This is a genomic window from Thiomonas sp. (genome assembly GCF_054608695.1).
Window position 1 is genome coordinate 1 of the sequence record NZ_JBTRXV010000004.1, and the last position, 115,343, is coordinate 115,343.

At 61.3% G+C, this 115,343-nt stretch carries 98 protein-coding genes and 6 pseudogenes (1 of these 104 running past the window's edge); 51 read left to right on the forward strand and 53 right to left on the reverse strand.

The window, feature by feature from the left end:
• The 13 genes and pseudogenes from ACYCUK_RS03350 to ACYCUK_RS03410 all read left to right on the forward strand — a co-directional run.
• Window positions 1-270: pseudogene (locus ACYCUK_RS03350) on the forward strand (hypothetical protein); the annotation flags it as partial.
• A gap of 181 nt (window positions 271-451) precedes the next feature.
• Window positions 452-589, forward strand: coding sequence for a hypothetical protein (locus ACYCUK_RS03355; protein WP_461593421.1), 138 nt, complete (start codon window positions 452-454; stop codon window positions 587-589).
• 569 nt (window positions 590-1,158) lie between these two features.
• On the forward strand, window positions 1,159-1,518 hold the full coding sequence (locus ACYCUK_RS03360; RefSeq protein ID WP_461593422.1) for a YHS domain-containing protein: 360 nt from the start codon (window positions 1,159-1,161) through the stop codon (window positions 1,516-1,518).
• Window positions 1,508-1,798 carry a DUF5676 family membrane protein gene (locus ACYCUK_RS03365; protein ID WP_461593423.1) on the forward strand — a complete coding sequence of 97 codons (291 nt, stop codon included), beginning with the start codon at window positions 1,508-1,510 and terminating at the stop codon, window positions 1,796-1,798. The genes ACYCUK_RS03360 and ACYCUK_RS03365 overlap by 11 nt, the downstream gene beginning before the upstream one ends.
• 145 nt (window positions 1,799-1,943) lie before the next feature.
• A pseudogene (locus ACYCUK_RS03370) lies at window positions 1,944-3,080 on the forward strand (DUF3141 domain-containing protein); the annotation flags it as partial.
• A 114-nt stretch (window positions 3,081-3,194) separates the two neighbouring features.
• Window positions 3,195-4,010 (forward strand): potassium channel family protein, encoded by an 816-nt coding sequence (locus ACYCUK_RS03375; protein ID WP_461593424.1) that lies wholly within the window; start codon window positions 3,195-3,197, stop codon window positions 4,008-4,010.
• 201 nt (window positions 4,011-4,211) lie between these two features.
• Window positions 4,212-4,442, forward strand: a complete 231-nt coding sequence (locus ACYCUK_RS03380) for a hypothetical protein (RefSeq protein WP_461593425.1) — start codon at window positions 4,212-4,214, stop codon at window positions 4,440-4,442.
• Window positions 4,443-4,545: 103 nt separating this feature from the next.
• Window positions 4,546-5,061 carry a TlpA disulfide reductase family protein gene (locus tag ACYCUK_RS03385; protein WP_461593426.1) on the forward strand — a complete coding sequence of 172 codons (516 nt, stop codon included), beginning with the start codon at window positions 4,546-4,548 and terminating at the stop codon, window positions 5,059-5,061.
• Window positions 5,058-6,632, forward strand: a complete 1,575-nt coding sequence (locus ACYCUK_RS03390) for a cytochrome c biogenesis protein CcdA (RefSeq protein WP_461593427.1) — start codon at window positions 5,058-5,060, stop codon at window positions 6,630-6,632. Before ACYCUK_RS03385 ends, ACYCUK_RS03390 begins: the two co-directional genes overlap by 4 nt.
• 53 nt (window positions 6,633-6,685) lie before the next feature.
• Entirely contained in the window at window positions 6,686-7,633 is a 948-nt protein-coding gene (locus ACYCUK_RS03395) for a F510_1955 family glycosylhydrolase (protein WP_461593428.1), read from the forward strand.
• A 162-nt stretch (window positions 7,634-7,795) separates the two neighbouring features.
• On the forward strand, window positions 7,796-9,973 hold the full coding sequence (locus ACYCUK_RS03400) for a copper-transporting P-type ATPase (RefSeq protein WP_461593429.1): 2,178 nt from the start codon (window positions 7,796-7,798) through the stop codon (window positions 9,971-9,973).
• Window positions 9,974-10,025: 52 nt separating this feature from the next.
• Window positions 10,026-10,421 carry a DUF302 domain-containing protein gene (locus ACYCUK_RS03405; RefSeq protein ID WP_461593430.1) on the forward strand — a complete coding sequence of 132 codons (396 nt, stop codon included), beginning with the start codon at window positions 10,026-10,028 and terminating at the stop codon, window positions 10,419-10,421.
• Window positions 10,422-10,529: 108 nt separating this feature from the next.
• Window positions 10,530-10,763, forward strand: a complete 234-nt coding sequence (locus ACYCUK_RS03410) for an SHOCT domain-containing protein (protein ID WP_461593431.1) — start codon at window positions 10,530-10,532, stop codon at window positions 10,761-10,763.
• Window positions 10,764-10,924: 161 nt separating this feature from the next.
• On the opposite strand, the pseudogene ACYCUK_RS03415 reads toward ACYCUK_RS03410, so the two are convergent.
• Window positions 10,925-11,413 (reverse strand): annotated as a pseudogene (locus ACYCUK_RS03415) (ATP-binding protein); the annotation flags it as partial.
• Between the two features lie 10 nt (window positions 11,414-11,423).
• A complete protein-coding gene (locus tag ACYCUK_RS03420) occupies window positions 11,424-11,576 on the reverse strand; it encodes a hypothetical protein (RefSeq protein WP_461593521.1) in 153 nt (50 codons plus the stop codon).
• Here ACYCUK_RS03420 and ACYCUK_RS03425 point away from each other — a divergent pair.
• Entirely contained in the window at window positions 11,505-11,888 is a 384-nt protein-coding gene (locus ACYCUK_RS03425; RefSeq protein ID WP_461593432.1) for a hypothetical protein, read from the forward strand. The two genes, ACYCUK_RS03420 and ACYCUK_RS03425, sit on opposite strands and share 72 nt — an antisense overlap.
• A gap of 17 nt (window positions 11,889-11,905) precedes the next feature.
• Window positions 11,906-13,978 (forward strand): recombinase family protein, encoded by a 2,073-nt coding sequence (locus ACYCUK_RS03430; protein ID WP_461593433.1) that lies wholly within the window; start codon window positions 11,906-11,908, stop codon window positions 13,976-13,978.
• A gap of 31 nt (window positions 13,979-14,009) precedes the next feature.
• Here ACYCUK_RS03430 and ACYCUK_RS03435 read toward each other — a convergent pair.
• Both ACYCUK_RS03435 and istA read right to left on the reverse strand, forming a co-directional pair.
• Window positions 14,010-14,339, reverse strand: a pseudogene (locus ACYCUK_RS03435) (ATP-binding protein); the annotation flags it as partial.
• The gene (gene istA / locus ACYCUK_RS03440; protein WP_461593519.1) at window positions 14,332-15,783 is read right to left on the reverse strand and encodes an IS21 family transposase; all 1,452 of its coding nucleotides are present in this window, start codon (window positions 15,781-15,783) and stop codon (window positions 14,332-14,334) included. The pseudogene ACYCUK_RS03435 and the gene istA, both read right to left, overlap by 8 nt.
• Window positions 15,784-15,898: 115 nt before the next feature.
• Here istA and ACYCUK_RS03445 point away from each other — a divergent pair, with 115 nt between their 5' ends.
• Together ACYCUK_RS03445 and ACYCUK_RS03450 are read left to right on the forward strand one after the other, a co-directional pair.
• On the forward strand, window positions 15,899-17,635 hold the full coding sequence (locus ACYCUK_RS03445) for a diguanylate cyclase domain-containing protein (RefSeq protein WP_461593434.1): 1,737 nt from the start codon (window positions 15,899-15,901) through the stop codon (window positions 17,633-17,635).
• On the forward strand, window positions 17,632-20,868 hold the full coding sequence (locus tag ACYCUK_RS03450; RefSeq protein WP_461593435.1) for a putative bifunctional diguanylate cyclase/phosphodiesterase: 3,237 nt from the start codon (window positions 17,632-17,634) through the stop codon (window positions 20,866-20,868). The genes ACYCUK_RS03445 and ACYCUK_RS03450 overlap by 4 nt, the downstream gene beginning before the upstream one ends.
• A gap of 135 nt (window positions 20,869-21,003) precedes the next feature.
• Here ACYCUK_RS03450 and ACYCUK_RS03455 read toward each other — a convergent pair whose 3' ends face one another.
• From ACYCUK_RS03455 to ACYCUK_RS03465, 3 genes are all read right to left on the reverse strand, one after another.
• The gene (locus tag ACYCUK_RS03455; protein ID WP_461593436.1) at window positions 21,004-21,777 is read right to left on the reverse strand and encodes a hypothetical protein; all 774 of its coding nucleotides are present in this window, start codon (window positions 21,775-21,777) and stop codon (window positions 21,004-21,006) included.
• Window positions 21,778-21,868: 91 nt separating this feature from the next.
• Entirely contained in the window at window positions 21,869-22,732 is an 864-nt protein-coding gene (locus ACYCUK_RS03460) for an FTR1 family iron permease (protein WP_461593437.1), read from the reverse strand.
• 4 nt (window positions 22,733-22,736) lie between these two features.
• Complete coding sequence (locus ACYCUK_RS03465; protein ID WP_461593438.1) at window positions 22,737-23,072, reverse strand: cupredoxin domain-containing protein; 336 nt, start codon at window positions 23,070-23,072, stop codon at window positions 22,737-22,739.
• A gap of 168 nt (window positions 23,073-23,240) precedes the next feature.
• Here ACYCUK_RS03465 and ACYCUK_RS03470 point away from each other — a divergent pair.
• Window positions 23,241-24,003: pseudogene (locus ACYCUK_RS03470) on the forward strand (IS5 family transposase).
• 154 nt (window positions 24,004-24,157) lie between these two features.
• On the opposite strand, the gene ACYCUK_RS03475 reads toward ACYCUK_RS03470, so the two are convergent.
• On the reverse strand, window positions 24,158-25,147 hold the full coding sequence (locus tag ACYCUK_RS03475; protein WP_461593439.1) for an IS5 family transposase: 990 nt from the start codon (window positions 25,145-25,147) through the stop codon (window positions 24,158-24,160).
• A gap of 1,279 nt (window positions 25,148-26,426) precedes the next feature.
• Here ACYCUK_RS03475 and ACYCUK_RS03480 point away from each other — a divergent pair.
• Window positions 26,427-26,876 carry a hypothetical protein gene (locus ACYCUK_RS03480; protein WP_461593440.1) on the forward strand — a complete coding sequence of 150 codons (450 nt, stop codon included), beginning with the start codon at window positions 26,427-26,429 and terminating at the stop codon, window positions 26,874-26,876.
• A 96-nt stretch (window positions 26,877-26,972) separates the two neighbouring features.
• On the opposite strand, the gene ACYCUK_RS03485 is transcribed toward ACYCUK_RS03480, so the two are convergent.
• The gene (locus ACYCUK_RS03485) at window positions 26,973-27,278 is read right to left on the reverse strand and encodes a hypothetical protein (protein WP_461593441.1); all 306 of its coding nucleotides are present in this window, start codon (window positions 27,276-27,278) and stop codon (window positions 26,973-26,975) included.
• A gap of 31 nt (window positions 27,279-27,309) precedes the next feature.
• Between ACYCUK_RS03485 and ACYCUK_RS03490 the strand changes: the two genes are divergently transcribed.
• The 5 genes from ACYCUK_RS03490 to ACYCUK_RS03510 all read left to right on the forward strand — a co-directional run bounded on the left by ACYCUK_RS03490 (window position 27,310) and on the right by ACYCUK_RS03510 (window position 33,366).
• Window positions 27,310-27,525 (forward strand): DUF4224 domain-containing protein, encoded by a 216-nt coding sequence (locus tag ACYCUK_RS03490; protein WP_461593442.1) that lies wholly within the window; start codon window positions 27,310-27,312, stop codon window positions 27,523-27,525.
• 73 nt (window positions 27,526-27,598) lie between these two features.
• A complete protein-coding gene (locus ACYCUK_RS03495; RefSeq protein WP_461593443.1) occupies window positions 27,599-28,684 on the forward strand; it encodes a tyrosine-type recombinase/integrase in 1,086 nt (361 codons plus the stop codon).
• Window positions 28,685-29,277: 593 nt separating this feature from the next.
• Window positions 29,278-29,583 (forward strand): hypothetical protein, encoded by a 306-nt coding sequence (locus ACYCUK_RS03500; RefSeq protein ID WP_461593444.1) that lies wholly within the window; start codon window positions 29,278-29,280, stop codon window positions 29,581-29,583.
• A 607-nt stretch (window positions 29,584-30,190) separates the two neighbouring features.
• Window positions 30,191-32,719, forward strand: a complete 2,529-nt coding sequence (locus ACYCUK_RS03505) for a hypothetical protein (RefSeq protein WP_461593445.1) — start codon at window positions 30,191-30,193, stop codon at window positions 32,717-32,719.
• Complete coding sequence (locus ACYCUK_RS03510) at window positions 32,716-33,366, forward strand: hypothetical protein (RefSeq protein WP_461593446.1); 651 nt, start codon at window positions 32,716-32,718, stop codon at window positions 33,364-33,366. Before ACYCUK_RS03505 ends, ACYCUK_RS03510 begins: the two co-directional genes overlap by 4 nt.
• On the opposite strand, the gene ACYCUK_RS03515 is transcribed toward ACYCUK_RS03510, so the two are convergent.
• On the reverse strand, window positions 33,339-34,598 hold the full coding sequence (locus tag ACYCUK_RS03515) for a carbon-nitrogen hydrolase family protein (RefSeq protein ID WP_461593447.1): 1,260 nt from the start codon (window positions 34,596-34,598) through the stop codon (window positions 33,339-33,341). The genes ACYCUK_RS03510 and ACYCUK_RS03515 overlap by 28 nt on opposite strands.
• Window positions 34,595-35,083, reverse strand: coding sequence for a hypothetical protein (locus tag ACYCUK_RS03520; protein WP_461593448.1), 489 nt, complete (start codon window positions 35,081-35,083; stop codon window positions 34,595-34,597). Before ACYCUK_RS03520 ends, ACYCUK_RS03515 begins: the two co-directional genes overlap by 4 nt.
• 103 nt (window positions 35,084-35,186) lie before the next feature.
• Here ACYCUK_RS03520 and ACYCUK_RS03525 point away from each other — a divergent pair, with 103 nt between their 5' ends.
• The 4 genes from ACYCUK_RS03525 (at window position 35,187) to ACYCUK_RS03540 (ending at window position 38,160) form a co-directional block, all read left to right on the forward strand.
• The gene (locus tag ACYCUK_RS03525) at window positions 35,187-35,441 is read left to right on the forward strand and encodes a type II toxin-antitoxin system HicA family toxin (RefSeq protein WP_461593449.1); all 255 of its coding nucleotides are present in this window, start codon (window positions 35,187-35,189) and stop codon (window positions 35,439-35,441) included.
• Window positions 35,438-35,776, forward strand: a complete 339-nt coding sequence (locus ACYCUK_RS03530) for a type II toxin-antitoxin system HicB family antitoxin (protein ID WP_461593450.1) — start codon at window positions 35,438-35,440, stop codon at window positions 35,774-35,776. Before ACYCUK_RS03525 ends, ACYCUK_RS03530 begins: the two co-directional genes overlap by 4 nt.
• A gap of 13 nt (window positions 35,777-35,789) precedes the next feature.
• Window positions 35,790-36,122, forward strand: coding sequence for a hypothetical protein (locus ACYCUK_RS03535; RefSeq protein ID WP_461593451.1), 333 nt, complete (start codon window positions 35,790-35,792; stop codon window positions 36,120-36,122).
• A 409-nt stretch (window positions 36,123-36,531) separates the two neighbouring features.
• The gene (locus tag ACYCUK_RS03540) at window positions 36,532-38,160 is read left to right on the forward strand and encodes a GmrSD restriction endonuclease domain-containing protein (protein ID WP_461593452.1); all 1,629 of its coding nucleotides are present in this window, start codon (window positions 36,532-36,534) and stop codon (window positions 38,158-38,160) included.
• A 459-nt stretch (window positions 38,161-38,619) separates the two neighbouring features.
• Here ACYCUK_RS03540 and ACYCUK_RS03545 read toward each other — a convergent pair whose 3' ends face one another.
• The 13 genes from ACYCUK_RS03545 to ACYCUK_RS03605 form a co-directional block, all read right to left on the reverse strand.
• The gene (locus ACYCUK_RS03545; protein ID WP_461593453.1) at window positions 38,620-40,947 is read right to left on the reverse strand and encodes a hypothetical protein; all 2,328 of its coding nucleotides are present in this window, start codon (window positions 40,945-40,947) and stop codon (window positions 38,620-38,622) included.
• A 3-nt stretch (window positions 40,948-40,950) separates the two neighbouring features.
• The gene (locus ACYCUK_RS03550; protein ID WP_461593454.1) at window positions 40,951-42,663 is read right to left on the reverse strand and encodes a helix-turn-helix domain-containing protein; all 1,713 of its coding nucleotides are present in this window, start codon (window positions 42,661-42,663) and stop codon (window positions 40,951-40,953) included.
• A gap of 378 nt (window positions 42,664-43,041) precedes the next feature.
• The gene (locus tag ACYCUK_RS03555) at window positions 43,042-43,284 is read right to left on the reverse strand and encodes a hypothetical protein (protein WP_461593455.1); all 243 of its coding nucleotides are present in this window, start codon (window positions 43,282-43,284) and stop codon (window positions 43,042-43,044) included.
• Window positions 43,285-43,292: 8 nt separating this feature from the next.
• Window positions 43,293-43,895, reverse strand: a complete 603-nt coding sequence (locus ACYCUK_RS03560) for a hypothetical protein (protein ID WP_461593456.1) — start codon at window positions 43,893-43,895, stop codon at window positions 43,293-43,295.
• A complete protein-coding gene (locus tag ACYCUK_RS03565; protein ID WP_461593457.1) occupies window positions 43,892-44,698 on the reverse strand; it encodes a hypothetical protein in 807 nt (268 codons plus the stop codon). The genes ACYCUK_RS03560 and ACYCUK_RS03565 overlap by 4 nt, the downstream gene beginning before the upstream one ends.
• A gap of 69 nt (window positions 44,699-44,767) precedes the next feature.
• Window positions 44,768-45,682 (reverse strand): hypothetical protein, encoded by a 915-nt coding sequence (locus ACYCUK_RS03570; RefSeq protein ID WP_461593458.1) that lies wholly within the window; start codon window positions 45,680-45,682, stop codon window positions 44,768-44,770.
• Between the two features lie 514 nt (window positions 45,683-46,196).
• Window positions 46,197-46,493 (reverse strand): ATP-dependent Clp protease adaptor ClpS, encoded by a 297-nt coding sequence (locus ACYCUK_RS03575; RefSeq protein WP_461593459.1) that lies wholly within the window; start codon window positions 46,491-46,493, stop codon window positions 46,197-46,199.
• Window positions 46,494-46,572: 79 nt separating this feature from the next.
• Window positions 46,573-47,763, reverse strand: coding sequence for a DUF4352 domain-containing protein (locus ACYCUK_RS03580; protein WP_461593460.1), 1,191 nt, complete (start codon window positions 47,761-47,763; stop codon window positions 46,573-46,575).
• Window positions 47,764-48,066: 303 nt separating this feature from the next.
• Window positions 48,067-49,077 carry a helix-turn-helix transcriptional regulator gene (locus ACYCUK_RS03585; RefSeq protein ID WP_461593461.1) on the reverse strand — a complete coding sequence of 337 codons (1,011 nt, stop codon included), beginning with the start codon at window positions 49,075-49,077 and terminating at the stop codon, window positions 48,067-48,069.
• Window positions 49,078-49,419: 342 nt separating this feature from the next.
• A complete protein-coding gene (locus ACYCUK_RS03590) occupies window positions 49,420-49,710 on the reverse strand; it encodes a hypothetical protein (RefSeq protein WP_461593462.1) in 291 nt (96 codons plus the stop codon).
• Window positions 49,700-50,938 carry a restriction endonuclease PLD domain-containing protein gene (locus tag ACYCUK_RS03595; protein ID WP_461593463.1) on the reverse strand — a complete coding sequence of 413 codons (1,239 nt, stop codon included), beginning with the start codon at window positions 50,936-50,938 and terminating at the stop codon, window positions 49,700-49,702. Before ACYCUK_RS03595 ends, ACYCUK_RS03590 begins: the two co-directional genes overlap by 11 nt.
• A gap of 14 nt (window positions 50,939-50,952) precedes the next feature.
• On the reverse strand, window positions 50,953-52,410 hold the full coding sequence (locus ACYCUK_RS03600) for a DUF2779 domain-containing protein (RefSeq protein WP_461593464.1): 1,458 nt from the start codon (window positions 52,408-52,410) through the stop codon (window positions 50,953-50,955).
• A 17-nt stretch (window positions 52,411-52,427) separates the two neighbouring features.
• A complete protein-coding gene (locus ACYCUK_RS03605) occupies window positions 52,428-54,551 on the reverse strand; it encodes an AAA family ATPase (RefSeq protein ID WP_461593465.1) in 2,124 nt (707 codons plus the stop codon).
• A 424-nt stretch (window positions 54,552-54,975) separates the two neighbouring features.
• On the opposite strand from ACYCUK_RS03605, the gene ACYCUK_RS03610 reads away from it, so the two are divergent.
• The 5 genes from ACYCUK_RS03610 to ACYCUK_RS03630 all read left to right on the forward strand — a co-directional run bounded on the left by ACYCUK_RS03610 (window position 54,976) and on the right by ACYCUK_RS03630 (window position 61,269).
• The gene (locus ACYCUK_RS03610; RefSeq protein ID WP_461593466.1) at window positions 54,976-55,128 is read left to right on the forward strand and encodes a hypothetical protein; all 153 of its coding nucleotides are present in this window, start codon (window positions 54,976-54,978) and stop codon (window positions 55,126-55,128) included.
• Window positions 55,129-55,197: 69 nt separating this feature from the next.
• On the forward strand, window positions 55,198-56,292 hold the full coding sequence (locus ACYCUK_RS03615; protein WP_461593467.1) for an IS5 family transposase: 1,095 nt from the start codon (window positions 55,198-55,200) through the stop codon (window positions 56,290-56,292).
• A 277-nt stretch (window positions 56,293-56,569) separates the two neighbouring features.
• Entirely contained in the window at window positions 56,570-58,771 is a 2,202-nt protein-coding gene (locus ACYCUK_RS03620; protein ID WP_461593468.1) for a hypothetical protein, read from the forward strand.
• A gap of 2 nt (window positions 58,772-58,773) precedes the next feature.
• Entirely contained in the window at window positions 58,774-60,483 is a 1,710-nt protein-coding gene (locus tag ACYCUK_RS03625; protein WP_461593469.1) for a LeoA/HP0731 family dynamin-like GTPase, read from the forward strand.
• Window positions 60,484-60,615: 132 nt separating this feature from the next.
• Entirely contained in the window at window positions 60,616-61,269 is a 654-nt protein-coding gene (locus ACYCUK_RS03630) for a hypothetical protein (protein ID WP_461593470.1), read from the forward strand.
• A 175-nt stretch (window positions 61,270-61,444) separates the two neighbouring features.
• On the opposite strand, the gene ACYCUK_RS03635 is transcribed toward ACYCUK_RS03630, so the two are convergent.
• From ACYCUK_RS03635 to ACYCUK_RS03650, 4 genes are all read right to left on the reverse strand, one after another.
• Complete coding sequence (locus ACYCUK_RS03635) at window positions 61,445-61,570, reverse strand: HNH endonuclease (RefSeq protein ID WP_461593520.1); 126 nt, start codon at window positions 61,568-61,570, stop codon at window positions 61,445-61,447.
• 99 nt (window positions 61,571-61,669) lie between these two features.
• The gene (locus tag ACYCUK_RS03640; protein WP_461593471.1) at window positions 61,670-62,002 is read right to left on the reverse strand and encodes a hypothetical protein; all 333 of its coding nucleotides are present in this window, start codon (window positions 62,000-62,002) and stop codon (window positions 61,670-61,672) included.
• A gap of 106 nt (window positions 62,003-62,108) precedes the next feature.
• Window positions 62,109-63,164 (reverse strand): helix-turn-helix transcriptional regulator, encoded by a 1,056-nt coding sequence (locus ACYCUK_RS03645; protein ID WP_461593472.1) that lies wholly within the window; start codon window positions 63,162-63,164, stop codon window positions 62,109-62,111.
• Between the two features lies 1 nt (window position 63,165).
• Window positions 63,166-64,797 (reverse strand): ATP-binding domain-containing protein, encoded by a 1,632-nt coding sequence (locus ACYCUK_RS03650; protein ID WP_461593473.1) that lies wholly within the window; start codon window positions 64,795-64,797, stop codon window positions 63,166-63,168.
• A 104-nt stretch (window positions 64,798-64,901) separates the two neighbouring features.
• Here ACYCUK_RS03650 and ACYCUK_RS03655 point away from each other — a divergent pair, with 104 nt between their 5' ends.
• From ACYCUK_RS03655 to ACYCUK_RS03675, 5 genes are all read left to right on the forward strand, one after another.
• On the forward strand, window positions 64,902-66,383 hold the full coding sequence (locus tag ACYCUK_RS03655) for a DUF2779 domain-containing protein (RefSeq protein ID WP_461593474.1): 1,482 nt from the start codon (window positions 64,902-64,904) through the stop codon (window positions 66,381-66,383).
• A gap of 423 nt (window positions 66,384-66,806) precedes the next feature.
• On the forward strand, window positions 66,807-66,995 hold the full coding sequence (locus ACYCUK_RS03660; RefSeq protein ID WP_461593475.1) for a hypothetical protein: 189 nt from the start codon (window positions 66,807-66,809) through the stop codon (window positions 66,993-66,995).
• 155 nt (window positions 66,996-67,150) lie between these two features.
• Window positions 67,151-68,137: an IS5 family transposase gene (locus ACYCUK_RS03665; protein WP_461593476.1), complete on the forward strand. Its 987-nt coding sequence runs from the start codon at window positions 67,151-67,153 to the stop codon at window positions 68,135-68,137.
• A 128-nt stretch (window positions 68,138-68,265) separates the two neighbouring features.
• Entirely contained in the window at window positions 68,266-69,183 is a 918-nt protein-coding gene (locus tag ACYCUK_RS03670) for an Nmad2 family putative nucleotide modification protein (RefSeq protein WP_461593477.1), read from the forward strand.
• A gap of 1 nt (window position 69,184) precedes the next feature.
• Window positions 69,185-69,847 carry an Nmad3 family putative nucleotide modification protein gene (locus ACYCUK_RS03675; RefSeq protein ID WP_461593478.1) on the forward strand — a complete coding sequence of 221 codons (663 nt, stop codon included), beginning with the start codon at window positions 69,185-69,187 and terminating at the stop codon, window positions 69,845-69,847.
• A gap of 960 nt (window positions 69,848-70,807) precedes the next feature.
• Here ACYCUK_RS03675 and ACYCUK_RS03680 read toward each other — a convergent pair.
• Together ACYCUK_RS03680 and ACYCUK_RS03685 are read right to left on the reverse strand one after the other, a co-directional pair.
• On the reverse strand, window positions 70,808-71,140 hold the full coding sequence (locus ACYCUK_RS03680; protein WP_461593479.1) for a DNA translocase FtsK: 333 nt from the start codon (window positions 71,138-71,140) through the stop codon (window positions 70,808-70,810).
• Window positions 71,141-71,561: 421 nt separating this feature from the next.
• Window positions 71,562-72,377 (reverse strand): hypothetical protein, encoded by an 816-nt coding sequence (locus ACYCUK_RS03685; protein WP_461593480.1) that lies wholly within the window; start codon window positions 72,375-72,377, stop codon window positions 71,562-71,564.
• Window positions 72,378-72,676: 299 nt separating this feature from the next.
• Here ACYCUK_RS03685 and ACYCUK_RS03690 point away from each other — a divergent pair, with 299 nt between their 5' ends.
• The 4 genes from ACYCUK_RS03690 (at window position 72,677) to ACYCUK_RS03705 (ending at window position 76,281) form a co-directional block, all read left to right on the forward strand.
• A complete protein-coding gene (locus ACYCUK_RS03690) occupies window positions 72,677-72,877 on the forward strand; it encodes a hypothetical protein (protein WP_461593481.1) in 201 nt (66 codons plus the stop codon).
• Between the two features lie 268 nt (window positions 72,878-73,145).
• A complete protein-coding gene (locus ACYCUK_RS03695) occupies window positions 73,146-73,790 on the forward strand; it encodes a VirB8/TrbF family protein (protein ID WP_461593482.1) in 645 nt (214 codons plus the stop codon).
• A gap of 31 nt (window positions 73,791-73,821) precedes the next feature.
• Window positions 73,822-74,772, forward strand: a complete 951-nt coding sequence (locus ACYCUK_RS03700) for a TrbG/VirB9 family P-type conjugative transfer protein (protein ID WP_461593483.1) — start codon at window positions 73,822-73,824, stop codon at window positions 74,770-74,772.
• A gap of 39 nt (window positions 74,773-74,811) precedes the next feature.
• Window positions 74,812-76,281, forward strand: coding sequence for a TraB/TrbI/VirB10 family type IV secretion system protein (locus ACYCUK_RS03705; RefSeq protein WP_461593484.1), 1,470 nt, complete (start codon window positions 74,812-74,814; stop codon window positions 76,279-76,281).
• A gap of 384 nt (window positions 76,282-76,665) precedes the next feature.
• On the opposite strand, the gene ACYCUK_RS03710 is transcribed toward ACYCUK_RS03705, so the two are convergent.
• Both ACYCUK_RS03710 and ACYCUK_RS03715 read right to left on the reverse strand, forming a co-directional pair.
• Window positions 76,666-76,911 carry a hypothetical protein gene (locus ACYCUK_RS03710; RefSeq protein WP_461593485.1) on the reverse strand — a complete coding sequence of 82 codons (246 nt, stop codon included), beginning with the start codon at window positions 76,909-76,911 and terminating at the stop codon, window positions 76,666-76,668.
• 39 nt (window positions 76,912-76,950) lie between these two features.
• Window positions 76,951-77,840, reverse strand: a pseudogene (locus ACYCUK_RS03715) (IS630 family transposase); the annotation flags it as partial.
• Between the two features lie 94 nt (window positions 77,841-77,934).
• Between ACYCUK_RS03715 and ACYCUK_RS03720 the strand changes: the two are divergent.
• Genes ACYCUK_RS03720 through ACYCUK_RS03760 form a run of 9 tightly spaced genes read left to right on the forward strand, consistent with a single transcriptional unit; the run spans window position 77,935 to window position 92,972 of the window.
• Window positions 77,935-78,825: a WYL domain-containing protein gene (locus ACYCUK_RS03720; RefSeq protein WP_461593486.1), complete on the forward strand. Its 891-nt coding sequence runs from the start codon at window positions 77,935-77,937 to the stop codon at window positions 78,823-78,825.
• Window positions 78,822-80,207 carry a toll/interleukin-1 receptor domain-containing protein gene (locus ACYCUK_RS03725; RefSeq protein ID WP_461593487.1) on the forward strand — a complete coding sequence of 462 codons (1,386 nt, stop codon included), beginning with the start codon at window positions 78,822-78,824 and terminating at the stop codon, window positions 80,205-80,207. Before ACYCUK_RS03720 ends, ACYCUK_RS03725 begins: the two co-directional genes overlap by 4 nt.
• Complete coding sequence (locus ACYCUK_RS03730) at window positions 80,204-81,736, forward strand: argonaute/piwi family protein (protein ID WP_461593488.1); 1,533 nt, start codon at window positions 80,204-80,206, stop codon at window positions 81,734-81,736. Before ACYCUK_RS03725 ends, ACYCUK_RS03730 begins: the two co-directional genes overlap by 4 nt.
• A gap of 43 nt (window positions 81,737-81,779) precedes the next feature.
• Window positions 81,780-84,521 carry a DUF499 domain-containing protein gene (locus ACYCUK_RS03735; protein WP_461593489.1) on the forward strand — a complete coding sequence of 914 codons (2,742 nt, stop codon included), beginning with the start codon at window positions 81,780-81,782 and terminating at the stop codon, window positions 84,519-84,521.
• Window positions 84,521-85,516, forward strand: coding sequence for a hypothetical protein (locus tag ACYCUK_RS03740; RefSeq protein WP_461593490.1), 996 nt, complete (start codon window positions 84,521-84,523; stop codon window positions 85,514-85,516). The genes ACYCUK_RS03735 and ACYCUK_RS03740 overlap by 1 nt, the downstream gene beginning before the upstream one ends.
• 8 nt (window positions 85,517-85,524) lie before the next feature.
• Window positions 85,525-88,779 (forward strand): DUF1156 domain-containing protein, encoded by a 3,255-nt coding sequence (locus ACYCUK_RS03745; protein WP_461593491.1) that lies wholly within the window; start codon window positions 85,525-85,527, stop codon window positions 88,777-88,779.
• Window positions 88,776-89,300: a hypothetical protein gene (locus ACYCUK_RS03750; RefSeq protein ID WP_461593492.1), complete on the forward strand. Its 525-nt coding sequence runs from the start codon at window positions 88,776-88,778 to the stop codon at window positions 89,298-89,300. The genes ACYCUK_RS03745 and ACYCUK_RS03750 overlap by 4 nt, the downstream gene beginning before the upstream one ends.
• Window positions 89,300-92,077, forward strand: a complete 2,778-nt coding sequence (locus ACYCUK_RS03755; RefSeq protein WP_461593493.1) for a DEAD/DEAH box helicase — start codon at window positions 89,300-89,302, stop codon at window positions 92,075-92,077. Before ACYCUK_RS03750 ends, ACYCUK_RS03755 begins: the two co-directional genes overlap by 1 nt.
• Before the next feature lie 25 nt (window positions 92,078-92,102).
• A complete protein-coding gene (locus ACYCUK_RS03760; protein ID WP_461593494.1) occupies window positions 92,103-92,972 on the forward strand; it encodes a restriction endonuclease in 870 nt (289 codons plus the stop codon).
• 240 nt (window positions 92,973-93,212) lie between these two features.
• Here the strand turns inward: ACYCUK_RS03760 and ACYCUK_RS03765 are convergent, their stop codons facing one another.
• The 21 genes from ACYCUK_RS03765 to trbB all read right to left on the reverse strand — a co-directional run.
• Window positions 93,213-93,746 (reverse strand): S26 family signal peptidase, encoded by a 534-nt coding sequence (locus ACYCUK_RS03765; protein ID WP_461593495.1) that lies wholly within the window; start codon window positions 93,744-93,746, stop codon window positions 93,213-93,215.
• A 67-nt stretch (window positions 93,747-93,813) separates the two neighbouring features.
• The gene (locus ACYCUK_RS03770) at window positions 93,814-94,350 is read right to left on the reverse strand and encodes a hypothetical protein (RefSeq protein ID WP_461593496.1); all 537 of its coding nucleotides are present in this window, start codon (window positions 94,348-94,350) and stop codon (window positions 93,814-93,816) included.
• A gap of 149 nt (window positions 94,351-94,499) precedes the next feature.
• Window positions 94,500-96,392, reverse strand: a complete 1,893-nt coding sequence (locus tag ACYCUK_RS03775; protein ID WP_461593497.1) for a type IV secretory system conjugative DNA transfer family protein — start codon at window positions 96,390-96,392, stop codon at window positions 94,500-94,502.
• Window positions 96,393-96,517: 125 nt separating this feature from the next.
• Entirely contained in the window at window positions 96,518-97,105 is a 588-nt protein-coding gene (locus tag ACYCUK_RS03780) for a hypothetical protein (protein ID WP_461593498.1), read from the reverse strand.
• Window positions 97,106-97,171: 66 nt separating this feature from the next.
• On the reverse strand, window positions 97,172-99,004 hold the full coding sequence (locus ACYCUK_RS03785) for an ArdC family protein (protein ID WP_461593499.1): 1,833 nt from the start codon (window positions 99,002-99,004) through the stop codon (window positions 97,172-97,174).
• 2 nt (window positions 99,005-99,006) lie between these two features.
• Entirely contained in the window at window positions 99,007-99,180 is a 174-nt protein-coding gene (locus ACYCUK_RS03790) for a hypothetical protein (RefSeq protein ID WP_461593500.1), read from the reverse strand.
• A gap of 132 nt (window positions 99,181-99,312) precedes the next feature.
• A complete protein-coding gene (locus ACYCUK_RS03795; protein WP_461593501.1) occupies window positions 99,313-100,851 on the reverse strand; it encodes an LPD7 domain-containing protein in 1,539 nt (512 codons plus the stop codon).
• A gap of 67 nt (window positions 100,852-100,918) precedes the next feature.
• Complete coding sequence (locus ACYCUK_RS03800) at window positions 100,919-101,662, reverse strand: hypothetical protein (protein ID WP_461593502.1); 744 nt, start codon at window positions 101,660-101,662, stop codon at window positions 100,919-100,921.
• Window positions 101,663-101,741: 79 nt separating this feature from the next.
• On the reverse strand, window positions 101,742-102,545 hold the full coding sequence (locus ACYCUK_RS03805; protein ID WP_461593503.1) for a hypothetical protein: 804 nt from the start codon (window positions 102,543-102,545) through the stop codon (window positions 101,742-101,744).
• Between the two features lie 89 nt (window positions 102,546-102,634).
• Window positions 102,635-103,876, reverse strand: coding sequence for a hypothetical protein (locus ACYCUK_RS03810; RefSeq protein ID WP_461593504.1), 1,242 nt, complete (start codon window positions 103,874-103,876; stop codon window positions 102,635-102,637).
• A gap of 108 nt (window positions 103,877-103,984) precedes the next feature.
• Entirely contained in the window at window positions 103,985-105,676 is a 1,692-nt protein-coding gene (gene trbL, locus ACYCUK_RS03815; RefSeq protein WP_461593505.1) for a P-type conjugative transfer protein TrbL, read from the reverse strand.
• Window positions 105,677-106,031: 355 nt separating this feature from the next.
• Window positions 106,032-106,538 carry a hypothetical protein gene (locus ACYCUK_RS03820; protein ID WP_461593506.1) on the reverse strand — a complete coding sequence of 169 codons (507 nt, stop codon included), beginning with the start codon at window positions 106,536-106,538 and terminating at the stop codon, window positions 106,032-106,034.
• Window positions 106,539-106,651: 113 nt separating this feature from the next.
• Window positions 106,652-107,341, reverse strand: coding sequence for a P-type conjugative transfer protein TrbJ (gene trbJ / locus ACYCUK_RS03825; protein ID WP_461593507.1), 690 nt, complete (start codon window positions 107,339-107,341; stop codon window positions 106,652-106,654).
• Between the two features lie 12 nt (window positions 107,342-107,353).
• Entirely contained in the window at window positions 107,354-108,727 is a 1,374-nt protein-coding gene (locus tag ACYCUK_RS03830; protein WP_461593508.1) for a hypothetical protein, read from the reverse strand.
• Between the two features lie 75 nt (window positions 108,728-108,802).
• Entirely contained in the window at window positions 108,803-109,276 is a 474-nt protein-coding gene (locus ACYCUK_RS03835; RefSeq protein WP_461593509.1) for an outer membrane lipoprotein, read from the reverse strand.
• A gap of 65 nt (window positions 109,277-109,341) precedes the next feature.
• Window positions 109,342-111,789 carry a VirB4 family type IV secretion/conjugal transfer ATPase gene (locus ACYCUK_RS03840; RefSeq protein ID WP_461593510.1) on the reverse strand — a complete coding sequence of 816 codons (2,448 nt, stop codon included), beginning with the start codon at window positions 111,787-111,789 and terminating at the stop codon, window positions 109,342-109,344.
• A gap of 18 nt (window positions 111,790-111,807) precedes the next feature.
• Window positions 111,808-112,110 (reverse strand): conjugal transfer protein TrbD, encoded by a 303-nt coding sequence (gene trbD / locus ACYCUK_RS03845; protein ID WP_461593511.1) that lies wholly within the window; start codon window positions 112,108-112,110, stop codon window positions 111,808-111,810.
• 9 nt (window positions 112,111-112,119) lie between these two features.
• Complete coding sequence (locus ACYCUK_RS03850) at window positions 112,120-112,458, reverse strand: TrbC/VirB2 family type IV secretion system protein (protein ID WP_461593512.1); 339 nt, start codon at window positions 112,456-112,458, stop codon at window positions 112,120-112,122.
• Between the two features lie 103 nt (window positions 112,459-112,561).
• Window positions 112,562-114,472, reverse strand: coding sequence for a TraI/MobA(P) family conjugative relaxase (traI, locus tag ACYCUK_RS03855; protein WP_461593513.1), 1,911 nt, complete (start codon window positions 114,470-114,472; stop codon window positions 112,562-112,564).
• Complete coding sequence (locus ACYCUK_RS03860; RefSeq protein ID WP_461593514.1) at window positions 114,472-114,858, reverse strand: plasmid mobilization protein; 387 nt, start codon at window positions 114,856-114,858, stop codon at window positions 114,472-114,474. Before ACYCUK_RS03860 ends, traI begins: the two co-directional genes overlap by 1 nt.
• 102 nt (window positions 114,859-114,960) lie before the next feature.
• Window positions 114,961-115,343, reverse strand: the end of a protein-coding gene (trbB, locus tag ACYCUK_RS03865; RefSeq protein ID WP_461593515.1) for a P-type conjugative transfer ATPase TrbB. It continues 571 nt past the right edge of the window; the window shows 383 of its 954 coding nt (coding positions 572-954); its start codon lies off the right edge, out of view; its stop codon occupies window positions 114,961-114,963.

A 115,343-nucleotide genomic window follows, 5' to 3' on the forward strand; every position in this document is an offset into this window, starting at 1 on the left:
GCACTGGCGCAAGAACAAGCCACGCAGGTGCAGACCCAAGCGAGCACACGCATGTTGCGTGCATACCAATTGGGCGAGGTGCCAATTTCGGATTGGTTAATGGCGCGGCGTAGCGCCCTGACTGCGGAACAACAACTGCTGTTGACGCATTTCGATGCAGCACGATCAGCCGCTCTGCTCAAGTTAAACGCTGGGCTGCCGTTTGATTTGTCGCAAAGTGCGGCAGTCATGCCCGCTGTAAGCCCTGCGCAGGAGCAACCACAACATTGAGAACGTGGCGTCGCTTTTCTCAAAGCGCGCGAAGACACGCCAAGCCCACCTTGAGTGCTCGGCCAGGCCCACCGTGGGCAGCGTCAACTATCTTTGGCCGGCGTGTTGCCTCACGAAGGAATGCATCCCACCCAGATCGTCGAGTGCAAGCGGCAGTTGCTCAACCATGCCGCCGATGCGCATGAGCACCGCCAGCCTGTTCGAGCTTGCTGCAGGCATCTGTACGAGAAAGATGCGTTTGCTGTTTGATGCCCCAGCGCGCCGGTCGGTGCGAACGCGCCAGCGTCGCTCGCTCACAGCCATCGACGGCGATCAGTGAGGAAGACTGCCATGGCTTACGTTCCCCCAACTGCTCGCTTCAGGGCTGCATCACGGCGCGCCCAATCTGCGTGGCCGAACCGAAGTCGATGATGGCAATCGCCTCTGTCAGTGCCACAGTGCAGCGATTCCCTTGGTTTAGGGCTTTTGTCGGACCGTCATCGCTGGACTGTGATTTGCTCACGAGGGTATGCCGGCATTCTCACCGAGCTGCTCGCTTCAGCGCCGTTCCCGGACTCGCCATATCCGCGCCGCTCAGCAGATGGCTGGCGCCGGAACTGGGGCAATTTTGCCGATGGCTCAAACCTGCATTTGCCGACGCCACCGCGCCGATCGGGAGTAGCGGCCGCTTCGTGGTCTTGGGAAGCATGCCGCTCCGACAACTTTTTACCGGAAATATTCCACCGATCTTGCCTTGAACATGACCAGTCGATGACGCCAATGTCATGGCGCGGTCATGTCCAGGAAAGCTGTAAACGCCTAAGCTCTCGTGAAGAAAATCAGATGTCGTCTGTATCGATTCGGGAATCGTCGTTGCCGCGTTGCGGCGGAAACTGAGGAAGCTGCATCATGAGTACATTGCTGTATTTCTTGCTGATTGCGGGCGTGTTTTTCCTGATGATGCGCTTCGGCTGCGGCGCGCACGTCATGGGCCATGGCCACGGAGATCACGGTGGCCATGGGGATCGCAACGATCATGACGCCAGCACGGCCGGCGGCGGCGCACCGCCGCCGCTGCAATCCGCCGTCGATCCTGTCTGCAGCATGAGTGTGGACATCGCCACGGCGAAGTCGAGCGTCTACCGCGGCCGCACCTACTACTTCTGCTCGGCCGAGCACCGCGAGCAGTTCGAGGCCGCGCCCGAGCGCTACGCGGGCGCATCGGCCGGCCCCGCAAACCAACCGAAGGAGCACTCCCATGGTTGCTGAAACGTGGCGCCCGAGCAATACCCCACGCCTTCCCGTGGCCGCCTTGGGCATGAGCCTGGGGATTTTCCTAGCCATCACTTTCGCGGCCTGCGTCGCCTTCGACATCCTCTTTCCCGGGCAGGCCATGTACCGCAGTTGGCTGCGGTTGCTGCCCGGCTTCATCTGGCTGAGTTGGTCCAGCTTCCTGCTTGGCCTTGCCGAGAGCTTCGGCTATGGCTGGTTCGTGGCGCTGATCTTTGGCCCGCTGTTCAACTATTTTGCCGCCAAGCTGACCCAATGAGGCGGCATGCCGGAGAGCAGGCCATGTGTACCCCCAACACAACATCACCAAGCGGGCTACCGGCCGGCAAGCCGCTGCCCGCGCCATGCCGGCCTTGACGCCTCCCTTAAGACGAAGCCCAGGAGAGTGCCACGAAAGCCGCCAAATCGGTACCCATGCTGGCAATAAGCGCTTCACCCCTCGAGCTTGGCGTGTCAAAGACGCAAGCAGCGCCGACACCACTTGGGGGTGGATCGATGCATGGCGTTATGACGTCGATTCCGTGCAGCGCGGCGTGCTCTTTCTAGACGTGCTGCGTGAGCGTGGCGCCAATATGCTGGCGCACGAACGCGCAGGGCAGCCGCCCTTGCTCGACTTCGAGCATGAACGCGTGCTTGATGCGCGCGACTTCGACAAACCCGTCAACTACGAACTGCTCGTCACGCGCTGCGACCCCGCGCACGCGAACGACTTCGAACGGCAGGATTTACGGCCGCTGCTGGTGATCGATCCGCGGACCGGCCACGGTCCGAGCATTGGCGGATTCAAGCACGACTCGGAGGTTGGCGTGGCGCTGCACCAGGGCCATCCGACCTATTTCGCAAGCTTCTTCCCTCAGCCTTGCCCGGGCCAGACGCTCGGTGACGTGATCCATGCGCTGCGCGCGTTTGTCGAGGAAATTAGGCGACGCCACGGCGGCGTTGCACCGGTGCTCTACGGCAACTGCCAGGGCGGCTGGGCGGCGGCGCTGCTGGCCGCCGAATACGAGGGGCTGGACGGTCCGGCGGTGCTCAACGGCTCGCCACTGTCGTACTGGGCCGGCGCCGAAGACGTGAACCCGATGCGGCTGGCTGGCGGCTTGCTGGGCGGCGAGTGGCTCACGCACTTGATGGCTGACCTTGGTGGCGGGCGGCTCGACAGCGCCTGGTTGGTGCAAAACTTCGAGGGCCTGAACCCGGTCAACACCTGGTGGCAAAAGAACTACAACCTGTATGCCAATGTCGATACCGAGCGCGAACGCTCTCTTGAATTTGAGCGCTGGTGGTCAAGCTACTTCTTCCTCAGCCGCGAAGAAATCCTCGCCACCGTTGAGAACCTGTTCATCGGCAACCGGCTCGAGCAAGGCCAGGTGCAGCTCGATCCGGAGGGTACGGCGTGCACCTGCGTCGTGGACCTCGAGCGCATCCGCAATCCGCAGGTGATCTTCGCTTCCTACGTTGACAATATTTCGCCGCCGCACCAGGCGTTGGGTTGGATCACGGTCGTGTACCGGGACACCGCCGATCTGAAAGCCGCTGGCCAGTGCGGCGCCGGGCAGCCTGCCCCTGCCGCCAGACCCGCGACTTACAAAGACAAAGGCGCGTCCCATGGGCGGTGAAGCGGCGTCCGCCGCGGAGCTGACCGTGGTCGGCACGGCATGAAGACGCGCACGTCGTGGATCGGCTTCAACCGCGTTCCCGCGGGCGAGAGACGCGCGGCACGCGCGCTCGGCAGGTTCGCCGCGCCGTGGATGATCGGCATCGCCCTGCTGGCGATGCCCTCGTTCTACCTTGAGGACCTGCAGGGCAATGCCCTGTACGCGGGCTGGGGGCTGCGCATCGACGCGCTCATCTTCGCCGCCTTCGCCGCCGAGACCGCGCTGACGGCGGCGTTGTGCCGCAGGCGCTGGCGCTACCTCGCGGCCAACTGGCTCAAGGTCTTCATCGTCCTGGTTTCGGGGCTGGCGCTGCTCGGCGCCAACCGGGGCTGGATGCCGATCGTCCACCTGCTCCATCTGCTCTACATCGCCCTGGTGTTCGCCTGGCTGCTGGGCCATGTCCGCCGCGTGTTCTCCGACAGCGTGATTCCTTACGCCATGCTGCTGGGGGCCGGAGCGGTGCTGCTGGCGGGAGTGGGCTTCTACCGGATCGAGCCGACCATCCGCACCTACGGCCAGGGCGTGTGGCTGGCGTTCACCACCGCAGCCACCGTGGGATACGGCGACTTCGTCCCGACCACCGCGGCCTCGCGGGCGCTGGCCGTGCTGGTGGTGATCGGCGGCTACGCGGTGTTCTCGCTCGTCACGGCGGGCATCGCCGCGTTCTTCGTGGGCGAGGGCGAGAAAAAGGCGCAGTGCGACATCCAGGACGAGTTGCGGTTGCTGCGCGAGGAGGTACGGAATCTCCGACGCGATCTCGCCGCTTCCCGCTCCCACCCGTGCGAGGAAGCCCCGGCCGCGTCGGGGAATTCATAGGGCCTATGATTTTCGGTGTAACGGTCCGGCCATTCCCACTTCCCCAAACCCATGAGCGCCTTGCGCATCGCTTTCATCGCCTTCGTACTGGCAATCTTGCCACTGCACGGCTGGGAATACGCCCTGATGCCCGCGGCCGCCACGGCGATGGCTGGGACCGCATGCGACCATGCGGCTCCAACGTTCGGACACGGGTCAGCCGTGCCTGCCAGGAGCCTCGCCGCGCCGCCGCGTCCGTTCGCGCCTCACGGCGCAGGTTGTCTTGCCGACGGCCAGTCGACCTGTTATGCCGTCTGCGGGCTGACGCTGGCGACGGTTTCGGCGCCGGCCGTGTCCTTCCTGCCCCCTGCTGCGGCGGCCGTGCCACAACCCGACGACCGGCGCCTCCCCAGCGCGCCGCGCGCCGCACCCTACCGCCCGCCCCGGGCCTGAATCTCCCGACGCCTCACTGCGGGGCGGCCGTGTGGCCGTCCCTTCCGGGGGACGCCGGCATCCGCCGCGGCCGTCCCCGTGAACAATCGATCGAGGTTTTCCCATGCGCATTCGTACGCGATTCATCGTTGCGGCCGGCGTGGCCGCCGCATTGGTCGCCGTGGCCGCCACGGCCTATGTCGCCCTCACCGACCGCCCTGCGGCGCCGGACGCGACCTTCGTCCTGCTGTCGGGCAGGAAGCTGACCACCGCGCAATTGCGCGGCAAGGTCTATCTGGTGAACTTCTGGGCGACCAGTTGCGCCACCTGCATCAAGGAAATGCCACAGATGATCCAGACCGACCAGCGCTTCAAGGGGCGGGATTTCGCCTTCGTCGCCGTGGCCATGAGCTACGACCCGCCGGACTACGTCGCGCAGTACGCCCGGTCCCGGCACCTGCCGTTCGAGGTCGCCCGGGATGCCGACGGCAGCGTGGCCCGCGCGTTCTTCGGCGTGCGGCTGACGCCGACCACCTTCCTGGTCGACAAGCGCGGGCGCATCGTCAAGCGCATCCTGGGCGAGCCGGACTTTCCCGAACTCGATCGCCTGATTCAGCGCGAACTGGCCTCCTCCACATGAGCGCCGCGATGGATTCGTCGTTTGTTCTCGAAATCGCCCTGGCCCTCGGCGCGGGCGTGCTGCTGAACCTGACGCCATGCGTGCTGCCGGTCATCCCCATCAAGGTCCGAACCATCCTGCGCGGGGCCGGCGAGGGACTCGGTGCGCGGGCCGTGTCCGCCGCCCTGTTCGCTCTCGGCTCGGTGTCGTTCTTCGCGGCGCTGGGCTTGGCGACCGCGCTGCTGCACCTGCAGTGGGGGGTGCTGTTCCAGTCGCGCGCGGTGCTGGTCGGGCTGGTCGTGGTCATGCTGGTGCTGGCGGCGGCGAGTTTTTCCGCGCGCAGCCTGCCGGTGCCGGCGGCAATCGCGCGGGTGGGCGGCTCCCGCCATCTGGGACCGTTCGCGTCGGGTCTGGTCGGCGGTGTGCTGTCCACGCCGTGCACGGGCCCGCTGCTGGGCGGCGTGCTGGTCTTCGCCCTGACACGACCGCCAGCGGACATCGTGGCGCTGTTCGTGGCCATCGGCTTGGGGATGGCGCTGCCCTACGTCGCGCTGCTGCTGCGGCCCGCCCTGCTCGCCCGGCTGCCGCGGGGCGGGGCTTGGGCCGAGGTCGTGCGCAAGAGTTTCGGCTGGCTGCTGCTGGGCGGCGCGGTCTTCTTCGCGCAGAGCCTGCTGCCGGCATGGGTGGCCGACACGTCGTGGATTGCCTTCCTCGCCGCGCTGGTGCTGTGGGCCGCCGTCACCGCGCTGCGCGCCTCCGACCGGCGCACCCGTTGGGCCGCGGCGCTGGCCAGCATGCCGGCGCTGGCCATTGTCTACCTGGGCGCCGGGTTCTGGCCCGCGACCGGACATGGCATCCCGTGGCAGCCGCTGCGCGCCGGCGGCGTCGGCGCCATCGCCACGCTGCATCGGCCGGCGCTGGTCGAGTTCACCGCGCAGTGGTGCCTGAACTGTCGCATCCTGGAGAAGACGGTGTACCGCGACCCGGCGGTGGCGCGCGCCGTGCGCGCGGCAGGCGCCGTGCCGTTGCAGGCCGACCTCACGCGCCCCAACCCCATCCTGCAGCGGCTGCTGGCGAGGTATGGCGGTGCCGGCATTCCGTTCCTGGCGATCCTCGATCGCAACGGACGCGAGGTGGGGCATCTTTCCGGGCTGTTCACCGCCGGCACGCTGATCGAGCGGCTTTCCACCCTGCAACCCGTTTCGACGGCCGGCGCGGCCGCGCCAGCCGACTCCGCGTCGGAGGTGAGCGCAAGCGTCTCGGCGGCGACCGGCGGCGCGACGGTGATCCTGCACATCGCCCGCGGCTGGCACGTCTACGCCAATCCGCCCTCGGCGCCCTACCTGATCCCGGCATCGGTGCGTGTACTGCGCGACGGGCGCGCACTCGATCTGCGGCCGAGCTATCCGCCCGGCACGACCATCGGCCTGCGCATCGACGGCCGCGACATCCTGGTCTACGAGGACGGCACGCAGATCGGCCTGCCCGGCCTGGCAAGTCTGCGCGGCACGCAGGTGCTGGTGCGCGTGCAAGCCTGCGAGGACAAGGGCGTTTGCCTGTCGCCTGCGACCCTGACCGCCGCGGTGCGTTGAGGCAGTCCACTTTTTTTCCGCTTTTTTTTGAACCCAACCCAAAAGGAATTGCAATGAAACACTTCCCCACCCTGCGGCTTGCAGCCGCCTTGCTGACCGTAGCCGCGACGACGCTTCCGGCCTGGGCTGCCGGCCCGGCGATGCCGGCCGTGGCGGGCATCGCCGCCGCGGGCGCGCCGGTCGAGCTGATGCACGTGCATGGCTTGGCCTTCAGCCCCGACGGCACCAGGCTCTACATCCCGGACCACAACGGCGTGGCGGTGTACTCGGCGGGTCGCTGGTCCACGCTGCCCGGCGCGCCCAACGACTACATGGGCTTTACCGCCACGCGCACAGCGTTCTACAGCAGCGGCCACCCGGCGCCGGGGACGAACGTGGTCAATCCCATCGGCCTGGTCAAGAGCACCGACGGCGGCCGGACCTGGCACACCCTCGGCCTGCGCGGCGAGTCGGACTTCCACGTGATGGCAGCCGGCTACGCGACCAACGCGGTGTACGCCATGGCCATGGGGCCCAACAGCCGCATGCCCGAGCCGGGTCTGTATGGCACGCTCGACGACGGCTTCGTCTGGAAGCAAGCGGCCGCCGACGGCCTCGAGGGCGAGGTGTTCGCGCTGGCCGTGCATCCCACCGATCCGCGCATCGTTGCCGCGGCGACCAAGAGCGGGCTGTACCTGTCCACCGACGCGGGCGCGCATTTCCGCGCCGTCGCCGGCAACGCCCAGTTTCTGTCGGTGGCGTTCGACCTCGACGGCAAGCATCTCTGGTACGGCAGCTACGACGGCCAGCCGCACCTGACGCGCATCGCCTTCGCCGGCGGGTCCGGCGCGCGGCAGGCCGTCACGCTACCGCCGCTGCGGGAGGACGCGGTCGCCTACGTCGCGCAGAACCCGGCGCGCCACGGCGAGTTGGCGATCGCCACCTTTCGGCGCGACGTCTATCTCTCCCTCGACGGAGGCCGGAGCTGGAAGCAGATCGCCGCCGCCGGGCGGACGTGGTAGGTTGCTTCGCCTGCGCCCCGGCGGCAACGCGGACCGTCGGTCGGCGGCGAACATGACATGGACGTAATAGTCCGGTCATCTGCCTGAAAGCGCCGGCGACCTAGACTGGTCTTGCTGGGCCGCCGTCGGAGATGCGCGGGCCCGCCCGATGGAGCGAACGCCATGAACGATACGACCCATGTGCACCCGCACGACGCACACCCCGCGTCCCGCGGCTCCGGCACGCGCTACACCTGCCCGATGCACCCGCAGATCGTGCGCGACGCGCCCGGTTCGTGCCCGATCTGCGGCATGACGCTCGAGCCGCTCACGGTGCAGGCGCAGGACGAGGACAACCCCGAGCTGGTGTCGATGACCCGGCGCTTTTGGGTCGGCCTGGCGCTCACCCTGCCGGTACTGGCGCTGGCGATGATCGACCACCTGCCGGGGATCCGCGCCGCCGCGCTGCCCGGCGCCGCGGCCTATCCCTGGATCGAGTTCGCCCTCGCCTCGCCCGTGGCGCTGTGGGGCGGCTGGCCGTTCTTCGTCAAGGGCTGGCGTTCGGTCGCGACGTGGAAGCTCAACATGTTCACCCTGATAGGGCTGGGCGTGGGCGTGGCGTACGCCTACAGCGTCGTCGCCCAGGGGGTTCCGCAGCTCTTTCCGCCGGCCTTTCGCGACCCGGCCAGCGGCCGGGTGGACGTGTACTTCGAGGCAGCCTCGGTGATCGTCACCCTGGTGCTGCTCGGGCAGGTGCTCGAGTTGCGCGCACGCAGCAGCACCAACGCGGCCATCCGCGCGCTGCTGGGCATGGCGCCCAAGCTGGCGCGGCGCCTTGCGTCCGACGGCAGCGAGGCCGACGTGCCGCTGGAGCAGGTGCAGGTGGGCGACCGGCTGCGCGTGCGTCCGGGCGAGAAGGTTCCGGTCGACGGCGTGGTCGTCGAGGGCACGTCCTCGGTGGACGAGTCGATGATCACCGGCGAGCCCATGCCGGTGGAAAAGGGTGCGGGCGACAAGGTGGTCGGGGCCACGGTCAACGGCAGCGGCGCGCTCGTCGTCCAGGCGCAGCGCGTGGGCGCCGACACCCTGCTTGCGCAGATCGTGCACATGGTCTCGGAGGCCTCGCGCAGCCGCGCGCCGATCCAGAAGCTGGCCGACCTGGCCTCGGCGTACTTCGTGCCCGCCGTGGTGGTGATCGCCGCGGTCACCTTCGCCGTCTGGGCGATGTTCGGCCCGGCGCCGGCGATGGCCTACGCCGTGATCAACGCGGTGGCGGTGCTGATCATCGCCTGCCCCTGCGCGCTGGGCCTGGCCACGCCGATGTCGATCATGGTGGCCACCGGCAAGGGAGCCACCGCCGGAGTGCTTTTCAAGAACGCCGAGGCGATCGAGACCTTGCGCCGCGTCGACACCCTGGTGGTCGACAAGACCGGTACGCTCACCGAGGGCCGGCCGCGGTTGCAGGAGGTGGTGCCGGCGCAGGGCTTCGCGGCCGACGAGGTGCTGCGCCTGGCGGCCAGCCTCGAGCGCGGCAGCGAGCACCCGCTGGCGGCGGCCATCGTGCAGGGTGCGCAGGACAAAGGGCTCGATCTGGAACCGGCCACGGACTTCCAGGCCGTGCCCGGCAAGGGCGTGACCGGGACGATCGCCAGAGCGCACGTGCTGCTGGGCAACGCGGCGCTGCTGTCGGCCAACGGCGTGGGCACTGCGGCGCTGGCCGCGCCGGCCGAGGCGCAGCGCGCGCAGGGGCGCACCGCGATGTTCCTGGCGGTTGACGGCCACACTGCCGGGTTGGTGGCGGTGGCCGATCCGGTCAAGGCGACCACGCCCGAGGCGATCCGGCAACTGCACGCCGAAGGCCTGCGCATCGTCATGCTCACCGGCGACAGCGAGACCACGGCCAAGACCGTGGCGCGCGACCTGGACATCGACGAGGTCATTGCCGGGGTGCTCCCGGACCAGAAGGCGCAGACGATCAAGCGCCTGCAGGCCGAGGGCCGCTTCGTCGCCATGGCCGGCGACGGCATCAACGACGCCCCGGCGCTGGCGCAGGCGCAGGTGGGCATCGCCATGGGCACCGGCACCGACGTGGCAATGGAGAGCGCCGGCGTCACCCTGGTCAAGGGCGACCTGCGCGGTATCGTGCGCGCCCGCCGCCTGAGCCGCGCCACCCTGCGCAACATCCGCCAGAACCTGTTCTTCGCCTTCGTCTATAACAGCCTGGGCGTGCCCGTCGCCGCGGGCGTGCTCTATCCCGTCTTCGGCATCCTGCTCTCACCCGTCATCGCCGCCGCCGCCATGTCCTTCAGCTCAGTCTCGGTCGTCGTCAACGCCCTGCGGCTGCGGCGCGTGCGGATCTGAACGAAGTCTTGTCAGTGGGTCGTTCGGTTTTTAACTTTCCTCGGAGATCATCATGAGCGCTTACGTGTTGACCGTGACCAGCAGCAAGGATTTCGACGCGACGGTGCAGGCCACGACCGACGCCCTGAAGCAAGAGGGGTTCGGCGTGCTGACCACGATCGACGTGGCAGCGACGCTCAAGGCCAAACTGGGAATCGACGAGCGCCCTTACGTCATCCTGGGAGCGTGCAACCCCCACTACGCCCACCAGGCCTTGCAGATCGACCCCGACATCGGCGCCCTGCTGCCGTGCAACGTGGTCGTGCGCAAGGAATCGGCCGGAACCACGAGCGTCGTGTTCATGGACCCCGCCGCCGTGCTCAGTATGGTGGCCCGGCCCGAGGTCGACCGGATCGGCGGCGAGGTGCGCGCCAAGCTTCAGCGCGTCGCCGAATCCCTGCGGTCGTGAGCACCTCCGGCGCCGGGCTTTGCCCAGCCCGCAGGCCGTTGCGATCGATCGCAGGATGCGATCTCACAAATGGAGGTAAGGAGGGTCATCATAGGATTCGGCTACGGAATGATGGGCGGCTGGGGTGGATACGGCATCGGGTGGATTTTCATGTTCCTGTGGTGGGTGATCATCGTCGCGCTCGTGGTCGGGCTGATTCGCTGGTTGTTCATGGGTCACGTCAGCGATGGTGGTTCTCGCCCGGTCGCCGAGGCACATCTGGACATCCTGAAGGAGCGGTATGCGCGCGGCGAGATCGACCACGACATGTACGAGCGCATGCGGCGCGACCTGGAGAGTTGAGGCGCACGATGAGCAAGATTGTTCGCGCCGATTCAATGTTGACCACCTGTGCCGATTGAATCTTGACCAGGGGCTAGGGGTTGAGCGTTTGGTGCCCAACGGTGGATAACTATATGCTCGGAGTTTGTTTTTCTCCTTCTCTTGATGTTGACCTGCTGGCTTTAGGCCATCGGTGGTGCAGTCGCTGCGGCCTTGGCCCGGCGATCCAGCTCCTGTGACCGGATTCTTCCCTTGGCCTCCTTGGTGCTGTGTCGGAACCGGTAGGACTCATTGCCCGTCTCCACGATGTGGCAGTGGTGTGTCAGGCGGTCCAGAAGTGCCGTCGTCATCTTGGCGTCCCCGAACACACTGGACCATTCCGCGAACGTCAGGTTGGTTGTGATCAACACACTGGTGTGCTCATACAACTTGGACAGCAGGTGGAACAGCAAGGCACCGCCTGCCTGACTGAACGGCAAGTACCCCATCTCGTCCAGGATCACCAGGTCCATGCGCACCAGACTCATGGCAATCCTCCCGGCCTTGCCCTGCGCCTTCTCCTGCTCGAGCGCATTGACCAGATCCACCGTTGAGTAAAAGCGCACCCGCTTGCCGTGGTGGTTCAGCCCCGAGATCCCCAATGCCGTGGCCAGGTGGTCTTGCCCGTGCCCGGCGAAGCAGTCACATACAGCCCGCGAACAGTTCGTAGAGCTGGCTCGCATCAACTATCCGTTCCATCCCCGGACGGGTCATGAAGTTGAGGTGCTCGGCCGAGTCAGGCATGGAGCCGAAGACTTCCTGATCGTCCGTCAGCCCGACGGCACGAGGGCGCATCTACCGCAGTGGATGACACTGCCTGCGGCCGGCGATGTGCCCACGCACTGGCCTCCGCGGATGTTGCTGCGCTGCCTGCTTGCGCTGCGAGGCGAACTCGACGCAGTCCTATGTTCATCGACCATTTCCCTGGCACACGGAGGCGTCGATGAAGCCAACCCCGCCGCGAGCGCTCCCGCTCGTGCAAGCCGACCTGTTCGACGCCGCAACGGCGCCGGCACCACTGACGCGATTGCAGCAGCGTCACGACGACCTCGTCGCACTGCTGAGCCAACTCCTGTGGCAGGTGGCCATTCAGTCCGACGTCGTTGAACACATGGAGGATGACGATGAACAAGATCAACCCTGAGCACTTGGCGCGCGGCGCCTACGTGTACGTGCGCCAGTCCACTGCCGATCAGTTGCGCCACAACCATGAGAGTCGCCGGCGCCAATACGCCCTGGCAGATCGGGCACGCGCGCTCGGTTGGACCGAGGTCGTGGTCATCGACGACGACCTCGGTGTGTCCGCCGGCGGCGTCGCACGGCCAGGCTTTGAGCGACTGCTGGCGGCGATCTGCGGCGGACAGGTCGGCGCCGTGGTGTCCATTGAGGCATCGCGCCTGGCGCGCAACGGTCGCGACTGGCACACGCTGCTGGAGTTCTGCGCGCTGGTGGGGAGCGTCATTGTCGACGAGGATGGTGTCTACGATCCGCGCAGCGTCAACGACCGGTTGCTGCTGGGCATGAAAGGCACGATGTCGGAGATGGAGTTGTCCCTCCTTCGGCAACGATCCGTTGAAGCCCTCAAGCTCAAGGCGGCGCGGGGCGATCTGCACACGACGGTGGCGATCGGCTATGTGCGCACCGACGGTGACCGAGTCGAACTCGACCCTGATCTGCGCATCCGCGAAGCGATCTCGGCCGTATTCAGTCGATTCGCGCAGGCCGGCAGCGTGCGCCAGGCGCTGCTGTGGTTCCGACAAGAGCGTATTGATCTGCCCTCGGCGGTCTACGAGAACGGCCGGCGCTGCGTGATCTGGCGTCTGCCGGTCTATAACGCGGTGCTCAAGATCCTCACCAATCCCGTCTATGCCGGCGCCTATGCGTTTGGCCGCACCGAGACACGCGTCCGGATCGACGCCGGCCGCAAGCGCGTCGTGCACGGCCATCGTCGTGCCCAGGAACACTGGCAGGTCTTGATCCAGGAGCACCACGAGGGCTACATTGATTGGCCGACCTATGAGCACAACCAGCGCGTGATCGCCGACAACACCAACATGCGCGGCAGCATGGCGTGCGGCGCACCCCGTCGCGGAGAGGCATTGCTGGCCGGGTTGCTGCGATGCGCGCACTGTGGTCGCAAGCTGCACGTCGCCTACAGCGGCAGCGACGGCAACATCGCCCGCTATCACTGCAAGGGGGCCGCGATCAACCATGGCGCGGTGCCTGGATGCATTTCTTTCGGCTCGCTGCGCGTGGACGAGGCCGTCTCCGGCGAAGTGCTGAGCGTGCTGCGGCCGCTCGGGGTGCAGGCCGCACTGTGCGCCATCGAGCACCATGCCAAAGATGAGTACGCGACGCGGCGCCAGCTCGAACTCGCGTTGGAGCAGGTCCGCTTTGAGGCGGCGCGTGCGCAGCGGCAGTTCGACGCCGTTGACCCCGGCAATCGACTGGTGGCCGCCGAACTCGAACGGCGCTGGAACGAGCGCCTCGCCGAGGTTTCCCGGCGCGAGTCGGAGATCAAGACGCTGCAGACCGTGGCCGATTTGAGCCTGACGCCACAGCAGCGTGACGACCTGATGGCCCTGGGCACCGACTTGCCGCGGGTGTGGTCCCATCCGGCGGCCGGCAACGCCGTGCGCAAACGCATCCTGCGCTGCGTGATCAGGGAGATCGTGGCGCGCGTGGCCGAGGCGCGCATCGAACTCATCATGCATTGGCAGGGAGGCGACCACACCGAATTGAGCGTCGTAAAAAACCGCAGTGGACAGCACCGCTGGACCACCGATGTTGAGGTCCAGGTTCTGATCGTGCAGCTCGCACGCCAGCTCCATGACGCCGGCATCGCCTCGTTGCTGAATCGTCTCGGCCACCGGACTGGCGAAGGGCATACCTGGACGGAAATGCGGGTGCGTTCGTTCCGCGGCGACCACCACATTGCGGTCTACAAAAACGCAGAGCGCGAAGCGCGCGGTGAGCTGACTCTGGAGCAAGCCGCTGAAGCGCTCGGCACGAGCAAGATGACGGTGTTGCGCATGATCAGCGCCGCTACACTTCCCGCCACGCAGGCCTGCAAGGGCGCGCCTTGGGCCATCAAGGCCGTCGATCTACAGCGTCCCGAGGTCCGCGCATCGGTCTCATCGCCTGGCGTGCGTCCGCTCCCAGAAGATCCTCGACAGATTTCCCTTGAACTTCAATAACGTGGTGAGGTGAGCATCATGTCGCGTGCTCGGGCCCACCGATGAACACCACGTTGTGGGCCTGTTGCGTGAATGACAGGTCGGCCAGCTTCTGGATCAGCGCACGGTCCACTTGCGACACCTCGAAGTCGAAGCCCGCCAGATCCCGGTGTACCGGGAAGCGTGCGGACTTCATCTGATGCGCAATCGAGCGCATCGCCCGGTCCACATCCTCGGCCTGCAGCAGGTGCTCAATCAGCCAGCGTGAGGAGGCCAGGTCGCTGTGGCCACCTTGCTCCACCAGGTCTGCCCATGCATTGACCATGCCATTCAGGCGCAACGCCTTCAGGCCAGCTTGGACGTCACATGGGGCATCAACCATGATTGACCTCCACGTTGTCCTGTTGGGTCGGGCGCAGCCGGTCGTACCGTGCGGTATCTGCCTTGGGCATGACATGGAGGCTGAGCGTCGTCTGCGCTGGCCCCGGGATCTGCGGCGTGTTCAGCCGCCCCAGCACGTTGCGCACATGCTCGACACTGATGTTGCCGTTGGGTGCGCCGGCCTCCAGGACCAACTCAACCGCCACCAGCACCGACTCCAGCCCGGCCTGCGGGACGGCGGCGAGCACCTGGGCCATGGCTTTATCCCCGCCCGGGTGGCGCAGCAACCCCTGTCGAAGCCGCAGCAAGGCCGGCGGCAGGTCCAGGAACGGGGCGCCGTTGCGCAGCGCGCCTGGCTTGCGCTGGACCAGGTCGATGTAGTGCTGCCAGTCGTAGCCAATCTGCCCCACACTGGCCAGGCGCGTGTGGCTGGCAATCAACATGTCACCTGCGGCCACGTCCACGCGGCTCGGGTACAGCCGTGTACTGACCATGTGACCGGCCCATTCACAGGGTACCGAGTAGCGGTTGCGTGCAATGACCACCAGACACGTGCTGCTCACCCGCGCCAGCTTCTCCACATAGCCGTCAAAGGGCTCTGGCATGGCCATCAGGTGGGCTTGTTCCAGTTCCAGCATCTCGGTCACGGTAAACGTCTTGTGCTCCGGGTGCAGGGTGTCGGCCCAGATCCAGATGCGTCTGCGGCTGTCCTGCACGTTCTTCTCCACCACGCCCTTCTCCCAGCCGGAGGCAACATTGCAGAAATCAGGGTCGAACAGATAGTGGCTGGCCATCGCCGCAAACCGGGCGTTGACGACGCGCCCCTTGCCTTTGAGAACCTTGTCGACGGCCGTCTTCATGTTGTCGTCAATCCCTCGACGCGCCACACCGCCCAGCGCAGCAAACGACCGCGTGTGCGCATCGAACAGCATCTCGTGCCCCTGGCTGGGATAGGCCACCAGCCAGAAGGCGCGGCTGGCGCACAGCTTCAAATGCGCAAGCTGCACCTTGTAGAACACCCCTCCGACGACCAGCGCTTCGTCGCTCCAGTCGAACTGGAAGGCCTCGCCCAACGCGAAGCTCAGTGGAACAAAGGCCTTGGTGACAGTCTTGCCAGACTGTTCGCGCCAGGCACGAACGAAGGCGGTGACGGCGCTGTAGCCACCTCGGTAGCCCTGGGCTTGAATTTGCGAGAACAGGGCTTTGGCGCTTCGCCTGCCATGCTCGGGCCGATGCGCATCGGCCTTGAGGGATTGCTCCAGCGTGGCTTTGAACGCGCTGAGTTTGGTCTCGCGGCTGACCCGCCGGTACTTGGACTCGACCTCGCCAGGCGCCTTGAGCCACTTCTTCACCGTGTTGCGCGACAGGCCCGTGCGCTTTGCAATCTCGCTGAGGGAGAGTTGGTCGCGCATCCTCATGCGCCTGACCTTGCCAATCATGTCCATGGTGATCACCTCTTTGTCCTCTGCTGAACTATTCAGCAGAGCAGTGGAACACCCTGGTCAATTTTGAAGCGGCACTTACACCGTTTGATGGTCAGTTTTCGGTCGGCGTCAACACTTGCGCCTGAACAAGCTCCAGCGGCTGGAGCGTCAACGCACCTTGCGTCTGGAGCATGCAGAGCGTACGGCGCGCCAATCATCGCTGTTCTATGCCGCCTTGGCCCAGACGACGCAGGCACTGATGGCGCACAAGGTTGGTGATGTGTCGGCCACATTCGAGGATCTGGCGACCAGCCTTTGCGCCTTGTTGCAAGCACGCCTCGTCTGCGTGAGACGACTGCCTTTGGGCCAGATTGGGGTCGACATGACCGCCTGCGCGGGCCCCGCCAGCGACTTTGTCCAAAACTTGCGGATCAGCACCGACGGCAATCGTCCGGAAGGCCGGGGCCCTGGCAGCCAGGCCATCATGACGGGAAAGCCCCAGCATGCCACGATCGAGGCTGCGGAGTTCGCCCCCTGGCGACAGCGCGCACAGGCCTTCGGGATTGCGGGCGTGCTGTCGGCCGCAGCACGGACTCAGGACGGAGAGGCCGTTCTCGTCTGCGCGTATTACGCCAGCGAAAGCGTCATCGGCCCGGAGGCGGTCCAAGTCTTCCAGCGCATGGCCGACGCCTTTGCCGAATGCATCGACCGGCAAGCCAATATCGTCAAGTTGGAACGCATCGAGCGTTACCGCTCGGCGCGGCGCAAGATCCAGCGCGGACTGCTGGAAGCCACCGAGGCAGCGGGCGTGTACAGGGTCCTGGCGCAAACGCTGGTCGCGGAAACGGGAGCCGACGTCGTCGAGGTCTTCGCTCCCGAAGGGGACATGCTCAAGCGCCGCGTCATTGCCGGGCCCCTTGAGCAGGCGCTGAGCCATCTGATGGACGTGTCGCTGCAAGCGCTTGCCAGGGGAGAGGGCGCTTACATGCGCGCGCGTGTCTGGAACGCGCGCGCTCCCGTTCTCATTCAGACCCCGTCGGCCGATCCCAAGTTGTCGCCACGCTGGCGTCAGCCGCCCCTGTGTGACATGGGGCTGCTCGCGGGCTGGCCCATCTTGGCGGTTGACTCTGGAGAGCCGATGGGTGTGGTCATTCTGGTGGCCCGAGATCCGCACGCCATCGACGAGGAGCTCCAGCATCTGGTCACCAACATCCTGGAGAGTGCGGCCATTGCGCTGCGCCAGGTGCGCGACCGTCAGCGGATTGAAACGTTGGCCTTGACGGACGCCCTGACGGGGCTGCCCAACCGCCGATCCATCCTGGAACACATTCCTCAAGCTCTTGCCCGGGCGCAAAGCCGCCACAGGCAAGTGGCCATCGGTATTTTGGATCTGGACGATTTCAAGTCCATCAATGACACCTGGGGCCATGCCGCCGGTGATGCGCTGCTGTGCGACGTGAGTCGGCGCCTGCAGACCACGCTACGGGGTGCCGATGCGATCGCAAGGCTCGGTGGCGATGAGTTTGTCGTTGTCCTTGAAGAGCTCGCGGGCCCCCATGACCTTTCAACGGTGCTGGACCGTCTGGAAACCGAGCTGACGGCGCCGTACACGTTGCCCGGGGGACAATCGACCCCCATGCGGATCAGCCTGGGGCTGACGGTTTACCCTTCGGATGACGCCACGCCCGACATCTTGCTCGGCCATGCCGATGAGGCGCTTTATGACGTCAAGGCGCGCAAAGGTTCACGCCAACGCGGCTGGCAGCTCTGGAGCCGGACGCCTCGTCCGACGACCATATCCACCGCTGCCCATGACGGCCCGGCGCATGACTCGCCCCACCTTGAGAACGACACAACATGCAAGGCAAGTTGAACATCAACCTCGACAGGTATCTCGATATCAGTATTTTGCTCATCGCTGCACTTGCGGCGCCAGTGGCGCTGCTCAGACTTCCCGAGTACCAAGTCGGCCTCATTCGCACTCAGGAACTCCTGCCACCGCCGGTTGTGTTCCTTGTCTTCGCAGGCATCGTGATGGCGCTCTTCAGCAGATTCGCTTGGCTGCGCCGGCTTCTGCGGGAACGCATGGATCGCAAAGTCCTGGTCGCAGCAGGGCTGGCGCTGGTGTTTGCAGGGGTGGGCTCTGGATTGCTGGCGACGACCCTCATGGGAAGGCACGCCCAGCACGTCCTGAGAACACGTTTGCAACACGACAATGACCGGCTTGCACTCACACTGAACCGAGAGATACGCAATCGCGGTCAGGACGTCGCCGCGTTCGCCGCAAATCAGCGCGTCATGAGCCTTCTGGATGCTTCGTCGGGCATCGACTCACAACACAGTGGGCTTGAGGACGCCGTGGAAGATCGCGCTCAGCAAATTGCCCCTGAATGGCTTGTCCTGCGCAATGTCCAAGGGCAGATTGTGTATCAGATGGGGCGTTTCACGGCAAGCGATGCCGGGTTGCCCGTGCAGTGGCCGTATCCGGGCCAGGCATGGCTGCTGCGCGACCCGCATAGCTTGCAGTTCATCCTTCGCGCCCTCATGCCGATCCGCAAGAACGGACGTGTTTTGGGCAGTCTTGAAGCGGTATTGCCCCTGCAGTCCGATTACTTTTCCGAGCTCGCGCTCCATGAGAGGGATCCAGGGCATACGGTTGTGGTCTGCGCCCGGCAACAGGGCGGAGCTTTGTGTTCGCCGGGCCATGCGAATGAGCATCCACAGTTTATGACTGAGCCCCAACGACAAACAGACGCTCCCGAGTTCCTGGCCTTGCACGCCGAACATGGGGTGGTGATCCGCCCGACACGGCATCAAAACGGGAACGAGGACGCGATGATCGTGGCCTACGCTCCGGTGGGTAGCACCGGACTGGGCATGGTCAGTCAGATATCCGCAAGGGCATTGTTCGGCTCCTTGATCACGACCTCTCGCGTGGTGCTCTTGTTGATCCCTGCCTTGTTGCTGATGGGGCTGGCACTCCTGCGCTGGCAACTGCGTCCGATGGTGCGCCGGCTGCATGACAGCCAACAACGCGTGCGCATCGGTCTGGACTATTCCGGCATGGGCATGGCGATCTTTGGCCGGGACGGACGCATCCAGGAAGCCAATGGCGCCTTGGTCGACATGCTGGGCTTCTCCGAAGAGGAGTTGCGCCGACTGCCCAGTGTTTTGGACCTTCTTCATCCAGAAGACTTGGAGCAGGCCACCTGGAGCGTGGCCGACGTCTTTGCCGATCTGAGCGGTGCCTACTGTGCGCAGCGCCGCTATCGCTGCAAGTCCGGCGATTATGTCTGGGTACGCCTGCATGTCGCCCCGGTTCTTGGCGAGCGCGGCAGCGTGATCATGGCCATTGCGTTCGTGCAGGACGTCAGTGAACTCCTGGCCAAGGCCGATGCCTTGCGCCGCAACCATACCTTCTTGCAAGCGGTGTTGGACAACATGACCGACGGCGTGGTGGCTTGCGATGAGCAGGGCCAAATTCGATATACAAACGCCCTCATTGATTGCCAACGTGAGCCCACCGAACGTCCGATGGACCTTGACGAGTGGGCCCACGACCACGCGCTGCTCCACCCGAATCGACGCCCAGCTTCGTTCGCGGAGCGGCCACTGTCGCGAGCCTTTCGGGGTGAGGTTGTTGCTGGAGCCGAGTTCCTGGCGTACAGCGGGACAGGCGAGCTACGGCAGCTCCAGATCTCCAGCTACCCCTTGCACGATGCGCAGCAAACCTTCCTGGGAGCTGTGGCCATGTCGCGCGACCTGACGGAAATCCGGACTGCGCATGCGCATGCGCAGTGGCTGGCCTATCACGACCCTTTGACCGAACTGCCCAATCGCAACAAACTCCTGGAGCACACGGAACATGCGATGGCCAGGGCTCGCCGAAACAGGAAAGAGATGGCGTTGTTCGTGCTCGAAATCAACCGTTTCAAGGCGATCAACGACACCTTGGGGCATATGGTCGGAGACCAGGTTCTGGTTCAAGTGGCGGCACGATTGCGTTCAAGCCTGCGTGGCGCCGAGACGCTGGGGCATGTCGGCGATGACGAGTTCGCGGTGGTCTCGGAGCACATGCTCAATACGCAGGCCATCACCGAGCGCGCGGAGCAGTTGCGCCAAGCGCTCAAGGCCCCGCTGCTGTTGGGGACGCAAGAGATTCACGTCAGCGCCAGCATGGGCATCGTTCGCTACCCCGCCGACGGCGACGATGTCAGTGCACTGTTCAGCCGCGCTGACATCGCCATGCGCGAAGCCAAGAAAAAGGGGGCCGGACAATGGGCGCTGTATGAACAGGGTTTGTATGGGCGCCAGCGTCAGATGTTCGAGATGGAGGGGGCCCTGCGCAAGGCGCTGGATGCGACGGAATTCGTTCCGTATTACCAACCCAAGGTCGACGTCGCCACGGGCCGGATTGTCGGGGCCGAAGCACTGCTGCGGTGGAAGCATCCTGAACAAGGGCTTGTGGCGCCAGCCGAGTTCATCCCGATTCTCGAGGACACCGGGCTGATCGTTCCAGTGGGTACATGGGTGCTCAACACGGTGTGCGCGCAGCAAGCGCATTGGCAGAAAGATGGCATCTCGATCGTCCCCGTTGCGGTGAACTGTGCCGTGGCGCAGTTGCAAAACGATCGTGTTCTCGGTGTCGTCCAAGATGCCCTCGACACGCACGCGCTGGATCCCGGCATGCTGGAACTCGAAATCACCGAGAGTGTCCTGATGCACGCGGCCGAACGGGTTGCGGCATTGATCGCGCAATTGAGGGTGATGGGCGTGGATACGGCGATCGACGACTTCGGTACGGGTTATTCGTCACTGGCCTACCTCAAACGCCTGCCGGTCTCCGCCCTCAAAATCGATCGCGCCTTCATCAAAGATTTGCCGAATGACGCTGAAGATATCGCGATCACCAAGGCTGTGCTCTTGCTGGCAAGGGAGTTGGGGTTGCGTGTTGTGGCCGAAGGTGTGGAAACCGCAGAGCAGTTGGAATTTCTGCGGTCCCATGGTTGTGACGCCTACCAAGGCTATTTCTGCAGCCGGCCTGTGCCAGCGGATGAATTTGCGGCGTTGCTCCGTCAGCAGGGCCGTCTGATTTCCATGTCCTGACCTGTCAAGACGACATCGGCGGTTCAAGTCCCGAGCACCGTTGGGCTCATGGATTTGGTTGAGGGTTGCCCGCAACGGCTGGAGTATCCTCGCAAGCGTCCTATGTTTTGGGCTGCGTCACTATTGATCAGAAGATCAGAAGAACTCGTATTCAACCCGGGCCAGCCACGTCCGCCGAGGTGCCGCCGCATTGATACCGAGCACCACCCCGAAACGGTATTCGAGGTTGCTGGTCGTGCCGGGGACATGCCATTCACCGGCAACAATTGGGCCTGCCTGATACGCACGATCACCGGGTCGCCCATAAGCTTCAATGCCGGGACGCAAGGCTGCGGAGACCGCATAGGTGCCCGAATAGCTGTAACGAAACATGTATGCGCCATTGGCGCCCGTGCCCACCTGTTTCTCCCAGATCAAATTCACCCTGTGGGTGAACCGCCCCACCGTCTTTTCGACCAGCGGCCCAAACTCGACGGCATCAGGTTTACCGGTGACAACCTGGTGTTCGTACGCGGCCAGAAAACCGAAATCGGCCCACGATTCGCCCGGCTGCGTCAACTGAAAGGTGTTCTCGAACTCGTAGCCCAGCAGTTGCCCGGCACCTCCCGGTTCCCGCTGATATCTCGTGAGATAGAGTTCCGGTTTCCACCAATCGGTGAACGCATGGGAAACCGAGAGTTCGGCAGCCTGGCCGCCGTTGAAATCGGCACGTGGATCGCCATACCCATAACCGCGTAGCTCGATCTCCGATTGGGTGGCGAGGACGTGCGGCGAGTAGACGATAAAGTCGTCCGCTTGGGCCGCTCCGGTGACGAACAGAAGGATCGCTCCCAGACCGATGGCGCATGAACGCTGGATGCCGTCGTGAACACGAAGGGCCGAAGGTTTTTGAGGGAACGATGAATACACGGGATGGCTCCTGTGGTGATGGTTCAAGACGCACGTTCCCGACCGGCGGCAGCATGCCGCGGATACGAGCGAGCAGCAAAGGGGGATCGAGCTAGCGCAGCGACTCGGTCGTTGGATCCGGTGGCTGCGAGCGCGTGCGTGACGCGGGTGATGGCGGTGCTCGGCCCCCCCGCCCCATGCCGACGACCAGCAGCAGCAATGTGGTTGCGTAGAAAACAAACTGAAGTCCTGTTGGGCTGGCGTCGTAACCGATGAGGATGCCCAACGTCTGGCCTGCCAACGAGCCGTTCGACAGCAACCAGGAGGTGTCCCACACTTGAGTTCCCCAGGACGGCAGCAGATTGCCCTGGACCAGGAAGCGCGCGGCAGTGGATGCCAGTCCCGACGCCAGCAACACCAACATCCAGTTGGTGACCTTAAAGAAATGCTTCATCGGGATACGCAGCAGACCGAAATACAGCGCGAAACCGAGCAGTGCACCGCTGCCGACGCCCAGCGCGATCCCGCCGGTCAACCCCGCCGCGCCGATTCCACCGATGGCCATGCCATACATGAACAACACGACCTCGGAGCCTTCGCGCAGAACCGCGATCGCCACCACCGCCAGCAGCAGCGTCAGCGAACTGGAGCCCGCCCTGACGGCACTGCCGATCGCATCCATGTGCTGGGCCGACTGACGACCGTGTTTGGACATCCACACGACGTGCCAGCCGATCATCACAACGGCGGACAGCAGCACGCAGGCGTTGAAGATTTCCTGGCCGGAACCGCTGGCAAATCGAGCGATGAGGTCAGCCCCCATGGCCACCAGGAGTGCGCCAGCTATACCTAGCCCGATGCCTGCGGTCACGAACCATCCGCGACGCGCAACGCCGCGTGTGGCGGCACAGACAATGGAGACGATCAGCGCCGCCTCCATCACTTCACGAAATACCAACAAGGCAACACCAAGCATCACGTCACTCCACGATCAGCCGGCCTTGAGCCGTGTCTTGATGGAAGTCACCGAAAAACTGGTAGCGACCGGCACGTAACGGCCCGAGGTAAACGAGGGAACTGCTGTTCGACAGCACGATCTTCTCGCGATTCAAGTCCGTACTCTCGAACTCTTCCGGGGTGGCGTCTTCGTTGTGCACGATGAGCTTGAGCTTGACGCCGGCTGGCACCTTGAGTTCGCTGGGTTGATAGATGTGATTCTTGATGACCAGTTTGTATTCCGGCAGATCGCTGGCGACCGCCGTGCTGGCGGCTAGAGCCAGCAGCATCGGTGCAGTGAAAAATAGGACATGTCTCATGGGAAGAACTCCGCGGCAATTCAGCAAATGATAACCATTCCTATTCGATAAATAAAGTGCATGCCTTGGTAGGCGGTCAAAATTTTGTTGTCGCCGACGATCAAACCTAGATAGTGTCGTCACGAGTTGTGGCATGATGGCGTTGTTCGCAACAACCGCGCTATTGAGATGCCAGAGACTCTTCATCGACACGACCTATCAGACAGGCACTGGGCCTTGCTCGAGCCCCATTTGCCGGGGCGAGCGGGGGTTTGGGGTGGGGTTGCGCAGGACAACCGCCAATTCGTCAATGCCGTGTTCTGGATTCTTCGCACCGGTGCACCGTGGCGAGACCTGCCGGCCTCGTATGGTGGGTGGAAAAACACCCATCGACGTTTTTGCCGCTGGCGTGATCAGGGCATTTGGGAGTCGCTGCTGGAGCAGTTCATTGTGGAGCCTGATTTCGAATGGCTCATGATCGATGCCAGTCATTGCAAGGTTCACCCGCATGCAGCGGGAGCGCGTGGAGGCAATCAGGGCATGAGCCGTACAAAAGGGGGCTCAACACCAAGATACATCTGGCCGTGGATGCGCATGGTCTGCCGCTCCGAGCTGTTATTACAGAAGGTACCCGAGCAGATTGCGCAGAGGCTGAGCGGTTGATGGACGGGTTCAAGATGGACTATTTGCTTGCTGACAAAGGCTACGACAGCGATGCCATCGTGGCCAAAGCCCAAGCGCAAGGTGCGCAAGCCGCGATTCCGCCGCGCAAGAACCGTAAGCAACCCAGGACGTACGACAAAGCGCTCTACAAGCTGCGCCACCTGGTCGAGAACGCCTTCCTGCATCTCAAGCGGTGGAGGGGAATCGCCACGCGCTACGCAAAAACGTCGCCTCATTCGTTGCCGCCGTGCAAATTCGCTGTCTCGCCCTCTGGCTGCATATCTCGTGACGACACTATCTAAGGAAGTGCTGAAGAAATGAGGTTGGAGTCGAACGATCCGGCACCTGGGTTCGCGATTTGCTCAAGGACTGAGCAATCGCCGGCCTGCTGGTCTAAAAATCGGTCCGAAACGTGCCGTCAGCGACTCCTTTTTGCCCATTTCTCACGCGGCGGACGCACCTCGGGCGTGAATGTCCAAAACCAGCCGCCGCGCCAGCATCAAATTGGCCAGGCCGAACAGCGTGTGCAGTTGCGCCGTGTTCTTCGCCAAGCCGCGGTAGCGGGCCTTGCGATGCCGAAGGAGGTTCTTCACGACGTGGAACGGGTGCTCGACCTTGGCGCGGATGCTGGCCTTGATCTGCTCGACCCACTCCAGCTTCTGAGCCCAGCCGTGCCCGGCCAGCGCCCGACGCTTGCCGGGACGCATGGCCACATGCCAGTTCACGGGCACGCCAATGTTCTCCTCGCGCTTGGCCACGCCCTGGTAGCCCGCGTCGGCGAACACATCGGTTTCATCCCCGTGCAGCAGCTCCTGAGCCTGGGTGACGTCGGCCACGTTGGCGGCGGTGCCGATCACCGTGTGCACCAGGCCCGATTCGGCGTCCACGCCGATGTGAGCCTTGAGCCCGAAGTGCCACTCATTGCCCTTCTTGGTCTGGTGCATCTCGGGGTCGCGCTCCCCCTTCTCGTTCTTGGTCGACGGCGGCGCGGCGATGATGGTTGCGTCCACCACCGTGCCGCGGCGCAGGAACAGTCCCTTGGCCGCCAAGTGGGCGTTGATGGTCGTGAAGATGGACTCGGTGAGTTGCTTGTCTTCGAGCAGGCGGCGGAACTTCAACAGCGTCGTGGCGTCCGGCGCCGCCTCGCGGCCCAGATCGATGCCCACGAAGCTGCGGATCGCCTGGCTGTCGTCGATCGCGTCCTCGATGCCTTCGTCGGACAACCCGAAGCAGTTCTGCGCGATGTACATGCGCAGCATGCGCTCCAGTCCAATGGGCGGGCGCCCGCGGCCGCCGCCCTTCGGGTCGTGCCGCTCGATCGCCGCCACCAACTCGCCCCACGGCGTCCTCGCCTCGATCTCCGCCAGGAAGCGGTCGCGTCGCGTCAGCTTCTTCTTGCTCGCGTACTCGTACTCGGAAAAGCTCGTCTGCATCATCGTTCCTCGTGCCCTCGGGCGCCCAGGACCATTGTCCCAGTTCGCTCCCCGTCCAGCCAGCGCAGGCCGCCGCCGGTGGCGAATAAATCAGCACTTCCCTAACTCGTGGGGAGCGAGCCAATTGCCGAATGCATCCTTTGTTGCATGAGCAATCGGCCTAGGCTGTTGGTCCTGGTGACTTTCATGTCCTATAGCATCGGTCGGCATCCGGTTGAGCGAGTGCAAGTCTGAAGATTGGTTTAAAAAACATTATCTGGTGGTTCAAGCAGATTGCCATTTTCAAGTTACTAAATTTGGAGAGACTCTCGTCTTGACGTTTTCATTCTGAAACGGCGGCCGGTTTTCGTCGTGAGTTGTCATGCGCTAGCCGCAATGCCTCGCGCCGTTCATCTTGGCATGGCAACCAGGGAGAAAATAAAGAGCCTGCCGCCATAGCACGAGCCATGGCGAGGGTTTGGTGCTGTCAGACGAGCATCGTCGTCGTCGCGGATCGAGGCCCCACGTCCTGCCTTTCACTCGTATACGAGGGGCGATCTTGCTTCAGGAGTCTCGCATTCGATCGGGTTGGTCGCCACCAATCCCTCTCGCCACGCCCTTGCGGGTTGTGGTCTCCCTCCGGATGGAAGGAACTGGCCCTGTGACGGGGGCCGGGCGGATGCTGCCTGTCTGTCAGGCTCACTGCATCGGGCTTGATTCCTGTGAACCAGACCTTCGTCTGGCGGCCATGCTCCCTCGAGAGTCATGGCATCGTCGCGGTCGTCATGCTTCAACGATGCGCGGCGAGGGCGGCCTTGCCCATCTTTTCTAGCCTAAAAACTTTTCGGTAGGGTCACTGTAGGGTGCGCAAAACGACCCAGGAACGGCAGCCCGCCTCGTTTCGTGCATCACTCAGGGTTTTGCATGTTTTTTCGATGGGGGCCCAAAAAAAACCGCCTGGAGGAGCGGTTCGATGGCTCTCTCAGGAGCTATTTCTTGTCGCCTCGGAAGGGGCGCATGGAATCGGACATGCCGGTTGAAAACTCCGCTTGTGCGGGACTGGGAAAACATTGCCGCGTGATGCGACTGTTCCATATTAGCCACCCACGGCAGATGCTGCGCTTGAAATCATGGCAGAAATCAGCGTTTTTCCGATGTCGAAGTGCGGCCGGGCTTCATGCGCACGCTCATCGCTCGTGATTTGGATTCCTGCCCCTCATGTGACGGATTTAGAGGGGCAGCGCGCCGCGACTTGCAGCGGCGATGTGTCGTGAGATGATCCTTGCAGAAGGAGTTCACCATGAAACTGATGACCGAAGCCAGCAATGTGATCAGCTTGTTCAAGGCATCCGCCACCGAAGACGACGCTAATAGTCCAAGTAGCGGATATTCTCGCGACGACCTGCACGCCAGGTACCTACTCCAACAATCCAGTGTTATGCATCACTTTCCAATTCGACTGGAATCTGGCACGTATATTGACAGGCCCAATTTTTATTGTCGATTTTGCCAACAAACGCTTGAACCGAAGGGTCGCATCAAGAAATTCGCACGCGCAGTTCTCATTGAGGCTGCGGCAGACTGCCCCAATTGCAAGGATTACACCTGCTTTGATGCGCGAATTTTGGATAACGGAAGCCTGCGTATCTTGGACTACCAAGACCCGGGTAGCGATGTCTACAAGGGCAAAATTCATGCGTCTTTTGACGACGATGAGCAAGGCGATCCGCCGGAAAGTTGGATGTTCTGAGAAGGCTTTGCAGATCGTTTGGCCCCGATCGCGACATCGGCCGATGTCACGAAAATTCCGCGACGGAATGCCGTTGTGTTCTGTAAGTCACGGATTTCATTCACAACGTGCCCGATAAGGGTCACGATTTTGCGCAAAGGTCACAATTTTCCTGCAGGTGCCATCTTTCGCCGTTTGCGTTGCCGGACCCAACGGCCGACTGACACTGGCACGTTGACGAATTGCAATGATCTGGAGTCGAGTTTCTGGTTGGTCGCAAATCACCAAGGAAATCGCCTTGTTTTCGGTTTCCTGATGCACAACAGACACGCTCAAATATCCGGTGTGGCGCTCCACCTTGAACCCTGATTCACGCTCTCCATTTCTATTCAACAGATGATCGTGAAATCGCATCTGGCGCACGCCGAGATGAAATTGATTGGAAGACCAGCAAATGACCGCATTTCTTACCGAGGAAGAATTGGTATTTCTCACTGCGAGAAAACGCAAGACCGCGCAACTCGAATCGCTGCGGCGGATGGGCGTACCCTTTTTTGTGAATGGTGCAGGGCGTCCCGTTGTCGCGCGGTCTGCAGTCGATGGCCGAAGCATCGTCATGGCGGAACCTCTGGCCCGGACGTGGGTACCGCGCGTTCTGCAATCTCCGTAGAGCGCAGTTTCAAACCTGATGGAACGACGAAATGGGAAGACGCCCATCAAAATATTTGAATCTACCTCGCGGCATGCGTGCGCGTCCGCAGCGCTCGGGCCGTATTTATTACTATTACGACCCCGGCGGGAAGCCCAGGAAGGAGATTCCGCTGGGGAGCGACTATGTCGAGGCAGTCAAGAAATGGGGCCAGCTTGAAGGTGACCAGGGCGCGCCGCACGTCAAGTTGATTACATTTCGTTATGTCGCCGAGCTCTATCTGATCGAGGAGCTTCCGAAGAAGGCACTGCGCACACGCAAGGACAATCTGGCTGAGTTAGAGAACTTGTATCAGTTTTTTGACAATCCCCCAGCGCCTCTCGCCGAGATCAAGCCATTGCACATCAAGCAGTATCTCAATTGGCGCGTCTCAGCGACAGAGCAGCGGCTGCGCCTGACGAACGAGGACCGCGCAAAAATCGGGAAGCCACCGCTGTCCACGCAAGGGCGCACGGGTGAAGTGAGGGCGAACAGGGAAAAAGCCCTGTTCTCGCACATCTGGAACTACGCCCGCGGGAAAGGCTTCACGGATCAGATGAATCCCTGCCAGGGAATCAGGGGCTACAGTGAAAAAGGAAGAGACCATTATGTCGATGATGCCGTGCTTGCGGCGATTTGGCACGAGGCTGATGAGCCGCTGCGAGATGCGCTGGACCTGGCCTACTTGTGCGGTCAGCGTCCAGCGGACACACTCAAGATGGCAGAGACCGACATCCACGATGGCCAACTGTCGGTGCGTCAGAACAAGACCCACAACCGTCTGCGCATCGTCGTGGAGGGCGAGTTGAGGGCCGTGATCGATCGGGTACTTGCGCGCAAGAAACTCCATGCAGTGCGTACGCTCGCGTTGGTCTGCAACGAGAAAGGTCAGCCATTGAGCAGTGGCGCCCTGGACAGTCGCTTCGAGAAGGCGCGCAAACTCGCCGCTGACGCCAACCCGGCCTTGGCAGGGCTAATCTTGGCCACGCAATTTCGCGATCTGCGAGCAAAAGCCGGGACCGACAAGGAAGAACAAGCTGGAATGCAGGCCGCCCAGGACCAACTTGGACACGCCTCCAGCACCATGACGCGGCACTACGTCAGGCACCGGAAGGGCAAGCTGGTTAGCCCCACAAAATAGAGTTTTGCGGAGCAACACTCGGATTGCGGAGCAAAAGAAAGGGCCCCACATCGTTGTGAGGCCCGTATATGTTGGCTCCCCGACCTGGGCTCGAACCAGGGACCTGCGGATTAACAGTCCAAAAATAAGACGATTGCAAGCGGTTGTTCAGTCTCAACTTCGAAGAAAAATGTCTTTATAAATCATTTATTTACTGTTGTTGTTGTTTGTTTATCGACGATTCTTTGTTGTTGTTGTTTGGTTCACTGAGTGAACCAAATTTGAACCAAGAACGAGCCAAATCCGCAGGTCACCATCGCAATGGCTTGAGAATAAAGAGGTAAATATTGCATTAGCTGTTGCGAACTCGCGACAACATCTAACTTTTTTGGTTCATTGCCGATTTGGTGTGGTATCTTGCAGTTATGGGAAGAGCCGCGCGCCAACGAAACAGGGAAGCCAAAGACTTACTAAGAGTCTGGGGGCCTCGCGCGTGGCGATACCTCTGGGCTTTGCTGGCGTTGGCGGCTACGGCGTGGCTGGTTGATGCCTTCCATCAGCAGGCGGGAGGCCTGGGTCCTGCGCAGGCGGCTTTCGCTGGGCTGCCGGCGCTGATGGCGGTTTTGGCTGTTGGTCTTCTGCCGATCTTGGCAGCGACGCCTTTGGTTGAGCTAGACCGAGAACTCAAATCTAAAGCCGCTTCGGCCAAAGCTGCGGCGGGGGCCGCGCAGAAGGAATTTGATGCTGCGGCAGTCTTGCTGCTTGCTTTGGCAAGCCAAGTTTGGATTAAGCTTGGGCTAATTCAAGCCAGATTTCTGGCTTCAGCTGCGCCCGGTTTTGCCGTCAATCAAACCAGGGTCTTTCTCACCCCTCGGATCCTGGCGCAGCGCCCCCAATCCACCCGCGTCCCGCGCGGGTGACGTAGCACAGAGTCAACCCCGCCCTCTCTCACAGCGCGGGCGACCAAGCATCCACCCCTTCCCCTTGGCGGGGAGCACCAAAAAAATGGTGTCGAGATGCGAATCAAAAACCAAACTCAAAAAGTAGCTAGCAGCGGCGGCAATCGCCGCGGTGGACGCCCGGTCGGGAGCGTCGCCATCATCCCCCCAGGCCACGCGGGGCTCGAGGGGCTAGCAGCGGCGCTTGGAGTGTCCCCAGCGACCGTGCCTGGCCTGATCCTGCGCGGCGATCCCCGTATCCCCCCGCGGTCGCCGATCGCCGGCCGGCGCAGGCTGTGGCGGGTGGCGGATATCGAGGCGCTGATTGGGATGCCGAGCGCGACGGCTACCCCAATCCCAACCTCGGCGTTCAGCGCGATTTCTGTCACCGCCCTCGCCGCGCCCAAGGCGGCACTTGGCCGCAAACCTGGCCGGCCGCGCGGCACGGGCAACAAGGCAACACCTGGCCGCAAGACTTGCCGGCGGCGCGAGACGGGCAACGCCCCCGAAGCACCCAAGGCGGCATCTGATAGGCGCAAGCCTGGCCGGCCGCGCGGGACTGGCAAGCACCGCAAGTGAGGCGCCGACCATGTCCACCGCCACACCGGCGGTGGGCGCGGCTGTTGCCGCGCCTGCAGCTTCGTCCATCTCACTCAGATCCGTGCGCTCCGCGCTGCGCAGCGCCATGCAGGCATACCTCCAGCGGCATCAGCGGTGGATAGGGGAGATTGATGCCGAGCAGGCGCTGGCTCGCGCAGAGAATCGCCGCCCGCGGCGGATCGCGCCGGTACCGCCGATGGGCGCCCGAGTGACTGTCGGGGTTGGGAAGAGCACTACCGCACAGCAGATTGCCACGGCATGTAACTTGCCAGTCGTCATCGTTGTTCCGAACCACGGCTTGGCTCAAAAGTACGCCGATGAGATTCCAGGCGCACGGCACTATTTTGGGCGTCAACCGCAAGCAGAAGACGGCACCACGACAGAGTTCACCTGCTTCAAAATCAAAGCGGTCGAGCAAGCGGGGGACAAGAATCATCGGCCAGCGCAGAGCCTGTGCCGAACATGCCCGCATGGCATGGCCGGGGCGCTGGTTAAGGCCGAAGACCCAGTCAAGATTGAACTGGCCAGGCGGTTTTTTGAGGATCGTGATTTAAATCCAGCTGACTATAGCCCCTGCAGATTCCTGTACGAAGGCTTGCCAAACAGCCTGGCGGCGGAGAAGTTGGTGATGCCGATTCAGTCCTTCTCAGACGCTGCTGGCGACTGGTTTGAGCGAGATGCCATCACCGGCAAACCGCACCGCGCAACTCAGCGCATGATCGTGTTCGACGAGCGTGTTGACCTCGCGCACGAGGTCACGATCAGCCCGGCGGACGTGAGCCTCTGGAGGGACAGCCTACCCAAAATTCAGGAGCGCCTGGAAAGGCGCTTGCAGCATTTGGGTGGATTGGCAAACCCCAGCGAAGCTGATGCTGAAGAGCGCCAGAGCGCGCAGGGAATACTGAACTTGGCGCCCGAGATCGACGCCTTGTTTCAACACCTGATCGTGGCGATCGCGATGGGTGTGATGCCAGATGCCAAATTGATCAAGGAGATGGACCAGAAGGTCCGGGATGCAGGTGCGAGCGCAGCCGGCACGGCGCGGTGGGAGCGGGTGTCGTGGAACCATGAGACCGACGAATTTTTTACGCCGCTGCGCGCACTTGCCGCGCTGGCATGGAGCTTGACAGCCAACGCGGCACGGATCAAGAAAAACGGGCTGCACTGTTATGAGATTACCCCCGCTGTGGACTGGTCAACCAAACGCGGATCGACAATCTTTCTGGATGCGACGCTCAGCCCGGCGATGCGGGCACTGATTACGTCAGCCGGCGGGATGATTCACGACGCCAAGGCCGACCAGAACATGACGGTCACCCGCATCACAGGCCACCTGTATGCGCGTGGCAAGGTTGGCCACAAAGGATATGAACGTAGCGCGAAAGCGTACATGCGAGAAATCGAAAAAATTGCGATGCTAATGCCCGCGAACAGTGCGATATTGACGCACAGGGCCTACCTCGCCTACGCCGATACGGTGGAAGACAAGGCGCATCCAAATCGAAGAATCAAGGCAGGTGAGCCAGAAGTGACAAAGGCGGTCTTCGAGGCCAGCACAGGGCGCAAGATCGGCTGGTTTGGTAAGCATGATCGTGGGCAGGACGACTGGAAGGGGATGCACCTGGCTGTGATTGGCATGCCGCTGATGGGGCCGGAGACATGGGCTAGCGCCTACGCTTGCGCCCGCGCGGCCATGCTGTCTACTGGAGCGCCCGGCGAGGATTGGCCAGAGTTCAATGGGGATGAAGACGATGGCAAGGGCAACAATGGCGTTCCACTGCCACGTCAGCCGCAGGTGCGCGCTTGGCTGCTGGACGACTATGCGGGGACGATTGCCCAGGCCATCGGGCGAAATCGCGCGGTGAGCCACGAAGGGGAACCGCTGATCGTCCAACTTTGGGGTGGCATCCAGTCGCCAGAAATGGATCTGGCGTTGGCCCGGCACGGCGTTCAGATCGACGCCGCAATGCCTAACACCATCCACCGCGGCGGGGCGCACGGCCCCCAAAGGACGGACGTTGACGCCATCGATCAGGCGATTGACATGATCCTCGCATCCGGCGGATGTGTGAGCCAGCGCAGTGTGCGAGATGCATTGGTCAACTTGCGCGCTAGCGCACGAACCGACGCAATTAATTCCAGGATTAAGGCGATGCGGGCTGGGGGAGTGATTCCACCGGCTAGCAAAGGCGGGCGGAGGGCATCCGCTACTGCACCCAGTTGCATAGAAGACACTTATATGCAACTGGGTGCAGTTGTCTCACACGAAGAATCGGCGGTGGAAAGCAACAACAAAAGTCAACAAAATAACAAAGGCAGGGGCAAAGAAAAAGATCAAACCTCTGCGTCTGCCACAGCATCCGCCACCGTAGGCGCCGTTGTGACAGACCCTAGCCTGCGGGATGCCTTACCCGCCGACGAGGACTGGGAATGGGCGGCGGACGCCCTTGCGCATGAACTTGATCGCATCGCCATCGAAATTGAACACGAACTTGAGCACTCGGGGAAAATGCCATGAGGTACACATCCGACGTCGATAATGTCTACATCAGCCCGCAGCGGCGCAAAGAGATGCGCGCCACAATGCGGCGTCTCAACAAAGAGAGCGCGGCGAATACGCGCTTACCAAGCCCGTTGAAGCCTGGGGACATTCTGTTTGCTGTGATGGGGCTGGAGCAAGTCCGCAGCGATGGGCGCAGGACGCTCGACCGGGTTTGGTACTTTGAAGTCACGGAAACAAACGGCGATCTGGGGCGCGAAACCATCATGCGGCGGCTCGTTGATAGGCGTGAGCGGTTGACCGAGGGCGTAGCGCGGATGTTTACCATTCCGCACGATCTGACGTTTCCCCGGGTTGGTGTGTCTTTACCGGACCTCGGCAATTACATGGATTTGCCGCCGATAAAAGGCAACGCAGACCATCTTGGCGCTGTGCGCTTTTTCGCGGGCGTGGCTGCGTACCACGCCAGGTTGTTGCCATTCGTGGAGTATGGCTCAACGCGGATTTACCGACAGACCGCATACTGCGACGGCTACCCAACGGTACGGGAGCAGAGGCACAACCCGGATTGGCGCGAAACCGGCATGATCAACCCACCACCACCACTGCCGCCAGATCCATCGTTCAATCCAAGTGGTTATCTCGATGCGTATCTAAGCATCTGACTCCTGTTCACCGCCGTCACCACCGCCGCGCCCATGAGCCTTGCCCAAGCCGCCGTCGTGGCCGCCTCGACACGGGGCGCCACAGCCCCTGCAGGCTCATACCAATAGTTCGACACTCGAAGTACCACCGCAGGCCGCTGCGCAAGCGCCTGGAGCCACGGCCAAGCCAAGCCTTGGTCGTAGCAGATCGCGGCCCAGGTACGCACACCAGCGACGGTCCGCACCGGCTCCCACCAGTGCGACGCCGTGTAAGACTTTTCGCCAGCCCACGGCTTCCACATCCCGCCTGGCACGGGCACGGGAGAGGCAAACAGCAGCGCATCGCCATCACGCCCCAGCCCCACCACAGCATTGAGATAGCGCCCGTCCCAATGCTGCGCCCCAAGCACCGACGCGCCGACAAGCCACACGTCGCCCGGACGCATCGCGGCCCGCACCTGCGCCGCCGTGCCTGGCCACCAGGTTCCAGCCACGTCCTCGGGCAGAACCACCACAGCCCCACCCTGTTTCTTTGCCCCTGCCGTTGACTTTGACTTTGCTTCGGGGCGCACCACTCCAGCCGCTTGATCAATCCAGTCCTGGTTGCGCGCGACCTCGGCCATCACGTCATCGGTTTCACGTCCGACTTGGGTATTGACTCCGACCCAGCCAGCGTGCGCGACAGGCGGCGCGTATGAGGCATTCGCCCATACCGCCACCCCCGACAGCGCTGCCGACACCACCATGGCCAGTTTGATCGCGGACGTCGAGGATTGGGTTTGGACCAGCACTGCCAGCGTCCACAGGATCGCCAGCCCAAACGCGAAGCCCATCAATCCCAACCCCGGATAGAGCACACCAGCCAGCGCCAGCGGCGACAGCCAGCCGAAGAATCCGAGCGGCGGCAGCGCCTCGATCAGCAGCACCGCAACGACACGCCAGTCGCGCGATGCCCAGGCCCATGGTGCGGCTAGCAGCGTGCTCGACAGCACCCACAGGCCGATACCAACGATCCAACCAGAACCGAAGAAGCTCTGCACTTCAGACGGCAGCGCCGCACCGCCGACACCGAAGTAGGCCAGCGCAGCGAGAAAGCGCCAGCGACGGTTCTCCGCCAGCATGGCACCGACGATGAGCAGGGGCGACAGGACAACGCCGCAGGCGCGGCTGGAAAGCGTCCAGATCAACCCCGCAATGGCGGGTAGCAACAGAGCAAGCAAGCGGCGAGCCCACAGGAGCGCGATGGGCTTCACAGCGGCACCACCAGTTGCAGGCCGATGAAGCCCGAACTCGCTGAAACGTTCGGCACGGCTACGAGGTTGATCCCCCATCGCCGCGCACCTCGAATCTTGATCAGGGCCGCCGCCGCGAACGGCGCAACTGGGTTGACGTGGGCGTAGCCACTGACGAGGCCACCCGCGATGCCCATGCTGGCAGATAGCCCCGCCGGCAAACGCAGATGCATCGGCGTCCAGTCAATCAACGCATACGCGCTGGTGCGCTCGAAGCTGTTGCGGTAGAACCCACCGGCCAGGCCGATGTTGCGCGACAGCGGGTACTCCAGTCCCAGTCCTGGGTTGACCTGGTTCAGATGACGCCGGGCCGCGGCCTTGTTATGGACGCATACCGTGGAGAGGTCAAGACTGAGCGAGGCCGCTTGCGCAGCGGGTGATGCCAAGGCGCTCAGTAGTACAAGGCCGACAGCGAGGGTGGGGGGCAGGAATGAGGGTAGAAGCACGACGATCTCCGGTATGGCGTGGGCATACGGATATGCGGCGCGACGGCAAAGGGCTTGATAGCAGTATTGTTTAATGAGCTATCAACAGTGCTATCATTGCATAATGAACAGCAAGCAAAAAAGGACGCTTGAGGCGATCTTTTCCAGCCCGGTCAACGGCAATCTGGAGTGGGCGCGTATCGAAGCGTTGCTTGTGGCGGCAGGGTGTCGCGTCATCGAGGGAAGTGGATCATCCGTGACGTTCGAGAAAGACGGGCTGCGTGCCTACTTCCACCGGCCTCACCCGCAGAAAGAAGCCTTGAAATACCGCGTCAGACTGGCGCGGGAGTATCTGGAAAAGATTGGAGTGACCCCATGAACAACGTGATGACTTACAAAGGCTACGCCGCCAGCATGACCTATGACCCGGATGACAAGATCCTGGTTGGGCGTGTGCTGGACATTGCAGACATCATCGGTTTTCACGGGGAGTCTGTGGCCGAGTTCGAGGCAGCATTCCATGAGGCGATCGATGACTACATCGATGCTTGCGCGGCACTCAAACAACCGCCAGAAAAACCTTCGTCCGGCAAATTGATGCTGCGAATCGACCCCAGCCTTCATGCTGCGGCGGCCAAAGCCGCAGCGCGTGAGGGGCAGAGCATGAACAAGTGGGTGGCGAAAGTGCTCTCAGACGCCACGGCACACCGCTGAACTGGAGACCTGCATGCACACCCTCAAGCTGTACTGGTCTTACTTTCGCAACGCGCTGGGTACGCTGATCCTGCTGCTGCCGTTCTTCCTCGCCGCCTGGGTGTTCCATCTGGCGATGGGGCTGGGTAACGGTTCTGGCGACATCTGGATGGGCATCATGGGCGCCGGGACCGTGCTGCTCTTATTTCGCAAGCAAGGGCGGTTGTGGGCGATTCTCTTCCCCGAGTTGTGGCGCATGGCACGGCCCTTCCTCGGCAACCTTGCATGGCTGGCGCGTAGCAGGATGCATGCTGGGGTGTCGCGTGTGCGCTCGGACTGGAATGACCTGCGGCGGGTGATCAAGTAAGGGGTATCTGGAATCTGATGTGGGAGTGTGCACCCACCCGCAGGGGTAGGCCATGGCGCGCTAAGGCTTGGCATGCGCCATGTTCTCGCCGCACTCGTGGCTGTCAGCAAGTCGGCCAGTGCTGCCATTGGGGCACGTCGGTCGCAACGTCAGCAATGTGGGCAGTTGCTGACTGCGGCAGTGTCGCGCTACTGAACGTCAGGTTCCTGCATCTGCGAACTCACAATCGACCCACAGCTGCCATACGCATCTTCGGTTTCGACGTCGCAAAGCAGTACGCTCGACCGAAGTGGCGTCTGAGGAGTGGGACATCGGTGTAGTCAGGTTAGGCCTGGAAGGCGGTCTGCAGTAGCTGCGGTCGGTGCAAGCTATTATCGAATCAAGCCAATATGGCCGCCTAGAGGAAATAATGTTCCCCATCGACGCAGCCGCCAAGCCTGTTAAGGACCCTCAGCCCTCTGTCGACCGAATCGACGACTTGGCCAAAAGGATCTTGACTGGCGACATCTATCTACCCAAGTTTCAGCGTGAATTTGTCTGGGAGAAGGAGCAGGTTCTCGAGCTTCTCGATTCCGTGGCGAGGAACTTCCCGATCGGTAGTGTTTTGCTTTGGCAAAGCAAGCAGGAGCTTCGCAGTGAGAGCAAGATCGCCGACCTCGAAATCGCCCTGCCCAAGCCGGAGTACCCGGTCAACTACTTGCTGGATGGGCAACAGCGGCTCTCTTCGATCTGCGGCGCGCTGTATTGGAGAGGGGGCGACCCACGCAGCCCGTGGAACGTTGCCTATGACCTGCGGACGCGTACCTTTCATCATTTGGATCATACCGACGAGCCTGCCCAACATCTGGTGCGGCTGAATAAGTTGCCCAACCCATCTAGTTTCTTCCTTCAAGTTGCGGCTCTCGATGCTGCCCATCTGCCGGAACTGGCCGCGAATGCGCGGCAGCTCTTCGATAGGTTCAAGGACTACAAGGTTGCAACGGTCACGCTCGGCGACATGGCGCTAGCAGATGTCGCGCCTATTTTTGAGAGGATCAACAGTACCGGAACCAGGCTGACGATCGTCGACCTGATGCGCGCGGCGACATGGAGCCCCGACTTTGACCTCGTCGATAGCATCGACAGCATCCGCGACGCCCTCATGGCCAAATCGTTCGAGGGGGTGGAGCGCAAGGCGATTTTGAGGAACGTCTCAGTCGCTATGGGCGGGGCGTTCACGGTCGAGAGCATCGATGATCTCCGCAAAGCAGCGCCTGCCGACTTGAAAATCGCCGTGGCAGACACTGAGCATGGTTATCGACGCGCGGTGGACTTCCTCTCGACCCACATCAAGGTTCCCTCATCGTCGGTTGTCCCCTATACCAATCAGATCGTGGTGCTTGCCGAGATTTTGCGGCGCATACCTAAGCCAACCGCAACCCAATGGAGAGCTGTGGAGCAATGGTTTTGGCGCACTGGCGTGTCTGGGTATTTCAGCGGCTGGAATTCGGGAATGATGGCATCCGACTTGGCAGCTGTGTGCGATTTCTCTGAAGGCAAGACTGAGGACATTCTGATTCCAACCCCGCCCCCCTCAGTGCAGATCTGGTCGTCACGGCACTTTCGGCTCAACAACGCGCACTCGAAGATTTTGGCGTTGGTGCTCGCCTACGAGAAACCTCACGATCTACTTACCGGCCAGACCATCGACACCGACAAGGCGTTGTCGTGGCAGAACGCAAAAGAATTCCACCATTTCTTTCCACAAGCATTCCTGAGGGAAAAGGGTATCTCGACAATTAAGGCATCGGCGCTTTCAAACATCCTTTATCTCTCGTCTAGCAGCAACAAGATCATCGGCGACCAAGCGCCGTCGGTGTACTTGAAGCGGCTCCTGGACGAGCACGGAGACAATGCAATGAAGTGGCTCGCCACGAACCTTGTCGGCAAGGCCGCCATCGCTGCTGCGTTGCAGGATGACTTCGATGGATTCCTCTCAGCGAGATCCGAGGCGATAGACGCGCATGCGCGCAAGTTGGCCGGTTGGGCCACTGCCTGATGCGTTTGCGGTGAGTTACCTCCGCTACGAGTGATGCCATACAGACGCGCTCGGATCGTGGGACTGACTACCCGAACATGCTGCAGGTTCAGGGGATGGCTCGAAGGCGGCCTTCAACAGCGCCCGCTACTGGCCGGGAGCCCGCATTCAGGCGCCCTTACCCTAAGCCGCCAGCCGGAACCACATGCCCTGCGCTAAGGTCGCTTTGTGGCAGATTAGCCCACCGCGTGCAACCGGCCAAGAGCAGGCATACCCGGAGGCCAAATTTGGACGTCTCAGGGACTTACCCACGCGTTCATCGCCCGACGGGTTCCGGGTAACCCGAAATCCGTCGCCGCGCGAAGATCCACGTTCGCCACGGCGTGCTGATCGAGGCGCTCCCATGATCCGCCTTTGGTTTCATCTTCGTGCCTCTTCAAGGCATCCACGAAATCGGAAGCAGCCCACTACCCTTTTTGGTCATAGCCATTCCCGCTGTTGGGCGGTCAGGTCTTCTCGGGCGGCCTCCGACTCATAAGTCTCGGCGATCCGATCAAGACAGGCGGCCGTGCGCGGCCAGTCGAAGCGTAGTGCCTCCGCGTGCGCGTGGTAGGTTGCAGCGAGATCTCGTTCGAGCTTCCCGCCGTCATGTGGCATGCGAACGGTCACTCCGCGGCGGTTGTACACGCCGACTTCAAATCCTCGCTCCAGAGTCCGGCTACGAACCATTTCGATGATTTCCCGCACCGGCTTCGGAGGCCACGGTTGGCCTGGATCCTGCGCTGCGGCGGAAAGGATCGCCCCGATCTTGCTGTCACCAATCTCCCCTCGACCGGCTTCGACCAAAAGCTTCCGAGCCTTCTTGACCCATTCTTCCAGGGCAATTTGGTCGATGCGCCCCTGGTCGTCGGTGCCGGGCACCACGGCCCAATCGTGGAGGACGTCGTAGGCCTGGCTGGCGAGCTTGCGTGCGCCCTCCATGTCGTCTGGAGCGGGTTCCTCCACGCCGCTGTCTTCTGCAGGCAGGTAGATCAGCTTGAGCAAGTTTGCAAAAAGCTCGGGGTCGCGGGCCAACGCCCGATGCAAGGTACGCGCGGGCCGTTGCGAATGGCGCAACGCCTGGAAGTAGATCCACTCGAGCTCGACGATTTCCTTCTCGGTCACGTCCGGCGCCGATTCCAGATAGTTCAGGATGACACCGAGCCAGTGACTCATCATGACCGCGTCGTTCCCGTTCTTCGCCGCGGCGGATTTCGCCGCTGCTCGTAGCGTTTGCACGAGCAGCGGGCCCGGAGGATTGGCGGAAATGTTGTGTCCCAACCAGCCGACGGCGTCGTAGCTCCGATCAACGGCCGACATGCGCTCGGCTATGTAGACCGGATCGGCATCCCCAGGGATCTGATGAACCGAGACGTGTCTCCAATAAACGTTGGCCAGTTCTGCTGATCGGGCTTCGACCTCGTTCCATATCTGACGCGTCATCGGCAGGGCTAGAAATATCCGTATCTCGGCGAGCGTTCCCCAGCCCTCGGATATCGCCTGGGCCCACAGCTGACGAATCCATGCTTCCCCGTCGTCACCAGCGTTGACTTTGAGTGCCCAAAGTACGCCCACGCCAAAATCAGCTTCGTTCCCGTTCTCGGCCCTGAGTCCCCTTTTCAACAGATCCTGCATCGTCGCGTCGGGCACGCCGGAGTTGGCGACGGCCACGCCGAGGGCGTGGTGCATGGTGATCGTCGCTATGAAGTCGAATAGCGCATCGGGCGAAAGCGCAGCAAGCAGGTCCTCCGCCGCCTGACGTTGCCGGGCCTCCAGTTCATTCTGTGACGCTCTGAAGTCAACACCGGGTTTGAGACCCAAAGCCCCTGGGCGGAACAGCCAACGAACGCGGTCCTCCACCCCCGCCGGCTGCAGGGTGTGGAATACTTGGTCAAGTGGCTGAATATCCCCGTCACCCATCGCCCAATCGGCGTCTTTGAAGCCGCGATGCTTGTCTAGGAGCGCGCGAAGCGCGTCCCGCAGAGACTCGATCTGGCACGGATCGGCCAGCGACGCAGCACACTCCTTCAACTGAGCGACCGCCGCCTGTCGCCACGACGGATCGAAGTTGGCCCAGAGCTCGAACAGCGTCTGCCAGCGTTCGACGCTGCTACCCACGTATTCGAGTAACCGTGCGCCAATAGCTCTCGACGTCTCTGCCGCGGCGGCCCATGTGATTGTCTCGGGCTGGTCCGGGGCGAAATCACGCCAATTCGGCATGGCCGAGGGGTCGGACGTGTCATAGAGCTTTGGCGAAATCGCGACCAACAGCTTCCAGCCGACTTGCGGATGCTCGCGCAGGACGCGGTCAACGACCTTCAAACGCTGCACCGGCGTTGCAAAGGTCTGCGGAAACCACGTCACGAAGACGCGACGCAACGACGCAAACGGTCGGTTACCCCACTTTCCGCCGGGATCGAGTTCGTCCAGGCGCGCCAGGATGGAGGCTGCCTGCGGCAGGTAGGTTGGAGAGCGTGCAAGCATCTCAATCGCCCACAGCAAATTGGAAAGGTATTCGGTCGGGTGCATCAGCCCTTCGTCGCTGCGAAACAGCGACGTGATGGCGGGATCATCACCTTCGAGACCAACTTCAAGAGCTTCGAGAAACGCCTCAGGGGCCGCCTCGGCAAGGTTGCGAAAGTCGCAGGACAAGGACCACCAAAGGGCGGAACTGGCCTTTTGCAAGAGCTTGCGGACGGAGCGGTCTGCGCGCTCACGTGCGTTGGCAACGAGCTCCGCACGCTCAGGGTAGACCGCAGCTGCAATCATCGCCTAGGTCAAGCCGTCTCGAAGCGCGGGAGAGGCCTCTTCGCCAAACTCACCTTCCTCCTCGTAGTACTTGCTCTTTGGTCGCCTGGCAAAGCGCGGGTTGATCGTGCCGAGCACGACCTGAAATGCACTTTCGAAGCGAGCAAACTGGCCCGGAGTGACTTGGGCTCCGATCTGGGTCCACAGATCATGCAAGGAGATGACTTTCCAGACGTTGCCCAGGCGCACGATCGGACTATCCGCTTTGGTGGCAATCGACGCGAGCGCAGCTTCCAGCTGCTCGTACTCACACCCAGCCAGATCGGCGACAACCTTGCGATCGGCGAGATTGGTGCCGACCCAGGCACCCGCGAACATGGCGGCGACCAGTTCGGAAGGCGCGTTGGCGGCCCAATCATGACGAGAAATTGGTGCTGCCGGCATCAGTCGCCGTAGTACGGTGATGCTGCGACCAGACGCGTGCGCAAGCCTGTGGGCCTCTTCCTCGGACAGCCCCGTCGTGATCAGTACTTCTTGCAGATGAAACCGCCATGGGCGGGCCAGCCGATGTGTACCGAAAGAGGTTATGAGGCGAGTGTCGCAAGCTGCGAACAGGTGGTGTCCATCATCGACCAAGCGTCGGGCGAGACCGGCATCGGGGTTGGTCATTACGATGATCAAGGGCGTTCCCAACCCCACCAACTGCCGAGCCGTTTCGGCAGAATCTGCAACGACGCAGCGCCCCAGATGCGAAAGGCGATAGGCCTCGGGCAGCGGACTCACTGCGGCGTACAGGAACGTCATCGCCTCGTCGGGGGCATCGGCTTGAACAGCCATCAGCTGTGGGGACTCTCGTAGCCACTTCAGCAGGGCGATGTGGGTTTCATCGCGATCGGTCAGCAAGACATCGGGCGTGAGCGGGACGGAGGTCGCACGCACCCATTCCTCCCAGACTTCCTCCAGATTGCGCAGCCCTTGAGGCCGGCGTCCGATTCTGACGGCAAGCCATTGCGCAACGGCTGGGTGGGCTTCCAGCCAATGCACAAGATCATCGCCATCAATGGCGACGACGTCACGCCAGACGCGAAGAGCCTTCTTCTCGGCGACCCAGGTGTCCTTTCCGGGGAACCGCTGCGGCGTGACAAAAACGAATGTGGTTTGCTTGGGGTCGCGGTCCAGCGGATCTTTGGTTCGCTTGACAAAGTCGTCGTCCGCCTTTGCTCGGATCGACGTGCGCTGGGAGCCGATCTCCCACACCGAGTCTCCATCCGGCACAAACGCGGATCCCGAGGTAACCGAACACGTGCCGTCATAGCCAGGGTATTGAATGCTTTCGTCGGACGGGAAATGAACGAACGCTGCGGGCCCGTGTTCGGCAAAGATCAGACGCCGCAGGAGCTCCGGCATGCCGCCTTTGCCGTCGTAGCGCTCTCCCCATTGGGACAGGTCCGTGGCATTGATCCACCGAAGGAGGGTGCCTTGGCCCAGCTGCGCGATTTGAGGCGGGCGGGGGAGCATGGCCTTTTCGACGACGCCGCCCGCAAGGAATTGCAGCCCTTCGCCTTCGAGCGCTTCGCGGATGGCCTGAGCGTTGTTGGCCATTGGGGTTCGGACGCCCCGTTCGAAGTCGGCCACGGTTGACGTCGCCACGCGCGCCCTGGTTGCCAGTTCCTGTTGAGACCATGTCAAGAGAGCTCGAGCGGCCTTGATCTGCTCCGGATTAAGAGGCTCATTCATGCCTGGCGCCATAAAAAAATATGACCTCAGCTTATATTTGGCGTCCAGTTTGTCAAGACCAAGATGGGAAATGCACACGTCGGGGCAAATCTGGCACATTGCCAGTCGCCAGGACGCGCCGATCCGTGCGCACGTCCACAAGCATGTTGGCGCCGAGCGAACTTTGACCAGCCGCTTGCGCGCAACCTCTGAATGTCTCTTGTAGGTCGATTGTGTGAGTTCGCCGATGCAGGACCCTGACGTTCAGTAGAACACCACCGCCACGGTCAGAAACTGGCCGCATTGCTGACGTTGCCACGGACGTGCCCCAATGGCAAGGCCGATTCGCAGTCACTGCATGCTAGGAGCAAGCACTGACAGTGGGTTGCGATACCGGATTCAGTTGTGGTCAAACACGCCCAGTCCGGAGGTCCATAAAAAATCCGGCTGCGGCCCTGGCTGGGTCGATTTCTTGGCCTCTGGCGACGAGGGCCATTCACGCTCACGGACGTATTGCGTGCGCAGCTTCGTCTTCCGGGGTTTGATCACTGCGCCATGCACGGCCCGCAACTGCTCCGCGCTTGCGCTCATCAGGAAAGGGCGCGGCTTTTTCCGTGCCGAGTTGAGCGTGTCAATGTCCATGTGCTGCTTTAACGCCGCCAATGGGGGACCGCTGCCGCATGCATCTGTCGGATCTGCGCCTGCATCTGCACCATGACGGGCTGATCGCGCCACTCGACCTGCTTGCCACCCCACCAATACCCGGCGATCGCCACCAGCAGAGCGGCAGCCACGGCTGCGCCCACCTGCCAGGAAAACAGGGTGTCGGATACCGCGCCACGGATGGCCTCATGGGCTTCCTTGGCATCCATCTTGACCACCCGATCCGCCAGGGCCGACTCCAAAACCGGCATGGCTGCCTTGGTGATGGCCTGCGCGATCTTGCTTGCGTTGACCTCTGGTGCGGGAACATCGATGCCGCTGGCGTCGATGTGCGGGCCGATCAACCGGCCCAACTTCTCCGCATCGATACCTCCTGTAGAGACGTTCTGGATCGCCCGCAGCAGGGCTTCCTGATCGACGCGGGCCTGCTCGCGGCGGTTGGAGAGGAAGTACATCGGCAGGATCACGCCCCAAAGCGTGTCATCATCGTCAAACCGGGTGGCCAGTCGGATCGCATCGATCTCGGCCTGCTGAGCCGATGAAAGACCGTCCTTGGCGAACCGCTCAATCAGTTCGGAATAGATGCTCATGCTGGATCTCCCGCGTCCAGATCCTCGGCTTTCGGGACGTACCGTTCCAGTTCAGCCAGGCGATCGCCCGCCACACCCCGGAAGGTCTTGAGGGACACCAGAGACCCCATCCCGAGCTTCTTGCCCGTGGTGGATGCCTTGTCCCGCTCGGCGATATGCAGCGGCGTGCGCGCCAGATTGACAGCGACGGACGGGGTGAGCACTGGTAGATCAATTTCCTGCCACCCCCAATCCAGCACGGCATCGCGGGTGACGCTGCGCTCCCAGTGGGTGAAGTCTTCTTTGACGCCATGCCGGAGATTGCGAATGACGAAGCCTTGCCTGTAAAACGACGGAAAGGCACTGATCCGGGCCTGCAACTGCTCGACCGATCCAGCGTCCGTGCCCATCACCCAGACATGCACAGCATTCAACGCCGTCATCACCGCCGTGACCTCGGCGGCCTTGGCAATCGCCAGGCCCGCCCCGGCGGGCAGGGAGAACACCACGCGGCATTCGTCCGTGTCATTCCATTGTTGAACGATGTCGAACACCTCGTCGCCAACCTTCACCCACTGCTCAGGGCTGGAGATCGGGTAAAACTTGCCGATGACTTCGCAAGTGTTGATTGTTTCCAGCTTGGGAAATCCTCCTGCGCCGCACACGTCCTGGTTCGATTCGTCGGCATCGACCACCAGCAGCCGGTTGATTGGCTTGGGTAGATTGAATCGTGTGGACTGCATCAGCATGTCGGCGATGGCGCGCGCGGCAAAGCTCTTGCCCACGCCGCCCTTGTCGCCGTCCACAAAGTACGTCTTGATCATGTCGGGTTCTCCGTTGCCACCCGCAGAGCGCGGGCCCTCATGCGGATATGCGACCGACCGGCACACCCCTCAGAGCGCCGCAGCCCCTTTCGCCTTCTCCGCGGCCTTCCGAATGTCGGGCATCATCCCCCTCAACATGCCGTTCACGTTCCGCTTCGGGAACGGAACGCTGCGATACCCATCTGCAAAAATTGCCTGGAGCATGTCGTTATCGTCCTGGTCTTCGGCCAGTCCCGCGCCGTATTTCTTCATGTCAGCGTGCAAATCATCATCCACACCCTCGATAAACCCACCGCTTTCCATCCTGAACGCGCCAGGCGGGAAGAATGGCTTGTCATAGATCGGGCGGCCCGCTGGCGTGAATGACTTGATCCGGTAGAGATCACCCGTTCCCGGGTTCGCCGGGGCGTTCAAATCCCACAATTTTTCCAGCCAGTCCAGTTCGGCTGTGGACACTTCATCCACCTTGACCTGCGCCGGGTTGCGTCCGCCGTAGCGGCGGGCGAAATGGGTCACGGCGATGTTCTCGCACGCGGTGTGCGTGCGTTCGCCGGGCGGAATCTCGGAAAGAACGAAGGGTGAGGAGGGCGCAGGAGCAGACGGCGCTGATACGTCCCGCTTCTTTGCCTCTGCTTTTGGAGTTGGTGCGGTCGGTGTCGCCGCGACAGCGCTCGGCACAGACACAGATGTGGGTGGAGCGTTGGCGCGCGCAGATCGCGCCTTGATTTCTCTGCCATAGGCCTTCTTGAGTGCGATTTCGGTCACTGGCGCGACTTTTTCTGAAATGAATTCCGCAATCTGCGCAAAGGTCAGCCCGTCGTCTCGATACCGCTCAATGATGTCCAGGCACTTCTTCACAATGATTGTGGACGATGTGCGGGCGATAACCTCGTAGCCGCTGGATAGCGCAGATTCGACGGCGGCGCGCAGGCGAGCGTCCGAATTGTTTGCATCCATGTCGATATGGGGGTTGCTCGTGGTCATGTTGGACTCCTTGCTAGGGATATATGGCATCCCGGCAAGGTTGTCCCGCTCACGAGATCGTGCTGTCCCGACTTGTCTCATTCACGGGATCATTTAGTCCCACTCACGAGGTCATTTTGTCCCGATCTGTCGCGCTCACAGGTGCGTTCACAGGCCCGACTTGTCACGATCACAAGTTCGATCACGGGTGCGCCTTGTCCCGTTCACAGGTTCGGCTCTGATATTTCATGGTCACCGTCAATAAACAAGTACAGGGTAGGGGGCCGTGGTCACAATCCTCGAAACCGCCCGCGCTTCGCTTGCCGGTTTCTGCGTTTGTGCCCCCGTCCCCACCTGCTCAGGCTCCGCCCGAGACCCGAAAAGCATCGTTCTCGGCTGCGCCTTGAACGCCAAAACACCAGCACCCTCGCGGGGTGCTGGTACAAATCAAAGGTGGGGACAAGGGATAACGGGTTCCCGGATCTACAACTCGGAGCAGGTGCTTGGCGGCGTCAATAAGCAGCACCCAGTAGCCTCAAGAATCCCGTACTGAGAACATCAACTGCGGACATCCCTCGGTCTCGGCCACCCGATCACACACGCTGCGCTTGGCCTCGATGACCTCCCTGCTGGCTGTGAACACGTCGGCCGTGCCTTCACGATGCGCCTGCAGGGCAATCTGGCGGGTGATCTGGATGGGAAAGTTGAATGCCCGCCCCAGCACAGCCCAGACTTGCTGGAAACTCACATCCTCGGCGTTGTGGATCACCAGCGTTTTCATGACAGGCCGTTGTACTTCGGCCTCTGCATTGCTTGCTTCAAACGTTTTCATGCTTGGCTCCTGTTGAGTCGGCCCGTCGAGGCTATGGTTGCTGCTGCCCTGAGTCTGGCTAAAACTGGCCGTCCTGCCCCTACGGCTGAGACTGTGCTGACACGCTGGCCGGGGCCGTCGGTGATGCCGTAGCCTGTGACGCGGATGCGATCAGCGCTGCGGGTGATGCGGGTGTGGATGCCGTGCTCGCCGCACCCATGGGGGCCGAAGACACCGCCGGTTGGATCGAAGCACGCGCTACCGCCTGCACGCTCGGTTTGGCAGGTGCGCTCGCCTGCGCCGTCGGCAACGCGGGGAAGCGCACGGTCACATCCTGCCCGTCCACACGCACCTGAATCGACCAGGTGGCGGGGTTGAACTGTGCGGAGCTGACTTCGAACACCCCACCATCGGTCAGCGTGATGCCGGGATTCACATCGCTGAGCGCCTTGGCGCTGGCATGGATTTGTGCGGCATAGAAGCTGGACGCCTCCAGGTCGGCGTCGTAGCGATGGCCATGCGCATCGAGCAGGTGCACGCTGGGCACGGCGAACGCAGAGACCGGCGCCTGGGAGCGATTCGTGTAGCGCCAGGCGACCGCCACATACTCGGCGCCAGCGGGGGCCTTGCTGGTGAGCAGGTCGCCCACGCTGTGCGCCACGGAGGCTGAAGTGATGGTGACGTGGAAGGTCTGGGTGGCGAATGTCTCCCCCACCTGAAACGCCTGGGGCGACGAAGCCGCTGCGGCAGGTGAGGGCGTTGCGTGTGCCGGTGACCGCGCTGGTGCCGACGCAGGCGTCAGCGAAGCATGCCCGCCGCCGCCCGGTTTGCTCTCGATGCCGATGGCCATTAGGGCGACGATGGCCACGGCAACGACGGCAGCCACAGCGCCCAGCACTTTCCCCAGTTTGCCGCGTCGCCGCGCGGGGATTGTCGAGGGTGCGAGCATGGTTCCAGCAGACTCCGGTTTCGTGCCGAGCGTGGCGAGTACACCGCCCACCAGTGCCAACACCATGCAGATAGCCACCATGGTGCCGCCGAGAATAGCGCCGGCCAGCGCACTCAACGTCAGCAGCACGCCGGCCATGCGGGAACGCGCCCCCAGGCTCACCGCCCCGAAGATGATGGCGAGAAACGCAAACGCCAATCCGCCCCAGCCCAGACCGATGACCGTGCCCGCCCCGCTCGCCTGGAACGCACCGCCAACCCCGCCGATGAACAAGGTGACCAGTGCGGCGAACACGCCAAACACGCCACCGATGATGCCCAGAATTCCCCCTGCTTTCTTCATCCCCAACTCCTGTGGTTGCGACAACGAACCGCGGGGAGCGTGCTGGATTCACCGGCGATTGATCGAGACGTCGAACCGCCTTGCGCAACGCCACATCAGGTGCGAGAGTGGTCAGACAAGCTTCGATGCAGACCGGCGGTGCAAGCAGCCCTCCGCGATGGATGACTGCATTCTGCGCACGGCATGCGACAACATACGTCGCACAAAGAGAGAGTGGTGCTGCGTCACAACGCCGCACAGCACGGGGAAACACAGGGGCAATGAACGGAACGCCGAATCCGAACCGCAACCTAGCGGGCGCTCTCAAACCCCGTACAGCTCCGCCGCTTCGGCGATGCGCAGTGTCAAATCGCTGCGCAGTGCGGCGGGGCTGAGCACCACGGTCTGATTGGAATGGCTCAGCAACCACCAGCGCAGTTGCCAGGTGTCCTGCACCGAAGCCGTCAAGGTGCAAAAGCGGTTCCGGGCTTGTCCCAGGGTTTGGTCTTCCGACAACGGCGTTTCGCGCAGGATTTGCGCCAGGGCCACATCGACACGTGCTTTGAGGCGAATGGTTTGGCCGGCACCGAACTGCAAGGCGCCGGAGGCGATGTAAGCGTCCAGATCAAACCCGGCAGGAGCTTGCGCAATCTTGTCCAACACCTCGGCGCTGCGCATGCGGTGCACGGCGTAGGTGCGGATGTCAGGGTAGTCAAATGCCGTGGCCACCAGATAGCTCACCGGTCCACGCTGCACCAGGGCCAGCGGGTGCAGGGTGTAGAGGGTGGCATCGGTTTCTCCTGCACGCAAGTGATGCACCTGCAATTGCCTATCGGCCATCAGCGCCTCCTGCACGGCATCGAGTACGCCGGGCATGACTTGCGGCGGCAGCAAGGGCAGGCTGGCAGGAACCGTGCGGACCTTGCCCGCCCAGCGCGCCTGCGCATTGCTCGGCGCCAGTTCCGCCAGTTTGTCACGCGCTTGCTGCAAGCGCGGCTCCAAGGCTCTGAGCACGGCGGCAGGCAGCAGCGGGCGCAACTGGTCTTCCACCAGGCGCAGCGACAAGGCGTCCCCCAGACTGACGCCGGGCAAACTGAGTGATGCCCCCTCCATCCAATGCCAGCGATAGGGCATGCGTTCGTCGTTGCAAGTGAAGCCGAACAAGCGCGAAAGCTCGTTCAGATCACGCTCCACCGTGCGCTTGGTCACGTCGTAACCCAGATCGCCGAGTTTGCCCGTCAGTGCGGCAGCGGTGATCCCCGGCGGGCGCGGCGGCAGCAGCTTGAGCATCTCCCATTGGCGGGCCAGGGTTTGTTGGGAATCGGCTTTGGGCATGGGGATGGCGTTGTGCAGGATGGCATTTCTTCAAAGCGCAGCAAGGAGGCGAGCACAGCCGCAGCGCTGGCAAGCGTAGGCAAGCGTAGGCAAGCGTAGGCACCCTCATGCTCTTGAGCCCGTTGGCAGCCGCAGATTTCGCAGGGGCGCTTCGCCGAGTCGGCCGCCTGCGCAATCACCGCGTCAATGGCCGCTTCACACTGTGCCCGGACGGCGGGATGGTCTGCGCCAGTCCTGCGCCAGTGCGCCCGCTTGGCAAGTGGACTATTGCTACAGCCTTAGAGGAAGCGGCGGAGTTGGGGTTGTGATGCTCGATGATCTGTGGCGACGTCGAGCGCGTCTTCACGCGGGAGCGCCGTTTTGCCTTTCTGGAATGGAATCATCGGCCTGCTCCGGGAAATTCTTGCGCTTGGTTTCAAAAGCGGCCAGCTCTTGCATGATGAAGGCGTAGGCATCGGGCAGGGTTGGGGTGAAATAAAGCGAATCCGTCCCCGAAAACACATGAAACCCGGACGACACTTCCTCAAAGGAGCTATCGCCCATGATGCCCTTGCACTGCATGTAGGAGATGATGTTGTAAATCACGTAGACGCTTGTGCCGCCGACGGGTTTGAGGGTGAAGTTAGTTGTCATTTACTAGACTATCATTGGTGATGTCTTGAACTGGGGCTAAGCTTGAGGAGGAAATTGCCTCTTCATAAGCCTTCATAGCCTTATTTTTCTTCACCCTAGATGCAATAAAGTCCTGAATTTCCTCATTTAGCGACAAGATATAGTCATCCTGGGAAATGTCGTAGGGAAGATTGTAAAACTCGAACTTAGCATAGGCCCTATATAACTTCATCTCGTTATCAAGAAGATCATTTACCTTGCTCTCAAATGCATCACCCGGACTATTTTCTGGCTTGTCAACATATTCTAGCTGCAATAGTTTATCGAAGTCATTATTAATTTTTGTAATAAGTGCCAATTTTTCTTTGATCCAATAATCAGATAATTTTTTACAGAACTTATCGTAATCCGCATCGTTGAAAAGTGTTTTTATAGCTGAAGATGGGATCCAGTGCCCTAAGTAAGTCTCTATGCCAAAATTCCGAATCAAATTCTCAAGGCCTTTTAGATGCAATGGCTCGTATTCAAAGTCAAAATACCTTTTACCAATTGATGCGGCATCAACATTGAAACCAAGATTTATTAATTCGCTATTCGATAATTCCGATCTCCCTTTTTTGTTCAAAACATGCCTAACAGACAGATATTGCCCTATATTGTCTGACCATTTGTGCGAGAAATTACCTTGCCTAAGAAGCGCATAGGCGAATGAGACCGAATCGGATGACGTGAATTTCGTTAGTTCGTCTATTCCAATTACCTTTATTGATTTGATGCGACTAAGGAAATCAGAAATGACTTCTGCGTCCTGGGTGTCAAGCAATGATTCAATGTTGCCTAATTTACCGTTTGTTAAGCCATTGCCTGTAAGGTTTGCGGAGCCAATCACAAGACTTCCGGATGGTTTATCCTCCTTGCATGAAATCAAAGCATATGCTTTGGTGTGAAATAAAGCGCTAGAATCAACAACACGAAGGGAAAAATTCGAGTTTTTTGATTCCCATGATTTTATTTTTTGAATGTCATAAGGTCGCGCAGAGAGCGCCGCCCTTCTGTCAACGTAGACGTATGTGTTGTTTATTTTAATACTTTTTTCTTTTTGTATATCTTGATTGATAGATTTGATTGCATCCACAGAAAAATAGCAGGAACAAAGATAGAGATCATGAACTTTTCGCTTATCTGTTTTGCTGAGAAGTTCTATTAATTTTCCTGATTTATTTCCTTTGATGTTGAATTTGTTAGACATTATTATCTCCTGTGTTATCGGGCCATGAACTCGAAAGTTTCCACCATCCGCACCATCGCCAGTGTGTCCCGCTCGCAGTACGCCAGTAGCGCCTGGCGCGTTGATTCTCTCTGAATTTCCGATATTTCCTGCGACAAAATGTGACGTAACGACTCTTGCGCTTGTATTCCTCCGCCTACTTCCAGATCGCCGTAAGCAAGGTCCGGGGCGATGGTGGGGAGCACATCCTTGATTGACCAAGAGCCCATCATGTCGGGGTGGTAATAGTGCTCGCGGACGAGCGGCCACAAATCGACCATGCGGCCAATGATTTTTTGAATCTTGGTGGCGAGTTGGGGATACAGCTCGGCCAGTTCTTTTAACCGGCTCTTCTCGAAGGTTTGATTCCACACCAGCACGGGGCCGGTTTTGCCCACGGCGTCAAGCAGGGTGCGGATGAATTTCGGACGAGGGTCATCATGACCTTCCGCCAGAAACGCTTGATGTTCCACGCTGCCGTCAGCCTGCTGAATATGGCACGACCACTGGAAGGGAACCTGCTGATAGGGCCGGGTTCCGGCCCACAGTGGAATGGCGGGGTTGAGGGTTTCGAAGTCGATGTAAATGCGTGGGTACGGCAAAGCGCGCAGGGTTTCGCGCAGCGAAACGTCGATATAAGGCTTGCCGCTGCGGGTGGCGCTCCACACGCGCACATGGCGTGGGTTGGTGAGGCGTGCTTGGGGCACGTCGCGCAAATCGGCATAGCCCTCGGCCTGAAGTTGTGCCACCAGTTTGCCGCCATGCGGAAGGATGTGGACCGGGTAGCCCTCCGGAGGCGAGATGCAATGGGCCTGGAACGGACAGGGAAATGGATCGGTGCACTGTGCGCCGGGCTCAATCTTTGGCTCCCGTTTCATGCCCAACGTCTTGCGCGCGGCGTCGATCCACTGCGGTACCTGGGGTTGCAACGCGGCCACGGCGTCGGACTGGTGTTGTTCGATCAGCAGTCCGTCGTAGTTGTCACCTCCGGGATAGACGAAGGCGGTGTTGATGTGGGCAATGCCCTCGCCGCACAGCGGCACCCCGGCCTGGCGAAACACCCAGCTCTGGATGGCGGCGTCTTCCACCTGATAGTCCTTCACACGGGCCGAGGATTTGACCTCCACCATGCGCCAGCGCCTCCCCTGGGGAATGAGCACGTCGGCCTGCACCAGCACACCCGCGTGTTGCACCGTGGCTTCGAAGATTGGGCGGCGGGGTTTGGCGGCCAAGGCCAGCGTGGTCTGGTGCAGGGCTATGCGCAAGTCTTTGATGTCGATGAGCACGCCGTCGGGCACCAGGCTCTGGGCAATGGCGCCGACCTTGTGGCCGGTCTCCATCGCAGCCTTGGTCGCCGTGTCGTCCAAGAGGTCGTGGCGGTTAACGGTCAGCCACAGCCGTTTGGGGCATTGGCGGTTGCTGGTAATGCGGGATTTGCTCAGACCGTGCGACATGTTGTGCTCCGAAGTGTTCAAACGAAACCAATGGCTGCCTTGTGGCCCTGCTTGAGGGCGCATTCGGCACTGAGCGCCTCCACCAAACTGCGTGCGCTGACCATCGGTTGGAAGCGGTGGCGGCGAATCACGGCGGCAAAGTCACCCGGCGTGAGCAGACCCAGTCGGTCAAGATGCTTGCGCAAGCCGGGCTCGGGCGACGGCAGATCAAGATGGCTGCATTGACGCCGCAGCAAGGCCCAGGCTTGCTCGGGAGTGAGGTAGTCGAACTTGGCCTTGAGATCGAAGCGCCGCAAGGCCGCCGGGTCCAGCCCGTCCATCAGGTTGGTGGTGGCGATGAATACGCCGGAGAAGGCTTCCATTTGCGTGAGCATCTCGTTCACTTGCGTGACTTCCCAGGAATGCGTAGCCCCACGCCGCTCCTGCAGGAAACTGTCCACCTCGTCGATGAGCAGCACCGCGCCATCACTCTCGGCTTGCTGGAAAGCCTGCGCGATGTTTTGTTCGATCTCGCCCAGCCACTTGCTGAGCAGGTCGGAGGCTCGCTTGACCAGCAGGAAACTATCCAGCCGCCGGGCCAGCCAGCGAGCGTAGGCGGTCTTTCCTGTTCCTGGTGGGCCGTACAGACACAGGCGGGCACTGCCGGCCTGCTGGATGCCGGCTGCCATGGCGGCCAGATCCGTGTCGGCGTGGATGAAGGCGGGGTCGTAGGTGTCCGGCAGGCGGCTGGGGTCGCTCGCATTCACCCGTGCATGGCCTTGCGCCTGCAGTGTGTTGTTCACCAGTTGCAGCAGCGCTGTGTTGCCTTGGCCGGTCGGGATGCGGGGTTGGATGGTTTGCAGCACCGACGCCGCGCGGGTGAGCACAGCGGGTGCCAGATCGTTGCTGGACGCGAGAGCGTGCAAGGTGGGCGCATCGGCCAGTTGCCCGACGCATGCGGTAGCGATGGTCTCGCGCACGCGCTGCGGCGGCACAGGCAGTTCCAGCACGAAGTCGAAGCGGCGGATGTAGGCGGCGTCCAGGCTGCGGATGGAATTGGTCAGCCAGAAGGTGGGCACGGGGTTGGCTTCCAGACTCTTGTTGATCCAGCCCTTGCGCTCGCGGCCTCCGCCAGACCTGCGGAACATGGCGCCGAACATGGACGGGGCCTGCTCGGTGTTGAACACATCCTCGATTTCATCAAACAGGATCATCACCCTGCGGCGTTCCAGGAATCGCTGCGCGGCGCGATAGGCACGCAAGCGGGCTTCGCCGCCGATGGGGTCGCCCTCGTCATCCTCGGTGGACACTTCAAAGAGATCACAGCCCAGTTCCTGCGCCAGGGTGCGGCTGAGTTCGGTCTTGCCGGTGCCGGGCGGGCCGTAGAGCAGGATGTTGACCCCGGGCTTGTGCTGCGCCTGGGTTTCCTGCAAATACCCCTGGAGCATCTGCAGGTTCAAGCCCAGATGCGGATAGTCGCTGAGCTGCAGCTTTGACGGCGGGCTGGGCGTGACGACACCGCGTAGCAGTGACAGCGGCTCGGTGTCTGGGGCGAGGATGGCATCGGCGAAGTTGTCGGACAACAGATCGAGCTTGCCTTTCAAGGTGCAGTGACCATTGCGCGCCAAGGTCAGCAACCCGCAGCGCGCCAACTGGCTGCTGGAAGACAAGGCTTGTTTCACCTCAGACTCGGGCAGACCCAGGAGTTTTTCCAGGACACCCAGGGTTCGGGATGTCGATAATTGCCCCAGACTGTCCGCAGTATCGTCTAGGTCGCGCACGGCATGCAAAAGGCTGGCGAACTCCAGAATGCGGCACTCGGTTGGGGAAAGGTTCACCAACGCGGCCAGCCGCGCAATGTTGGCGACCAGGGCTTCGGGTGGTGCGAGCTTGTGGGCGGTACGCTCGGCACGCTCCCACATCTGTTTGACCAGGGTACTGGCCTGACGGGCTTGGGCGTTGAGGTTGCCGTGGTCGTCAATGGCAGCAGATGGGAGTCCTAGCTGGGTCAACAGGTCGGGAACACCGATCGACTCGCGGATCAGAACACGTAACCCACCCATGGGGACAAGCATGCGCAGCATCCATAAGTGGACGATGGGCTCCTGGGGGCTGTTGTCACGCCCGATCAGGGACTCGAGTTCATGGCGCCTGCGTCGCATGCTGTTCTCCGGTGGTGTGAGAATATTGTGCGAGGCTTGTGCGACAGGATATGTCGCGATTCGATGTCGCCAGTTATTGCTTCGGCCCGATGAAGTCAGCATTTTTCGCTACCTTCGCCTCAGTAGTAGATGCGTAGAAAAGTTCAAACTTCAGAGGGCCGGATCAATAGGTCCTTGTTCCGCGATTAGCACATCATGCTCACGCCGCCGCCCTTTGGGGGGAATGCTTCGAGATCAGGGCGGATGCGCGCCATGGTTGCAGTGTCTTGTCCGAATGCGTCAGAGATTGACGTATGTAATTGATGTAATGGCCACATGTACAGGGTCGTCGAGCGACAAAGTCGTAATCGAACGAAACTTATTAGTTGGTTCGCGCGCAGTCCGGGCAAAATCTATTCCATTCATCCGTCAACCGGAGCTCATCATGTTCATCGTCACCACCACCTTCATCGCCACCTTCCTGGCCCTGATGACGGGGCTGATGATCCTCATCGGCGTCATCCTGGGCGGCGCCGCTTTCGTGGCCTTGCTCATGGCTATGCTCGCGGTCGGGGCCAAGGCCCTAGCAAGCCGTTGAAATACTGGCGCGAGATGCCGGGATCGGCGACCATGTCAGACAACGACGACCAGCGGTGAGGGAAGAAGGATGCGAGGAGCCGATAGCTACAACGAGGCGCTGTTCAGCACAGTGAAGCTGGAGGAATTCGTTCCTCAGACGCATCCGCTTCGGCCGATTCGCAAGTGGATGAACGACGCGCTGTCGAAGATGGACGTGAAGTTCTCGGCGATGTACGAGGCTGACGTGAAGGGTGGACGCCCGAGCATCGCGCCGGAGAAGCTCATGCGGGCGATGCTGCTGCAGGTGCTCTACTACAGCGTGCGCAGCGAGCGGCAACTCGTCGAGCAGATTTCCTACAACCTGCTGTTCCGCTGGTTCGTCGGGCTGTCGATCGAGGACACGGTGTGGAACCACTCGGTGTTCAGCAAGAACCGTGATCGCCTCATTGAATTCGACACCGTCACGGATTTGTTCAACGCAACGGTGGAGATGGCCCAGGGGCGTGGACTTTTGTCGGGCGAGCATTTCAGCGTCGACGGCACGCTGATCCATGCCTGGGCCAGCCAAAAGAGCATCCGGCGCAAGGACGGCAGTGATGGCGATCGGCCGCCGGAAGATTGGCATGGCGAGTCGCGTAGCAACGAGACGCATGCCTCGACGAGCGATCCGCAAAGCCGGCTGTATCGCAAAAGCAGTGCGGCGCCTGCACTGCCGAGCTACCTGGGACATGTGCTGACCGACAACCGCCACGGTCTGGTCGTGAACGTCCAGGCCAGCGCAGCCGATGGCCATGCCGAGCGCGATGTCGCCGAACGGATGCTGTCTGATGTCGCCAGGCCCGACGTTCGGATCACGGTCGGTGCCGACAAAGCCTATGACACCCGCGGGTTCGTCAAAGCGTGCCGCAAGATGAACGTCACGCCCCACGTTGCGCAGAATCTCAAGCGCACCGGCGGCAGCGCGATCGACGGACGAACGACGCGGTACGCTGGCTACGCCGTCAGCCAGCGCAAGCGCAAGCGGATCGAACAGTGCTTCGGCTGGGGCAAGACGATTGGCCCGATCCGCCAGGTCATGATGCAAGGCTTGGAGAAAGTCGACCAGCTTCTGACCCTGACGATGGCGGCCTACAACCTCACTCGGATGCGCACCTTGGCCAACGTGCGTCCGCAGTGCGCGTGATGGACGTGAAAACCATGAAAAAGGCCGTCCAAAGCATTGCGCCCGGGCCGATTCCATCTGAAATGGATCACTCTGCACGGAAATTGCGCAATCGGTGACCGTCATCATGCGTTCTCGAAGGCGGGAGTGCGTGCGTCCATCGGGTATTTCAACGGCTTGCTAATTGTCAATGTCTGGCCAGACAACTTTGCAAAGGCCAGTGCCTGAGCACTTGGGTTCACTTTCACAGCAGCATATGCAATATTTATAAAATTAGATCGAATCTGAGATTAAACACATGCGACAAACGTCTTCGCGGTCATCCAAAGATCTACACCAAACTGTATTAACTGAAATCGAGCATCTTCTAAAGCAGCTCGATCGCAATGTGACAGAGCCACGCATTGTGCAAACAATGAAGCAGGTCAATAATCTCATCGCTCCTATTTACGACGATCTTGTGAAGCACATTGCCTCGCTGCAACAACACGCACGCTGGGATAGGTTCACTATTGCTTTCTATGGCGAGACAAATGCTGGTAAGTCGACGATCATTGAAACGCTGCGCATCCTCCTTAACGAGGAAACAAAGGCCACTGCACGCGAAACATTTCAAGCTATACAAGCAGAATTTGGACTCACCGAAGTTAAATTATCTGCGCTGCAACGGTCGCTTCACGATAGCAGCGCGCAGATTGATGCAGTGCGTGCCCAAACAGCAGAACGTGCGGCGCAGATCGGAGCGGAAAAGGATAAGCTCAAACGAGAGATGAACCGCTTACACGACGCGATTTCTGCAAAGAAGCAGGTGATGTCGTTTTGGCAAGAATTACTGAGCCGGATTCGTAAGCTGCCGGAAGAACGGGCGCTCGTAAGAGGTGAGCAAAAGCGAATCGAACTTGAGGCAGCGCGCGTTGCTGAACAAGCGCAGATTGATGTTCAGATCGCACAATTGCTAAAGGCCAACACGGAACTCAAACTGCAGCAAGACAAAGCCCTTGCTGCTCTCAGCAACCTTGCTCCGTCGGCGGATGGTGACATCATTGGCACCGGCCGCTCTGACTATACGCGTGACTCGCACGGCTACGTTTTTGAAGCGAACGGGCAATATTTTGAACTGCTCGACGTCCCAGGCATTGAGGGCAAGGAGGCTCACGTCATCGATAGCATTCTTGGTGCCGTGAAAGCTGCTCACGCGGTTTTCTACGTGACCGGCAAGGCAGCAGCGCCACAGACGAGTGATGAGCACAGGCACGGTACGCTCGAGAAGATTCGCTCGCATCTGGGCGATCAGACCGAAGTCTGGACGATTTTCAACAAACGGATCACTAATCCGGTTTCGCTTGAAAAGGCGGGGTTGCTTAACCAAGACGAGCGTAGCAGCCTTGCCGTGCTCGACCAAACTATGCGTGAGCATCTGGGCGAGCAATATCAGGGTCATATTGCTCTGAGTGCGCAACCGGCATTTCTCGCGGTAGCTGATTGTCTCGTGCCGCAATCGGACTTGGCGCGAAGTCGTGCGAAGTTCCTTGCGAAAGCGAGCGTTGAGCAACTGCTTTCAAGATCCGAGTTTAAGGAGTTCTCGGACTGGCTGCGCTGCAACATGGTGGCCGATTGCGACGCGCGTATCAGGGCGGCAAACGTGAAGAAGCTGCGCGTTGCCGTGGAGGTGTCTGCCGGGAAAATCACGCTGATTCAACGCGACACAGTCGCTCCGCTCTCCGAGGATTTAAAGCGAGACTGGGCACATGTCGACCAACAGATCAAACTGGCAGTCAGTGAGCTAAGTCCATCATTACAGACACAGTTTGACGGTGCCGTTCGCGTCTTCGCAGGTAACGTGCGCAGTCACGTCTACAGCCGCATTGACGATGGTATCGAAAATGACGATTTGAAAAACGTGCTGGCATCAAGGATCCAAGCAGAGCAGAAGTCCCTCGAGGCCCAGATTCCCAAGCAGGTGACGAAGCAATTCGAGCGATTCCAGAAGGACGTGACTAGGGTTCTCAACCGATTCGAAGAACGCGCCGAGAAACTTCTCGATGTATTTCGTGATATCGGTGTGCCGACTGTCAGCGACAGCTTTGAATTAAATATGACATTCGAAAGCGGAGTGAACTACAAAAAACTAGTTGCGGCCCTGGGCGGCGGCCTATTAATGTGGTGGAACCCTGTCGGATGGGTTGGACTCGCGATTGGCGGCTTCACGGTAATCCTAGCCGCATGGAAAGCTCTACGAGGGTTTTTCAGCAGCGATTATAAGAAATCACAGCAACGCAAAACCGTCGACGACAACATCGAGCGCATCGTCGACCGGATGCGTGATACAGCAAGGCAGAGTTTGGACGGAGTGATCGAGAAAGCGGAAGCCCAGATTTCTGAAATTGCGACGGGATTGGAACAACAAGTCAAGCATTTCGCGAATGTTAATTCGGCGCTCATTCAAATCTGCGCGAATCTTACTCATTTGTCAAACAAGATTGCAGACGCAGAGGTTTAATAATGAAACAAACGCTGGAAATTTTCAAACAACGACAAGCTGGAACATTAAAGGCGCTTCGCGATCTCCAATCGTTTCTTAAGCAGGGAGAGATGCTCGGGATCAATGTCGAACCGAGCGTCAAAGAAAAACTCGACGGTGCAATCCGAAGCGTCGAGGACGATAAACTCCGCGTCGTCTTGGTTGGAGGCTTCTCTGAAGGTAAGACGGCCATCGCGGCTGCGTGGCTCGAGCGCCTGGACAAGTCGACTATGAAAATCAGCCATCAGGAATCGTCGAATGCCCTGACGGTTTATGAGGCCACTCCGGACTGCCTACTGATTGACACTCCCGGCCTGTTTGGCTTCAAAGGCGAGTACGATGCGCAATCGAACACGGTTAAAAAGTACAAAGAGATGACGCGCAAGTATGTGAGCGAAGCGCATCTGGCCATCTACGTCATGGATCCTGCCAATCCGATTAAGGAAACTCACCGCGAAGAACTGATCTGGCTCTTTCGAACGCTTAACTTGTTGCCGCGAACAGTATTCGTGCTAAGCCGCTTCGATGAAGTTGCGGACGTTGAGGATGATCATGAATATGAGCGGCATTTGGCAATCAAAAAGGAAAACGTCGTCGGACGCTTGCGTGATCTGATCGCCATCAGCGAAGCCGAAGCTGAAGAGCTTGCGATCATTGCAGTCGCCGCCGAACCATTTAATATGGGTATCGAGCATTGGCTGAACGACCTCAATCACTTTCGAGCCATTTCTCGCATTCCGCTTCTTCAACATGCAACATCGCAGAAGGTGGCCGCAGCGGGCGGTGTCGCCACAGTGCTCGATGAAATGAAGCGCAGCATTGTGCGAGATGTGCTCGGCAAACAGCTACGGCTAGCGGTACTCAATGACAACAAAATTGCGCAGGAGCTAGATCAAATTGACAAAATGAGTAACCAGATGAAGAGTGAGATACATACCGTTGACATGCGCATACGCGATGCGCGAACGGGGCTTCGTAGTTTCATTATTGGATTTTTTACCGACTTGATACTGCAGGCGAAAGGGCAATCACTTGAGACATTTCAGGACTTCTTCGAGCGCCATATCGGTGCAAACGGTGCTGTGTTGACTGCGAATCTGCAGAATGAGTTTGATCAGCAACTGCGATCGGTGAAGCTCGAAGTCGGCAAGATGGCAGTTGGCTTCGACGCGGAGATTGACCACTTTAACGCCACCTTGCGCGCATATGGCAAGCAGGGTCTTGGATACGTAGTCAAGAGCGGCATCATCAATAACTCATCGATTCTAGCCGCTCGCGATGGAGTCGTCGGCATTGCGAAAGCTGCTGGATTTGATCTGAGCAAGATGCTGAATTTCAAGCCGTGGGGTGCTATCAAATTTGCAAATGGCCTGAATGGCTTGTTGTCGGCGTTAGGCCTCGCAATTGAGTTCTGGGACTCCTGGGAGCAAGCACAGCGCGAACAGGCGTTTCGAGATACGTTAGTGGCCATGATCAAAAATTTTGAGAAGCAGCGCGAGGATTTGCTCGACCTCATTAATTCGCCGCAGTTTGATGAACAATTTTTCCCCGAACTCATTGAATTGCGCGCCAACGTTTCTTCTATCGAACAGAGCGTTGTTGCTGGGCGGAAAAAGCGAGATGATTTTCGAAGCTGGCGAGGATTCGGCGAGGCGATCGACGTGGATTTTCGAATGATGGATGCCGCGTAGATGTTCATCCTTGCGGTTTTTACGTGGAAGGGGTTTATTGGTTCAATGCAAGATTATTAATGATGGCAATGTCAAATTTTGTAGCAATTATGGAGCATCCCTTGTGCATCTCTTGGCTAAAAATTAAATAACATGAACCTCATAGATAAAATAAAAAGAGCTGCGATTGATTCCGCGCTTAAAACCTTCAACGGCTACCCACTGGCTGTAGGCGAAACCCAGCTCAACAGCCTTGCCGCCACACTGGCTCAAAGCGACGACAATCCCATCAGCATCGCCTGCCAACCAGGAATTATCGCGATAAATGGCAAGACCCGAGTTGCAGGTATGCCGATCGCCTACAGCACGCGTCTGACGCTCGAAGCCTGCGAAATTTCACCAACTAGCAAGCAGATCACCTTGCGGCGCCTGGATAACGTAGACCTCGGTGGAAACGGTTTTGCCACAGCGCTATTCGCTCGTTTCGTCAAGGTATTGGTGTGTGGCCTGTTCGGTATCGATCTCGCGCGGTTCGCGCTCCAAGGCACCGCTGGCATTCGCGTGGAAAAAGACCTCATCACCGCCGACCTCGATGCAATGGGTGCCACACACGCCATTGTCGAGGTCATCAAGGCCAGACTGCCAGACGCGCTGGTGCCCTTGCTGGATTCCGTCAGCGCAACGCTCGCGCCCGGTCTGGGCGTTGCGGGTAACGCACTTCTGGCGCGTATTGGTATCGAAGATATTGTCGTCGGCGAGCATGAGATTAGGGGAAAGTTACGAATCCATCTGACTAACAGTGACTAGCGTGAGCCATTCCAGAGCAATGTACCCGCTGACCCATGAACCAGTCGAATCGGTAACAGTCCATGCAAGCTCTTACCGGGGTGGCGTTGCAAGCGGTTAGCACAAGGTTGGCAAGGTGGCTCACGCCGGACGCGGCGCCAACAGTGTGCAGAATCGTTATTCCCATGGCTCTCGATCAGGATGGCATCCAGAAATGCTTCTGGCGGCGGCAATTCGGGCATAGCGCCACCGCGTTGTCTACGTTGTTCCTGGCGGCGTCTCCCGGCGGGATGACATGGTGTGATAGGCAGAACCGAGATATGAGCGTCTAAGTCGTCGAGCCATCCAAACGTCTTTTAGGGGTGCGTTGCGACGCCGCGCACCAGGGCGGCGCTTCGTAAGCACTCGGTCCGTACGTCGATCAGTTTCGAACTTCACGCAAGCGCTTCATCATTGTCAGCTTGAAAAAGGCGCTTGCCGGTGAGTAGTCTTCGGAGTCGGTTGGGGGCCTGGTATCGTCGTTCCAGTAGCGGTTGAGTACGGTGCCATCGGCGAGGCGCAGCAAGCGGCGGTGGGCCTTCCCGGGCTGGAGGTTGTCGAGTCCTTCCATCCAGTTGTCATACTCTTTCCGAGGAGCTGGAACATAGTGCTGGGCGGCCTGCGCTACTGCGCGGGTGGCGTATAGGTGTGTTGGCGCCGACGAGAAATTGATCATGCCGCCGACCGACGGGTTGATCAGGGCAATCGAGTTCAAGGTCGCGGAACTCAGCACATTTGCACATCTCGACCTCGTCAATGCTCGGTCGGCGCGACCCTTGGATTCTGCTCAGATTCAGGTTGGCGCTAACAGTCCTGCACGCTCACCCAGCCCTGGTCTTGCCTCGCGTGGTGCTCGGTAGTCCCCCGTAGAGTTGCATCGCCTCCCGCAGCGTCTGCGCCATATCCTGCCGCAGCTCCAGCGGCTCCAGTACTTGCACACTGACCCCATACCCCAGCAGCCACGCCTTGAACTGCGGCGACAGCCGCACCGTGGCGGAGAGTTCCAGGGTGCCGTCCTCGCCCTGCAGATGCACCTGCTGATCCGGTGCGATCGGCGCATCAAGCAGCGCATGGCCTGCGAAGTTGGTGAAACGTAGCTGCATGCGTTGTGCATCGCCACCGAGCTGGAACGGGCCCTGTGCGATATAGGCATCGATGTCGAAATGCGGGGGCACCTCGGCCTTGTCGTCCTTGACCTTGGCCGCGAGGATGCGGCTGGCGTGCAGCACGCGGATGTTGGCAAAGCGTGCAATCCACACCACCAAGTAGAGATTCAGGTCGCGGCTGACGAGTGCCAGGGGCGAGACCGTCATCTGGTTGCTGTCGCCCTGCGCATTGCGGTACTGGATCATGAGCTGCACGTCCTCGTACAGCGCCAGGCGCACCGCACGCATCACGGCATTCGAAGCCGGTTTGGGCCCGGCAACCGGTCTGGCGGCAATCATGCGCACTTTCTTCTGCAACCACGCCTGCGCCCGTTGGTCGTGCTGCAGCCTTGCATCCGCCTCTTTGAAGAAGGGCGCGAGACTTTGCATCATCCCTTGCGGCAGCAATTCGGCGCCATACCGTCCGATCCAGGCAAACGCCAACGCCTCATCCACCGTCAACCCAAGCGAGGTACGCCGTGCCGTGCTGCGCTCGATGCTCCAGCCAAAGGGTTTGCTGCGGTCGTCGCAATGCAGGGTGCCGAACCAGTCGCCGTGAAGCAGGAGGAATTCCAGATCGCGCTCGACAGTGCGCTTCTCGATCAGGTAGCCCGCTGCCTTGAGCTGCTCGGTCAAGTCCCGCGCATTAATCACGCCAGCCCTCTTGGGCGGCAGGCGCTGCAGGATTTCGATGCGGCGCAAAAAAGTTTGTGCTTCCAGATTAGCCGCCATCTCACACGCCTCCCAGTCTTGCCGCCAGCGCGCTTTCTGTGCGCGGGCTCATCACGCATTCCAGCCGCCACTGCGCCCGGGTGAAGCCGACAAAGAGCCGCCGGCGCAGACGGTCATCCAAGCGGTCGAAGTCCATCTCGGTGAGCACCACCACCGGGGCCGCCTGTCCCTTGAAGCGGTGCACGGTGTCGGCGAACATGGCGCCCTCGCTGTGGAGTGCGTTGCCCGCTGGGTCATAGCCCGTGAACTTGCGCAGAGGAAGACCGGCGATGGCATCTTCCTGCAGCAGCCGCGAGCTTCCCAGTCCCCGCAGGCTGAGGATGGCGAGGTGTTCGGGTTTGACCCCATCGGCCAGCAGCGAGCGGACGACGCCTTCGGTCTTGGCCATTCCTGCGTCGTCACCTTGCTCCCAGACATGGAACCCTGGCACTTCACCGTCGAGCGGGCAGCGTGCCGTGATGGGCTGGCTGCACAAGCCCAGCGCCTGTACCGTGGCGGCGATTTGGCGCGGGCTGCGGAAGTTGTCCGGGCAGCGCAGGACCGCGCACTCCGAATCATTCCAGGTGGTGCGGGCATCGAACAGCCGTTGATCCGCGTCGCCAAGCAGGTAGGTGCGACCTGTGGGCTTCAGGCGGCACAGCAGGGCGTCCACCCAGCGGGCATCGAGATCCTGCATTTCGTCGACCACCAGCACATCCAGATCGGCATCACCCGGGGATGTCATGAGTGACGCTTCAGCCTGGGCAAACAATGCGGAGTCGCCAAAGTCCGGCTCGCCATGCTCGCGCCGCCAGGCCGCGATCGCCAACTCATGGAAGGTGGCCACCTCCACCGTGTCCGGCAGATGGGTGCGCAGTTGCATGGCCAGGGGGCGGTTGAAGCAAACATACTGGGCCCGCAACCCCTGTGCCGCAGCTTGCCCCAGCAACGCCAGTGCAAGCTGCGTCTTGCCCGAACCTGCAGTGGCATCGATCCGCACCCGTCCACCGGGCACCTGCAGTCGCGGCACCCAGGTCGCTAGGCCCTCGGACAATTGCGCCACCGCCTGCCCCAGCCAGCCAATGCGCGCCGTCGGATCGGGCGCCAGGGCGAACACATCGTCCAGGAAGCGCATCACCCGCTCCACGGTCGATGCATCTGGCGCAGCATTGGGTACGGCCTCTCTCACCCGCGAGCCAAGGCTAGGCATATCGTGGGCATCGACGATCCGCTCCCGGGGATAGTTCACGCTGCCACCAGCAACGGGCTGATCCGGCAGCACCAGCAGTTGCGCCACATACACATGCAGCCCCTCATCCTTGAGCCTCTGGCGCAGCGCGGCATGCTGAATCCGCGTTTGTTGAGCGATGTCCTTGGAGCGGTCGCCATAGCGCTTGCGAATACCCTCCGGTGTGACCTCCACCGGCCCAGCCTTGACTTCGAGCAGCACCAGATTGGCGTTAGGCGCCAACACAATGGCGTCGATCTCGCCGAACCACTGCACGCCATCTCGCACCGAGGACCAGCACACGCCGTGGAAGACCGTGTAATCGGCAGGCAAGCCCACCTCGAGCTGGCGCAGCACGTCGACTTCGCGCTGCTGGCCGACGCTGCTGGGGTGAAAGCCGTCAAGGGGATGTCGCAGGGTGGCCATGGTGCGTCGGGGAGACAATGCATGAAGGATCAGCGCAACATGCGTCATGATTTGACGCGTCTTACGCCGATCATACGGGTATTGCAGACCCAGGAGGCTTTCCGATGCGCAATCTGTCCAAGTCCAAGCTGATGGCCTTTCGCCAGTGCCCCCGCCGTGTCTGGCTCGAAGTGCACCGGCCCGGACTCAAGGCTGACACGCAGGCCACCGAGCAAAGCTATCAGGCCGGCTATTCAGTGGGCGAGGTGGCTCGCAAGCTCTATGACCCCCAGCGCATGGGCGTCACGCTAGACGTCGACGCCGTGGGCTTTCCGGCTGTTTTCGACGCAACCCGGCAACTCCTGCCGGAGCGCCGGCCTCTGTTTGAGGCGGCTTTCCAGATGCCTGGCGCGCTCGCCCTTGCGGACGTGCTGTTGCCCCAGGGTCAAGGCTGGCGCATGGTCGAGGTCAAGTCCTCCACGAGCGTTAAAGACGTGCAGCTCGACGATATCGCCGTGCAGACCCATATTGCCCGCCAGTCTGGCCTGAATCTGAAATCGGTGGCCATCGCGCATGTGAACAACGACTGGGTTTACCCAGGAGAGCAGGATTACCAGGGCTTGCTCACGGAGGTGGACGTCTCGGAGCAAACCTTCGCCCGCGCGTCGGAGGCGCAACAGTGGATCCTTGACGCGCAATCCATCGTTGCCCGCACGGAGATGCCCGAAGTGCGCACGGGCGCCCAGTGCGGTCAGCCTTACGCCTGTGGCTTCCACAACCACTGTGCCAGCCTGGAACCGCAGGCGGAGATGCCGCTTCAATGGCTGCCGCGGTTCCGTGCGCAGCCCTGGGTCGAGCGTGGAGTTCTCGACATGCGTGCGCTGCCCGACGATGCGCTCAACCCCGTGCAACAACGCGTGCGCGATTGCACCGCCAGGGGCGAGATCTTCTTCGACCGTCACGGCGCCACCCAAGCGCTTGCCGAGCATCCGCTGCCGGGCTACTTCCTGGACTTCGAAACCATCCAGTTTGCGGTTCCCATCTGGGCCGGAACACGGCCCTACCAACAGATCCCCTTCCAGTGGAGCCTGCATTTCCTCACGCCGGAGGGCACGCTTGACCATGGCGAGTTTCTCGATCTTTCCGGCAGAGATCCTTCGAAAAGGTTTGCCGAAAGCCTGATCGCCCAATGTGGCAAGCACGGCCCCGTGTTCGTCTACAACGCCGCGTTCGAGAAAACACGCATCCGGGAGTTGGCCGAGCGATTCCCTGCTCTCGCCAAAGCGCTTCAAGCCATCGATTTGCGTATCGTCGATCTACTGCCGATTGCCCGCGCGTATTACTACCACCCCAGTCAGAAGGGAAGCTGGAGCATCAAGGCGGTTCTGCCCGCGATCGCCCCGGAGCTGTCTTACGACAACCTCAATGGCGTTCAGGATGGCGGCATGGCGCAAGAGGCATTCCTGGAGGCCATCGCGCCGCAAACAGCCCAGCCGCGTAAAGTGGACCTGCGCCGACAACTCCTGGAGTATTGCAAACGCGATACGTTGGCCATGGTGCGCTTGTGGCAGGTTTTTTCAGGCGAAGATCCTTGCGCCGCGGCGTAAACCAGGACCGGCAGTCTTGCCCCGTCCATTTGCGCTCTTGGTCTCTTGCAGCCGATGGCGCACTGAGCCCGATCAAAACAATGTGCCGACGGAGGAGCGTGGGCCAATGGAATCTCGGTTCAAAATCCGCGCTGGCTCGTACCAAGTTGGCGTCGCAAACAGCCCGGCGCAAAGTGCCCAGGGTGTCTCACCCTGGGCACAGCCTGTACAAGCAAAAAATCTGCGAAACTGGCTGCCCCGGAATGCGTTTCGCAGGTTACAGCTGCTTCTTGGGGGTATCCCTCCGGCAGAAGCTGAGGCAAACTACTGGCGCCAACAAGCCAGTCAGCACGCCATTCCCGCATGACTTAAACCAACCAGCCTCCACGAAACTCGGGGCGGTTCACTCTGTAATGGGTTGAAGATCAACAGACCAATGCCGACATGAACAAAGAACTTGCTGACTTGCTTTGCCAGCGTTATCCGAAACTTTTTGTGAATCGGAACCGTCCTGTTCAGGAAAGTGCCATGGGCTGGGGCAGCACTTGCGGTGACGGTAGGTTTGATCTGCTTGATACGCTCTGCGCTTTCCTCCAGTACACACGGACAACAATGGTGGCCCGCAAGTTGTAGCCATGCAAATCAAAGAGAAATGGGGTTCGCTGAGGTTTCATGAAGAACATGCGGTCGAAAAGCAGCTAGGGAGACGCTGATTTATTCCGCAGCCAGTGCACGGCCAACCGCCCCTGCACGTTGATCCAAGACCAGCCCGCCTTCTCTGCCCATCGATGAGCCAGATCAGCTTCGCCAGTGCCGAGTTCAGCCGCAAGAAGAAGACTACGCGGCGCGAGAAGTTCCTCGCCGACATGGAGCGCGTGGTGCCGTGGGCGCGGCTGATCGCGGTGGTGGCTCCGAACTACCCCACGAGCGGCCGGCGGGGGCGCCCGCCGGTGGGGCTCGATCGGATGCTGCGGCTGTATTTCGTGCAGCAGTGGTACGGCCTGGCCGACGAAGCGCTGGAAGACGCGGTCTACGACAGCCAGGCACTGCGTGACTTCATGGGGATTGATCTGGCGCGTGAGGCGGTGCCCGACGCCACCACGCTCTTGAAGTTTCGGCACCTTTTGCAAAAGAACGACCTGACCCGTGCGCTGTTTGACGAGATCAACGTCCACCTGGCCGAGCGGGGACTGCTGATGCGTGCGGGCACCATCGTTGACGCCACGATCATCGCCGCGCCGAGTTCGACCAAGAACCAGAAGGGCCAGCGCGACCCGGAGATGCATCAGACCAAGAAAGGCAACCAGTGGCACTTCGGCATGAAGGCGCACATCGGTGCCGACGCCGACTCGGGCTTGGTGCACACGGTGATCGGCACCGCAGCCAACGTCAACGACGTGACCCAGGCCCATGAGCTGCTGCACGGTGAAGAGATCGTGGCGATTGGCGACGCGGGCTATCAAGGGGCGGCCAAGCGCCCAGAGCGCACGAGCAACACCGAGTGGATTACCGCGATGCGCCCGGGGCTGCGCCGCACGCTCGACAAGGGCCGCGCGGTCGATGCGCTGATCGACCAGCGCGAGCGCCTGACCGCCAGTATCCGCGCCAAGGTCGAGCATCCGTTTCACGTGATCAAGAATCTCTTCCGGCACCGCAAGCTGCGCTACCGTGGACTGGCCAAGAACACCGCGCAGCTCTTCAGTTTGTTTGGTCTGGCGAATCTGGTGATTGCCAAGCGAAGCTTGTTGGCGCTCCAAGCCCGAGGTGCGTCTTGAGTGTGCCGCAGGAGCGCGGCAGCCGCCCAGCGAGTGCGATTTGGCGCCACCAGCGGGCCAATGGGCGCTTTCTTCGCTCGCAATGGTGACCCAAAGCGAGATTGGCCGACTCGCGTCGGCCAATCTCAATGATTGACGCTGATTCTTGGATTGATCAGCGTCTCCCTAGGCATGATTCAAATGGCAGTGGCATTTTTTGCGCATCTTTGCGAGCAGTGCGGCAAACTAGGAAAATTTCTTCGGCAGGGGAGAACATACCTCACGCGGTGTCCAGAGCATGCGTAGAAAAATTTGACCCCGAACAATTGCACCCCCGTTTGATGTTCCTAAAAATGGATGGCCATATGCTTTACACGTACCTGTTGACCCACGACCACGGATTTGCACCCAATCCTTTCCACGGAGCTCTCACTTTGGCGACATGCAAGCCAGGAATGCGTCGCGTAAGAGAAAAAGATGAGTGGATAGCAGGATTTGTATCAAAAAAACTCAGAGACTTGACGAAAGGAAATGGCTTGGATGTGGAGTTGGGCGGGATTGTCTACCTGGCAAAAATCACCAGCAAAATGAGCCTTGACCAATATTTCAAAGATCTCGAATTTGAATGCAAGAAACCAAAGGAACCATTCGTTCCGTGGCATATTGACGCGTTAGGCGATAACATATATGAAGAAGTCTCAAAAGAACAGTGGAAGCAACATAAAAATGCGCACCATGAAGATGATGATTATACAAAGATGCACGACACTGGAGGAAGGAATGTTCTGATTAGCAATGAATTCTATTATTTGGGCCGACAGGCGCGTCAGCCTAAAGACGGTTGGAGAAAGTTCAAAATAAACATTCCAAACGGGAAGCCAACAGCTTATGGATATCGTTCTCCGGATTTCGATGATGCGCAACTTGATGCGCTGAGAAAATGGCTGGAATTGGAAGGCTTTAAGCTCAATACAGTGGGCGATTTCCCCTGTCTGGCTCCCCCCAACGCGACGATGCGGGCGTCACTGGTTGGTCGATGTGATTCAGGCTGTAGGAAGGGAGAATAAGATGAAAATTCTTTTTTTACGCGTCGGAATTGACAGAGGCTGCGGGGGAACGTTATCGCCCTTGTTCGAGAATGGGACGTTTGAATATGTTCCTATTCCTGACAAAGAAGATATAGTCGCGCCAGAGCGGGGGGTCAGATATAATGGCTTGCTGTGTCGACATGGCGGTACGATGGAGCGATACGCACATCAAAATTGTTATGCGCATTATGATCCAGAGTTTGAGTCAATGACTTATGGCGAGCCCAATGCGCCAAAGCGGAATCAATTACTTTCGCTCAATCATGGTGATTATCTTGTTTTCTATGCAGGCTTTCAAGGCGAACAGATTGAAAAAGGAACCTGTTTCGTCATTGGCTATTTTGTGGTGAATGCGGTTTACCAGCCGCCAATTGACGAAGTGTGGCCGCCGCAGTCGCTTGCGCACTTACATCGTAATGCCCATTTCCGGCGAAAAGCCGCTGAAGCGAGTTTGGTGGTTGTTGAAGGCGATAGCCGATTCTCTAAACTTTTTAATGGCGCCAAACAGCTTTCAGATAATAGGCAGATCGTCTTACCTGCGGTGCAGGAGATCGTGGGTTTTGGCGGATCTGTCAAACGAGCTGTTGGGCGATGGGTCTTGCCAAGGCATTGCGAAAAAACTGTGGAATGGCTGACAACATAAGCGGCGGATATTTGCCCCGTATTCGAGTTGCGTTATAACGCGATAGCAGAGATCGAACCGGCAGCGTCGTATTCTGACGCATACAGGATCGATGATTGAGGTTTTAACCACTCTCGGTTTTCGCACCACCCACTTCAAGGATCCATCTACTATGGGCTACATCTGTTCCTGCTGCGGTCACAAATCATCTTCCGCCTCCGCTGGTTCCTGCTCAGCTTCACCATCGCGCACGCACGTCTACATGCAGGAGAGCGCACTCGGATATATCTGCAAATTTTGTGGGCATACGTCCTCTTATGCCTCAGCGGGTTCGTGCAACGCGAGCCCACACGACAAACATCAGTACATCGGCAAGCATGGCGGCAATTACACGTGCGCCTACTGCGGGCATAGCTCGTCGTATGCAAGCTCGGGTTCTTGCAGCAAGAGCCCGCACGGGCACCATGAGTACCTCTGACCAGTTCGGACGTCCATGGCAACGACGCCGACCAGGGCAGTAGAGACCGTGGCGCAGTTGTGGATGCGGATGCCTCGCATCTTTGTACCGATGGGGGACTGCTGCGTGGCGTTGAAGACGTCGATGCGATGGGGCAGTTTTCCGCTTTTGGCTGGAATCTTCCCGTCCAGGTCGAACAGACATTGGGCCAGCGGTGCGAGGAAGGTTTGGCAATGCTGAGAACGGTTTGGCACCAGTACAGGGACCACGGGGATCGTCTCCCTGTCCTCATCTTTTCTTTGTAACATGGTGTAAACCTTTGTCCAGCCGACCTACGGGTGAAGCCATCGCGGCTTTATCCGGCATCATCCAGATTTCATTTGGCGAGATGCAGCGTACCGCTTCTCCCTGTCTCGGCTTGCGCGCCGAGCGCTCCTTACTGTCCGCGCCGATTGAATTTTGACCATCAGTTTGCCGTATGCAGCACGTCTGCCTCGCACAAATCGGTTGGCGTGGAAGGGTGCTCATGCTTGTTCGGGCTTCGTGGGCAGCGGCACCAGAATCTCTCGCAATCCTGTCGCGGGCAACGCCGACACGATGCCTTCGGCCTCCATGCGCTCGAATAGTTGGCAAGTCCGGTTGTAACCCAGGCGCAGATGCCGCTGCACGAGGGCGACCGACGCCTGGCGATGCCCGAGCACGAGCGCCACCGCTTGGCGATACAGGGCACCACCCGATTGAGCGTCTTCCAGGCCGGCCCCTTGGACTGGCGCTTTGGATGTGGGAGCTTCTACGCGTGTAGATTCCCCCAGGAATGGGTCTTCATGCTTTGGAATAGGCATGGTGTTCCTTTGCATGGAGAGATTGGAAAAGAAGGGGCAGAATCAGACAAAGCCCTCGTTTCATATCGAAGTTCTGATGCTCGCCACGCGTCAGTCCACCAAGGGGCACGAGGATGCGCGAAATCCACAGACGCCCGATGGGGTCCAGGGGACTGGGGCCTCGCCCGAGGAGGGGATCAATGTGCGTGTGGCGGCTGCGTCGCATGGAGGTTCTCCGGTGGTATGAGAATATTGTGTGGGGGATGCGCGACAGGATGTGTCGCGATAAGGCCGCTCATACTGCGACTTCAAACCCTTGCTCTTGCATTGCTCGTTACCTCCGAGCGCAAAGCTTGCGCATCCGCCTGAAGAAACCTCAAGGTCGAGTAATGCCCCGAAGCTCAGACAGCAGCCGCGGATACGCGCCGTAGACGCCGGGCCTCGAGATCACCGCACATCATGTGGCCTCCTTGTCGGTGGCCGCCAGCCCAAAGGGCAGCTTGCTGGGCGGCCCTTCGTCGTTGGGATCCTTGGACATGAAACCGTCGCCGCGGACATAAACCTCGAACCACAAGTCCTGGACCAAGGGCAGCAGCGCTTCAGGCAACGGGGTATTGGCGGTCACGGCATGGGCAAGATAGTCGTAGAACAGGCCGGCCAGCGGGTGCTCGCTGTCATAGTGGTGAATGTTCCAGTTGTATCCGCGGTCTTCGTCCTTCTCCTGTATGAATCGCAGGATGAAAGCGGGGACGACCCTGGCCTCGATCGGGTCGACATCCTCGCCGTTCTCGCCGCCGTCGAAGCCTGCGTAGCTCGGACGGTCGGCGATGGACCTGAACTCGACCCACACGCGCACCTCGACCCTGTTGTCCCAGGCGATCATCGACGGCGGTAGGCTGCACAGCCGTTGGGCTATTTGGTCGAGAGTGAGACGCAGCTTGTCCGCCGTGGCGTTGATCCGACCGATCACCGCGCCGATCTCTTCTGCCTGCTCTGCGAGGCAGCGCTCGTGCCAGTGCAGTTCCATGGGCGCATCGGGTATCGCCAGTAAATAATCGGGCGGATGTTTCCAGTTGGGCTCAATCACCTCCAGCATGGCGTCGATGCGCGAGAGCATATCGACGTAGTAGGTGCGAAAACGAGCTGGGATGTCCTGGGCTTGGGCGAGGAAGGCCACCGGCTGATGACGCAGGAAACGCAACTCGTGTCTGGCCTTCTGCGTGACCTCGCTGAACATTTCGACAACGATGCCCAGCATCATGCGGTCGACCATATACACCCAGCCAGCGTCATCAGACGTCGATGCTGAAGGTTTCTCCATGTAGCCCCTCCGAATTTGCTCCGTTGACCGGTGCGAAGGATGCATTGTGCGGATGAGGTGCGACGATATGCGTCGCGCGGGACATGATGCACTCAGGCAAAAACCTAGGAACAGCATCCCTCTGTTGCCATGCCATCCATGGAAATGGACCGCGGTTCATCCCCGTGTGAGCAGGGGACACAAAGGGCGCATGCTCGTTGCCGACAACCCTGAATGAAACTGGCCTTGGCGCACTTATCCGTGAGCCAGCCGTGAGCACGAACCTCCCGCTCGAACGCCTGGGCCTGCAAAGGCGCAATGCCCGTGGCGAATGGGAACTCACCGAGGCAGGCATGCGACATGGCGAAGCCTTCCCTTGCGCCACCGGCAGGCATTCCGGCGATCAAATTTTGTGGAAGCACTCCGTGGCCGTTCTGCTGCGCGACCCGCAACTTCATCTTTACCTGCAATGAGCGCGACCATGAAATCCAGCAAACCCAACGACATCTCCAGCACGGAAGAGGCGCGAAGACGAGCATCACGCGGCACGGCGCTACGCAACGCATAGCGCGCGTCACGCACCCGAAATGGGCTGGACGGTCGGCCTCGATCTGCAACGCGCATGGGGAATCCGCCACGCCATTCCTTGCCCCTGATGTTGTCGGGCGGACACGGTGCCCACGCCGTGCCGCCTCTGCGCATATCCAGTCAAGTAACCCCATCCCCGAAGGAGAACCCGACATGGCTCAAGCCAACCCTTACCTCAACGCCCGTCGCGAATGGGACGAGCGTTACGGTGACCAGATTGCCCGCGCTAAGTCCTGGCGCATTGCCGCCATTGCCGCTCTTGCGGTGGCGTCCGTCGCCGTGATCGGTGTGGCCTACATCGGCGCACAAAGCAAGATCAAACCATTCGTGGTCGCCATCGACAAGATGGGCAGCCCGATTGCGGTGGCGCAACCCAGCAACGGTTCTGGCGTGACCCAACGCATCATCGAGGCGCAACTTGCCAACTGGATCGTCAACACGCGCATGGTGCTGCCCGATCAGACCGCGCAGCAAACTCTGCTGAATCGCAGCTACGCCATGCTGTCGAGCAACGCCGCCAGCACCGTCAGCGACTGGTTCAAGGCCAACAGCCCGTTTGGCGCGGCCTTCACCGTCAACCCGCAGGTCAACAGCGTGCTCCCGACTGGGGCCAACACCTATCAGGTGAACTGGACGGAAGTCAAAGCCATCCCCGGCCAAAACAGCACGACCACCCACTGGAAAGCGCAGATCACCGTCGGCGTGGACGCCAAGCTGGCCGACAAGCCGCAAGTCATGCTCGACAACCCGCTGGGCATCTTCATTCAGTCCCTCAACTGGACCCAGAGCGTGTCCTGATCCGCCCCATTCCCATCTCGGAGAAATTCCCATGAAACGCACCATCCTCGCCGCCGCGCTGTCAGCCTCTTTCTTTGCCCCTGCCTTTGCGGCCAGCCCGATCCTGTCGGTCGGCACACCCGACAACGGGCGCACCAGCCACGAACTGGTGAACCAGACCCCGCCCGTGCCGCTGTCGTACCGCGCCACTGATGCCGCCGCGAAGCAATGGCTACGAACCGGCGTCGCCAACGACATCATCGGCACCAACGGTTCCGTCATGTACGCCTACGGTCAAAGCCATCCGACGATCTCCTGCGCGCCGCTGCATGTTTGCGTCATCAATCTTCTGCCCGGCGAGCACATCACCAGCCTGAGCATCGGTGACTCGGTGCGCTGGCTGGTGCAACCCACCAACGCCGGTGATCGTCCCGTGGTCATCGTCAAACCCACCCAAGCCGGCCTAGTCACCAACCTCGTGGTCACCACCGATGCCGGCCGGGTGTATTACATGACCCTGGTGAGCGATGCCCATGACTATGTGCCGCTGGTCGGCTACTACGACCCGCAGCAACTGGTCATCAACATGCAGCAGCAGGCCGCGCAAGCACGTGCAGCCGAAAAGGCCAAGGCCGAAGCCAAAAAGAAGGCCGTAGTTGCCCCGCTGGGCGACATTGATCCGGCCAAGCTGGACTTCGACTTCACGTGCAAATCGGATGGCGGTACCGATAGCACCGACATGCTTCCGGTGCGCGCGTTCGCGGGTGGAGGCCACACCTACCTTCAGATGCCCCAGGCCATGAAATTCACCGATGCGCCCGCTGTGTTCAACACCAGCAACGGCAACACCGAACTGATGAACAGCCGTCTTGTGCACGGCTACTACGTCCTTGACGGCCTGCCGATCAAGTTCAACCTCACGCTGGGTGCTGGCAAGAACGCGCGCACCGTGGTGTGTCAGCACGGGCAGCCGGAACGCGATTTCATCGTCTTGCCGCGTTAATCCAGTCGCCAGAACACCCAACACAAAGGGGCAAAGAACATGAATGACCACAACCAACCCGCAGGCGTGATCGAGGGGGCGGCGTTGCCCGCTCCCACAGCGCCCGCTGCAGAACTCCCACCGATCGCGGACGTCATCGGGCCCGGTAAAACCAAGGGCGGAAAAGGCGACAACAAGGGCAAAGGCATGAAGCTCAAGGCCGACCCCAAGCAAGGCAAGCGCCTGTCCAAGAAAAGCAAGACGCTAATGTTCGGCGGATTGACCGGACTGAGTGCGCTGATCCTGATTGGAATTGCAACGTCGGGCAACAAATCCACCCCGCCCGAGGCGTTGGCGGCGAGCAGCACGGATCAGGTCGGCATGAGCGCACCGCCCGCACCGAGCGCCTCACAGGCTCAGGCGCAGGCCAGCACGTTCACCGTGCGCGGCGCTGCCCCACAGCCGACTGCCGCATCCTCTCCCGCGTCCACAGCCAGCGGCGCAGGGTCTGCCCTTGCGCATCCGCAGGGCGCCACGCTGCAACCGGGCCAGCCCACGGCCTTGACGCCAGCGCAGAAATATCACCAGTGGCTGGTCGACCAGCATTACAAGCGCCTGGAGGGACTGGTGCTGGCGGACCAAAGCGCCAATCTGGCTGAGATTGGAGTGGGCGGAAAAGGTTTGATGCAGACTTCCGGCGCAACCGGCCGGCAAACCAGCCCGCAAGACTTGCTGGCGTTGCAGCATCAACTGGCACAAGCCATGGCCCAAAACCCACAGGCCGCGAACGATCCCAATGTGCGCAAATTGATGGCCGCGCTGAGTGGGATGAATGGGGCGAGCAGGATGGGCGGCGCTGGTGCGCAGTCCGGCAATCAAGGTTTCCTGGACGTGCAGCAGAACAAGGACGACAACGGCTATCTGCAAGCCGCTGTACAGCCCAAGGCATCCAGCCATGAACTGTTCGCCGGTTCAGTCATTCCGGCCGTCTTGCAAACCGGCATTGACAGCGACCTGCCTGGCACGATCACCGGGATGGTGCGGCAGACCGTATACGACAGTTTGAACCCCAGTGTTGTCCTGATCCCGCAAGGCACAAAGATCATCGGCGCGTACAGCAGTGACGTGGCCTACGGCCAGAGCCGCGTGCTGGTGGCCTGGAATCGGCTGATTTTCCCCAACGGGTCGATGATCGATCTCAAGGGCATGATCGGCGCAGACGGGCAGGGCGAAAGTGGCTTGTCGGATCAGGTGGATAACCACTACGCGCGCATCTTTGGCAGTGCCATCTTGATGAGCCTGCTGGGGGTCGGCGCGCAGTTGAGCCAACCACAGACCGGCAATGCACTCACCACACCGAGCGCCAGCCAGCAAGCTGCAGGGGCCTTGTCGCAGCAGATCGATACCGTCGGGACGAACCTGCTCAACAAGAACCTGAACATTCAGCCGACGCTGAACATCCGGCCCGGCTACACGTTCAATGTGCTGGTGAACCGGACGATGATTTTGCCGCCGTATCCGGAGCACTAAAAGAACAGTGGCGTGGGGAATGAGCGCTGCTACGATCCCCCGCCTAGATCTGAGATTTTCCGGCCTGTACGAACCCCCGGCGGTAGGCTCTAGCCACGGTAACCGCTCCTGGCATTGGCATAGTGCAGATGAATTTGGCGCCGTTACCCAGAAGAAGGGAACTCCAACTTTCCGCGCTGATGTTTGCCCAAGTGTCGATTGCGATTCCGTCCGGGTTCTTTCACGAGTCCGTCTTCATCGCGTGGTCTGGGACGCAGAGTCGCAGCAGCTGCGCTCGCATGTCCGCAGGAGTTGCTGTCAATCCACAGTGGCAAACCGAATGGTGTGCCCCTGGATCAGCACTGTTTCGTCGACCATCTGGCCGATCGCGGGATGCAACAACAATCAGCTCGCGTGATCTGCAAGCGCATCGCCGCGCCCAACCTGGGAGCGCAGATAGACGTAGATCTGGTACACGTATCCGCTGCTCAGGGTTCCCTCACGGTACCAACCGCTTGTCACAATGGCGGTTAACTTGGTGTCGATGATTATCCGCTGCCCGGTTGATGGGTGGTCGAGCGCGACATCAGTTCGCATCGCCGGCAGGATCTTGTCGATCCCCGCCGTCTTCTGCTCGATCTGCCAGCCCATTGTCCCGCCGCACAGCACTCGCCAGCCCTGCGGACTTACTCAGCAGTCGAGAATATAGGCGACAGAAGGGGCTCTGAAGAATGAGCGGATCATGTGGGGCATTTGCTGCAGTTTGGCGAGTTGCTCCTCGATCTTGTCGCGGAGTTGTTCGCCCTTGCGCAAGGGGCGCCGTGCTGTGCCTGTGCGCTTGACATGGCTCCAGACCAGCTCATCCGGATTCAAGTCCGGCGCATAGCCCGGCAAGAAATGCAGGGTCAGGCGGCCTTCGGTCGAGGCGACGTATTGTTTGACCAGCGCCGTCTTGTGCGCAAGCCATCGACGACGAGATGCACCGGCCTTTGCCGATCCTGCATCATGCGCCCCAGCAGATCGATGAAGAGCGCAGCGGTGAGCGCCCCTTCATAAGTGCAGAACCAGAAGGCCCCCTTGGCGTTGACGGCAGACGCGGCACTGATGGAGTGGCGCTGTCCGGGGCGTTGCACCACTGGGGTGTGGCCGCGCAGCCCCCAGGTCTTGCCATGCACCGTGTCGGCACGAAAGACCGATTCGTCCCAGAAGAAGATGTCCGCCCCGTCCTGGCGCGCCTGCTTGGACAGGGCGGGGAAGACCTCGCGCTGCCAGCACTCGATGGCCTCGGGGTCACGCTGGTAGGCGCGCTGCAGGGGCTTCTGCGGCGTGAGCCCGAGCCGAGCCAGCATCGCCCCGATGGCGCTGAGTCCCAGCCGCACGCCATACTTGTGCTCGATGAGTTCGCCCACCACGGCGCGGGTCCACAAACCAAAGTCCAGACCGTATTGCCGGGGGTCGCGCCCGTTGACCCAGCGGAACACCTGACTCTCCTGCCTGGGCGTCAAGGTGCGCGGACGTCCTGTGGCGGGTGTGGAGCGCAAGGCGCGAACGCCAAATTGATTGCTTTTGGCACTGTTCAAGCTGGAGGTCATCAAAAAGATTCGTGTGGTATGCTCTTTCTGATCGGCGCGTTCCTTGCTTCGCCGGCGGGCAGGAGGCCCGAGAAAGGGGCTCTTGGCCAACCCATTGGATGTTTCGCAGTCTCAGCGCGAGCGCCTCGCGTTTTTGGAGCTGCGCGCGTTCTTCACTGGCGAGCTCCGCAGGGGAGACATCGAAGCCCGGTTCGGCATAAAGCCGGCAGCGGCGTCCCGCGACCTGAGCCTGTATCGCGAGATCGCGCCTGCAAATCTCGACTACGACCAAACGTCCCGCTGCTACCGGCCGAGCGCTGAATTCAAGCCGGTCCATGAATTCCACTCCGAGCGTGTGCTTGCTTGGCTCCTTCAAGGCTTCGGTGATGGGCTCGACCTAGGCTTGAAGCAGGCCACGCCTTGTGAAGGCCCCGGCCAGCTCGTGAGGCCCGACATGGCCGTGCTCGGCGCCATCACTCGCTCCATGTGCGCGAAGAAGGCTCTTCGCATCAATTACCTGTCCCTGTCTTCCGGCGCCAAGAAGCGCGAGATCGTGCCGGTCGCGTTGGCCGACAACGGCCTGCGCTGGCATGTGCGCGGGTATGACCGCGAACGCCAGCGGTTCAGCGACTTCGTCCTGACCCGCATCGCCAAAGCTCAGGAAATCGACGGAGAGGTCGCCGAAAGCGAGTTGCTGCCTGCCGATGAGCAGTGGGCGCGGATGGTGGACATGGAGATCGTCCCGCACCCCGGCATCCAGTTTCCGAAGGCGGTCGAGGCCGACTACGCGATGGAAGACGGCACGCTTCGTATCAAGACGCGGGCGGCCTTGGCCGGCTACGTTCTGCGCCGCTGGGGCATCGACTCCTCAGACGACCACCGGCTCGACCCGGCCTCGCATCACCTTTGGCTTCGCAACCCCCAGACGCTCTATGGCGTCGAGAGCGCGTCGCTGGCCCCGGGCCGCGACGCTGTCCAGAAGGGCCGGCAATGACGCGCGAATCGATCTTTATCAGCCACGCCACGCCGGAGGACAACGGCTTCGTCCGCTGGCTCGGCGCCCGCTTGGAGCTTGCCGGCTACTCCGTCTGGCACGACCTCGGCCGCCTCAAGGGCGGCGACCAGTTCTGGGACAAGATCGAAGGGGCCATTCGCAACGAGTCCTTCCGCTTCTTGGCCGTCGTGTCCACGGTCGCGGTGGACAAGCAGGGCGTCAAGGACGAATGGGCGGTTGCCCAGACCGTCGAGAAGTCCTTGCCGGGGTTTGTGATCCCGCTGCGCTTGGATAAATACGATTTCTCGCTGCTGCCTATCGGCATCCATCGCAAGAACGTCATCGACTTCGCCAACGGCTGGCACGCGGGCTTGGCCTCGGTGCTCGACACCCTGGCTGACGCCAATGCGCCCAAGGTCTCAGCGCCCGATCCGCGCTCCACTAGGCACTGGCTCGCCGAGATGAAGGAAGGCGCGATCCTGCGCACTGAGTCCAAGGAGTCGCTCGATTCGACATGGCTCAGCGTCGTCTCGCTGCCGCCGATCGAGACCGCCCGCATCTTGGGAAGCGAGCGCGAGATCAAGGTCACCGATATCAATAGGCGCATGCCTTGGTTCGAACACGAGGACCGCATCGTTGGATTTGCCAAGGCATTCGAGCTCGTGTCCCTGATGTCGAAGTCGGTCATGCTCAAAGCCTCAACCGGCGTGGACTCGACCATGTTTGTTCAGGGCGGCGCCACCATCGGCGACAAGCACGTCGATGCGCGCGAGGCCCGCAAGCGCGTCGCCAACCTCGTGCGGCAGGCGTGGGAACTCGCGATGGAGGCCAAGGGCCTTGGCGTCTTCGAGCAGGCGGGCGGGCGCAAGGTCTTCTACGCCACGCCGGAGCTCACCAAGGGGCGCGGCGAAAAGGTGGCTTTCGTCGATGTCGATGGCCGCAAGCGCCGCAAAGGACTCAACGGTCGCAGCGAGAAGAAGAAGGCCAATTGGTGCTACGCCGTGGGCATGGTGCCCCAGTTCGACGAGCCGTGGCGGATCGAGCTGCGCTCCACCATCGTCTTCACCGACGATGACGGCAAGCCGTTCGACGTTCCGGCAAAGGCGCACCGCCTGCGCATGAGCTTTTGCCGCAGTTGGTGGAACGACCGCTGGCGCGGTTTCCTGCGGGCCTTCCTCGCTCTCGTCTCCGACGGCCAGCCCGAAATCAAACTGCCGGTGGGTTCCGGGCGGGAGGTTGTCGTATCCGCCACGCCGATCATTTTCAGCTCGCCCGTGGGCCTCTCCGACTTGGCGCCGTCGATCGATGACGATCCCGTCGATGAGCCCGACGATGACTTGGGCGAGGTCGATGACTTCGACGACGAGGAGGTCCCGGCATGAGCCTCGAACTCAATCTGATCGAGATCGCCGAGCCCGAGCTGCTGTTTGGCTATGGGCAGTCCATGGAGCATCCCAAGGACGGCCTGCTGCTGTATGGCCCCAAGGAGAGCCCACAGGCGAGGTCGAAGCTGCGCATCGGCGTGGTCTCCACCAAGGAAGGCCTTCGCCGCTACTCGGCGTGCGTCGCTCGCCTGGCCAAGCCCATCGCCCCCGCGCTGGCCGACAACCCCAACCAAACCCTGTTTCCGGGGTTCCAAGCCCTGTTCGGCGTGGAGTGGCCCGCGCAGCCCGCGACATGGCTGGAAATCGATGCTGCCGAGCTCGCCAACGCGATCCGCATCTCCGACCGCCATCAGGCGATCCACAAGGCCGTCTCGCTTTATTCCGATGCCATCGCGGATCACTTGCGCGACGGCAGCGAATCGACCATCGACCTGTGGATGGCCGTGGTGCCCGAGGATGTCCACAAGTATTGCCGCCCGCAGTCGAAGGTCGAGGCCAGCCAGAAGCAGCGCTCCGGCGTGCTGATGGACAAGGCGGCGGCGACCCGGCTGCTCAAGGCTCCGGGCTTGTTCGAGGAAGACAACGCGTCGGCCGAGATTTACCTTTACGAGCTCGACTTCCACAATCAGCTCAAGGCCCGGCTGTTGGAGCACAAGGCGGCGGTGCAAGTGGTCCGCGAGACCACGCTGGCGCCCGATGAGTTCGTCCGCGACAACGGCATGCCAGGCCGGGGCCTCCAAGACCCCGCCACCCTCGCGTGGAACCTCGCCACGACCTGCTTCTTCAAGGCCGGCGGCAAGCCATGGCAGCTCGCGACTTCGCGGCCCGGCGTCTGCTATGTAGGCATTGTCTTCAAGAAGGACTCGTCGTCGGCCGAGCCGGGCAATGCGTGCTGCGGCGCCCAGATGTTCCTCGACTCTGGAGAAGGCGTGGTGTTTCGCGGCGCCGTCGGCCCATGGCTCACTTCGACCAAGGACGACTTCCACCTCCCCAAGGAGAAGGCCAAGTCGCTGATGGCGATGGTCGTGGACGCGTATCGCAAGAACCATGGCGGCCAGGCGCCCAAGGAGCTCTTCATCCACGGCAAGACGCGCTTCTCGGCTGAGGAATGGGAAGGCTTCAAGGAGACTGTGCCGCCCGAGACCAACGTGGTCTGCGTGCGCATTCGCCAAGACTCCGGCATGAAGCTCTATCGGCACGGGACGATGAACATCGCCCGAGGCGTGGGATGGGTGAAGTCGCAGTGGATGGCCTACCTGTGGACCAAGGGCTTCGTGCCGCGGTTGCAGACCTACGCCGGCCGCGAGGTGCCCAATCCGCTCTCGATCGAGATATGTCGAGGCGTCGCGGACATCAAGCAGGTCATGGCCGATGTGCTCGCCCTGACCAAGCTCAACTACAACGCGTGCATCTTTGGAGACGGCGTCCCGGTGACGCTGCGCTTCGCCGATGCCGTGGGCGAAATTCTGACGGCGGCTCCTCGAAAAAACGAGCTTCCGCCTCTGCCGTTCCGCTATTACATCTGAGGCGGAAACGACAATGGACCAACAAAAGTAAGGGAGGCAATACATGCTTGGACTGCAATTGCGAAATGAGTTTCGCGGCGCTCGGTTACGTGGGACGACGATCGACTTCACCAACGAGGCGAAGACCGGTGCGCTGGACATGGCGGCCCAGGACTTCCTGCGCATTACGTACCCCTCGATCGACCTCATCAAGACGATCAAGGCCGCGGCGCCGGGTTCAAACAGGGCTGTGGTGCTCATAGGTGACAAGGGGCAGGGCAAGTCGCATTTGATGGCTGCGCTTTGCCACCTGCTCAGCGACCCCGAAGTGGGTGAGCTCTGGCTTAAGGATTGGGCTGACAAACTGTCTCGTCCAGAGCTGGCAGCGCTCGCGCTGAGCAGTTCGCGGCAAGTCATCGCCGAGCCGTTGCACGAGCGGCGGTTCGCCTACTTGTGGGATCTGCTCTTCAAGCGTCATCCTGGTGGTGACTACGCTCGTGGCGTTTGGGCTGGTCAAAAGACTGAAGTGCCGGGCAAGGACATCCTGGTCCACATGTTCAAGCAGAAGCCCTGCGCACTACTGCTCGACGAATTCCAGACATGGTTCGACGGCCTGAGCGACGCACAAGAGCCCCGCCAGATCTGGGCCTTCAACTTCATCCAAATCCTCTCGGAGATCGCCGAGAACAACCCCGAGCTACTCACGCTGGTCGTCTCGGTACGCGAAGGCAGTTCCAACGCGGCCCAGCAGCTCTTTCGGGTCAACCCGGTCCGTGTCGACTTCAAGGGCGAGCAGGCCCAGCATGACCGCCGCCGGTTGCTGCTGTATCGGATTTTCGAGAACCGCATCAACATCAGTGACGCGCAGATCGCCCCGCGGGTCGAGACCCATTTGGCGGAGTTCATGCGGTTGGGCCAAAAGCCGGCTTCCGAAGTCGAGAAGCACCGCGCCCGCTTCATCGAGGCATGGCCCTTCTCTCCGGAACTGCTCCAGCTCCTCGACGACGAAGTGATCTTCGCAATCAAGGCGCAGGGAACACGGGATCTCGTCCGCATCTTGGTTGAACTCTTCAAGTCAGCGGGCGACCTGGTGCCCGTCATCACGCCCGCCGACTTCGAGCTCTCCGGCGATGACCGAGGCAGCGCGGCAGCACTCATCGACAACGTCGGCATCGACCACCACAAGCAGTTGCGCGACCGGGCTCTGCGCAATCTGACGGCGGTCGAGGAGGCCCTTGGCGGCGACCTCACCAGCGTTCCGCACTTGCGCGAAGTCCTGACCTCGCTGTGGCTGCGCTCGCTGTCGCTGGACAACCAGCGCGTCGGCGCCGATCCCGAGACCTTGCAGGTCGATGTCACGCGTGGCGCGAAGGTCGATGACAACGCGTTCCAAGCCGAGCTCGCGACCATCGAGGGCAATAGCTACAACATCCACAAGACAGGATCGCGGCTGGTCTTCAAGCTCGAAGAGAACGCTCGGACGAGGCTGATGGCCCATGCCCGCAACGACAAGCTGTTCCAAAACGGCGAGGACGTGGACTTCTTGGCGGCCGAGATTCGGCACGCGATCGGCGGCGACGTGCAGATCAGCGGCCTTTACCGAACCATCGTTCTCAAACGGGAATGGAACAACACGCCGTGGGACGAGATCGACGAGTCGCTTCGCCCTGCATCGTGGGACAACAAAATTCCTTTGATCATCTTGCCGGCTTACCCGGACAAGCCCAACGCGACGCTTGGGGCGTGGCTCAAGAAGTTCTTGGGCGTTTCCCGCAACACTGTGCGCTTCCTGCTGCCGAAGAAAGGCTCGGATGGCGCGTCGGCGATCTACCACGATAAGGAGCTCATGCTCGCGGCCCGCGCGGCGAGCCTAGCCAAGGAATGGGCGCGCAACGAGTCCTCCTATAAGCCGCTCTCCACCGAGTTCATCGGTGCGTTGAAGACAAGGATCGCCGAGCGATTCGACCGCTTCGCCATCCTTTCGGTGTGGAACCATGAGGACACGTCCAAGTGTGTGTTCAGCGTCGAGCCCCACGGCACCAAGGGCGACAAGATTCCGGCGGCCATCCAAGAGAAGATCAAGCAGAACCTCTTCGTCCACGAGGACTTCGACGAGCTGGTGGTCAGCTTCGCCGAGAAGAACCTCTCCATGGCCAAGCTGCTCAGCGAATTGCGCGAGCCTCGCGGCGGCGGCAAGGAATGCATCCCATGGCTTGGCGAGGCCGAGGCCAAGGATGCGACGCTCGCGGTGTGCGCCGCCGGCCAGATCAGCATCCACGTTCGTGGGTTGAAGACCTTGCAGCTCGTGCCCGGCGAGACCGGCGAAATGGCCCTGCGCCGCATGAAGCGCGACTTCGATGTCACCGGCAAGCAGCTTGAAGATACGACGCTCGCCAAGCCCGGCTCTTCGCCGTCGAGCTCGGGCCAGACGCCTGTGGCTCCGCCCGCTCCGGGAACGCCCGGCCTGCCCGGGATTCCCGGCATTCCTCCCACGCCTGGCGTTCCAGGTGGCGGGGATGTGCCGCCCAACCCCTTCGGCGAGGGTGGAACGCCCACGCCGGGCGGCGGTGATGGCCCTGGCGGCGGCGTCACTGCGCCAACCACTACCAAGCTCAACTCCGCGCCGACTTCCGGCCTGAATCTGCTCAGCCGTGTTGTCGATACATGGCAGGTCGGGCCAGCCACGACCGTGCGAAACGTGACGATCAGCGTCGAGAAACTCACGGGCGCCCAGCTTCAACAGTTGATCCAGAACCTGCCCAACGGGTTGCTGTTCGGGCTCGACGCTGACAAGGAGGATGCGTGATGAGCCTCTCGACCAAATCGCTCGAAGAGCTTTTGTCGCAGGAGCCTACGCAGGCGTGGGAGGGTGTTTTCTCCGCTCTGTGGGAGCGCCTGTCCAAGCCGGTCGATGGCGACGTGGCCTCCGAAATGGTCCGCAGGGACAAAGACATCGAGGGCCTCGACTTGGTGATGTCCAGCTCGGCGTGGGACCTCTGGCCTCACTTTGAGAGCTGCGCTCCCAAGACCTCCAAGATGCTCGCGCAGTTCTGGGCCGATGCTCCCGGCTCCAAGGCCGTGCTGATTCTCGATGCGCTGTCGCTGCGCGAGTCTCCATGGCTCATGCAGGAGGCCGCCAAGCGCGGTTTCAAGGTTCATCGATCCATTGCGACAGGCTCGGCGCTGCCGAGCGACACCACGAGCTTTGCCAAGGAGCTCGGACTGCCACAGCGATCGGCGTTGAGCGCCGGCCAAGTCGCGTCCTTGAAGCTCGCCGATGCGGCGACCGCGCTCTTCGACCAGCCGTGGAAGGAATGCGCCGATACGCTGCCCAATCACCCGAACCTGTTCGTTTGGCACGAATGGCCCGACAGCCTCATGCACGATTTGTCTGGGCCGGGTCCGGGCCTGCGGCAACTGGCTGAGGATGCCAAGGGCGTGCTGACCGGTGATGACTTTTGGGCATTCGTCGAACGCCTCGCAACGGGTCGTCGCCTCGTCATCACAGCCGATCACGGCTATGCGGCTTCGGGTCAGTTCAGCGACGTGCTCGACCAAGAGCAGAAGGAATACTTCCAGAAGGTGTTCGGCGCTGAGCGCCACGCGGCAAGCAGCGACAAGGCTGCGTCCAACTGGCTCCCGCCAGTGGACATCCCGCTCACGACTGCGAGAGGCGACTACCGCTTCACGTTGGGACGGCGGGCATGGAGCGTCCAAGGCGGACGCAAGAATCTCTCGCATGGTGGCATCTCATTGCTCGAAGTCGCCGTGCCGTTTATTGAGCTTTCGCGCTCGCTGTAAGGGTTCACATGGCAACAAAGAAAAACAAAGCCGAGCACCAAGCCGAGCAAGTGGCAGCATTGGTCGGCGCCGGCAAAGCGGTGTCCTTGGAAACGGTGGACTTCTCTGACCCTAATCGTCCAAAGACATGCTTGGAGGTGGATTTTCCAATTCTGCCCGTCAACCAAGTCGCTGCGATTGAGGGCAACGCCGGCAAGCCTGTCTATCAAATGTCAAAGTGGTGGGCGCGTCGCCGTTCAAGCGTCTTTCGCTCACTGCTGATTGCCGCATCGACCAAGGCACCAGACGACGAGAACTTGGCATCTAAGGTGGTGTGGGACTCCTACTATGCCAACCACCAGCGTCGCAACAACTTCGGCAAGTTGCAGGTCGCAGACATCTTCATGGGCGGCGGAACCACGATTCTGGAAGGAGCGCGTCTCGGCATGCAGATGACCGGGATCGATATAAATCCTGTCGCTTGGTTCGTCGTCAAAAACGAGACCACCAAAGTAGATGCTGCGCAGGTTCAAAGTTTGATTGCCTCGGTAGAGGCGTCTGTGAAGCCGCAGATCATTCCGTTCTATGCCACTACCTGTCCGCGAGGACACAGAGGGAAGTGGTCGCATGCGAAGACTGGTCAGTTGCTGCCTGCGGACTTCGACCCGTTGAGCTTGTCGGCCGAAGAGCGGGGAAGCTACGCATATTCCGGCCCAGAAGTGATCTATACGTTCTGGGTTAAACACGGGCCATGCAGCGCTCCGGGTTGCGGCCATCGAACTCCAATCCTTTCCTCGCCTGTCGTGTCCATCAAAGAGCTGTCGGTCAAGGCATGGGCAGACTATGAGTGCGGTTGTGGCACCGCTTTTGATGTCGAGCAGCAGCGCGTTCAAATGGCGCCAGGCTCTCCCATGGTGGTCGCAGAGACGGAAAAATCGTTTATCGCGATGGATGATGCTGGCAGGTTTCAGTGCCCATCGTGCGGCAAGGTCCATGTCGATCACAAGGCGCGCATCGATGGAGTGTCGATGGGCATGGGAAAAGCGAAAAACAAGAAAGTTTCGTTGACCCTCTTGGTCCACCCCTCTTGGATGAATGGCGAAACCGGGGCAGACGCAGGCGGCAGTGCATATGGGGGCAGTGTCACCGATGATGCGGCGTCTACCGCCGCATGGATTTCGGGCAGAAGCAAAACGCTTCGCTTCATCGAGGTCCGAGGTGCATTGCCAGATGTCGTGAAGTGTCCAGAGACCGGAGCGAGGTTGGAGACGAATCGGTCGAATATTCCAAGGCAGGCAAGATTTGCCTGCCAAGAGGCAACCTGCGGTCGCGAGCAGGCGCTGGTAGAAAGTGTTAGTGCATCGGGCAAGTCGGCACCCGCGGCTCCAATGGCTCAGCAATGTTATTGCCCTGAGTGTGATGCGGAAGGCCGAATCTACGGCGGGCGGTATTTCCTCGAGCCCAATGTGCCAGCGGTGAATGCATCACTCTTCGAGTGGGAGTCGCGACGCGATGTTGACCTCTCTGGCCTCTGGCCAAAGAGCGACATTCCCTTTGGGCACATGACCCATCAAAGGCAGCCGTTGCCGCAGCACGGCTATTTGAAGTGGCTGGACATGTTCAATCCGCGGCAGTTGCTTGTGCTGACGCAGCTTGAACGAGCGATTTTGAGCACTGGTGTCGAGGTCGATTGGGAAGTTCGAGAGGCGCTGCTCGGTGCGTTTCAGCAGTATTTGCGCAACCAGAACATGTTTTGCTTCTGGGACATCAGCAGAGACTGCATGGCCCCGCACATGAGCAACAACAACTACCATCCCAAGAGCACGGTGGTTGAGAACTGCGTCTTCTCGGACTTGGGGCGCGGCAATTGGGCCTCCTGCGTTGAAGGCGTTGTCCAAGGGCTGGAGTGGTGCGAAGACCCATGGGAGGCGGTGCCAAATGCGGCAATTGGCGCGGTCGATCCAACGTTGGCAAAGGCCTTGTCCGGCAAGAGCGAAAAAGCGAAGCCCGGCGATCCCATTCGGGGAGCTCAGCGACTTTTTTGCGGGTCTTCGACTGACCTTGCTCAGATCGAGCCCGAGGCGATGGACCTAGTGATTACGGACCCGCCGTTCGGTGGATTGCTTCACTACTCCGAGCTTGCCGACTTCTTTTATGTTTGGATGCGTCTCGCTCTGAAGGGGAAATACCCCGCCTATTTTGAACCGGACTACACCCCAAAGACGCTTGAGGCGGTGGCGAACAAGGCAAGACATCCGGATGATCCAGACGCTTTCTACGAAAGATTGCTGACTGCCTGCTGGGCTGAAGCTCACCGAATCTTGAAGCCCGGCGGCATATTGGCTTTCACCTTCCATCACAGTGAAGATGAACCATGGGTCGGCGTGCTCAAAAGCCTGTTCGATGCGGGCTTCTATTTGGAAGCGACCTACCCGATCCGTAGCGACGAGACCAAGGGGGAAGGCGAGTTTGGATCGAAGACGATCGAATACGACATCATCCATGTCTGCCGCAAGCGTGTGGATGACCCGACTCCGATCAGTTGGGCGAAGCTGCGCCGCAAGATCGTCGATGATGTCCGTGATCTCAAAGGCTTGTTGGAGCAGCATCAGGCCAGTGGCCTTCCACGGGCCGACTTGGAAGTCATCCGCCGAGGCAAGGCGCTCGAATACTACTCGCGCCATTACGGCCATGTGTATGTCGAGAAGGGCCGGGAGTTCACGCTGCTCGAAGCCCTCGCCGGCATCCACCAATTGCTCGATGACGAGCGCGACGAGTCCGGTGTGGCACCGCCTGTTCTTGCGGAGATCCATAGCCGCCAGTTCCTGCGCATCTTCGACAAGACCGTGAAGGTGGACCGCAACGACATGGTCAAGTATCTGCGCGGCACGGGCACCGCGCCGTCGCTGTTCGAGGCCTATGGCTGGTGCGACGAGGAGAAGAAGGTCTACAACCTGTGCGACCCGTTGGAGTTCGCCAAGGGGTGGCGTGGCAAGCATCGCAAGGGAATGTCGCGCGATCTCGATCAGACCCTGTTCCTCGTCGGCGCCTGTTTCAAGGACAGCGGCCTGCGCGTCGATGAGACGCTCAACAACCCGAACTTCGATCCGCATCCGGCGGTGCCGGACCTGCTCGATTGGATGTCGAACCGGGGCGGCACGCCAGAGATTCAGGCGGCGGCCCGCGTTGCCAAGCAGCTTTATTCCAAATGGCTGGGCGAGAACAAGGCCCGCATCGACGCGGTCCGCCAGCAATTCGATCTCTTTGGGGAGGTGACGGCATGAAGAATTCACCGATGGAGATCGACACTTGGAAGCGCCAAGGCCACAGCATCTTGTGGGATGTTCCCGGCCTCGCTTCGTTTTGCCCTCCCGGCCAGGCCGTGAGCTTGCGGCAGTTCACGAGACTCCATGCCTCGGGCTGGAAAGACATCGATCCTTTCCTCGTCAAGGAGCGCGCATTGGTGGTCGCTGGTCTGGAGGGCAGCATCGACGCCCTCTCGCCAGCCGATGCCATCAAGTGGCTCGACAACGACATCTATCCTGCGATCACGTCGTTCCAGCGCGAGGTTGCCTTCGGTGGCAGCGAGGCGGCTTTGATCTTCTGGTTCGCCGACTCGCGTCGCTTCGAATACCGGCAAGCCGAGCAGGCGGCATATTGGAAGTGCAGCGCCGCCCATGGCAGGCATGAGTTTCCGATCGGACGCAGCCTCTGGAACGGCTCGGAGCCCAACAGCCAAGAGATTCGCGAGAAGGTGGCGGGGACGGCCCGCTTCGCGGGCTACTACTTGCAGCGGATTTCTTGATGTCTTCGGTCGCCGAGCTTTCCGTCGATGGCATAGCTCCGGGCCAGCGCGTCAAACACGCGCAGTTCGGCGAAGGCGTGGTGGTCTCCGCACCCGTCGATGGCTATGCCCGAGTCTTCTTTCAAGGGGGCGAACGCCAAGTCGCCATCGCCTCGCTCGCGCTCGCCTTCGGGTGGGCGCAGCGCGTCGTCGCCAACGTGGGCCAAGGACGCGACAGGGCTCGCAAGGCGTGGCTGACATGGCAAGCCCATGCGCTGCCCTTGATGGACAGCGCAGCGAGCCTGACCTCGGCCAAGATCGACCTCCTGCCACATCAGGTCGTGCTCACGCACCGTGTCACCACGACCGCCCCGAGGCGCTTCTTGGTCGCCGATGAGGTAGGCCTTGGCAAGACGATTGAGACGGCCTTGATCCTGCGCGAGCTGGCAAGCCGAGGCGAGCTCAACCGAGCCCTGATGGTCGTGCCAGCCGGCTTGGTCAACAACTGGCACCGCGAGCTCAACGAAGTCTTCAACCTCAACTTCGAGGTCTTCGGCTCCGAGGGCGACGTGACCGACCGCAAGTCCAACGCGTTCGCCAAGCACGACCGGCTCATCGCCAGCGTCGATACCTTGAAGCGTAAGGCCCGCATCAAGAAGCTCGAAGAGGCCCCGCCTTGGGACCTGGTGGTCTTCGATGAGGCGCACCACCTCACCGCCTTCAAGTCAGGCGGCAAGGTCAAGAAAACCGAGAACTACAAGCTCGCCGAAGCCCTGCGCGAACGCAGCCGCGACATGCTGCTGCTTTCGGCGACACCGCACCAAGGCGACCATTTCCGGTTCTGGATGTTGATTCAGCTCCTCGACCCGACCCTGTTCAATTCGCCCGAGGAGATGGTGCGCGAGCGCCACCGCCTCAACTCCGTCGTCGTCCGCCGGACGAAGGCCGACGCTTGTAAACCCGACGGGAGCCCGCTGTTCGCCCGCCGCTGGGTGCACACGGAATCGTTCTTGATGAACGACCGCGAGCGTCTCTTCTATACGCTGCTCAACGAATATCTGCAGGACGGCTTCGCCCTGGCAAAGCGGCAGGGCAACAAGGGGACTGCCCTTGGCTTCGTGATGACGATCTTCCAGAAGATCGCGGCGTCGAGCTTCGCGGCGGTTGCCCGCACGCTGCGCCGCAGGTTGATCGCGCTGACCGTCCACGAGTCGTTGGTCCACGATGAGAACCGCGACATCGACCGGCGCGACGAGGCCTTGAAAGAAGCCAAGGACCTGATCCGCGCAGAGCTTAGCCTTGGCGCCGACCGCCTCGCAGACATCGAGGTTGATCGGGCCTTGGGCGACATCCAGCGTAGGACTTTGAAGAAGCTCGACGAGGAGGCCATGGACATGGCCTCCAACATCTCCGACGAGGTCGCGTTGGCAGCCGCTGAGGACTCGGCGGTGGCGTCGGTGGCGTTGGCCCTCCCCGAAGAGCGGCTGCGCATCAAGGACCTGCTCAGGCGGTTCCCCAAGGAGACCGAGACCAAAGTCCAGAAGTTGTTGATGGCGCTCGGCGCCCTGTGGCGCCAAGACGCGGGCGAACGCGTGGTGATCTTCGCCACCTACTTGGGGAGCGTCGAGATGCTCGGCCAGATGATCGAGCGCGAATATCCGGGGCAAGGCGTCGTGGTCCTCAAAGGAGGTGACCACGGCAGCAAGTCAGCTGCGGAGAAGCGGTTCAAGCAGGCCGACGGTCCTCGGGTGATGATTTGCACGGCGGCGGGCCGCGAGGGCTTGAACATGCAGCATGCCCGCGTCCTATTCAACTTCGACCTGCCATGGAATCCCATGGACATGGAGCAGCGGATCGGGCGCATCCATCGCTACGGCCAGAAGCACACCGCGCAGGTCTACAACCTTGTTCTCTCCGACACGATCGAAGGCAAGATATTCCTTCTGCTCGACGAGAAGCTCACCCAGATTGCCAAGACGTTGGGCAAGGTCGATGAGCATGGCGAGGTGGCCGAGGACTTGCGTTCCCAAATTCTTGGGCAGCTCTCCGAGCGCCTGAGCTATGAGCGGCTCTATGCCGAAGCCTTGGACGACCCCGAGTTGAAGCGCACGCGAGTCGAGCTGGAGGCTGCGATGTCCAACGCCTCGCAGGCACAAGCAGTGGTCTTCGAGCTCTTCCAAGACCTTGGCGGCTTCAACATCGATGAATACAAGCCGCTGTCCGACACGTCCGCCGGAATGGGAGCACTGGAGAAGTTCTTGAAGGCGGCGTTGGAGGCTGATGGCAAGAAATTCGAGTCGGCCGGTGGCGGCCTCTGGCAAGTGATCTCCCGCGATGGCGCCGTCGAAGCCCGCTTGGTGGCCGACCGCGACCGGGCCGTGGCCGACGAGACGCTCTCGCTCATTGGTCTTGACCATCCCCTTGTCGCGGCCTATCTCGATGCATACAGGACGGCTCCGGCAGATGCCTTGGGAATCAGCGCGAAGTCGCGCGACGGAAAATCCGGGGCGGTTGCGCTCTGGCAGGTTGTGGCGACTAACGAAAAGCGCCATCAGGTCGCCAAGGTTATCGCGCTCGCGGTCGATTCGACAGGACATCGCCAGCCCGCGATGGAAAAACTCTTGGACGAGTTGTTCCAGACCGAGCCAGCGTCGGCCGTGTTGTCGCGCGATCAAGCGTCTAGCTTCTTGGTCGATGCGGTCGAGCCCATGCTCCACCGGGACTTGATCCATCGCGGGTTCGTTCGAGAAGGCCAAGCGTATGAGGCGAGCCTCGTCGGTTGGATTGAGCTTGCGTAGCAAGCCGATTGATAAGAGCTGAAAGATGCCGAACATCCGCTCCATCGACATGCTCTTTCTCGACGAACTCTTCGAGATGCGTGGCGGCTACGTCCTGAACTTCTCGGATAGGACAATGTCTCGATTCTTCGCCGAGGAGCTCAACGTTGATATCGACGATCCCGTGTATGCAGAGAACGGCGGCTCCAAGGGAAGGCGGCTGCGGTGCTACTTGCAAAAGGTCGATATCCCAGCCTTGGTCAAGACGCTTAACGCCCTATGGGAATACCGCGAAGCCATCAGGATGCGCGACGGGAAGGCCGAGGATGTCGAGAACGCGCAAGGCCGGCTTCTGTCGCTGATCAACCGCCTCGAAGGCAAGCCCGATGCCCAGCCTACGGGGCAACCTCCCAAGCCCGCGTATGACCGCCCCAAGCTTCTGGCATTGCGCAATGACCTGATCGGATTCGCCCAGCTCGCGCCGCAGGCGAGGGGCTACGCCTTCGAGACCTTGTTGCGCGATTTCTTCAATGTCTTCGGGCTGCAGGCTCGCGAGCCGTTTCGCCTCAAAGGTGAGCAAATCGATGGGAGCTTCGTGCTCCAAGGCGAAACCTACTTGATCGAGGCCAAGTGGCAAGCGGCCCAAACCGGAGTGGCGGACCTGCACACCTTCCACGGCAAGCTTGAGCAGAAGGCCGCGTGGACCCGTGGCCTGTTCGTCAGCAACAGCGGCTTCACCGAGGACGGCCTAGTCGCCTTTGGCAAGGGCAAGCGCGTGATCTGCATGGACGGCCTTGACCTCTTCGACACCGTGAGCCGCGAACTGCCGCTCAACCATGTCCTCGAAAGCAAGGTGCGCCGGGCCGCCGAGACCGGCTTGCCGTTCGCGCGCGTGCGCGACCTCTTTCCAACATAACAAGCAAGGGGATCGACCATGGCCGAGCGCAGGGAGAGAGTGAAATTGGAGCCAGAAGGCTCAATACGCGGCGGCAGCGTTCGGACGTTCCTTGGTGGTCAACATTGAATCGGCGCGAACAACCCGGTCGAACAAGTCGTGGCTGCAATCTTGCCAGGCGATCATTTTCGCGACATCCTACTCATCAATCTGGCGCTGAGCGTTCGGGCTCTGAAATGCGCAATCGCAAGCGTAGCGAAGTCAGCCGGACGATCTGGCGATGATGCGATCCTGCCGCACCACTCCCCAGTTCCGGCTATCAAAAGACACCCCCGGATCGCCGGAGCCGAACGCCCAATACTCGCCCGCGCCCAGTTTGTGAATGCCGTATGCGGCTGGCAGTGTCAACCCAGGCCACGCCTTCGGGCGCACGATCACCTTGCTCTCCGGCAAAAGGCGTCCGTTGACCGACACCCCGGATGCTGACACGTCTACCACATCGCCCGGCACGCCGACGACGGTTTTCAGGAACGGCGCGCCGCCATTCGGACACGCGCCATGCACCATGAACGGATAAAGCGTCACCGGGGGGCAAAAGGAAATCAGATCGCCGCGATGAATCACGGTCTGCGCCGTCACGGGCGTGAGGCGATAAAGACCTAGCGGCTCGCTCGGGGTGGAGTTGAACCGCCAGCCCGTCGCCCAGGCTGAGCCGATGGCAGACGCCACGACGGCGGCGCCAATGACAGGCCAGCGCAGGCGTTTCCAACGTGAGCGGTGAATGTTGATTTTCATGCATTTCTCCAATGAAAAGCCCGGCGCGCATCCTTGCTGGCCGGGCTTGGCTCACGCCGCGGCTGGATTAGCCGCCGATGCCGACGCCCTGTTCAGGGGCGTGCTGAGCCTGCGGCTTTGGCTGCCGAGGCTCCTGCACGGAGAACTTCTGCTGGAGCGCCATCATGCCGCGCTCCATCGCGATGTCGCGCTGCTTTGGCGTCAGGAACAACTGCTCGGTATCGGGTTGCTGTGGGTAAACCAGCGTGCGGCCGACGTGGGTCACGACCCAGCCGTCACGCTTGCGCTCTGCCTGCATCTCAAGCGTGTTCTGGGCATACTTGTATGACTTGGCGTCCGGCCCCTCCGGGCGGAAATAAATGATCGCGCCCGGACGGTCGGCCACCGGGATCTTGAGAGAGTCCAGTTTTTTCTCTGCGTTGTCTGCCGCCACCCAAATGTCCGCGGGGGCTGGGACGTTTTTTTGAATCGACCCGCGCGCGGTGTTGATCGCAGAATTTATTGCGGCCTCCGACTGCTTGTCTGCGGCATCGCCTACCTGCTTGTTGCGGCCAGCGCCGAAAAGCATGATGGGTTTTGCCAGTTTGCCAATTTCTTTCATCATGATCAAAATCTCCAAAGAGAAGACACGGTCTGACCCGTGCAGTCAGCGCGGAGCGGATGCCCCGCACACAGGGATATGCGAGAGACCGGCACGGCATAAAAAAGCCCGGCGAACCTTGCGGCGGACCGGGCTGACTGCAACGGCAAGGCTCAATCCTTGCCCCTTCCTGTTTCCTTGGGCGGCGGCACGGCGCAGCGCGCGGAGAACTCCGGGTCTTTGTAATAGATGATTTTCTTGGCATAGATCGGCGCGTGCCCCGCAACGAACACCAGTTCATCCTCAGGCGGTAGGCGCATGCACTCGTCCGCCGTCAGGAGCGGGCGCGACACGATCTGTTCGTTGGTATTGACGTTCTGCAGCACGACGGCCAAGCGGTTGCCCGAATACTGCCGCTGCGTGTGTTCAACCGTCGCTGTGCCCGCCATCTTCGACAACAGTTCCGCCGTCTCGATCTTGTTGGGCGCGTAGGCGATGCGGATGTGGCAGTTGCTGATGATGGATTCGTCTTTGGTGTAGGCCGCATACAACTGGCTCAAGTCCTGCACGATGAGCAACGCCTTCATGCCGTAGCCTGCAATGAACGCCAGGGCTTCCTGGAACACGTCGAGCTTGCCCAGCGCAGGGAACTCATCGATCGCCAGCAGCAGGCGATGCGGATAACGCGATTTGCCGCCACTGGCGTCAAAATCCATGCTCTCGGTCAACCGGCGCACAGTCTGGTTCAGGATCAAGCGCAGCAGTGGCTTCAAGCGGTCTTTATCTGAGGGCGACACCACCAGGTACAGGCTGGTTGCCTGCTGCATCAACGATTCCAGCGTGAAGTCTGACACCCGCGTGTTCTCGGCCACAATCGGATCGCGGTACAGCGACAGGAAGGACAACGCCGTGGAGTTCACCCCTGACGCCTCGTTGCCCGCTTTGTTCAAGAATGACTGCGCGGCCTGCGCCGCAGCGCGCCAGCCGTGTGCAGAAAATTCATCGGCCAGGCCATCATTGAGTATCGCGTGCGCCGTGTCGCGGATCGCCGTCATCACGGCGGCAGACCCCTCCATGCGCTTGCCGCCGCCGTCTTGCTCCTCTGCAGCGTCGGCTAGTTGCTCGGCCAACTCGCGAATCGGCCCGCCATCCGACAGAATGGCCTGCACCGTCGCCAGCGACTTGTCCCGGATCGGGTCATACAGAAGCACGAACAGAACGATTCCGGTCATCAGATCGAAGCCGGTCTTGGCCCAATGATCATTCAACCCCTTGCCGTCGGGGTCCACGATCATGGTGGCGATGTTCTGCACATCCTTGATCAGGTTGCCGTCCACGCGGATCTCGGCTAGCGGGTTGAACCGGGCCGATCCGGGATTGGCCGGGTCGAACTTGATGCAGCGCTGGCCGAGGGCCTTGCTGCGCCAGCCTGCGGTGAAATGCCAGCACTCGCCCTTGATGTCGTTGACCAGTACGGAATGCTTCCATGACAGCAGCGTCGGCAGGATGATGCCCACGCCCTTGCCGGATCGAGTCGGGGCAAAGGCAAGAATGTGCTCCGGCCCGGCATGACGCAGATACTGTTCGTCGTAGTCGCCAAAAAACACGCCGCCCGCGTTTTTCTCATTCGGCAGCAGACCCGTGGCCTCGACCTCTTCAGGCTCCGCCCAGTGCGCCGACCCGTGCAAATCATTTTTTTCTCCGGCCGCCTTGCGGGTGCGCCGTAACGCCAGAGCAACCGGCATCAGTAAGGACAGCAGACCACCAACGCCCATGATCATGTGCGCGTTCTCGAACACCTTCATCACAGCCAAGCCGTATTCCAGCGAGTTGAATTTCCACGCCCACACCAAGATGTCGAACGGGAAATACACAGTGGGTGCAAGCATGGGCTTGCCCAGCATTGGGCTCCATTGCAGCGCCCATGCGGCATATTCGGTTGCCGCCCCCATCGAGACCAGAACGATCATCATGAACAGGCCCAGCGCCGTCCAGACGAAGCGGGTAATGTCCTTCTGTGCGCGAGGGATGTGATAAAGGTCAGGTTGATGTTGATGAGCGCTCATTCTTTGCCCCTTGGGTTGGGTTGTCGGACACACGGCTATGCCACCGTGCGGCAGCAAAAACCCCGGTGCGCATCCCTGCGGGCCGGGTTTGGGCTACGCGACAAAGCGCGCGGAGTTGTCTGTGGTTAGAAGGTCTCCATAAAGCCCACCGAGGCACGGTTTTCATTGATGTGGCCGCCAACGGTTGGCAGCTGCGCGCTGCTCAACGCAACGGTGACCATGCCGGCGCCGACGTGGTAGCCGACCCCAACGCTTTCGGCGGTGTAAGCCCCGCTGTCGAAGCCATTGTTGGCGCCAAATGCGCGGCCGAGCTTTAGGCCTGCGAAAACGTTCACGTCACGCGCGCTGTACATCGCGCCGACTCCGGCGGCAAAGTGCTTGAGCGCACCGTCGCCGAGCTTGTCGTAGCCGATCTCGAGCGATGGCGCCAGCTCAACGGGGCCGGCAGACGCCACGACGGTGCCCACGCTGGCAGCGAACGCGCGGGACTGCATGCCGTTGATCCCGCCAATCGGGTTGCTCAACGCGGCCGAGGCGCCGTACAGCATGTTGCCGCTTTGGCTGGTTACGCCGAGGTTGAGTTCATTCATTGCGCGTCCGCCGCCAATATTCATGCGGTCTACCCCGGCAGAAACGGTGGTGGCGGCAAATGAGGCGGGGGCCAATGCGCACAAAGCAGCGGCGAGGGATGAGGAGAGGATGAGCTTTTTCATAGCTTGATGAAGGAGAGCAAGCGGAAGGCCCGCTTGCAGGGGTATGCAGGCGGGCGGCACGGCGGGTCAGCGCTCAATCTCCGCTTCTCGCCGGGGCTGACTGCGGCGCTGTGGCGGCTGCGACTCAGGGCGCTGATGCTGCCGCTCCGGTGTATCGACTTCCTGCGCGTCAGGCTGATGCGCCTCGATCACGCGCGCCCACAGCCTTTTCAGGGCTGGATATTCGGCCAGCACTGGCGGTGGCGGCATGGACTTGCGCAGGAAATCGGGGGAATCCGGCTGATTGCCGTACAGCGCGTTGTTGACCTCGCGCTCATGCACCTGGCGGTAGGCTCCCTCGATGGTCGCTCCATTGGCAAAACCCAAGGATTCCTTGCCGTAGAACACCTCCCACTGGCGCCCATGACTCTGCCCCAGCTTTTCCGCGTGGGCGATTTTGCTGAACTCGGCAAACGTCAACTCGTGTGGTGCCTTGGACAGGTCCGCGGTCTCCGGCCCGACAAGCTGCCCGTAGATGCGATCGATCTTCTGCAGCAAGTCCTGCTCTTTGCCCAGCACATAGTCCACCGCTTTGCCAGCCTCGGCTGCGGCACGGAAGATTTCGTTCTTGTCTTGCTTCAGCGCCTTGGCCCACGACTGGAGATACGCCGTGTGCTGGTCATCATCATGCGGAATGCCGGTTTCCGCCGACATGAAGGCGGAGAACAGTTCGGCACGCAACTCTTCGCGTGCGTAGCCCTCGGAGCCGAAGGCGTGGCCGCCCGTGATGCCGTCGCGGTTCAGGCGCTTCTCGGCGCCCGTGGCGTGTCCCATCTCGTGCAGCGCAGTACCGTAGTAGCCCGCCACCGATTTGAACGTGTCACGCTGGGGCAGGGCGATGAGGTCGCCCGGCGGGGAGTAGTACGCGGATGACCCTTGATGCACGAAGCGCACGCCGTCTTCCTGCATTGCTGTCATCAATTGCTCGCCGCGTTTGTCCATGGGAATATCCTGACGCGGAGCGAGGGGTTCCAGCTTCAGGCCCTCGCATTGCTCGGCGTTGAACACGACATAGTTGCGGCCCACCAGCAGATCCAGCGCGCGCTCGGCCTGCTTCCAGGTGTAGTCCCTGCCGTCATGCTTGACGGTGATTTGGACTGCATGGACGACTTGGCCGCCCATGAGATGCACACCCGCCGCGTCGACCCCGCGCTTCGCATCCACCATGACGGGGCGTCTGCCAAGATTGAGTTCGACATCCCGCCGTTGCCAGAACGGCTTGTTGTCCCAGCGCTCAATCATCACGCCTTTTTCGCCTTTGCGGACAAAGCCGCTGAGATCGTTTGATTGCTTGACGGTCATCCAGCGCGGGTCCGTGTACCCCTTTTCCATCGCGACCAGACCCAGCACCACGCGGTTGCCGCCCGCATAGGTTTTGCCGGAAACTGCATTGCGCGGGAGCCCTTGCATCGTGTGCCAAGGCTTGTCCCAGGGAAGCGCCTGGCCGGACTCGATGGCCGCAATCACTTTGTCGGTGAACTCTTGGCGGAAGTCGCGCGGCGGTGCCTTGTCTGGCGCAAGCTCTTTCCTTGCCCCTACCTGTGCGCTGCGCGTCGGCGCGGGCGTGGTTGCGACCGGAGTAGGCGATTCGTCAAGCGCATCTTGCTGAAGTGCGATCGCACGCGGGTCCGGTAGCTCAACGGACACCGTGCGGTCAGGGTTGATCGTCAGGACACCCTCGGGCACCGCCCGGAACGCATCGGCGATGGCACGTGCGTTGGGTGAGTTGTAACGCGCATTCACAATGTCGGCGAAGTCGCCAAACGGATAGTCTCCCGGCCCCCTGTCGGCAGCGAGAAAGCTGTAGGCCTGCACGCCAAGACGCAGGTCCGGGTTCAGGTCATCAATCGCGATGTTCATGCTCAAACTCCCAGCCCAACGTTCTCGACACCCAGTTCCAGGGCGTCCAGCAGAGCCTGCTCATGCGCAAGCGCATCAGCAGGGACGTGTTCCCAGTCGTGATCAACGACAGCGCCCAGGTGATGCGCATCGCGCTTGAGGATTTCGATCGGTGTGTCAGGTGTTTCTACGGTCATGTTGTTCTCCAAGATCCTGTTGAATCGTCAGAACCCGATGCACTGGCCCATGTCCATGCTCCGGCCGGTGCGCCCGGAACGGAAGACGGCAGGCGCGGGGATGGCCCTTTCGTCGGACTTGATCTCGCGCCGCTACTCTTTCTCTTCGCTGCCATCCTTCTTCGCCGTCTTCTCCGCAAGTTCCTTGTCCAGCGATTGATCGGCGTTGCGCACCAGCAGGCTCTTTTCGTTCGCCTCCTGCGCCTGTTCCTGCACTGTGGCGCGCCCAGCTTCCTGCGCTTTGGCGATGCTCGCGGCCACTTCCTCGTTCTCCCGCGCGCGCTCGCCAGCTGTCATGTAAACCACCTTGAACACCGGCTCCAGTTCCTTGTCCAGCGATTCGCGGGTGCGGATCACGCGGTCATCGCGCACGATCACGATGTCACGCGCCAGTTCGGTGAGGGAGCCGTTGCTGGTGAGGTTGGGTGCGAGTTCCTTGAGCTTGCCGATGTCCACACCGCCGTCAGACTTGCGCAAGTCGGATCCGGCCAGCACGCGCAGCGCAGCATTCTGGGTGTCGCGGAATGCGGCCCCTGCGGCCAGCACGCGCTCGGCAGGCATCACTACCACGCCGTCGCCGTTGGGGGTGACCCCCAGCGTATCGGCCTGCTCGACGGTAAGCGGATCGGCGCGTAGTTGCACCGGGCCTGTGCGCTGAGGAATCGGCTTGGCCACCGCCAAGTCGCCGGTGATGCCACGCTCCACACTGGGCAGGACCGCACGCTTGAATTGCGGGTTCAGGTCACGGCCCTTTTTCCAGGCCATCAGCACTTCGGGTTCGCTGTTCTGCAGCGGATAGCCCAGCTTGCCCGCGATCTCGGCGGCCTTGATCTTGAAAGCCAGATCGCCAGTCAGCATCAAGCCTTTTTGCAGGTCGAACTTCTGCGCGGAAATCTTGAGTGCCGCTTCGATGTCTCGGTCATCGTTGCGCTGCACGTCCAGGCGCGAGCCGCGATCATGGATCACAGTGCGCAGGCCGCGCTTGTAGTGAATCTGGCCGTCCTTGTCGATGTTGTGCACCAAATCGGACAGGGTGACCGCTTTGGCTGGCACGCCACCGAAGCCCTCGATGCCGGGATCCGGGGCCTTCTTTGCCTCTTCCAGGAGCGAGTCCAGTACCGGATCGCCGGGGCTCTCCTGCGCTTTCTCGCCCAGGAAATCGACCCAGCGGGCGGGGCGCGGCATGGACTTGTCGAGATCTCGCGCCGCGGCTGCCTTGCGCGCTTCGAAGTCTTCCACTAAAGCGGCGGTTTCCTTCGCCAGCAGGCTCTCGTGCAAATGCGCATCCACGCCCTCGGCAGTCAGCGATTCCGCGCGCTTGGCGCGGGCTTCCTCGACCTCGCTCTGCAGCTTCATCCAGCGCTCGCGCCAGTCGGCATCGAACGCATCGATGGCGGCGTTGCGCGCGGTGCGCGCCGGGGCCGACAGCTCGTCGTACTCGTGCAGAAAGTCCAGGCGCTTGTGCTGCTCCACCGACAAATCGGCGTCGGCGGCAGGCGCGGAATCAGCGCCCACGGCAACATCAGGGGCAAGAGAAGCGGCAGGTGCTTCCTGCGCTTCGAGTTGGGGCTGGGGATCGGTGTCCGATTGGGCCTGGCCGATCAGCGTGTCGAGTGTGTCAAGTGCGCTCATGGGTTTCTCCTGGTGAGAGCTTGATGGTTTGCAGATGCATGGTTATGGCGTGGACACGGCAAACGGCTTACCGCTCGATGTCCGCAGCAGTCTGGCGTTGCACAGGAACCGGGCGGCCCTGGATCAGCGTCGGAATGGGAATGGGAGACTTGTCCCACTTCGGGGCGTTGGCGATCGGCTCACGGATGTAGCGTTTCGCGGCGCCCTGCACAGCTTTGTCGCGCCGGACTTCATCGAGAACGGTTTCGGGCGCTGGGAATAGCTTGTCGGCCCACTGGTGCGCTTCCGCCATGACGCCCAGCAGGTTCTTCTGCTCGGAGCTGTAGTCGATCTGTGCGACCTTTCCATTCACGGCCTGCGCCGCTTCGCGCGCGGCGCGTTTGGACTGCGGCGTGTTGTCGGGCACCACCACGATGTCCTTGGCCTTGAGCGTGTTCTTGGCGAACTCGGCCACAGCTTTCATGTTTTCCGGGGTGAATGCTGGCATGACGATGGCCCGCTCGCCCGTAGCGTGATAGATCGCCAGGCCGGAAGCAACCGAATGCGTCACGATCACCTGACTGCCGAACTCGGCGGGGTCTGGCGCGTCTTTGGCGGTCATCGGCTCACCGGTCATCATCTTGAGGCGCATGGCTTCGGTGACCGGGATGATCGAGAACGAGGCTGCGCCGAACTGAGATCCGGGGTAGATCGCCGCCTTGTCGGGATTGACCTCGACCTTCTGCGCGCCGTCCAGACGCATTGTGTCGCCAATGATGCGAAACACGGGGACGGCAAACTGGGCATGCGTGCCGCGCATCGCGGCGAGCATGGACTGGCGGGTGGAATCGGGACTTTGCCTGCCGAAATCGGCTTCGAATTCCGCGCTTTTGAACATGACAATCTCCTGATCAGCGCTCGGCGCCAGTGGCAAGCTCGTGCATGGACGCCGTGCGACCGATGCCTGGCGTCCAGGGTTTGGCTTCGCTGATGGGGTCAAACATCAGCCGGACGCGTGCATCGACGACATGCGAACGACGCAGGTACATATTGCGGGTCTCTTCGCCGATGTCCACGGATGGCGGATAAAGCTCCGCAGCGCGGGCGTACGCATCGATCAGCGCTCCCATGACGTTGTGCTGGCTGGGTTGATACGCGGGCTTTGCCACAAGAACCTTGTCCCCCAGCGCGCGGGCGGCGTCATGTGCTGCGGCGCGCGACAGGTCACTGTTGTCCGGAACGATCACCACAGTCTTGCCTTGCGACAGCGCCCATGCGGCAACCGGACGCATGTTGAGAACATCCAGCGAAGCAATCGCGTTTCCGGTTCCCTGTGTGTTGATCGCCAATGCGGATGCGGCGCTGTGTGTGACGACAATGGGACTGAGTGGGCCACTGATGTGCAGCCATGCGCCAGGCGCTGAGCCGTCGCGGGCAAGCTGGTTTTGCATCGCGTGAGAAAACCCTGGGACGGCAAAACCAAACTGCGCAGGCACGTCCAGCCGGTCACGACCATCGAGCATGTTCACCGCGCTACGTGTGGGCTGGTACTTCTGAACATGGACGCCCAGCAGGACGAGGTCGGTGCTCTCAGGTGCGATGATCGGGGAGACAAACGCGGCCTTTTTTCCGACCATTGCCGCGTTCATCGAACTTTCGAGATCACGCGAGTCGTACAAAACGCGAAGGCTGTCGCGGATTTGTTCGGGGGTCATAGCAATACTCCTGGGTTGCCGGCGAGGCCGGGTTGAGTGCTTATGGCGTGGACACGGCAAAGCGTGAGACGCCGGAAGCGGAAGAATGATCAGCGCCCCAGCGCATGGCGCGTGGCCAGTCTGTTGAACGGCGACGGCTTGGCGGCTTGGCCAACCATCCTTGCTTGCCCCTGCTGTTGACTTTGGCCCGCACCCGGCGGCGAGAAGGCTTCCGCGCGATCAGTCTTGACTTGCCCGCCGGTGCGCGCGGTGTCAAGGAACATGCGCACTGCGGCGTGTCCAGACTTGACGTCTGCACCATGGCTTTTGAGTAAATCGTGGGCGTCGAAACCAGGCCTGTCGTTGTCCACCAGGGCGACCTTGCCGCCGCAAAGCTCCGCCGCCTCAACCGCCTTGCGGATCCCGACAAACGAGTTGGCGTGGCTTTCTTTGCGAAGGTCGTTGTCGGCAGCGAAGACAATCTCGTGGCTAACAGTCAATCCGGACGCCTTGAGCCAGCGCGCCACAGCCGGCAAGTTGTTGGCCGACAGGGCCGCGAGCACGACGGTCTGCTTCGCATCGGCATCGCGTGAATCCCAGCCGGCGGTTGCTGACCTCACCGCCTGCCCGGTGCGCACGCCTTCGGTGACGACGATGCGGGCGCCTGACGGCAACCAGGAAGCATCCAGTGCCGCTCCAGACTTGAAGGCCGCTTCCCGCAGCGGCAGCGGCACGAACGCGCCAGCTAACTTGCTCCCGGGGACGACATACTTGTCCGGTATAGCCGTTGTGTTGCGCAGCAGTTGTTGCGCCCCACAGAGCTCCAGCGCAAGCGCGTTTGGCTCCACAGGACGGAACAGCGGAGCGATCAGATCGCCTGCGTGCCGGTGCCCCTGAGGAAACTCGCGAATGCCGCACGGATGCACCCAGGAGCCGCCCTTGACGAACTGCGGGTGATCGTCACGCGGGAACGCTTTGGCGTTCCAGGCGGCGCGAACTCCCGTAATACAGGCCTCGTCAACCGGCTCGATGACGGCTGCAGGCACAGATGCTCGCTGGGGCGCATGCTGGATTGACGCAAGGTCGATCCCCAGATCCCGTGCCGTGATGTAGGCGGTTGGCGATCCATCCTTTGCTTCTCGACCCGCCCGCCATGGCGCGGGGAGATCCACGCCGCCGCGATGCGACGTGATCACCGCGATGCTGTCTTTGATCAAGACGGTTTGCGCATCGGTTGATCCGGCACCATCGTTGGCGCGGTACATCGTGCCCTCGCGCGCCTGGCGCGGTTTTCCAATCGCCCAACCGTGAGCTTCCAGGCTAGACAGGACAGACTGCTCGAATGCAGACATGAAAAACCCCAGTAGTGTTGCGTCACTGGGGATATGCGCAAGGGCGGCATGACATGAAAAAGCCCGGCGAACCTTGCGGCTGACCGGGTTAATCGAGGGGCAAGACAATCAGTCGATGTGATTCATGCGGATGCTCACGCCGCCGCTCTGGCCGTCGTGGGACAGCCCGGGTTTGCGCCGGTTCGATTCGTGCTGCAGACTCTGCGCGCCATCCTTGAGTTTGTCTCCGATGCTGCGATTTTTTTCGGGCGGCCCATTGTCGCTCTCGAACTGGCGCTGCGCGGCAGACGCATCCGTGCCACTGGCCGCAGTCGGCCCGTCGGCATTCTCCCCGATGGGGGCTGATGAAGAGGCGAACCCGTTTCCGCCAGGCGTAGCGTTCACCGTGGTCTGAGCCGGGGACAATCCCGCTTCTTGCGTCATTGCCGCATTCGCCTTGCCGAGCTCGGCGCCGGACTTCACGACATCGCCTGCACCCTTGACGGCTTGCCCAGCCGCTTCGGCTGCATTACCTGTGGCTTTCCCGGCCCCCTTGGCCGCCTGCCTCGCGGCCTCAAGACCTTTGCCTGCCGTGCCGGCAGCACGAATACCTTTGCCTGCGGCCTGCATGCCCGAACCCGCGCCCGATGCCAGGGATTCCAGCCGCGACGTGCCCGACACGCCACCGACAGGCTCGCCGGGAAGCATGGCGCTTCCGCCAATGCCACCCTTTGCGGCGGACTGCGTGCGGTTGAAGATACCGGCGGCCATGCCACCCGCCTGCATGCCAGCCGCAGCGCCCGCCAGCCCGGCGGCAACTGGAGCCGCCGCCATGCCGCCAGCAGCGGCGCCGGCGTTCGCAAGACTCATGGAGGGAGAGCTGTTCATCATGGAGCCAGCGATACCCGGCACCATGTAGCCGACCGCTCCGTAAGCCAGCGACGTTGCGCCAGCGGCCATAAAGTCCAGCGGCCCCACCGTGTTCTGTCCAGGAGGCAACGCCTGCACGGCAGCCCAGTGCTGGATGATGATGTTCGCAAGCTGGCCGCCGAATCCGGCAACAAGATAGATCGTGAACAGCTTGATGCCGACGCTCACTGCGTAGCCGAAATATTTTTCCGCAAACGGCAGTGTCCAGCGGCTACCGGCGAACCCCAGCATCAGGGCGCCACCGCCGATCACGATGTAGCTCTCGATGGTTGTGATGAGCAACTGGATGGCAATGGCGAGGAAACCTAGGATCACCATCAGGCCCGTTATGCCGATGAAGATGGCCGAGAGCAGGTTTGTGCCGATGGCTGCGAGGGACTTGCCGGGGCTGAGTAGGCTGACACTACCAGCGGTTTGCTGGTTGTTGATTCCATCCGCAACGGAAACAACCTTGGCCGCAGTATCGATGCCCTGCGTCAGAATTTCAGAAGGGCCAACCGTGGTGGAAATCGACGTGGCTCCGCCACCGCCGACAGTCTGGCCTGCCTGGGTGAAGCTGTTGATGATGGGCGGGATCCAGGTCGGCGCTTCGGTCAGCAGCATCGCAAAGAACGCGATGCCGAGAATTTTGAGCGTCATCGAGGTCAGCAGTTCGCCGAGATCATTCTTGCGCAGTGTGTAATTCATCGCGGCCCAGGCAAACTCCAGCCCGGCCAGACCGAAGAACAGCGGGCGGGCGAGATTCAGCGACGACGACATCCAGCCCGTTGACGCCTGTTGGAATGTGCCCTGAATCTGGTCAAGAACGCCGTTTCCGGCATAAGCGGAAGGCACGGCAAGGCTGAGCAGAAGGACCAGCAGCAGCCAGCGTACGGAACGATTGCGTTTCATGGTTCACCTGTCGATGGAGTTGACAGATGGATATGCGGCGAGGCGGCAGCGGTGATAACTGTGGCGCAACTGCACCCGTTTTCGACGGTGCACAGGCAGGAGCAAAGAATGGTGACGCGGGCACATGCCGCTTCTCGGCATAGCGGCTTATGGGGAGATCAACAACCAAACTGCTGCGCGAACTTGAGCGCGAATTTCCGTCACTGTGTTTTGAGCACACTGCAAGCGGACATCTCCGCGCATCGCGTTGCGGCGGGGGCGGTCTGGTGTTCCTGTCCAGCACGCCGAGCGACCAGCGGGCCAGACAGAACCAGCGGGCCGACTTGCGGCGATTGTCCAGACAGCGGACCGGTGATCAGTAAAACCCCGCGCCCGTGGTTTCCACGGCAGCGCACGCGCCGGTCGCACCAAGTCCACCATCGCCCATTGCCTGACACCATGCACCCTGAATCGTGTGCTCCTTGGGGTGTGCCTTGAACCAGGCATGATCGCGCCTGGCATACGGCCCTTGCGCCTGATCCGCCCCAGCATACAGGTTATGGCAGGACACCGTGCCACGACGCTTTGTCACCGCATCGGCACTCGCGGCGGCGTTGCCCTGGGCATCCTTGCCGCTACACCACAAGGCTTCCTGCCATGCGGGATCGGATGCGGCGGCAACGAGAGCGTGACTGTTCAACTGTGCTGTGTACCAGGCGACCGTTTGCCCACCGAACGGGCCTTCATCGGTGTTGATCTTGACCCCAGCGATCTGCCCCACGCCAGGCGCGGTGACGGACGGGGCTTGTCGCCCGCAACCCGACAGCAGGGCGGCGGCAACAAGAAGCAGGGCGGGAATGGAATGACGTGCAGACGGTTTCATGGGGCGCTCCTTGCGCGAGGAAGAGTGATTGAGAACTGGGGCTGTTTCGATGAGTCGCCCCGCACTCGCGCCCGAAGGCCGTCTGTACTGTGGATATTACCCAAGGCGGCAGATCAGTAGAAGCCCGCCCCGGTCGTTCCCGTCATGAATTGCTGATTGATCTGGTTCTTTTGCAAGTCCTGCGCGTTTTTCGCGCCGATCGCGTTCAGTTCCACTTGGCTGTTGGTCATCATGGTCTGCTGTAGGCCCTGCAACTGATTGACCATCATCCCGGCGATCTGGTTGCCCGCTTGCATCACCTGCATGCGTCCCGATGCTGATTGGCTGGCGGTCTGGATCTGCTGCAGGGCTTGCTGCTGGGTCTGGAAGTCCTGCGCCTGCAAGCCATAGGAATTCAGCGCTTGCTGGATTTGACTGGTCAGGTTACCGTTCCATTGCGAGAGGTTGGTTTGGTAATCCTGCCCATTCACGCCGTACTGCTGCTGGACCCCAGCAGCGGTGTTTTGCGCCGCGTAGGTCAGTCCTTGCGCCTGTCCGACGAGGTTCACGAGCGACTGCAACTGACCGGAGATGTTCGGCCAGACTTGCGTCGGCAGATCCTTTAGATTCAGCGCCTGGTTGTAGACCATCTGAAACTGCGCCTGAAGCTGCTGCGCCTGCGTGGCGTACTGCTCGACCAGCGTCAATTCTTGGGTGATCTGCTCTGGGAAGGTCGCCCCGGCGATCAGGCCCGTGGCGTGGGTGGGTGTCGTGGCGATGACCGCGAGTGAAGTCAGGGCGAGGAGGTATGTCTTCAAGGTCATGGTGATCTCCGGTTACTGTCCGTTCTGAGGCACGCCAGTGGCCGCGCCGATCTGATGCAACGTGCTCGACGCATCCGTCGTCGCGGTCGTGCTGGCGGCGGCGTTGAAGGTGTTACCAATGGCGGGAGCCGCTGCGGTCGCGGCGCTATACGTCGAGTTGCCGTCGTTTGTCTCCGAGATCTGAATCGCCTGCTGCGTGCCGTAGATCGACGCCTGTTGCTCAACCTGCTGCTGCGCGATGCCAGCGGACTGAGTCCAGGTTGGGTCGCCAGTGGATTGCGCCTGGCTGTTGTCATAGCTGGCAATCTGGTTCGCCGCATTGCGGGAGTACTCGGCGTTCAGTCCGGCGATACCCGCCTGCGCTGCGGTCACGGCGTCGTTCTGATTTTTCTGGCTGGTGGCGTTCAGTGTTGCTTGCTGGGCATCTGCCGCGCTGGTGTAAGACGTATCCGTGTTGGCCATCGTCGCGGATTGCCCTTGTTGCACGCCGGTCTTCGCCGTCGTTTGCGTGAGCGCCTGCTGAGTGTTCGTCGAACCCGCTGTCTGCCCCTGCTGCACCCCCGTCATGGACTGGATCTGCTGCAGCGTGCCCGCTGCGCTGGACAGCGCGGATGCGGCGGCAGCGGTATTCAATGCCGCGCCTAGGACAGGCGCTGCGGCGACGTTACCGGCGTAAGCGCCATTGGCGATGTTCTGCTCGACGGCGTTGGCCGCCATCCAACCCGCTGCGCAATAAGGGCTGCCGCAGGACGCGGCATTTTGCGCGTCCTGATAGGCGGTTTTATTCGCAGTGAAGCCGGTGGAGGTCATCCCATTCATCGCGGCCTGGGTGGCGGCCCCGGCAATCAGGTACTCGCCGGTGTTGTTCGTCACCGTCGGTTGTCCTTGCGGGACGCCCGTGCTCTCCGCGATGCTGCTGTTGGACTGTGCCGACCCGGACGCGGCAGACGATTGCGCGGCGTCGCTGTTGGATTGCGCTACGGCGGGCGCAGCCGCCACCTCGGCGCTATACGCGGTGTTCTGCGAGGCCTGGCTTTGCAGTTGCACGGGAATCTGGTTGTCCGCCTGAGTCTGGTTGTCGTTTGCAACGGACTGCGCTTGGTCAGATGCCTGTTGCCAGGCGTCGCTATAGCCCATGCCGCTATAGCCGCTACCGACGCTGGCCGCGTCCTGGTTCGAGATGTCTTGCGCCGTGTTCGCTGCTGCCTGGTATGCCTGCTGGTCGTCATACGCCACGCCCGCGTTGTAGGCGCTGGTGGAATTCTGTTTCGCCGCCGTGCTCAGCGCTTGTTGCGCTGTGGGATCTGGGACGGGCGCAGGCGCGGTCTGCGAGAACGCCAGCAACGGCAATACCGCCAGTGCGGCGGCGAGGATGGTTTTTTTCATGGCAGATCCTTTCTTGCCCCTGTTTTCGGGCTTGGTTGGGTATGCCGTGGACACGGCATACCGCAACATCACCGATCAGTCCACCGGCAGCACGCGCGCCTTGCCGCCGTAGAGATTGCCGATGATCTCAACGCGCTGGCCGACGGACAGTTGCACATCGGCTGCCTGCGTGATCGCAATTGCTTGGCCGTTATCCAGGCGCACGGTGATCTGCAGACCCTGCGCACGGGTCACAGCACCTTCCGCAGCACTCCCGGCGAGGCCATCAGCCACCGCGCCGATGATGGCAAGCGCGGTCGATCCACGACCATTGCCGGTGCGCGAACCGAGATAGCCGCCCGCAGCGGCGCCGCCCAGCGTGCCGATGCCGGTGGAATTCGGCGCGATCAGCACCGGCTGAATGGACAGCACCGTGCCGAACTGAACGGCCTGCGCCTGCTGCGACCCCTGAACGGTGTAGCCCAGCGCAGACGCGTCAGGAACACCAGGGTTGGCGCAGGCAGACAGAAAGAGAGGGGCAAGAAGAATGGGGAGCAGGGCTTTGCGCATGATGACCTCGTGCGTCGAAGTAGATGCAGGGATATGCCGCGAGGCGGCACGCAGCCGCGCCTGCATCAATATGCTGCCCACTTCTGCGCCGCGTCGAACTGGCCGCGCTCGCGTAGCCACTGCGCGGGCCAGGCATCACCCAGCGAGCCGCGCAGTTCGCGGATGCGGGCAACGTCTTCCTTGCCCGACGCGCCAACGAAGGCGATTTCGGGCGCGGACAGTCCCAGCTCGAACAGGCGACGGCCATCGGGATGGATGACGTAATACTGCCGCTTGGGGGTTGCCATCGTCAGGATCTCGATCTGCCGCTGGTTCAGGCCGACCCCTTCGTACAGCGGACGGATGTTCTCGGTCATCGCTTCCGGGTTGGGCAGCAGGATCTTGGTCGGGCAGGACTCGAAGATCACATCGGCGATGCCGGATTTGGTCAGGTCGGTGAGCGACTGCGTGGCGAACACCACGGCCACATTGGCCTTGCGCAGCACCTTCAGCCACTCGCGGATCTTGGCCTTGAACGCGGGGTGCCCGAGCATGATCCAGGCTTCGTCCAGCACGAGCAGAGTCGGCTGGCCCTTGAACCTCTGCTCAATCCGGTGGAACAGGTAGGACAGAACCGGCAGCACCACCTTGTCGCCCTTGTTCATCAGATGCTCCATCTCGAACACCTGGAACGGGTCCTCGGCCAGCGCATCGGTTTCGGCGTCCAGCAGATGCCCGGCCGCGCCGCTGACGGTGTAGTAACCCAGCGCGTCGCGCAGTTCCACATCCTGCAGTTGAATGAGCAGGTTGGTCATGGTGCGCTGCGCCATCGCGTCGGTGGACTGGCCGAGTTGCACAATCGCGCGGTAAATCTTCTGGCGATGCTCCGGGGTGATGCGAACCCCCTGCAGTTCGCATAGTTGCTCGATCCATTCGGCGGCCCATGCCCGATCATTCGGCTCATTCACGCGGCCTAAAGGACAGAACGCCAGGTCGCCATGCTCGCCGCCGATGTCGTAATGCTGCCCGCCCGCACCCCAGCACAGGGGCAACATGGAATAGCCCATGTCGAAAGCAAAGACCTGCGCGTCTTTGTAGCGAAACTGCTGCGCAACAAGGGTCGACAGCAAGGTGGACTTGCCCGATCCGGTCGGCCCCAGAATCACGGTATGCCCCAGGTCGCTAGCGTGCAGACTCAAACGGAACGGAGTGGCCCCGTCGGTCTTGGCGTACAGCAGGGGCGGGCTGTTGGGTGGGTAGAACGGGCAGGGGTTGTTATCCGGCCCGGCCCAGACAGCGGTGAACGGCAGCATGTGCGCCAGATTCAGCGTGTTGATCAGCGGGCGGCGCACGTTCGCGTGGGTGTTGCCTGGCATCGTGCCCAGATACGCTTCCACCGCGTTGACCGTCTCGATGCGCGCACCGAACCCAGCGTTCTCGATGATCTTGCGCACCTCGCGGGCGATCTCGTCCAGCGCTGTACTGTCCGCGTGCGCCAGCAAAATGACGCTGGTGTAGTAGCCGAAGCGCACCGCACCCGATTGGTTCTCGCTGATCGCGGCCACGGCATCTTCGGTCTGCTCGACCGCGTGCATGTTCAGGTGCGTCGCCGCGCCACCCGAGGCTTCGCGCACCAGATTCATCATGCTCTTGCGCTTCTGCGCCCACTTGCTGCGGTAGCTGTTGAGCACCTTGTCGGCCTGTGCTTGTGACAGGTAAATGAAGCGGTTACTCCAGCGGTAGGCCACCGGCAGGCGCGACAGGAAATCGAGGATGCCAGGGGCAGAAAAAGCCGGGAAGCCTTCGACGGCCAGGCAGACCATCGGACGGCCATCGAGGCATGGCTCAAACCCCGTGGTGAAGTCGTGTTGGCCGATCACGGCGTCCAGGTACATCGGCACTTCGGGCATCTTCACGAGACGGGGCGCATTCAATGTGACGCAGGATTCGAGATAGCCCAGTAGTGTGCTGGTGACCGCACCCGTGCGTTCTTCCACAGCGTCAGACATACGCTTGATCTTGACGACCGTGGACAGACGTGATTCCACTTCGCGGATGCCATCCTTGAAGCGCTGCAGGTTGCGCGCGGCGGCGCCGGATTTTTCACCGCCATCGATGAACATGGACGCAGCCTTGTCTGCCGCATCGGGATCGGGGAACCAGGAGATGGTGAGAGCGAACCGGCTCTCAAATCCCGCATGCTGGCCTTCATTCCGCGCCTTGCGCATGTCATCGATCAGGCGCGTGGTGCGATCGGGGAATGCTCCGGCCTTGGCGTAGCCAGGGGCCTGCTGCCTGATGGCGTCGCAGTTGATCACCCAGCCATCATTGAGCGACAGCGCGTTGTTGATGCGCGCTGCCATCGCGCCGAGTTCTCCTTTGGTTGCGGAGTCCAGATCGGGGCCTTGATACCACCAGCCTGCAAGCAGCGCGCCCGCCTTGGTCAGCACAATGCCGTCATCGACCAGGGCCGCCCAGGGCAGCAGGTCGGGCAGACCGGCGGCGCGGTCGCGGAATTCTTTGAGAGCAAGCATGGGTGTTCCTTTGGGTGGCTACTTCCACTCGCGCGACTTGCCAAACGGCGTGGCGCGACCGGCGTAAAAGCGTTTGAATGCGAGAGAGCGGCGTCCGGTTTTGGAAAGCTGCGGATCGAATGACGCGGCGCGGGACAGCGCCCAGGTGCCTAGCACCCAGAGACCGATCCCGAGACCCGCCGCCCACAGCTTGGCCAGCGAAAACACGAACACCCCGGCGAGAGTCATGAGACCGAGCACCAGGGTGCGCTCACCGCCGAGCATGAGCAGCGGACGGTTGAGCGACCCATGGATCGGCGCGGAGTTGTCCTGATCGTCCACGGTGGCTCCTCAGATCACCGCGCCGGACAGGCCCAGCGCCGCTAGGAACTTGTTGCCCATGACGATCATGGCAACACCCAACACGACGTACAAGGCTTTCTTGGCTATCCCGCCCAGCTCTTCACCGAACACCAGGGCGGCGCCTGCGGCGAGGAAGGCGATCACGCTGATGCCGGTGGCGACCGGGCCGGTCAAATCGTTCTGCAGCGTCTGGATGGGGGTGTCCCACGGCAGGCCGCCAGAGGTGGACGCAAAAGCTTCCATGGTCGTTGCCGCGAACACGGTGGCAGCGAGAGACAAGCGACGCACCACGGCGGCGCGCAGGTTGCGGGTGGTGGAGAACTTCATGGCTGATCCTTTCGTGATCAAGTGACTGAGTGACCGGTTGTGACAACACCGCGCGGCGAACGCCTTGCATGCATGGATATACGAATGGGCGGCAAAGCGCGATTCAGCGCGGCGGCGGATCACGGAGCAGGGCGGGGTGCGGTGGTCGAGACGGCGTGCGCTCGACCGCGATATGTGCGTGCTCCTGCTCGACGATGTGCTCCAGGTCGGCATCCTGAACACCCACACCCAGGCGGGCGGCCTGCCGCGCGGCCTGCTCGCGGAAAGCGGCGTGTCCTGTGATGAACACTTCACCTCCGAACTTCTGCGCAGCGAGGCGCAAACCCGCTTCGATGGTGTCGGCATCGGGTGTATGGACATCCACGCGCGCCCCTGAATCGGTGAGGTGCACTCGCCCGCTCTGATCGCTGTACTCGATGCGCTGGTTGCGGCGGTCGACCTGGATGCGGGCGTCTTCCAGTGCAAAGGCTTTCCTTACCTCTGCCGTGGGGTCGGGCGGCAAACCGCCAATGGCGCCTGCGACGGAATTCGCGCGCAGTGGATCCAGATCTTCCCCCTCGAGGCCGTTTTTGCTCTTGTTCTTCTGCCGTCCTTCGCGGTACTGGATGCCACGCAGTGCCGATGCCGCGGCGTCATCGCCCGCCATGGCCTGGCGTTCCAGCCAGGTCGGCCAGTCGAGGTGTGGCGCGTCCTTGGTCAACGACGTGCGCTCGGCCTTTTGCCGCTTTTGCAGTTCCTGCCGACGGATGACGGCTTTGGCGGCCCACAGTCCTTGCGCTATCTGCTTGCTTCCGTGCTCGGCGGTGAGTTGCGCGATGCGCGCCGGTTTGAGGGCCTTGAGTTCCTGCCGGAGCGTGACCCGTTCACCCTGATGACGCGCGCGCAGGCTGGACACCAGCGTGCTGCGCGCTTGTTTCTGTGTTGCCTGCTCGCGTTTGTAGGTGTCCGCCAGTTCCTTTCGCGCCAGGACGCGGGCTTCGCGTTTAGCTTGCCGCTCCGGGGTCGCCCCAGTATGTCCAGGAATCTCCTGCAGGCCCGGTTCGGTTCCGGCGCGCACGCCATCGACGAAGCGGGAGTAGGTTTTCGCTGGGTGAGCCTTCACGGCGGAGATGTCGGGGGCAAAGAAGGCCGCACCGAATTTCTTTTCCAGACGACCCAGGCTCAGGCTGTAATGCACGCCGCTGGCCTTGGTGCTGGTGGCGCGGCCATCGGGCAGCTTGGTGTCGATGACCAGACCACCGCCGCTCAACCGCAGCGCGCAGCCACGCTCGGCCAGCATGTCGTGCAGTTCGCCCCAGGAACGCGCAGCAAGCAGCTCATCTTTGGCTCGCTTGTCGAGCCATTCCGACAAGCTGGGAACGCCGGTGTGGACTTCCGCTGCGCGCGCGCCAGGTGTCGGTGCGCGGTCGGTCTTGCGCAGGCCAAGTTGTTCGCGCTGGCTTTTGCCCAGACGCTGGATCGCGCCGTCGGTGACGACATGCGGGCCTTTGTCGTGCGCCCAGCCCTGGGCAAGTTCCAGTTCGCGGCAAGCCTTGTCCAGTACCAGGAAATCCAGCTTCGGAGGGCCGGACAGTTGGAGTTTTCCTGGGTGAACACGGTTGACAAAGACGTGGATGTGCCAGTGGTGATCGCGGTCGGTGTGCAGGCCCCACACCGCCTGATTCTCATCCATGCCGAGCGCTTTGAGCGTATGGGCAGCAGCATCACGGCACTGCTCCGGCGTGGGGCGTTCGCCTTCTCGCCAGGACAGCGCGTAGTGATAAAAGGGATTGGAGGTGAACCGGTTACGCAGGCGGCCCGCATCGGCGGTGTAGTCCATCATGCGGATCGCCAGACCGCGATCTAGCGGATCGGTCAGATCGAGATCGCTGAGTTCCAGGTTGAAACTGCCACCGGCGACATCGCGCTCCAGCGCGGGCTCTTCGCCGCCGTCGCGAAAAATGTATTGCACGCCATGGTGCGCGGAGACCCGACCGCCGCGCGTGTTCTTGAGCTTGATGACTTTGGCAAGCATCAGGCTGACCTGCCTTGTTGCTCACCGCGTTCTGCAGGATCCTTTGCGTCGCCCGCCAACTTGTCGGCATGCTCCAGTACGGCCTTCATGGCGTCCCAGTGGCGACGCTTTTCTTCGTTCGTCCAGTTGGCGGTCTTGGGGTAAAGCCCCTTGAGCATTGCGCCGAGGCGGCGCAGCTCGAACACGGCGCTTTCATCGACGCGGGAGACGATGCGCAGCTTGCCGCCGGACAAGGCGACATCGCGCACAAAAACGCCGGGGCGCAGCCCCCCTTGCGCGGCGTTGCGGTGGATCACGTCGATCTCGGCGCGCGTGCAGCGGAAGTGGAAAAACAGGTCGCGCGGGTCGCGGACGGGTTTGTTCTTGTTGTTGGCCGGTGCGGGCATGGGGGTCCCCGTAAGGTGTGCTGACGGGGATATGCCAGCGGGCGGCAAAGCGCACCGGCGCTGCGTGCGGCGTCAAGACAAAAGCAGGGGCAAAGAAAATGATCAGGCCAGCCGCTCGACGTGGAATCCACCGCCGGCCGACCATCCCCGCACCGCAACGACTTCCTCGATTCGCCGCCCAGTTGCCGTGCGTTTGATCGACACGACCGCATTGACTGCTTCGGCGATCAACTCCGGGTTCGACGGCACACCAGCCTCCTGGACCAGTTGGCCGACACGGATCAGCGCTGCGCTGGCGTCGTTGGCATGCACCGTTCCGACCCCGCCCGGATGGCCCGTATTCCAGGCCTTGAGCAGAGCCAGGGCGCTGCCGTCACGCACTTCGCCCACCACGATACGGTCCGGGCGCAGGCGCATGGTGGCGCGCAGCAACCTCGTCATGTCGATGTTGTCGCTGGTGCGCAGGAACACGACGTTTTCGGCAT

What these genes read in the sequence shown, in the direction of transcription:
- ACYCUK_RS03595 (WP_461593463.1), bottom strand. Translation starts at nt 50,938, where the DNA reads ATGTCTAACAAATTCAACATCAAAGGAAATAAATCAGGAAAATTAATA.
- ACYCUK_RS03410 (WP_461593431.1), top strand. Translation starts at nt 10,530, where the DNA reads ATGATGGGCGGCTGGGGTGGATACGGCATCGGGTGGATTTTCATGTTC.
- ACYCUK_RS03860 (WP_461593514.1), bottom strand. Translation starts at nt 114,858, where the DNA reads ATGCCCGCACCGGCCAACAACAAGAACAAACCCGTCCGCGACCCGCGC.
- ACYCUK_RS03585 (WP_461593461.1), bottom strand. Translation starts at nt 49,077, where the DNA reads ATGCCCAAAGCCGATTCCCAACAAACCCTGGCCCGCCAATGGGAGATG.
- ACYCUK_RS03490 (WP_461593442.1), top strand. Translation starts at nt 27,310, where the DNA reads ATGACCGCATTTCTTACCGAGGAAGAATTGGTATTTCTCACTGCGAGA.
- ACYCUK_RS03740 (WP_461593490.1), top strand. Translation starts at nt 84,521, where the DNA reads ATGAGCCTCTCGACCAAATCGCTCGAAGAGCTTTTGTCGCAGGAGCCT.
- ACYCUK_RS03710 (WP_461593485.1), bottom strand. Translation starts at nt 76,911, where the DNA reads ATGGGCTGGCAGATCGAGCAGAAGACGGCGGGGATCGACAAGATCCTG.
- ACYCUK_RS03565 (WP_461593457.1), bottom strand. Translation starts at nt 44,698, where the DNA reads ATGATCAAGACGTACTTTGTGGACGGCGACAAGGGCGGCGTGGGCAAG.
- ACYCUK_RS03500 (WP_461593444.1), top strand. Translation starts at nt 29,278, where the DNA reads ATGGCGGTTTTGGCTGTTGGTCTTCTGCCGATCTTGGCAGCGACGCCT.
- trbJ (WP_461593507.1), bottom strand. Translation starts at nt 107,341, where the DNA reads ATGACCTTGAAGACATACCTCCTCGCCCTGACTTCACTCGCGGTCATC.
- ACYCUK_RS03580 (WP_461593460.1), bottom strand. Translation starts at nt 47,763, where the DNA reads ATGAAGAAAGCAGGGGGAATTCTGGGCATCATCGGTGGCGTGTTTGGC.
- ACYCUK_RS03575 (WP_461593459.1), bottom strand. Translation starts at nt 46,493, where the DNA reads ATGAAAACGTTTGAAGCAAGCAATGCAGAGGCCGAAGTACAACGGCCT.
- ACYCUK_RS03590 (WP_461593462.1), bottom strand. Translation starts at nt 49,710, where the DNA reads ATGACAACTAACTTCACCCTCAAACCCGTCGGCGGCACAAGCGTCTAC.
- ACYCUK_RS03625 (WP_461593469.1), top strand. Translation starts at nt 58,774, where the DNA reads ATGAAACAAACGCTGGAAATTTTCAAACAACGACAAGCTGGAACATTA.
- ACYCUK_RS03600 (WP_461593464.1), bottom strand. Translation starts at nt 52,410, where the DNA reads ATGTCGCACGGTCTGAGCAAATCCCGCATTACCAGCAACCGCCAATGC.
- ACYCUK_RS03400 (WP_461593429.1), top strand. Translation starts at nt 7,796, where the DNA reads ATGAACGATACGACCCATGTGCACCCGCACGACGCACACCCCGCGTCC.
- ACYCUK_RS03820 (WP_461593506.1), bottom strand. Translation starts at nt 106,538, where the DNA reads ATGAAACCGTCTGCACGTCATTCCATTCCCGCCCTGCTTCTTGTTGCC.
- ACYCUK_RS03765 (WP_461593495.1), bottom strand. Translation starts at nt 93,746, where the DNA reads ATGAAAATCAACATTCACCGCTCACGTTGGAAACGCCTGCGCTGGCCT.
- ACYCUK_RS03365 (WP_461593423.1), top strand. Translation starts at nt 1,508, where the DNA reads ATGGTTGCTGAAACGTGGCGCCCGAGCAATACCCCACGCCTTCCCGTG.
- istA (WP_461593519.1), bottom strand. Translation starts at nt 15,783, where the DNA reads ATGGACATGATTGGCAAGGTCAGGCGCATGAGGATGCGCGACCAACTC.
- ACYCUK_RS03850 (WP_461593512.1), bottom strand. Translation starts at nt 112,458, where the DNA reads ATGAAGTTCTCCACCACCCGCAACCTGCGCGCCGCCGTGGTGCGTCGC.
- ACYCUK_RS03795 (WP_461593501.1), bottom strand. Translation starts at nt 100,851, where the DNA reads ATGAGCGCACTTGACACACTCGACACGCTGATCGGCCAGGCCCAATCG.
- ACYCUK_RS03650 (WP_461593473.1), bottom strand. Translation starts at nt 64,797, where the DNA reads ATGGCCACCCTGCGACATCCCCTTGACGGCTTTCACCCCAGCAGCGTC.
- ACYCUK_RS03660 (WP_461593475.1), top strand. Translation starts at nt 66,807, where the DNA reads ATGAACAAAGAACTTGCTGACTTGCTTTGCCAGCGTTATCCGAAACTT.
- ACYCUK_RS03460 (WP_461593437.1), bottom strand. Translation starts at nt 22,732, where the DNA reads ATGCTTGGTGTTGCCTTGTTGGTATTTCGTGAAGTGATGGAGGCGGCG.
- ACYCUK_RS03695 (WP_461593482.1), top strand. Translation starts at nt 73,146, where the DNA reads ATGGCTCAAGCCAACCCTTACCTCAACGCCCGTCGCGAATGGGACGAG.
- ACYCUK_RS03375 (WP_461593424.1), top strand. Translation starts at nt 3,195, where the DNA reads ATGAAGACGCGCACGTCGTGGATCGGCTTCAACCGCGTTCCCGCGGGC.
- ACYCUK_RS03730 (WP_461593488.1), top strand. Translation starts at nt 80,204, where the DNA reads ATGAGCCTCGAACTCAATCTGATCGAGATCGCCGAGCCCGAGCTGCTG.
- ACYCUK_RS03755 (WP_461593493.1), top strand. Translation starts at nt 89,300, where the DNA reads ATGTCTTCGGTCGCCGAGCTTTCCGTCGATGGCATAGCTCCGGGCCAG.
- ACYCUK_RS03545 (WP_461593453.1), bottom strand. Translation starts at nt 40,947, where the DNA reads ATGATTGCAGCTGCGGTCTACCCTGAGCGTGCGGAGCTCGTTGCCAAC.
- ACYCUK_RS03630 (WP_461593470.1), top strand. Translation starts at nt 60,616, where the DNA reads ATGAACCTCATAGATAAAATAAAAAGAGCTGCGATTGATTCCGCGCTT.
- ACYCUK_RS03390 (WP_461593427.1), top strand. Translation starts at nt 5,058, where the DNA reads ATGAGCGCCGCGATGGATTCGTCGTTTGTTCTCGAAATCGCCCTGGCC.
- ACYCUK_RS03645 (WP_461593472.1), bottom strand. Translation starts at nt 63,164, where the DNA reads ATGGCGGCTAATCTGGAAGCACAAACTTTTTTGCGCCGCATCGAAATC.
- ACYCUK_RS03750 (WP_461593492.1), top strand. Translation starts at nt 88,776, where the DNA reads ATGAAGAATTCACCGATGGAGATCGACACTTGGAAGCGCCAAGGCCAC.
- ACYCUK_RS03615 (WP_461593467.1), top strand. Translation starts at nt 55,198, where the DNA reads ATGCGAGGAGCCGATAGCTACAACGAGGCGCTGTTCAGCACAGTGAAG.
- ACYCUK_RS03835 (WP_461593509.1), bottom strand. Translation starts at nt 109,276, where the DNA reads ATGCGCAAAGCCCTGCTCCCCATTCTTCTTGCCCCTCTCTTTCTGTCT.
- ACYCUK_RS03475 (WP_461593439.1), bottom strand. Translation starts at nt 25,147, where the DNA reads ATGCAGACGAGCTTTTCCGAGTACGAGTACGCGAGCAAGAAGAAGCTG.
- ACYCUK_RS03685 (WP_461593480.1), bottom strand. Translation starts at nt 72,377, where the DNA reads ATGGTCGACCGCATGATGCTGGGCATCGTTGTCGAAATGTTCAGCGAG.
- ACYCUK_RS03830 (WP_461593508.1), bottom strand. Translation starts at nt 108,727, where the DNA reads ATGAAAAAAACCATCCTCGCCGCCGCACTGGCGGTATTGCCGTTGCTG.
- ACYCUK_RS03570 (WP_461593458.1), bottom strand. Translation starts at nt 45,682, where the DNA reads ATGACCACGAGCAACCCCCATATCGACATGGATGCAAACAATTCGGAC.
- ACYCUK_RS03700 (WP_461593483.1), top strand. Translation starts at nt 73,822, where the DNA reads ATGAAACGCACCATCCTCGCCGCCGCGCTGTCAGCCTCTTTCTTTGCC.
- ACYCUK_RS03505 (WP_461593445.1), top strand. Translation starts at nt 30,191, where the DNA reads ATGTCCACCGCCACACCGGCGGTGGGCGCGGCTGTTGCCGCGCCTGCA.
- ACYCUK_RS03805 (WP_461593503.1), bottom strand. Translation starts at nt 102,545, where the DNA reads ATGACCCCCGAACAAATCCGCGACAGCCTTCGCGTTTTGTACGACTCG.
- ACYCUK_RS03555 (WP_461593455.1), bottom strand. Translation starts at nt 43,284, where the DNA reads ATGGACATTGACACGCTCAACTCGGCACGGAAAAAGCCGCGCCCTTTC.
- ACYCUK_RS03560 (WP_461593456.1), bottom strand. Translation starts at nt 43,895, where the DNA reads ATGAGCATCTATTCCGAACTGATTGAGCGGTTCGCCAAGGACGGTCTT.
- ACYCUK_RS03680 (WP_461593479.1), bottom strand. Translation starts at nt 71,140, where the DNA reads ATGCAAAGGAACACCATGCCTATTCCAAAGCATGAAGACCCATTCCTG.
- ACYCUK_RS03705 (WP_461593484.1), top strand. Translation starts at nt 74,812, where the DNA reads ATGAATGACCACAACCAACCCGCAGGCGTGATCGAGGGGGCGGCGTTG.
- ACYCUK_RS03355 (WP_461593421.1), top strand. Translation starts at nt 452, where the DNA reads ATGAGCACCGCCAGCCTGTTCGAGCTTGCTGCAGGCATCTGTACGAGA.
- ACYCUK_RS03430 (WP_461593433.1), top strand. Translation starts at nt 11,906, where the DNA reads ATGAACAAGATCAACCCTGAGCACTTGGCGCGCGGCGCCTACGTGTAC.
- ACYCUK_RS03665 (WP_461593476.1), top strand. Translation starts at nt 67,151, where the DNA reads ATGAGCCAGATCAGCTTCGCCAGTGCCGAGTTCAGCCGCAAGAAGAAG.
- ACYCUK_RS03780 (WP_461593498.1), bottom strand. Translation starts at nt 97,105, where the DNA reads ATGAAAAAGCTCATCCTCTCCTCATCCCTCGCCGCTGCTTTGTGCGCA.
- ACYCUK_RS03495 (WP_461593443.1), top strand. Translation starts at nt 27,599, where the DNA reads ATGCGTGCGCGTCCGCAGCGCTCGGGCCGTATTTATTACTATTACGAC.
- ACYCUK_RS03385 (WP_461593426.1), top strand. Translation starts at nt 4,546, where the DNA reads ATGCGCATTCGTACGCGATTCATCGTTGCGGCCGGCGTGGCCGCCGCA.
- ACYCUK_RS03525 (WP_461593449.1), top strand. Translation starts at nt 35,187, where the DNA reads ATGAACAGCAAGCAAAAAAGGACGCTTGAGGCGATCTTTTCCAGCCCG.
- ACYCUK_RS03550 (WP_461593454.1), bottom strand. Translation starts at nt 42,663, where the DNA reads ATGAATGAGCCTCTTAATCCGGAGCAGATCAAGGCCGCTCGAGCTCTC.
- ACYCUK_RS03670 (WP_461593477.1), top strand. Translation starts at nt 68,266, where the DNA reads ATGATTGACGCTGATTCTTGGATTGATCAGCGTCTCCCTAGGCATGAT.
- ACYCUK_RS03775 (WP_461593497.1), bottom strand. Translation starts at nt 96,392, where the DNA reads ATGAGCGCTCATCAACATCAACCTGACCTTTATCACATCCCTCGCGCA.
- ACYCUK_RS03735 (WP_461593489.1), top strand. Translation starts at nt 81,780, where the DNA reads ATGCTTGGACTGCAATTGCGAAATGAGTTTCGCGGCGCTCGGTTACGT.
- ACYCUK_RS03675 (WP_461593478.1), top strand. Translation starts at nt 69,185, where the DNA reads ATGAAAATTCTTTTTTTACGCGTCGGAATTGACAGAGGCTGCGGGGGA.
- ACYCUK_RS03610 (WP_461593466.1), top strand. Translation starts at nt 54,976, where the DNA reads ATGTTCATCGTCACCACCACCTTCATCGCCACCTTCCTGGCCCTGATG.
- ACYCUK_RS03745 (WP_461593491.1), top strand. Translation starts at nt 85,525, where the DNA reads ATGGCAACAAAGAAAAACAAAGCCGAGCACCAAGCCGAGCAAGTGGCA.
- ACYCUK_RS03530 (WP_461593450.1), top strand. Translation starts at nt 35,438, where the DNA reads ATGAACAACGTGATGACTTACAAAGGCTACGCCGCCAGCATGACCTAT.
- ACYCUK_RS03480 (WP_461593440.1), top strand. Translation starts at nt 26,427, where the DNA reads ATGAAACTGATGACCGAAGCCAGCAATGTGATCAGCTTGTTCAAGGCA.
- ACYCUK_RS03785 (WP_461593499.1), bottom strand. Translation starts at nt 99,004, where the DNA reads ATGAACATCGCGATTGATGACCTGAACCCGGACCTGCGTCTTGGCGTG.
- ACYCUK_RS03655 (WP_461593474.1), top strand. Translation starts at nt 64,902, where the DNA reads ATGCGCAATCTGTCCAAGTCCAAGCTGATGGCCTTTCGCCAGTGCCCC.
- ACYCUK_RS03620 (WP_461593468.1), top strand. Translation starts at nt 56,570, where the DNA reads ATGCGACAAACGTCTTCGCGGTCATCCAAAGATCTACACCAAACTGTA.
- ACYCUK_RS03770 (WP_461593496.1), bottom strand. Translation starts at nt 94,350, where the DNA reads ATGATGAAAGAAATTGGCAAACTGGCAAAACCCATCATGCTTTTCGGC.
- ACYCUK_RS03800 (WP_461593502.1), bottom strand. Translation starts at nt 101,662, where the DNA reads ATGCTCGCCGCGATGCGCGGCACGCATGCCCAGTTTGCCGTCCCCGTG.
- ACYCUK_RS03760 (WP_461593494.1), top strand. Translation starts at nt 92,103, where the DNA reads ATGCCGAACATCCGCTCCATCGACATGCTCTTTCTCGACGAACTCTTC.
- ACYCUK_RS03510 (WP_461593446.1), top strand. Translation starts at nt 32,716, where the DNA reads ATGAGGTACACATCCGACGTCGATAATGTCTACATCAGCCCGCAGCGG.
- trbL (WP_461593505.1), bottom strand. Translation starts at nt 105,676, where the DNA reads ATGAAACGCAATCGTTCCGTACGCTGGCTGCTGCTGGTCCTTCTGCTC.
- ACYCUK_RS03790 (WP_461593500.1), bottom strand. Translation starts at nt 99,180, where the DNA reads ATGACCGTAGAAACACCTGACACACCGATCGAAATCCTCAAGCGCGAT.
- ACYCUK_RS03540 (WP_461593452.1), top strand. Translation starts at nt 36,532, where the DNA reads ATGTTCCCCATCGACGCAGCCGCCAAGCCTGTTAAGGACCCTCAGCCC.
- ACYCUK_RS03605 (WP_461593465.1), bottom strand. Translation starts at nt 54,551, where the DNA reads ATGCGACGCAGGCGCCATGAACTCGAGTCCCTGATCGGGCGTGACAAC.
- traI (WP_461593513.1), bottom strand. Translation starts at nt 114,472, where the DNA reads ATGCTTGCCAAAGTCATCAAGCTCAAGAACACGCGCGGCGGTCGGGTC.
- ACYCUK_RS03535 (WP_461593451.1), top strand. Translation starts at nt 35,790, where the DNA reads ATGCACACCCTCAAGCTGTACTGGTCTTACTTTCGCAACGCGCTGGGT.
- ACYCUK_RS03395 (WP_461593428.1), top strand. Translation starts at nt 6,686, where the DNA reads ATGAAACACTTCCCCACCCTGCGGCTTGCAGCCGCCTTGCTGACCGTA.
- ACYCUK_RS03360 (WP_461593422.1), top strand. Translation starts at nt 1,159, where the DNA reads ATGAGTACATTGCTGTATTTCTTGCTGATTGCGGGCGTGTTTTTCCTG.
- ACYCUK_RS03725 (WP_461593487.1), top strand. Translation starts at nt 78,822, where the DNA reads ATGACGCGCGAATCGATCTTTATCAGCCACGCCACGCCGGAGGACAAC.
- ACYCUK_RS03810 (WP_461593504.1), bottom strand. Translation starts at nt 103,876, where the DNA reads ATGTCTGCATTCGAGCAGTCTGTCCTGTCTAGCCTGGAAGCTCACGGT.
- ACYCUK_RS03420 (WP_461593521.1), bottom strand. Translation starts at nt 11,576, where the DNA reads ATGCGCCCTCGTGCCGTCGGGCTGACGGACGATCAGGAAGTCTTCGGC.
- ACYCUK_RS03465 (WP_461593438.1), bottom strand. Translation starts at nt 23,072, where the DNA reads ATGAGACATGTCCTATTTTTCACTGCACCGATGCTGCTGGCTCTAGCC.
- ACYCUK_RS03405 (WP_461593430.1), top strand. Translation starts at nt 10,026, where the DNA reads ATGAGCGCTTACGTGTTGACCGTGACCAGCAGCAAGGATTTCGACGCG.
- ACYCUK_RS03840 (WP_461593510.1), bottom strand. Translation starts at nt 111,789, where the DNA reads ATGCTTGCTCTCAAAGAATTCCGCGACCGCGCCGCCGGTCTGCCCGAC.